General features: G+C 44.0%; 116 protein-coding genes, 1 riboswitch and 2 other annotated features (2 of these 119 running past the window's edge). Of the genes, 39 read left to right on the top strand and 77 right to left on the bottom strand.

The annotated features are described in order from the left end of the window. The 3 genes from AAEM60_RS03315 to AAEM60_RS03305 all read left to right on the top strand — a co-directional run. Positions 1-1066 carry the 3' portion of a PepSY domain-containing protein gene (locus tag AAEM60_RS03315; RefSeq protein ID WP_341357385.1) on the top strand. 278 nt of this gene lie to the left of the window's left edge, so the window shows 1066 of its 1344 coding nt (coding positions 279-1344); its start codon lies beyond the left edge, outside the window; the stop codon is at positions 1064-1066. 16 nt (positions 1067-1082) lie between these two features. Next, positions 1083-1547: a FixH family protein gene (locus AAEM60_RS03310; RefSeq protein ID WP_299741726.1), complete on the top strand. Its 465-nt coding sequence runs from the start codon at positions 1083-1085 to the stop codon at positions 1545-1547. 151 nt (positions 1548-1698) lie between these two features. Further along, positions 1699-2460: a DUF3891 family protein gene (locus tag AAEM60_RS03305; protein WP_341357384.1), complete on the top strand. Its 762-nt coding sequence runs from the start codon at positions 1699-1701 to the stop codon at positions 2458-2460. Between the two features lie 153 nt (positions 2461-2613). Here the strand turns inward: AAEM60_RS03305 and AAEM60_RS03300 are convergent, their stop codons facing one another. The 4 genes from AAEM60_RS03300 to AAEM60_RS03285 all read right to left on the bottom strand — a co-directional run bounded on the left by AAEM60_RS03300 (position 2614) and on the right by AAEM60_RS03285 (position 6535). Further along, entirely contained in the window at positions 2614-3705 is a 1092-nt protein-coding gene (locus AAEM60_RS03300) for an ABC transporter permease (protein WP_299741722.1), read from the bottom strand. Continuing rightward, on the bottom strand, positions 3702-4628 hold the full coding sequence (locus AAEM60_RS03295; RefSeq protein WP_341357383.1) for an ABC transporter ATP-binding protein: 927 nt from the start codon (positions 4626-4628) through the stop codon (positions 3702-3704). Before AAEM60_RS03295 ends, AAEM60_RS03300 begins: the two co-directional genes overlap by 4 nt. A 61-nt stretch (positions 4629-4689) precedes the next feature. After that, the gene (locus AAEM60_RS03290; RefSeq protein ID WP_299741718.1) at positions 4690-5118 is read right to left on the bottom strand and encodes a DUF6526 family protein; all 429 of its coding nucleotides are present in this window, start codon (positions 5116-5118) and stop codon (positions 4690-4692) included. Between the two features lie 295 nt (positions 5119-5413). After that, positions 5414-6535 (bottom strand): NADH-dependent flavin oxidoreductase, encoded by a 1122-nt coding sequence (locus AAEM60_RS03285; RefSeq protein ID WP_341357382.1) that lies wholly within the window; start codon positions 6533-6535, stop codon positions 5414-5416. Between the two features lie 434 nt (positions 6536-6969). On the opposite strand from AAEM60_RS03285, the gene AAEM60_RS03280 reads away from it, so the two are divergent. Then, a complete protein-coding gene (locus tag AAEM60_RS03280; RefSeq protein ID WP_299741714.1) occupies positions 6970-7161 on the top strand; it encodes a hypothetical protein in 192 nt (63 codons plus the stop codon). A 61-nt stretch (positions 7162-7222) separates the two neighbouring features. Here the strand turns inward: AAEM60_RS03280 and AAEM60_RS03275 are convergent, their stop codons facing one another. The 3 genes from AAEM60_RS03275 to abc-f all read right to left on the bottom strand — a co-directional run bounded on the left by AAEM60_RS03275 (position 7223) and on the right by abc-f (position 9729). After that, a complete protein-coding gene (locus tag AAEM60_RS03275) occupies positions 7223-7594 on the bottom strand; it encodes a YnfA family protein (protein ID WP_299741712.1) in 372 nt (123 codons plus the stop codon). A 72-nt stretch (positions 7595-7666) separates the two neighbouring features. Beyond that, positions 7667-7930, bottom strand: a complete 264-nt coding sequence (locus tag AAEM60_RS03270; RefSeq protein ID WP_299741711.1) for a hypothetical protein — start codon at positions 7928-7930, stop codon at positions 7667-7669. 149 nt (positions 7931-8079) lie between these two features. After that, the gene (gene abc-f, locus AAEM60_RS03265) at positions 8080-9729 is read right to left on the bottom strand and encodes an ABC-F type ribosomal protection protein (protein WP_341357964.1); all 1650 of its coding nucleotides are present in this window, start codon (positions 9727-9729) and stop codon (positions 8080-8082) included. Positions 9730-10123: 394 nt separating this feature from the next. Between abc-f and AAEM60_RS03260 the strand changes: the two genes are divergently transcribed. Further along, positions 10124-10897 (top strand): TerC family protein, encoded by a 774-nt coding sequence (locus AAEM60_RS03260; RefSeq protein ID WP_299741707.1) that lies wholly within the window; start codon positions 10124-10126, stop codon positions 10895-10897. 60 nt (positions 10898-10957) lie between these two features. On the opposite strand, the gene rlmD is transcribed toward AAEM60_RS03260, so the two are convergent. After that, a complete protein-coding gene (gene rlmD, locus AAEM60_RS03255; protein ID WP_299741705.1) occupies positions 10958-12355 on the bottom strand; it encodes a 23S rRNA (uracil(1939)-C(5))-methyltransferase RlmD in 1398 nt (465 codons plus the stop codon). Positions 12356-12370: 15 nt separating this feature from the next. Beyond that, positions 12371-13240 (bottom strand): DNA-3-methyladenine glycosylase, encoded by an 870-nt coding sequence (locus AAEM60_RS03250; protein WP_341357381.1) that lies wholly within the window; start codon positions 13238-13240, stop codon positions 12371-12373. A gap of 151 nt (positions 13241-13391) precedes the next feature. On the opposite strand from AAEM60_RS03250, the gene AAEM60_RS03245 reads away from it, so the two are divergent. Continuing rightward, positions 13392-13682 (top strand): DUF4362 domain-containing protein, encoded by a 291-nt coding sequence (locus AAEM60_RS03245; RefSeq protein WP_341357380.1) that lies wholly within the window; start codon positions 13392-13394, stop codon positions 13680-13682. 75 nt (positions 13683-13757) lie between these two features. Here AAEM60_RS03245 and AAEM60_RS03240 read toward each other — a convergent pair whose 3' ends face one another. The 9 genes from AAEM60_RS03240 to AAEM60_RS03200 form a co-directional block, all read right to left on the bottom strand. Then, complete coding sequence (locus tag AAEM60_RS03240) at positions 13758-13958, bottom strand: hypothetical protein (RefSeq protein WP_341357379.1); 201 nt, start codon at positions 13956-13958, stop codon at positions 13758-13760. A 104-nt stretch (positions 13959-14062) separates the two neighbouring features. Then, positions 14063-15490 carry a DUF1510 family protein gene (locus AAEM60_RS03235; RefSeq protein WP_341357378.1) on the bottom strand — a complete coding sequence of 476 codons (1428 nt, stop codon included), beginning with the start codon at positions 15488-15490 and terminating at the stop codon, positions 14063-14065. Between the two features lie 60 nt (positions 15491-15550). Then, complete coding sequence (locus tag AAEM60_RS03230; RefSeq protein WP_341357377.1) at positions 15551-16945, bottom strand: glycosyltransferase; 1395 nt, start codon at positions 16943-16945, stop codon at positions 15551-15553. Positions 16946-17505: 560 nt separating this feature from the next. Next, entirely contained in the window at positions 17506-18282 is a 777-nt protein-coding gene (gene pdaA, locus AAEM60_RS03225; RefSeq protein ID WP_299741694.1) for a delta-lactam-biosynthetic de-N-acetylase, read from the bottom strand. 106 nt (positions 18283-18388) lie between these two features. Continuing rightward, on the bottom strand, positions 18389-19177 hold the full coding sequence (locus tag AAEM60_RS03220) for a DUF2935 domain-containing protein (RefSeq protein WP_341357376.1): 789 nt from the start codon (positions 19175-19177) through the stop codon (positions 18389-18391). 264 nt (positions 19178-19441) lie between these two features. Further along, a complete protein-coding gene (locus AAEM60_RS03215; protein ID WP_341357375.1) occupies positions 19442-20011 on the bottom strand; it encodes a DUF4825 domain-containing protein in 570 nt (189 codons plus the stop codon). 122 nt (positions 20012-20133) lie between these two features. Continuing rightward, positions 20134-21690 carry a fumarate hydratase gene (locus AAEM60_RS03210; RefSeq protein WP_341357374.1) on the bottom strand — a complete coding sequence of 519 codons (1557 nt, stop codon included), beginning with the start codon at positions 21688-21690 and terminating at the stop codon, positions 20134-20136. A gap of 84 nt (positions 21691-21774) precedes the next feature. After that, positions 21775-22221 (bottom strand): GNAT family N-acetyltransferase, encoded by a 447-nt coding sequence (locus tag AAEM60_RS03205; protein WP_299741687.1) that lies wholly within the window; start codon positions 22219-22221, stop codon positions 21775-21777. Between the two features lie 342 nt (positions 22222-22563). Next, complete coding sequence (locus AAEM60_RS03200) at positions 22564-22746, bottom strand: SE1561 family protein (protein WP_341357373.1); 183 nt, start codon at positions 22744-22746, stop codon at positions 22564-22566. 115 nt (positions 22747-22861) lie between these two features. Here AAEM60_RS03200 and yfkAB point away from each other — a divergent pair, with 115 nt between their 5' ends. Continuing rightward, on the top strand, positions 22862-23989 hold the full coding sequence (gene yfkAB, locus AAEM60_RS03195) for a radical SAM/CxCxxxxC motif protein YfkAB (protein WP_341357372.1): 1128 nt from the start codon (positions 22862-22864) through the stop codon (positions 23987-23989). 331 nt (positions 23990-24320) lie between these two features. Here yfkAB and AAEM60_RS03190 read toward each other — a convergent pair whose 3' ends face one another. From AAEM60_RS03190 to cax, 3 genes are all read right to left on the bottom strand, one after another. Then, complete coding sequence (locus tag AAEM60_RS03190) at positions 24321-24506, bottom strand: hypothetical protein (RefSeq protein ID WP_299741679.1); 186 nt, start codon at positions 24504-24506, stop codon at positions 24321-24323. A gap of 105 nt (positions 24507-24611) precedes the next feature. Then, complete coding sequence (locus tag AAEM60_RS03185) at positions 24612-25463, bottom strand: YfkD famly protein (protein WP_299741677.1); 852 nt, start codon at positions 25461-25463, stop codon at positions 24612-24614. Between the two features lie 224 nt (positions 25464-25687). After that, positions 25688-26743 (bottom strand): calcium/proton exchanger, encoded by a 1056-nt coding sequence (gene cax, locus AAEM60_RS03180; protein ID WP_044338559.1) that lies wholly within the window; start codon positions 26741-26743, stop codon positions 25688-25690. Positions 26744-26833: 90 nt separating this feature from the next. Between cax and AAEM60_RS03175 the strand changes: the two genes are divergently transcribed. Continuing rightward, complete coding sequence (locus tag AAEM60_RS03175; protein WP_299741673.1) at positions 26834-27253, top strand: pyridoxamine 5'-phosphate oxidase family protein; 420 nt, start codon at positions 26834-26836, stop codon at positions 27251-27253. Positions 27254-27522: 269 nt separating this feature from the next. Here AAEM60_RS03175 and AAEM60_RS03170 read toward each other — a convergent pair whose 3' ends face one another. After that, entirely contained in the window at positions 27523-27906 is a 384-nt protein-coding gene (locus AAEM60_RS03170) for an OsmC family protein (RefSeq protein WP_299741672.1), read from the bottom strand. 129 nt (positions 27907-28035) lie between these two features. Between AAEM60_RS03170 and AAEM60_RS03165 the strand changes: the two genes are divergently transcribed. From AAEM60_RS03165 to AAEM60_RS03150, 4 genes are all read left to right on the top strand, one after another. Continuing rightward, positions 28036-29220 carry an MFS transporter gene (locus AAEM60_RS03165; RefSeq protein ID WP_341357371.1) on the top strand — a complete coding sequence of 395 codons (1185 nt, stop codon included), beginning with the start codon at positions 28036-28038 and terminating at the stop codon, positions 29218-29220. Positions 29221-29433: 213 nt separating this feature from the next. Then, positions 29434-31350, top strand: a complete 1917-nt coding sequence (locus AAEM60_RS03160; protein WP_341357370.1) for a heavy metal translocating P-type ATPase — start codon at positions 29434-29436, stop codon at positions 31348-31350. A 521-nt stretch (positions 31351-31871) separates the two neighbouring features. Further along, complete coding sequence (locus AAEM60_RS03155; RefSeq protein WP_341357369.1) at positions 31872-33506, top strand: PTS transporter subunit IIBC; 1635 nt, start codon at positions 31872-31874, stop codon at positions 33504-33506. A 3-nt stretch (positions 33507-33509) separates the two neighbouring features. Next, positions 33510-34313, top strand: a complete 804-nt coding sequence (locus tag AAEM60_RS03150; protein WP_299741664.1) for an endonuclease/exonuclease/phosphatase family protein — start codon at positions 33510-33512, stop codon at positions 34311-34313. Between the two features lie 279 nt (positions 34314-34592). Here the strand turns inward: AAEM60_RS03150 and AAEM60_RS03145 are convergent, their stop codons facing one another. The 3 genes from AAEM60_RS03145 to AAEM60_RS03135 all read right to left on the bottom strand — a co-directional run bounded on the left by AAEM60_RS03145 (position 34593) and on the right by AAEM60_RS03135 (position 38730). Then, positions 34593-34790 (bottom strand): hypothetical protein, encoded by a 198-nt coding sequence (locus AAEM60_RS03145; protein ID WP_341357368.1) that lies wholly within the window; start codon positions 34788-34790, stop codon positions 34593-34595. A gap of 8 nt (positions 34791-34798) precedes the next feature. Continuing rightward, the gene (locus AAEM60_RS03140) at positions 34799-37552 is read right to left on the bottom strand and encodes a carbohydrate binding domain-containing protein (protein ID WP_341357367.1); all 2754 of its coding nucleotides are present in this window, start codon (positions 37550-37552) and stop codon (positions 34799-34801) included. 155 nt (positions 37553-37707) lie between these two features. After that, positions 37708-38730 (bottom strand): LacI family DNA-binding transcriptional regulator, encoded by a 1023-nt coding sequence (locus tag AAEM60_RS03135; protein WP_299741661.1) that lies wholly within the window; start codon positions 38728-38730, stop codon positions 37708-37710. 187 nt (positions 38731-38917) lie between these two features. Here AAEM60_RS03135 and AAEM60_RS03130 point away from each other — a divergent pair, with 187 nt between their 5' ends. Continuing rightward, on the top strand, positions 38918-40597 hold the full coding sequence (locus AAEM60_RS03130; protein WP_341357366.1) for a hypothetical protein: 1680 nt from the start codon (positions 38918-38920) through the stop codon (positions 40595-40597). 39 nt (positions 40598-40636) lie between these two features. Here the strand turns inward: AAEM60_RS03130 and AAEM60_RS03125 are convergent, their stop codons facing one another. The 11 genes from AAEM60_RS03125 to AAEM60_RS03075 form a co-directional block, all read right to left on the bottom strand. Beyond that, entirely contained in the window at positions 40637-41197 is a 561-nt protein-coding gene (locus tag AAEM60_RS03125) for a GNAT family protein (RefSeq protein ID WP_299741657.1), read from the bottom strand. 28 nt (positions 41198-41225) lie between these two features. After that, positions 41226-41375: a hypothetical protein gene (locus tag AAEM60_RS03120; protein WP_299741656.1), complete on the bottom strand. Its 150-nt coding sequence runs from the start codon at positions 41373-41375 to the stop codon at positions 41226-41228. Between the two features lie 105 nt (positions 41376-41480). Further along, positions 41481-41654 carry a hypothetical protein gene (locus AAEM60_RS03115; RefSeq protein WP_299741654.1) on the bottom strand — a complete coding sequence of 58 codons (174 nt, stop codon included), beginning with the start codon at positions 41652-41654 and terminating at the stop codon, positions 41481-41483. Positions 41655-41749: 95 nt separating this feature from the next. Further along, positions 41750-43180 (bottom strand): proline--tRNA ligase, encoded by a 1431-nt coding sequence (gene proS / locus AAEM60_RS03110; RefSeq protein WP_341357365.1) that lies wholly within the window; start codon positions 43178-43180, stop codon positions 41750-41752. Between the two features lie 191 nt (positions 43181-43371). After that, positions 43372-43576, bottom strand: a binding site (T-box leader). A gap of 46 nt (positions 43577-43622) precedes the next feature. Continuing rightward, positions 43623-43850, bottom strand: a complete 228-nt coding sequence (locus AAEM60_RS03105; RefSeq protein WP_341357364.1) for a hypothetical protein — start codon at positions 43848-43850, stop codon at positions 43623-43625. 79 nt (positions 43851-43929) lie between these two features. Continuing rightward, positions 43930-44637 carry a hypothetical protein gene (locus tag AAEM60_RS03100; protein WP_341357363.1) on the bottom strand — a complete coding sequence of 236 codons (708 nt, stop codon included), beginning with the start codon at positions 44635-44637 and terminating at the stop codon, positions 43930-43932. 24 nt (positions 44638-44661) lie between these two features. Beyond that, the gene (locus AAEM60_RS03095; protein ID WP_299741649.1) at positions 44662-45885 is read right to left on the bottom strand and encodes an MFS transporter; all 1224 of its coding nucleotides are present in this window, start codon (positions 45883-45885) and stop codon (positions 44662-44664) included. Positions 45886-45948: 63 nt separating this feature from the next. Further along, positions 45949-46201, bottom strand: a binding site (T-box leader). A gap of 51 nt (positions 46202-46252) precedes the next feature. Then, positions 46253-46891, bottom strand: coding sequence for a hypothetical protein (locus AAEM60_RS03090; RefSeq protein ID WP_341357362.1), 639 nt, complete (start codon positions 46889-46891; stop codon positions 46253-46255). Further along, positions 46884-47435, bottom strand: coding sequence for a sigma-70 family RNA polymerase sigma factor (locus AAEM60_RS03085; protein ID WP_341357361.1), 552 nt, complete (start codon positions 47433-47435; stop codon positions 46884-46886). The genes AAEM60_RS03090 and AAEM60_RS03085 overlap by 8 nt, the downstream gene beginning before the upstream one ends. Positions 47436-47768: 333 nt before the next feature. Then, positions 47769-47969, bottom strand: a complete 201-nt coding sequence (locus AAEM60_RS03080) for a hypothetical protein (protein WP_341357360.1) — start codon at positions 47967-47969, stop codon at positions 47769-47771. A 347-nt stretch (positions 47970-48316) separates the two neighbouring features. After that, on the bottom strand, positions 48317-49765 hold the full coding sequence (locus AAEM60_RS03075) for a carbon starvation CstA family protein (protein WP_341357359.1): 1449 nt from the start codon (positions 49763-49765) through the stop codon (positions 48317-48319). 124 nt (positions 49766-49889) lie between these two features. Between AAEM60_RS03075 and AAEM60_RS03070 the strand changes: the two genes are divergently transcribed. Next, a complete protein-coding gene (locus AAEM60_RS03070; RefSeq protein ID WP_341357358.1) occupies positions 49890-50081 on the top strand; it encodes a hypothetical protein in 192 nt (63 codons plus the stop codon). A 68-nt stretch (positions 50082-50149) separates the two neighbouring features. On the opposite strand, the gene AAEM60_RS03065 is transcribed toward AAEM60_RS03070, so the two are convergent. The 5 genes from AAEM60_RS03065 to AAEM60_RS03045 form a co-directional block, all read right to left on the bottom strand. Next, a complete protein-coding gene (locus tag AAEM60_RS03065) occupies positions 50150-50872 on the bottom strand; it encodes a LytTR family DNA-binding domain-containing protein (RefSeq protein ID WP_299741644.1) in 723 nt (240 codons plus the stop codon). Next, on the bottom strand, positions 50869-52617 hold the full coding sequence (locus tag AAEM60_RS03060; protein WP_341357357.1) for a sensor histidine kinase: 1749 nt from the start codon (positions 52615-52617) through the stop codon (positions 50869-50871). Before AAEM60_RS03060 ends, AAEM60_RS03065 begins: the two co-directional genes overlap by 4 nt. A 106-nt stretch (positions 52618-52723) precedes the next feature. Further along, entirely contained in the window at positions 52724-53566 is an 843-nt protein-coding gene (locus AAEM60_RS03055; protein WP_341357356.1) for a YihY/virulence factor BrkB family protein, read from the bottom strand. Positions 53567-53583: 17 nt separating this feature from the next. After that, the gene (locus AAEM60_RS03050; protein WP_341357355.1) at positions 53584-54003 is read right to left on the bottom strand and encodes a hypothetical protein; all 420 of its coding nucleotides are present in this window, start codon (positions 54001-54003) and stop codon (positions 53584-53586) included. Continuing rightward, complete coding sequence (locus tag AAEM60_RS03045) at positions 53993-54484, bottom strand: low molecular weight protein-tyrosine-phosphatase (protein WP_341357354.1); 492 nt, start codon at positions 54482-54484, stop codon at positions 53993-53995. Before AAEM60_RS03045 ends, AAEM60_RS03050 begins: the two co-directional genes overlap by 11 nt. A 166-nt stretch (positions 54485-54650) precedes the next feature. On the opposite strand from AAEM60_RS03045, the gene AAEM60_RS03040 reads away from it, so the two are divergent. Further along, positions 54651-54872, top strand: coding sequence for a DUF1128 domain-containing protein (locus AAEM60_RS03040; protein WP_044338940.1), 222 nt, complete (start codon positions 54651-54653; stop codon positions 54870-54872). Between the two features lie 70 nt (positions 54873-54942). Here the strand turns inward: AAEM60_RS03040 and AAEM60_RS03035 are convergent, their stop codons facing one another. The 15 genes from AAEM60_RS03035 to motA all read right to left on the bottom strand — a co-directional run bounded on the left by AAEM60_RS03035 (position 54943) and on the right by motA (position 72182). Further along, complete coding sequence (locus AAEM60_RS03035) at positions 54943-55461, bottom strand: type 1 glutamine amidotransferase domain-containing protein (RefSeq protein ID WP_299741630.1); 519 nt, start codon at positions 55459-55461, stop codon at positions 54943-54945. A gap of 83 nt (positions 55462-55544) precedes the next feature. Beyond that, complete coding sequence (locus AAEM60_RS03030) at positions 55545-56852, bottom strand: SidA/IucD/PvdA family monooxygenase (RefSeq protein ID WP_341357353.1); 1308 nt, start codon at positions 56850-56852, stop codon at positions 55545-55547. 534 nt (positions 56853-57386) lie between these two features. Beyond that, positions 57387-58376: a class I SAM-dependent methyltransferase gene (locus AAEM60_RS03025; RefSeq protein ID WP_341357352.1), complete on the bottom strand. Its 990-nt coding sequence runs from the start codon at positions 58374-58376 to the stop codon at positions 57387-57389. Next, a complete protein-coding gene (locus tag AAEM60_RS03020) occupies positions 58373-59689 on the bottom strand; it encodes an NAD(P)/FAD-dependent oxidoreductase (RefSeq protein ID WP_341357351.1) in 1317 nt (438 codons plus the stop codon). The genes AAEM60_RS03025 and AAEM60_RS03020 overlap by 4 nt, the downstream gene beginning before the upstream one ends. 286 nt (positions 59690-59975) lie before the next feature. Continuing rightward, positions 59976-62453: a PAS domain S-box protein gene (locus tag AAEM60_RS03015; RefSeq protein WP_341357350.1), complete on the bottom strand. Its 2478-nt coding sequence runs from the start codon at positions 62451-62453 to the stop codon at positions 59976-59978. Between the two features lie 96 nt (positions 62454-62549). Then, positions 62550-63479: a pseudouridine-5'-phosphate glycosidase gene (locus AAEM60_RS03010; RefSeq protein WP_299742643.1), complete on the bottom strand. Its 930-nt coding sequence runs from the start codon at positions 63477-63479 to the stop codon at positions 62550-62552. 22 nt (positions 63480-63501) lie between these two features. Further along, complete coding sequence (locus AAEM60_RS03005; RefSeq protein ID WP_341357349.1) at positions 63502-64596, bottom strand: carbohydrate kinase; 1095 nt, start codon at positions 64594-64596, stop codon at positions 63502-63504. 121 nt (positions 64597-64717) lie between these two features. Then, positions 64718-65026, bottom strand: a complete 309-nt coding sequence (locus AAEM60_RS03000; RefSeq protein ID WP_341357348.1) for an antibiotic biosynthesis monooxygenase — start codon at positions 65024-65026, stop codon at positions 64718-64720. Position 65027: 1 nt separating this feature from the next. Next, entirely contained in the window at positions 65028-65978 is a 951-nt protein-coding gene (locus tag AAEM60_RS02995; RefSeq protein ID WP_299741618.1) for a siderophore ABC transporter substrate-binding protein, read from the bottom strand. Positions 65979-65996: 18 nt separating this feature from the next. Then, positions 65997-66758 (bottom strand): ABC transporter ATP-binding protein, encoded by a 762-nt coding sequence (locus AAEM60_RS02990; RefSeq protein WP_299741617.1) that lies wholly within the window; start codon positions 66756-66758, stop codon positions 65997-65999. Continuing rightward, on the bottom strand, positions 66755-67705 hold the full coding sequence (locus tag AAEM60_RS02985) for an iron chelate uptake ABC transporter family permease subunit (protein WP_341357347.1): 951 nt from the start codon (positions 67703-67705) through the stop codon (positions 66755-66757). Before AAEM60_RS02985 ends, AAEM60_RS02990 begins: the two co-directional genes overlap by 4 nt. Further along, positions 67698-68648 (bottom strand): ABC transporter permease, encoded by a 951-nt coding sequence (locus AAEM60_RS02980; RefSeq protein WP_341357346.1) that lies wholly within the window; start codon positions 68646-68648, stop codon positions 67698-67700. The genes AAEM60_RS02985 and AAEM60_RS02980 overlap by 8 nt, the downstream gene beginning before the upstream one ends. Positions 68649-68885: 237 nt before the next feature. Beyond that, entirely contained in the window at positions 68886-70277 is a 1392-nt protein-coding gene (locus tag AAEM60_RS02975; protein ID WP_299741611.1) for a sodium:alanine symporter family protein, read from the bottom strand. Positions 70278-70612: 335 nt separating this feature from the next. Then, entirely contained in the window at positions 70613-71404 is a 792-nt protein-coding gene (gene motB, locus AAEM60_RS02970) for a flagellar motor protein MotB (protein ID WP_341357345.1), read from the bottom strand. Further along, positions 71391-72182, bottom strand: a complete 792-nt coding sequence (gene motA / locus AAEM60_RS02965) for a flagellar motor stator protein MotA (protein ID WP_299741609.1) — start codon at positions 72180-72182, stop codon at positions 71391-71393. The genes motB and motA overlap by 14 nt, the downstream gene beginning before the upstream one ends. A gap of 178 nt (positions 72183-72360) precedes the next feature. Here motA and AAEM60_RS02960 point away from each other — a divergent pair, with 178 nt between their 5' ends. Both AAEM60_RS02960 and AAEM60_RS02955 read left to right on the top strand, forming a co-directional pair. Continuing rightward, positions 72361-73842, top strand: coding sequence for a methyl-accepting chemotaxis protein (locus tag AAEM60_RS02960; protein WP_299741608.1), 1482 nt, complete (start codon positions 72361-72363; stop codon positions 73840-73842). Positions 73843-73890: 48 nt separating this feature from the next. Then, positions 73891-74076: a histidine kinase gene (locus AAEM60_RS02955; RefSeq protein WP_299741607.1), complete on the top strand. Its 186-nt coding sequence runs from the start codon at positions 73891-73893 to the stop codon at positions 74074-74076. A gap of 38 nt (positions 74077-74114) precedes the next feature. On the opposite strand, the gene AAEM60_RS02950 is transcribed toward AAEM60_RS02955, so the two are convergent. After that, positions 74115-74492 (bottom strand): DnaJ family domain-containing protein, encoded by a 378-nt coding sequence (locus tag AAEM60_RS02950; protein WP_299741606.1) that lies wholly within the window; start codon positions 74490-74492, stop codon positions 74115-74117. Positions 74493-74693: 201 nt separating this feature from the next. Here AAEM60_RS02950 and AAEM60_RS02945 point away from each other — a divergent pair, with 201 nt between their 5' ends. After that, complete coding sequence (locus tag AAEM60_RS02945) at positions 74694-74864, top strand: hypothetical protein (protein ID WP_299741604.1); 171 nt, start codon at positions 74694-74696, stop codon at positions 74862-74864. Positions 74865-75027: 163 nt separating this feature from the next. On the opposite strand, the gene hmpA is transcribed toward AAEM60_RS02945, so the two are convergent. Beyond that, a complete protein-coding gene (gene hmpA, locus AAEM60_RS02940; RefSeq protein WP_341357344.1) occupies positions 75028-76242 on the bottom strand; it encodes an NO-inducible flavohemoprotein in 1215 nt (404 codons plus the stop codon). A 161-nt stretch (positions 76243-76403) separates the two neighbouring features. Between hmpA and AAEM60_RS02935 the strand changes: the two genes are divergently transcribed. Beyond that, the gene (locus AAEM60_RS02935; protein ID WP_299741600.1) at positions 76404-76862 is read left to right on the top strand and encodes an Rrf2 family transcriptional regulator; all 459 of its coding nucleotides are present in this window, start codon (positions 76404-76406) and stop codon (positions 76860-76862) included. A gap of 193 nt (positions 76863-77055) precedes the next feature. Here the strand turns inward: AAEM60_RS02935 and AAEM60_RS02930 are convergent, their stop codons facing one another. Continuing rightward, positions 77056-77448, bottom strand: a complete 393-nt coding sequence (locus tag AAEM60_RS02930; RefSeq protein WP_299741598.1) for a hypothetical protein — start codon at positions 77446-77448, stop codon at positions 77056-77058. Between the two features lie 234 nt (positions 77449-77682). Here AAEM60_RS02930 and AAEM60_RS02925 point away from each other — a divergent pair, with 234 nt between their 5' ends. Then, a complete protein-coding gene (locus tag AAEM60_RS02925; protein ID WP_341357343.1) occupies positions 77683-78915 on the top strand; it encodes an aminopeptidase in 1233 nt (410 codons plus the stop codon). A 323-nt stretch (positions 78916-79238) separates the two neighbouring features. On the opposite strand, the gene AAEM60_RS02920 is transcribed toward AAEM60_RS02925, so the two are convergent. Further along, positions 79239-79820: a hypothetical protein gene (locus AAEM60_RS02920; protein ID WP_341357342.1), complete on the bottom strand. Its 582-nt coding sequence runs from the start codon at positions 79818-79820 to the stop codon at positions 79239-79241. A 187-nt stretch (positions 79821-80007) separates the two neighbouring features. Here AAEM60_RS02920 and AAEM60_RS02915 point away from each other — a divergent pair, with 187 nt between their 5' ends. Both AAEM60_RS02915 and AAEM60_RS02910 read left to right on the top strand, forming a co-directional pair. Next, complete coding sequence (locus tag AAEM60_RS02915; protein ID WP_299741593.1) at positions 80008-81297, top strand: MFS transporter; 1290 nt, start codon at positions 80008-80010, stop codon at positions 81295-81297. 277 nt (positions 81298-81574) lie between these two features. Continuing rightward, the gene (locus AAEM60_RS02910) at positions 81575-81703 is read left to right on the top strand and encodes a YflJ family protein (protein WP_299741591.1); all 129 of its coding nucleotides are present in this window, start codon (positions 81575-81577) and stop codon (positions 81701-81703) included. Between the two features lie 68 nt (positions 81704-81771). On the opposite strand, the gene AAEM60_RS02905 is transcribed toward AAEM60_RS02910, so the two are convergent. Beyond that, positions 81772-83595: a solute:sodium symporter family transporter gene (locus AAEM60_RS02905; protein ID WP_299741589.1), complete on the bottom strand. Its 1824-nt coding sequence runs from the start codon at positions 83593-83595 to the stop codon at positions 81772-81774. Positions 83596-83786: 191 nt separating this feature from the next. Further along, positions 83787-83888: riboswitch (purine riboswitch) on the top strand. A 137-nt stretch (positions 83889-84025) separates the two neighbouring features. Here AAEM60_RS02905 and AAEM60_RS02900 point away from each other — a divergent pair. From AAEM60_RS02900 to AAEM60_RS02865, 8 genes are all read left to right on the top strand, one after another. Then, positions 84026-85219: a nucleoside transporter C-terminal domain-containing protein gene (locus AAEM60_RS02900; protein WP_341357341.1), complete on the top strand. Its 1194-nt coding sequence runs from the start codon at positions 84026-84028 to the stop codon at positions 85217-85219. 91 nt (positions 85220-85310) lie between these two features. Next, the gene (locus AAEM60_RS02895) at positions 85311-85814 is read left to right on the top strand and encodes an acyl-CoA thioesterase (protein WP_113968670.1); all 504 of its coding nucleotides are present in this window, start codon (positions 85311-85313) and stop codon (positions 85812-85814) included. 896 nt (positions 85815-86710) lie between these two features. Beyond that, positions 86711-87715, top strand: coding sequence for a rod-share determining protein MreBH (mreBH, locus tag AAEM60_RS02890; protein WP_044339203.1), 1005 nt, complete (start codon positions 86711-86713; stop codon positions 87713-87715). Between the two features lie 242 nt (positions 87716-87957). Next, positions 87958-88521 carry a sigma-70 family RNA polymerase sigma factor gene (locus tag AAEM60_RS02885; RefSeq protein ID WP_299741580.1) on the top strand — a complete coding sequence of 188 codons (564 nt, stop codon included), beginning with the start codon at positions 87958-87960 and terminating at the stop codon, positions 88519-88521. Beyond that, positions 88518-89234, top strand: coding sequence for an anti-sigma factor (locus AAEM60_RS02880; RefSeq protein WP_341357340.1), 717 nt, complete (start codon positions 88518-88520; stop codon positions 89232-89234). The genes AAEM60_RS02885 and AAEM60_RS02880 overlap by 4 nt, the downstream gene beginning before the upstream one ends. Positions 89235-89585: 351 nt before the next feature. Continuing rightward, positions 89586-90938, top strand: coding sequence for a copper amine oxidase (locus AAEM60_RS02875; RefSeq protein ID WP_341357339.1), 1353 nt, complete (start codon positions 89586-89588; stop codon positions 90936-90938). Between the two features lie 74 nt (positions 90939-91012). Then, positions 91013-91660 carry a class F sortase gene (locus AAEM60_RS02870; protein ID WP_299741574.1) on the top strand — a complete coding sequence of 216 codons (648 nt, stop codon included), beginning with the start codon at positions 91013-91015 and terminating at the stop codon, positions 91658-91660. An 84-nt stretch (positions 91661-91744) separates the two neighbouring features. Then, the gene (locus AAEM60_RS02865) at positions 91745-91975 is read left to right on the top strand and encodes a hypothetical protein (RefSeq protein ID WP_341357338.1); all 231 of its coding nucleotides are present in this window, start codon (positions 91745-91747) and stop codon (positions 91973-91975) included. Between the two features lie 39 nt (positions 91976-92014). Here AAEM60_RS02865 and AAEM60_RS02860 read toward each other — a convergent pair whose 3' ends face one another. The 9 genes from AAEM60_RS02860 to queF form a co-directional block, all read right to left on the bottom strand. Next, positions 92015-93094 (bottom strand): nitric oxide synthase oxygenase, encoded by a 1080-nt coding sequence (locus tag AAEM60_RS02860; RefSeq protein ID WP_341357337.1) that lies wholly within the window; start codon positions 93092-93094, stop codon positions 92015-92017. Between the two features lie 102 nt (positions 93095-93196). Next, positions 93197-93712, bottom strand: a complete 516-nt coding sequence (locus tag AAEM60_RS02855) for a GNAT family N-acetyltransferase (RefSeq protein ID WP_299741569.1) — start codon at positions 93710-93712, stop codon at positions 93197-93199. A gap of 97 nt (positions 93713-93809) precedes the next feature. Continuing rightward, positions 93810-94784: an FAD-dependent oxidoreductase gene (locus AAEM60_RS02850; RefSeq protein ID WP_341357336.1), complete on the bottom strand. Its 975-nt coding sequence runs from the start codon at positions 94782-94784 to the stop codon at positions 93810-93812. 86 nt (positions 94785-94870) lie between these two features. Further along, positions 94871-96748 carry an ABC-F family ATP-binding cassette domain-containing protein gene (locus tag AAEM60_RS02845; protein ID WP_341357335.1) on the bottom strand — a complete coding sequence of 626 codons (1878 nt, stop codon included), beginning with the start codon at positions 96746-96748 and terminating at the stop codon, positions 94871-94873. Positions 96749-96972: 224 nt separating this feature from the next. Beyond that, positions 96973-97086, bottom strand: a complete 114-nt coding sequence (locus AAEM60_RS02840; protein WP_098351140.1) for an RAxF-45 family protein — start codon at positions 97084-97086, stop codon at positions 96973-96975. Positions 97087-97165: 79 nt separating this feature from the next. Beyond that, complete coding sequence (locus tag AAEM60_RS02835) at positions 97166-98803, bottom strand: DUF2339 domain-containing protein (protein ID WP_299741563.1); 1638 nt, start codon at positions 98801-98803, stop codon at positions 97166-97168. Between the two features lie 123 nt (positions 98804-98926). Continuing rightward, positions 98927-99775, bottom strand: coding sequence for a YitT family protein (locus tag AAEM60_RS02830; protein ID WP_299741562.1), 849 nt, complete (start codon positions 99773-99775; stop codon positions 98927-98929). Positions 99776-100030: 255 nt separating this feature from the next. Further along, positions 100031-100930 (bottom strand): DMT family transporter, encoded by a 900-nt coding sequence (locus AAEM60_RS02825; RefSeq protein ID WP_341357334.1) that lies wholly within the window; start codon positions 100928-100930, stop codon positions 100031-100033. 125 nt (positions 100931-101055) lie between these two features. Beyond that, the gene (gene queF / locus AAEM60_RS02820; RefSeq protein ID WP_034761195.1) at positions 101056-101553 is read right to left on the bottom strand and encodes a preQ(1) synthase; all 498 of its coding nucleotides are present in this window, start codon (positions 101551-101553) and stop codon (positions 101056-101058) included. A gap of 346 nt (positions 101554-101899) precedes the next feature. On the opposite strand from queF, the gene AAEM60_RS02815 reads away from it, so the two are divergent. The 3 genes from AAEM60_RS02815 to AAEM60_RS02805 all read left to right on the top strand — a co-directional run bounded on the left by AAEM60_RS02815 (position 101900) and on the right by AAEM60_RS02805 (position 103760). Continuing rightward, the gene (locus AAEM60_RS02815; protein WP_299741552.1) at positions 101900-102550 is read left to right on the top strand and encodes a cobalamin-dependent protein; all 651 of its coding nucleotides are present in this window, start codon (positions 101900-101902) and stop codon (positions 102548-102550) included. 119 nt (positions 102551-102669) lie between these two features. Continuing rightward, positions 102670-103167 carry a hypothetical protein gene (locus AAEM60_RS02810; protein ID WP_299741550.1) on the top strand — a complete coding sequence of 166 codons (498 nt, stop codon included), beginning with the start codon at positions 102670-102672 and terminating at the stop codon, positions 103165-103167. 35 nt (positions 103168-103202) lie between these two features. Then, positions 103203-103760: a carbonic anhydrase gene (locus tag AAEM60_RS02805; protein WP_299741549.1), complete on the top strand. Its 558-nt coding sequence runs from the start codon at positions 103203-103205 to the stop codon at positions 103758-103760. Between the two features lie 148 nt (positions 103761-103908). On the opposite strand, the gene AAEM60_RS02800 is transcribed toward AAEM60_RS02805, so the two are convergent. Continuing rightward, positions 103909-104628 carry a 5-formyltetrahydrofolate cyclo-ligase gene (locus tag AAEM60_RS02800; RefSeq protein ID WP_299741547.1) on the bottom strand — a complete coding sequence of 240 codons (720 nt, stop codon included), beginning with the start codon at positions 104626-104628 and terminating at the stop codon, positions 103909-103911. 281 nt (positions 104629-104909) lie between these two features. Between AAEM60_RS02800 and AAEM60_RS02795 the strand changes: the two genes are divergently transcribed. Further along, the gene (locus tag AAEM60_RS02795; protein WP_299741545.1) at positions 104910-105353 is read left to right on the top strand and encodes a GNAT family N-acetyltransferase; all 444 of its coding nucleotides are present in this window, start codon (positions 104910-104912) and stop codon (positions 105351-105353) included. An 84-nt stretch (positions 105354-105437) separates the two neighbouring features. Here AAEM60_RS02795 and AAEM60_RS02790 read toward each other — a convergent pair whose 3' ends face one another. Both AAEM60_RS02790 and AAEM60_RS02785 read right to left on the bottom strand, forming a co-directional pair. Then, positions 105438-106535, bottom strand: coding sequence for an acyltransferase (locus AAEM60_RS02790; RefSeq protein WP_299741543.1), 1098 nt, complete (start codon positions 106533-106535; stop codon positions 105438-105440). A 356-nt stretch (positions 106536-106891) separates the two neighbouring features. Next, positions 106892-107209 carry a phospholipase gene (locus AAEM60_RS02785; RefSeq protein WP_299741541.1) on the bottom strand — a complete coding sequence of 106 codons (318 nt, stop codon included), beginning with the start codon at positions 107207-107209 and terminating at the stop codon, positions 106892-106894. A gap of 170 nt (positions 107210-107379) precedes the next feature. Between AAEM60_RS02785 and AAEM60_RS02780 the strand changes: the two genes are divergently transcribed. Beyond that, positions 107380-107883 carry a peroxiredoxin family protein gene (locus AAEM60_RS02780; protein WP_299741539.1) on the top strand — a complete coding sequence of 168 codons (504 nt, stop codon included), beginning with the start codon at positions 107380-107382 and terminating at the stop codon, positions 107881-107883. A gap of 26 nt (positions 107884-107909) precedes the next feature. On the opposite strand, the gene AAEM60_RS02775 is transcribed toward AAEM60_RS02780, so the two are convergent. Continuing rightward, a complete protein-coding gene (locus AAEM60_RS02775) occupies positions 107910-108842 on the bottom strand; it encodes a phosphotransferase (protein WP_299741537.1) in 933 nt (310 codons plus the stop codon). Between the two features lie 110 nt (positions 108843-108952). On the opposite strand from AAEM60_RS02775, the gene AAEM60_RS02770 reads away from it, so the two are divergent. Both AAEM60_RS02770 and aldA read left to right on the top strand, forming a co-directional pair. After that, a complete protein-coding gene (locus AAEM60_RS02770) occupies positions 108953-109975 on the top strand; it encodes an NADP-dependent oxidoreductase (protein WP_299742641.1) in 1023 nt (340 codons plus the stop codon). Positions 109976-110242: 267 nt separating this feature from the next. Continuing rightward, positions 110243-111691 (top strand): aldehyde dehydrogenase, encoded by a 1449-nt coding sequence (gene aldA, locus AAEM60_RS02765; protein ID WP_299741535.1) that lies wholly within the window; start codon positions 110243-110245, stop codon positions 111689-111691. 239 nt (positions 111692-111930) lie between these two features. Here the strand turns inward: aldA and AAEM60_RS02760 are convergent, their stop codons facing one another. Further along, positions 111931-112164 (bottom strand): hypothetical protein, encoded by a 234-nt coding sequence (locus AAEM60_RS02760; RefSeq protein ID WP_299741533.1) that lies wholly within the window; start codon positions 112162-112164, stop codon positions 111931-111933. 164 nt (positions 112165-112328) lie between these two features. Beyond that, positions 112329-112745, bottom strand: coding sequence for a GNAT family N-acetyltransferase (locus AAEM60_RS02755; RefSeq protein WP_299741532.1), 417 nt, complete (start codon positions 112743-112745; stop codon positions 112329-112331). A 134-nt stretch (positions 112746-112879) separates the two neighbouring features. Here AAEM60_RS02755 and AAEM60_RS02750 point away from each other — a divergent pair, with 134 nt between their 5' ends. Both AAEM60_RS02750 and AAEM60_RS02745 read left to right on the top strand, forming a co-directional pair. After that, positions 112880-113680 (top strand): VLRF1 family aeRF1-type release factor, encoded by an 801-nt coding sequence (locus tag AAEM60_RS02750; protein ID WP_299741530.1) that lies wholly within the window; start codon positions 112880-112882, stop codon positions 113678-113680. 267 nt (positions 113681-113947) lie between these two features. Then, positions 113948-114235: a hypothetical protein gene (locus AAEM60_RS02745; protein ID WP_044339178.1), complete on the top strand. Its 288-nt coding sequence runs from the start codon at positions 113948-113950 to the stop codon at positions 114233-114235. Between the two features lie 495 nt (positions 114236-114730). Here AAEM60_RS02745 and AAEM60_RS02740 read toward each other — a convergent pair whose 3' ends face one another. Then, a protein-coding gene (locus AAEM60_RS02740) for a phospholipase D-like domain-containing protein (protein WP_299741526.1) crosses the window boundary here: on the bottom strand, positions 114731-115343 show its final stretch. The gene runs 1349 nt beyond the window's last position; 613 of the gene's 1962 nt are visible here — the last part of the coding sequence; its start codon lies off the right edge, out of view; the stop codon is at positions 114731-114733.

Genomic DNA, 115343 nt, shown 5'->3' with positions numbered 1-115343 from the left:
TGAAATCGGTATCAGCACCGATGATGGTTCAGTCACTGTCTTCCTGGATCCCTACACCGGAAAATCACTTGGAGAGTTAAAGCCTGAAGACCGGATCATGGATAAAATAGTTGAATTCCATGGGGAACTGATGGCGGGAACCATCGGAGATCGTATCGTTGAGCTTGTCGCCTCCTGGGCCATCGTTCTGATTATCACAGGATTATTCCTATGGTTTCCACGTAAGAAAGACAAGCTGTCGGGAGTGTTCTTTCCCCGTTTCGGTAAGGGAAAAAGCATCCTGCGCCGGGACCTTCACGCTGTACCCGCTTTCTGGATTACAGCTGGAATGCTGTTCCTGATCATGACAGGCTTGCCTTGGTCGGGCTTCTGGGGAACGAACTTCCAGAATCTCATGACGAATGCAGGTGCCGGATACCCTCCATCGATTTGGACAGGTGAAGCACCACAGTCCGTTGTGAAAACAAAAGAAATCGCCGACGTCCCATGGGCAGCGGAAAACCTGGAAGTCCCTGTATCGGCACTCGAAGGCTACACTCCCGTATCGATCAATGATGTCGTGAGCATCGCCGACAGAGAAGGAATCGACCCGAGTTACACGGTGTACATCCCTGAGGGTGAGAACGGCGTCTATACACTATCTGCCTTTCCAGCAAAAGCTCAGAATGAGGTCACCATGCACCTTGATCAATATTCTGGAGCTGTCCTGGCTGATTATCGCTTCGACCATTACGGTATCGGCGGGAAAATCGTCGCCATGGGTATTACCCTCCATACCGGAACTCAATTTGGTATCATCAACCAATTGATCAGTCTCTTCATTTGCCTGGGGATTATCCTGGTGGTGGTGAGCGGATTCTATCTATGGTTAAAGCGGAAACCGAAAAGAGAAATGGGCTCACCGAAAGCGCCAAGCATCTTGAAAATGAAGCTCTTCCTGCTTCTCATGATTGTCTTGGGTATCCTCTTCCCTCTGGTTGGAGTTTCCTTGATCGTTATCTTGCTTCTTGACTGGCTGGTTATCAAACGGATCCCGGCTTTAAATAAATTCCTCGGTGCGGAATAAGAAAGGGCGATACTTCATGAATAATCGTACGAAAACCATTGGTCTCATCCTCATCTGCATGATGCTCGGAGCCTGTTCCCCTAAAGAGGATGCAGCCGAGCTTTACCGTCAGGAATCTCCGCTTCAGGCGGATATCACCATGCCTGAAGACTTTTCCGGAAGTGAACCGGTCAAGATTGCCCTCACACAAAACGGTCAATCCGTCGATGATGCCGATTTTGTCCATGTCGAAATATGGAAAGGTGACGGCTCCTTCCATGATCAGATGGAGGAAGCCGATAATGCCGGAGACGGGTATTATACATTTAACAAAAAGCTGACGGAAGATGGACTCTATTACATCAAGGTCCATGCCGCAAATAACGGATCCACCATCCTGCCGACCCTGCCCTTCGCTGTCGGTGAGCTGTCCAAGGCTGATGTCGAAGCCCTGAATGATCAAACTCCAGATGATAGTGGAAATCATGATTCTCACCACTGATGACAAAAGACCGAAAGCACTCGCTTCCGGTCTTTTCTTTTGAAGAAAAGACTGCCATCCTCATCACTTCTCCCATATTTTTTTCTGTAATAGACTACACCTTTGCTATAATGGATTCATAGACAAGCCCACAGAAAGGAGCCCACCCATCATGATCATTCGTGAAATCAAGGATTCATTTATCATGATCAGGCAGCACGACCACGCCTTTTTATCAGGCGAACTCATCAAGCACTTCAAGCCTTCCCTGCTAAAATCAGATGCATTCTTTGACGACGCCTTATATGCAGCCTATCAGCATGACCGCAGCTGGATCGGCCTGGACGAGACCCCGATCTGGAATGATAGGGAGAGTATTCCCTTCACCTTTTCTGACTATCCCCTCCTGCCAAAGCTCGCATTCTATAAAATCGGGGTGGACGAGATTGAGAGAGTGAACACCTATGCCAGTCTCCTATGCAGCCTGCACTTCTGCTCCTTCTTTTCACAATCCCAAAATAAAGACTGCCTTGTCTTTTTGACGGGCGAAGCCAGAAGACAAATGAACCTTAGGGAGTCGTTCCCTGACCTCGATGAAGAATTACTGCAGCAGCATTTCCACTTACTCCAATTCTCAGATAACCTGTCCTTATACCTGTGTTTGAATGAGCCGGGTGTGGCGAAAGAAGACGAGCATCCGTGGTTTAAAAATGGATTTCAGAATACAGAAATGTTTCATCCGGAAAATCAGCCGCTCATGGCCCGATGGTTGAATGAAAAGGAAGTGACCCTTGAACCTTATCCCTTTGAGAAGGAGTTTCACGTATCCCTGCAATACAAAATAGTCGTAAAAAGCTTGATTGAAGAGGTTGGGGTTGCTGAAGCTTATGAGAAGAGTGACATGAAAGAGCGTATGATTTTCATTTACAAATAGAAGACGAAAATGACTGGTACGGGGTGTCAACGCCATTCGTCGATGCGTAATTCGGCACCTAGAAGAATGAAAAGGATGTGGAAAGAAGTCAAACTGCTAAGGGAGAGGACATAAAAAAGTCCAACCGGGTTGATCCGATTGGACTTTTTTATGTTACTCCCACTTAAACACATAACTAGCCAGCGCAAATCCGCCAACAAGCCAAGCACCCAAAATCAGGGTCTCCATCCCCAACTCCCAAAACGGAGTCCCAAGATTCATCGTCTCTCTCAGAGCCGAACTCAGATGAGCGATCGGCAGCACCTTCACGATCGGCTGAATAAGATCCGGCATATTGTTGATTGGAAAGAACACGCCCCCAAGGAACAGCATCGGGAACGTCACAAATCCAGCAATCGGCCCGGCACTTTCCGGATTCTTCGCCATTCCTGCGATGATAAAGCCAAGTGCCATAAAGGCAAGGGTTCCGAGGATGATGAAGAAGATCATGGCGAGCCACGAACCGGCGACGTTAATGTCAAAGATGAGGTCGGCGATCAGGACGACGAGCAATGCCTGGGTCCCGTTCAGCATCAAGCGCGCCGTAATCTGGGCTGCGATAAAGGTGGAAGCCTTCAGTCTCGTCCCCTGCATTCTGCGGAGGATCCCCCGTTCACGCCAGGCGGAAATTTGACCCGCCACCCCGTTCATATTGTTGCTCATGATCATCATAGCTACGATACCAGGGACAAGGAAATCTACATATCGAAGATTCAACGCTTCGATTCCTACCTTTTCAACCGTCACCAACGGCTTGTAGTCCACGAGGTCCTTGCTGTATTGATCGATGATTCCGTTCACCACCGTCAATCCAAGCTCTGACGTGGTCAGGTTTTTCTCATTATAGTACACAGGTAGGGAAAAAGCCTCGTTCCCCTCCTTCAGGTTATCTTCATACCCTTTCGGGATTTCGATGAGAAGCTGAATATCTCCATTCTCAACGGCTTCTTTCCCCGTTTTGACACTCTTATATTTCGTTGTCTCAATTCCCTCATTTTTATAAAATAAGTCCTTTAATTCCTTCGAAGCTTCGGATTGATCCCCGTCGATCATCCCCACTGTTAATGAAATCGAATTCCCCCCGCCTGCAAATGACCCGAGGGCCACCATCAGGATGACCGGAAAGAGCAATGTAAAGAATAGGACTTGCTTGTTACGGGCAAAAATCCGTAATTGTGCCAGGGTTAACTGCCAATAAGCTCTCATGATTCCCGCAGCCTCCTTCCTGTCATATGAATGAAGACATCCTCTAATGTCGCTTGCCGCGTTTGAAGATCCCTGATTTTTAGATCGTGCTCCTCAGACAATTGGATCAAGGATGTAAGGGAAAGCTGAAGATCATCTGTATACAGCTGGACAAACGTATCCTTGATGGCAGCTTCCTCGACTCCATCCATTTCCATGAACCACTCCTGTTCAGGTGGATTGGTGAGGTGAAATTCTACCGTACTCGTCGACTGCAGTGTCTTCACCAGATTAGCCGGCGTGTCAAGGGCGATCAGCTCCCCTTGATCCATGATGCCGATGCGGTCACAGAGTACATGGGCTTCATCCATATAATGTGTGGACAGAATCACGGTCTTTCCCCGCTCCTTCAAGCGCAGCACAATGTCCCAAAGCGTCCGTCGCGCCTGTGGATCCAATCCCGTCGTCGGCTCATCCAAAAACACGATATCCGGATCATGAATCAGCGCCAGGGCAATTGCGAGCCGCTGCTTCTGACCGCCAGACAGCCCCTTGATCCGGTCCTTCCTCTTCTCGGTCAGGAGCATCTCCTCGATCAATTGATCGATGTCCACATGTCTCGGATAAAAACTTGCATACAAATGAAGGATCTCCTCCACCTTCAGCAACTCAAACAACGAGGTCGACTGAAGCTGAACCCCGATTACTTCCTTCACCTTATTCACGTCTTTCCGAACGTCAAAGCCGGCTAAGGTTGCCGTCCCCTCATCCGGCTTCCGGAGTCCCACAAGCATCTCGATCGTCGTCGTTTTCCCCGCTCCATTCGGACCAAGCAGGCCGAATATCTCTCCCTTTTCCACGTGGAACCGGACTTCTTTCACAGCAGTGAAGGAACCATATTTTTTCACAAGACCTTTTACGTCTACCATAATCCCGTTCGTCATAACGAGCCTCCTTTTACAAAAATGTAACCGCCCATGAGTGAGCGGTCCGTTCTTTAGATGTCTATACGCGGTGATGATCTGCACGCCAGTTTTGTACAGCTTTTTTAATATCCTTTGCAGTTAAGTCCTCTGTTAATGTGCGTTCCACTAAACCTGGAAATTCCTCATCCGGGGCAAACCTCAGGGCGATCACCTGTTTCATGGAAATAGTAGGATCTAACCGATTCCCCGTTAAGCGATAATAACGGAAATTTTCTTCGTTGCGAATGATCCGGTCCTGAAGCTGGAGAGCATATAATCGCAGCTTCACCGTCATAAACAGGAACGTAATCGCAGCGAACAGCACAATAAAACTGAGGAGCGCCTCTGTCCCCACATTTTTTACGAAGAACGTAATCGATAATACCAACGTCACAATCGATAAAAGTGCTATCCCATAATGATACAACGGATCGATCTTACTGTGATTCTCATAGCTTTGTTGTTTCATATGTACCTCCAAAGGTTTATAGATTCATTATATACCAGATGTGCGGGACAGGGGGACAGGTTTACTGTCCCATTTATGCATTTTGTAATTGAACACACTTAGAAATCATATTCTGGAATGTACTTTGTTATGAGTGGTGGGGGATTGATCCAACTTGAGATCCCTCCCAATTCACATTGGCCACACACCAATTGAAGATAGAAAAAAAGTTCATATTGTTAAAGATCACTTTGGTAACAGAAAAGGCAACTGCCACTATAGGCAGTTGCCTTTAAGCTTAATATAACTACGTGCCTTATACCCCCGGGAACCACCCTGGCGTATGAATGATTGCATTCCATAAAGGATCAGGCACTACTAACTGTTCCTGCTTTTCCTTATCGATCTCCGTCACAATTTCATCTTCTTTCCCGTCTGCAAGCTTCTGTACCCAATCGGGATCGATGATGAGACCGCGCCCCAGTGCCAATAGAGGAACCCCTGTCTCAAATGCTTTACGCGCATCTTCTGCAGAGTAGATAGAGCCTACACCGATAAGTGGAGTACGATCTGCAATCGTTTCAAGCAGGTAATCCATTCTCGTTTTCTCTACATCCTCCACGCCTCTTCTCGGTTTCGAGAAGAAATCGAATAGAGACACATGCAGATAATCCAGATCTTTGTCTGCTAATGCGTCTACCAAGGAAAGAGTATCCCCCATGGAGAATCCATTCTCCTCAGGCTCTTCAGGTGAAAAACGGTAGCCGACGATGAATGGATGCTTGGCATGCTCATCAACCACACTCTTCACCTTATCCACGATCGCCATCGGGAATGTCATCCGTTTCTCCAAGCTGCCTCCAAAACGATCCTCTCGCTGATTTGTCATTGGAGAAAAGAACTGATGGATCAAATAACCGTTTGCTCCGTGAATCTCGACGCCGTCATAGCCGGCCACGATTGCACGGCAGGTCGTTTCTCCGAAAGCTTCGATGATTTCCTCGATCTCAGCCTCCGTTAAAGCTCTTGCTTTCTTCTCTTGATTGTCACCCATCACATCACTCGCACTGACAACGTCGCCATCAGGAACCAGGTCAGAAGGACACTGCACCCCGCCATGGAAAATCTGCAATATCGCCTTCGCACCCTGATCCTTGATTGCTCCCGCCAATCGTTCAAGACTCGGGATCATTTCATCCGTGTCACCACCAAATTCACCAGGGAATCCCTTCCCGTTAGGTGTCACATACGTACAAGCTGTGACAACCATGCTGACACCCTTCGAACGGCGGGCATAATAGTCTACCTCTGCATCCGTTACATTTCCATCATCATCTGATGAAAAGTTCGTCATCGGTGCCATGATGATACGGTTTTTCAGCTCTATTCCGTTTTTGAATCTATATGGGGTAAATAAATCTTTATACTTTGCATTCATGGTTTTTGCCTCCTTCTTGTTGTTCAAGGAATATCATAGTAGATGAAAAGATGTTTTGACCATTCATCTGCTTGGGGAATGTGCAACGCTTGATTCCTGTAAATCCAAAACAACTTGCTGAAAACCTTTATCCGCCATCTGATTATCTATGCCGGGTACTAACGGTCTTTTTTCGTACCTGGTACAATTCAACGTTTTTGTACCTGGTACAATTCAACGCTTTTGTACCAGGTACAAACCTGCCTCTCCCACGTCGAAATATTATCTATATTTTTCCATATGTTCAACGGAGATAGTAGCAGGATGGGACGCAGGGACAGGTCCCTTGTCCCACTTCTTCATCTTTTTTTCTCCGGGATCTCCACATCTATGAGCTATTACAACAGGGTTGTCACCTGCTTTCACCTAACTCGGTTATAAAGAAGGTTTTTAGAATGGTTTGGTTATTCGTCCTGATTCCCCTCTCTTTCCTGGGTGCAGTAGCAATCGGAGGCAGCATCAAAGAGAAATACTTTTCCCAAGGCTACCTCACGGGTGATTGCTACGACACCCATAAGAGTGAGGGATATAACACGCAATGCCGCGCAGACTCCAATCAGTACAAGTGGTATACGGGTGGAAATTGATCTGCTGCACACAAAAAGGCCCAGAATTAAGCTCTGAGCCTTTTTGTATGAAATTTATTCATCACTGCCGGGGTGCAAAAAGCATGACCGATACCCCGACTAAGCAAATACCGGCACCAACCCAATCATATAAATCAGGTGTTTCTTTATCAATTCCCCAGCCCCATAAAACAGAGAGGACAATAAAGACTCCTCCATATGCTGCATACACCCTGCCGAACGATGGAAAGGTTTGAAGTGTTGCAATGACACCGTACAAAGCTAATGCGAGCCCTCCTAATAACCCCAGATAAGCAGGTTTTCCCTCTCTTAACCAAAGCCAAATCAGGTACCCGCCACCAATTTCAGCTAGACCGGCACATATAAATAAAATCGTTGCATAAAGGATATCCATCACTTCCCAGCGTTCTATTGTTACAGATAAATATAACATCTTTTACCTGAAAAGCCGATGAGTGATCGCCATTTAGGAGTTAAGGCAAATCCTGTACCCAACAATCCTATTTCACTGATACATGGAAAGCACTTTCTCTACATCACTGATCAAATCATTTAGTTCAACCTGTGATAAGCGTACAGGCATTTGATCATTTAGTGTAATAATTTGTCCGTCATCTTCGTTTTGATGTTTTTTTAAATATTGATAGATACTATCGATCTGATTCTTATTGAGGACTGACTCTGTATTCAAATCCTTTACTTTCTGTATAGAAAATTCATTAGTAGTTGAATCAAAATCCCCCGCAATAATGGTCCCTTGCAAGAACATACTCTCACTCCTCATTGTAAGTATATGTTAGTTTATCCCCAACTCAGGACTATTAGCAGCAATACCATCTACCAACAGGCAAAATTCAAGAAAACAACCGAAAACCGATATAATGTCGTGCCCGGTATTATTTGTTCTCATAAAAATGATCACTTCAACCCATTGATCGCCTTCGTAAGCTCTAAGAATTTCTTATCCAATTCAGCATACCCTTTATCACCCGGCGTCATAAAACTGAGCCTCCCCAACACATCCTGTCTCTCCGTCTCCAGTTTCAGCCTCAATTCCCCCTGCTCATCCCGTTCTGGAGCAGGTTCATTCAGCCGTTTATGAATCCCTTCGTTCTCAATCACAAGTTTGGTACTCGTCGTCTTCTCTAGAAAATACCGGTCATGGGACACGACGATCAAAGTTCCACTGTACTTGGCGAGAGTATCCTCAAGCTGTTCACGCGATGCCAGATCAAGATGATTCGTCGGCTCATCCAGGATCAGCACATCTCTTTCTTCTAAAATATACTTCATCAATTTGCACTTTACACGCTCACCCATGCTCATATTCCTGATCGGTTCCCGCCAGTGGGTCGTCTGGAATCCCAAGTGCTTCATGAGCGTCTGGACTTTCCCTCTTTCCTCGAATGTTTCCTGGTGGAAAAGCTGCTCGGGCGTTTCGTCAAGAGGAAGGTCGAACACTTCCTGCGTCAGATAGCCGATTTGGGCAGATGGTGAAACCCATACTTCACCGTCAGCCTTCTCCTGCCCCAGGATCACCTTCAATAATGTCGTCTTCCCGCTGCCATTCGGTCCGGTGATCGAGACCTTTTCGCCATGCTGGATCGTAAAATTGGCGTTCCTGAATAGGATTCGTCCCTCGAAAGCTTTCGTCAGATCCTTCACTTCCAGGAACCGCTTTCCGGTCTTATATGTGGCCTTAAGGGAGAATCGCACCGTATGTTCTTCCTCAACCTCTTCCACCTTTGCCCTCTCAAGCTCTTTCTCAAGACGCTTTTGCTTCGATTTCACCTGACTGTCCGTCCGCTTTGCTTTTACACGGTAGTATTCTTTATATCCTTCCTGTTTCGTGGATTGAGCATGGGCTTTTTGTGACCAGGAATTGAGCTCGCTGATCTGACTTTCGATCCTTTCCACCATCTTCTGCTGCTTTTCATATTCACGCTGCTGGGACAGCCGTTTCTGTTTTCGTGCCTCCATGTAGCTCGAATAATTCCCTCTATGCTCAAGGAGCTTTCTGCCTTCAATCGACCATATCTTTGTTACGGCTTCATCCAGAAAATACCGGTCATGGGACACAAGAATGATCGTCCCTTTATATTCCTTGACCTGTTTTGTCAGGATCTCCATGCTTTCCTGATCCAGGTGATTCGTTGGTTCATCCAGCAGAAGGAGGTCTCTGTTTTTCGCAAAGCCTTTTGCAAGCCTCGCCTTCAGCTTTTCACCGCCGCTCAAATGCTGAAAATCATTGTCGGGAACATGCCATTTTTCCAGTAACCTGGATTCGGAGGGGGTCGTGTCGTTGATGGAATAGGATTCCATTTCCTGCTCGACCATACCGATGTTCAAGTCATGCTGCAACCATTGGATTGTGCCTTCGGAGGGTACTAAATCCCCGTTAATCAACTGCAGAAGTGTAGATTTACCCGCACCATTCTGCCCGATGATCCCGATGACATCCCCTTCCTGCACACTCGCTTTTACACCCTCAATAATATTCTGATCCATGATTTCATAGCTTATATTCACTAATTTCATTAATTCTCTCATACGATCTTCCCCTCTCATCAAAGGGAGAACAAAAAAATCCTCCCATTTCTTCTGGAAGGATTAGCCGTACCTGTCGCGCTCAAAGAAGCCACTTGAAATCAATGGCTCAGACGATGTAATAAAAATGGGCAGACTAATCCTATTTTGGTTGATTTGAAATATGAAATTTCAAACGTCGCGAAAATAAGATTAGTTCTTCATCGTCCACCCATCACTCCTGTCATAATTAGTAAATTAACTATACCATGAAGGGATGACGGAAGCAAAAGGAAATTGGATTCTGCTTCCGTCCTTCCATCACTAAAAACGAAAGTATCAGATGCAAATTAAGTGGGAAGCTAACCATGTGAACTTATTTTCAAAAGGTATGACCCGTATCGGGTTGCATATTCACTAGGAAGGAGTTTTACGCTTGGAATCAATCTGGTTAGAATACGGATGGACATTACTGATCCTTATTGGCCTTGAAGGCTTGTTATCAGCGGATAATGCCCTTGTCCTCGCCGTTATTGCAAAACATCTGCCGGACGACGAGAAGAAAAGGGCCATTAAATATGGGATTTTCCTCGCCTTTGCCTTCCGTTTTGGTGCCCTCTTTGCCATTTCGTTTATCGCAAACGTCTGGCAGATACAGGCCATAGGTGCAGCCTACCTTCTTTACCTGGGCTTAAAGCATGTCATCAAAGCACGTTTTGGAAAAGAAAACGAAAATATACGGGAAGACACAGAAGAAGAAGCTGCAGGGAAAGGCTTTTGGCCGACAGTCGGGAAAATCGCATTGGCGGACCTTGCCTTTGCCATTGATTCGATCCTAGCTGCTGTGGCCCTTGCCCTTGGGCTGCCTGATTCTCCTCTGGATAATTTCGGCGGAATGGACGGCGGGAAGTTCCTGATTGTCGTCCTTGGAGGAATTGCCGGGCTGATCTTAATCAAATATGCGGCAACCTGGTTTGTCCAGCTGCTTGAAAAGCGCCCAGCTTTAGAAACTACCGCTTATGCGATTGTCGCATGGGTCGGGGTGAAGCTTGCGGTCATTACCCTTGCACATGAAGATATCGGGGTGCTGGATCATGATTTCCCTCACAGTACTGGTTGGACACTCACTTTCTACGGTGTTCTTGTGGGGATCGCTTTGTTTGGTTGGTTTGCCCCTGGGAATAAACAATCACAGCATAGTAATGTTTGAGGAATAAATAATCAATAAGACAAGCCCTGCGAGAAAATCACAGGGCTTTGTCCGTTTTTATTATTTTAGTACCAGCTTCGCCACAACTTCCACATGGGCAGTCTGCGGAAACATATCAACAGGCTGCAAATACTCAACGCGATAGTGCTTCTTCAAATAATCAATATCCTTCGCAAGGGTGGAAGGGTTGCAGGATACATAAACGAATGTTTTCGGTTTTACTTCTTTTAGCGTATCAAGCAGCTTGTTATCGCAACCTGTTCTAGGAGGATCGACTACGACCACATCCGGACGCCAGCCTTCATTTTTCCATTGAGGCATGAGCGTTTCCGCACCCCCGACAAAGTACTCAGCGTGATCCACTCCGAATTTCTTGGCGTTTTTCTTCGCGTCATCGATTCCTTCTTTGATGACATCCATCCCACGGATTTCTTTCGCTCCATCTGCGAGCCAGAGACCGATTGTACCGACTCCACAGTACGCATCGACAACCTTCTCTTCCCCTGTGAGCCCCGCTGCTTTTTTCGCTTCGTTATACAGCTTGCTCGTCTGGATCGGGTTGAGCTGGAAAAATGCCCGGGCGGATAGCTCGTAGGTGAACTCTTCCAGGCGTTCTTCGATGCTTTCTTTACCTGATAGATGGATTGTTTCGTCTCCGAATACGAGTGCCGTCTTCTTAGGATTGATGTTTTGGGCGATTGAAACGACTTCCGGAAGACGTTTCTGAATTTCAGAAATCAGTAATTCCTTGCGTGGAATCTTCTTCTCTGCAGTGACGAGTACGACTTGGACTTCGCCTGTTTCAAAGCCGACACGGGTCACGATCGTTTTCAGGAACGGCTTCTTCTTTTTATCATCAAAGACAGGGATGTTAAAGTCGTTGATAATGCGCTTGATTTCAGTTGTGACTTTATTCGTCAGTGGGTGCTGAACGATACACTCATCGATGTCGATGAGCTTGTTGGAGTTCATGCTGTATAGCCCTGCGATGGCTTTCCCGTTTTGGGTTCCCACTTGGAATTGGCTTTTATTCCGGTAGTGCCAAGGGTTGTCCATCCCGATCGTCGAACGGATGTCCAGGTCTTCTAATTTGAGCTTCGTATGACGCTCAAGTGATTGAAGCAGGATATCCCGTTTGGCGTCGAGCTGCCCTTCATATGAGAGATGCTGAAGCTGACAGCCTCCACATTGCTCGTAGACCGGACATGGGGCTTTGGTGCGCTCTGGTGACTTCTTCCGGATCTTTTTGATGCGGGCCTCGGAGAATTTCGGGTGGACCTTGGTCACTTCGACGACCACTTCTTCTCCCGTCAGTGCTCCAGGTACGAAGACGATCTTTCGTTTAAAGAATCCGACTCCTTCACCATTGATGCCGATTTTTTTTATGGTCAGAGGGAACTGTTGTTTCAACTCGATTTTCACTTCATTGTGCTGCTTTTTTGCGTATTGCTTTTTCATTGGTTCACGTCCGTTCTATTCGATACTTCTCCATAAATACAAGGATGCATAGCTTAAATAAGGATGCCAGGATGCGCTGAATTGATCCAGCTCGTCCATGGTCGGTTTCTGATCCATTTGGAATAATTTCTTGATGGCATTTTGGATGCCGATATCCGCTTTCGGGAAGAGATTCGGCCGACCAAGTCCGAATAACAGAAAGCTTTGGGCTGTCCATGGGCCGATTCCGCGGATTTTAGTAAGTTCCTTGATGACTTCTTCGTCCGACTGCCCGGCTAATTTGTCCAGGTCCAGTTCTCCGCTTGCTACCTTCTGTCCGATGCCAATTGCATATTCCGCTTTCCGCTGACTGAATTGCAGCTCCCGCAGTTCTTCCACAGTAAGTCCGGCGACTGTTTCCGGTGATGGATAGAACCACACTCCGTCTTTTTGCCAGCCATATTTGGTGACGAAACGATGGGTCAGGGTGAACGCGAATTTCAGGTTCAGCTGCTGGTGGATGATGCTTTTGATGATTGTGGCGAACGGGTCGAACTCCAGGATGATGGGTGTGCCGATATGCTCTTCGAAGATCGGCTTAAGATCGGTTTGCAGGAAGTGCTCGTGCATTTTGTTAAGACCGGTGTGCCACTGGAAAATATCTGAGATTCGGTCCTGCTTTTGTTCAAGGAATTCTTCATGTTCAAAGGTGATGCTGAATTCAGGTTGATCCGTGGTGCCTGTCGCCTGAACCATGATGACCTCGCCTTTCCCATCCGGGAGATAATATGGAACCTTTACGCTTCGGTCTTCCTGATCCACTGCGTTCAATGGATCCAGCGACAGCCGCTCCAGTACCCGGTCGAAATCATACGGACCTTCAATCTTAACATTCCTACTTACCATCGTCCTCATCCTTCCGCACAAAACTTGTATGTGTATTATAGCATAACGGGAGTGTAACACTTCAACGTTGTCGTTCGTCTAATACATTAGAAGAGAGGGACGGACCTCTAAAAGTGGACGGACCTTATGGAATTTCTGAAAGGGTGATTGGATGAAGAGATTGATGATGGCTGGTTTGTTCCTTGTGCTGGTCGCTGGTTGTAATGAGCATATTGTCAGCTATACAGATGAAGGCGATCCAATCTTGCATGACCTTGAGTTTGATGGAATACTGATTCATTCAGTACGAGATTCTCGTCGGGATACATTTGGCAACGGTGAAATCATGGAAATGACATGTAAGAAGATCGAGCATGTCGAAGATGGAACAATGGCAAAGAATATGTATAACCTGGCCGATTGCAACAAGAATGATGCCGATGATAGCGTCCTTTGGTATTGATGGTTTGGAGGGACGGACCTTCCTTCTTGACTGAAAATCAGATCTGCTGCATGGGAAAGCGTGAGACCCTACCTACTATGAAGGATCTCCCCCTTTTTGCTCTCTCTTAAAAATAAGATTATGTTCCACCCTATTTAAACTGGCAAGAGCTTCCGTCTCAAGTTCTGTCATTCGCTCTTCGTACCTTTTCGTTTTCTTCCTAATGAATAGTAGCTGTCCCAAAATGATACCTGCCAATACGATAATGACTACTGTAAGTATGACTGTGTTTTCCATCAATAAGCCTCTCCTCTATATTCTTTTCATTCTATTAACCAAAAAAAGAGGGAAATGTCCCCCTTTTTCGGAATCCTTACTCTAGAGTGTTTCGTACAATGTTTTTACTGCTTTTGATCATTGACATGAAGCAATTCCACTTTGGTCGGTGTATACCCTGTCCCGTCCAGCCATGATACGTAGACCCGGTAGGTTTCTGTTTGAGCTTTATTCGTCACTGTAGCAGTGGCACTATCAGAACGATCGCTTTCCACCCACCATAGAATCATATCCTCTTTTGATAAGTCTGCTCCTCTTGAAATGGCAGTCGTCATCTCCTCCCAATCAAGGGAGCCTTCATCCAATGTCACTCTCGTATGGTTTTTCTGATTGGTTGGTACTGACTGCCAATCTTTCGTGATGACTTTATCAACGTTCGGTTCGTCGCTATTCTTGACGGTTATCCCGTCCGAATCTTTAATTTCTTTTTGTTTATCAGACTCTTCCTTGGCGTCATCACTGGGAGTATCTTCTTTCTCCCCGCCTGACCCTGTATCGTTTGGTTTAGGGGAAGTCGCTTTTTCTTCTTTGACATGATCAGTCTTATTGCCTGAACTGCTTGTTTTTCGATTCTCTTCTGGCAGTTTTGAATCACCTTCAAGTTCCAAGTGCTTTTTCAGCTGATCAGAAATGTCATGAAGCTTTTCCTTATCGGGTATGTAATAGTAGGTACCCTTCATGGTTTTGTCTTTACCATCGATTTTGTGCTCCTTGATGTTTTCCCGGGCTCCCTTATAATGAGATTGAATATTCCACATCTCGATCAAGGACATGTTTGTTTTGATATTTTTTTCAAGGACCTTGACGACTTCACCGAATTTCGTGATCGAGGATATATTCTCCCCTTTTTGCATCAGTTCTTCAATGACTTGGCGCTGACGTTTTTGACGGCCGAAGTCTCCTCGTGGGTCCTTCTTTCTCATTCGGGCATAAATCAATGCCTCTTTACCATCCAATCGAATCTTACCTTCGGGGAAGTGGACATGTTTGTCAGTGAACTCTAAATCATTGTTCACTTCCACCCCGTCAAACGCATCAATAATGCCCTCGAACCCCTCCATGTTTATTTGCAAGAAATAATCCACGGGAACATCGAGGAGATTTTCTACAGAGTGGATGGTCTCCTCTGGCCCTCCCACTTGATAGGCACTGTTGATTTTGTTCAGGCCGCCTTCTATATTGGCATACGTATCGCGGGGGATACTGACCATATGCATCGATTGGGAATCGGGATTGATCGTTAAGAGAACCATGGTATCGGCTCGGCCGCCCGCTTCACCCGGTCTCGTATCGACTCCCATCAACAGAATCGAGATGGGGTCCCCATCCTTCAAGTGGATCGTTTCCACATGTTTCTCGAATGATTCTTTCCTGTCGACCTCTTCGTCCATACCGGCTTCGATCGAGGTGACAAATTGGAATGTAAAGCTGATTACCCCCAGAATCAATACTGTCACAGAGGTTAAACTGAATAGCAGAAATTTTTTACCCATTATCTGTCCTCCACACTAAAGCCTGCTACAATGATGTCGGCTCAAAAATGCGCCTGTTGACTATGCGGCGGGTTTAGAGCCTTCCTGATGATAATTCCGTCCTGTCCGGGACACCTTGTTCCACTTTTTGTTGAAGAAATAGGAGATGCTTCCATACATGACAAAATACATCGTGACAAATCGGTAGATGAAAATATCAAACAAAATCGCAAAAAACAGACGGAAACGATCCTTCATAGAGAAGGTGAAACCGTACCGCTTTCCTTGGCGTATCGCCACCACGTCATACATGAAACCAAATAAGAATATCCAAAACAAATAAAAAAACAGATAATCCACATATGTATTTTGAGGGTCGTATATCATATTGAAGATCACGATTCCTGTCATAATATAAGAAGCAAGGGTACCGATCAGAAACGCTTCAAATATATAGAAGAAAGAAACGGTCTTTGTAAATAATGTTTTTCCAAAGAAGGCGCTGAAATGAATGATGCAGTCGATATAGGCTTTCTGCCAACGTAACCGCTGCTTGGTTAAGTCCCTCCATGTTTCCGGTAGTTCGGTGTACCCGACGGCATCGGATATAAACTTGATTCGTAAGTTTTTATGTTTCGCGATGAGTTTTTGGATACGGAGTGTGATGTCAATATCTTCTCCAATTGTCTTGCGATAGCCCCCGACATCGAGTAGTGCTTGCTTCCTGAAAATCCCGAATGCCCCGGATATGACAGCTAAAGCTCTGAATCGTACAAGAGATAGTTTTGAAATATAAAATGCTTTAAGGAAATCCAGCACTTGAACCCTTAATAGCATGTTTGTATGCCTTAAAGACAGTCGGTTCGAAGGTTCATTTGTCTTTGCTTGCAAAACATGTACCATCCCGCCTGCAGCAACGACGTTCTTATCTTCGAACGCATCATTGACAGCCGATAATGCTTCTTCGGCCAAAATCGTATCAGCATCCAACGTAATGATGATGTCATGGCTCGCGTATTCAATGCCGGCATTCAAAGCGTCCGCTTTTCCCCCGTTCTCCTTATCAATCACGAAGAAATGTGGGTAAAGTTTCGATCGGTATACTCCTTCGACTTTTTCATATGACAGCTTTCCGATTGGATCTATGGAACATGATTTCAACTTAAGCCGTTCAAATAAATAATCCATTGTCCCATCCGTTGAACCATCATTAATATACACAACCTCCATTTGAGAATACGGCAATGATTTCATGCTCTCAATGGACGTGTCAATAATACCCGTTTCGTTATAACAGGGAATCAAAATGCTCATTCCCTTTTCATCTTCATGCCCATGTTCGATCATCCACTTTTTCAAAGCAGGGTTTCGCCTCGACCTTTCGTCAGGATCACGGAACAATGGTAGACAATGATATAGATGCAGCACCGGGAACGTCACACTTAAAAAGAAAAACACGATGATGACTATTTCCAAAAAAAAACACTCCTCTTTGACCGAATATCCCTGATTTCCCATCAGACGACTATCGAAAAATGATAAAAAAAGTATGCCAACAATCACATACATGGACCACATACATGGACATTCTCACCCTTTTACAAAAAGAAAACGCCCTCCTAAAAAGGAGGACGAGTATTTATCATTATTAAAATGATAGCACACTTAGAGTGGAACCAATACAGTAGAAGGTTCTAAAAAAATACTCCGCATACCTAGTGCAAACTGTGTATATCAAGGTAACCTTTTCCTTTTCATCCACCCACAGTAGGCATTTCACATTACCTCATTCATTAGAATTGGAAACAAATATCTCATCAGGATATTTAATGAAGGTTGGGAGGCATTTTCTTTTACTGCTTTTCTGCCATTAAGTATGAATGTGAGTCTTCGTACTTACAATATACAAATGATAGGGTTTTCTTTATTTATAACAATTAGCGCTGTAAGGAAAATTGATCATGTCCTTTGTCTGAGCATCGAGGGACGGACCTCATTTCCTAGGACCAGGTCCTAGGAATGAAGGTCCGTCCCCATTATTTTTTCATCATTGGATGTTCATCCAGGCTTTTGAAGGTGTAGCCCCTTTTCTTTAGGTCTTTTATGGCTTTTTCCATGGCGTCTGCGTTGTCTTTGGAGACGGAGTGCAGAAGGATGATTGCGCCTGGATGGGCTTGGGCCATGATATTGTCGTACGAGTATTGCCAGCCTCTTTGCTGATCGGTTTTCCAATCGATGAAGGCGACTGACCAAAAGACGTGGGTGTAGCCTTCTTCTTTCGCGATTTGAAGCGTACGTTCAGAGAATACGCCTCTTGGTGGACGCAAGTAGTTCATTTCTTTCTGACCTGTCAACTCTTTCGTTTTCACTTTTACTTTTTCCAACTCTTCACGGATTTTCTGATCGGAGCTTGCCGTGAAGTCCGGGTGATGCCAGGAATGGTTCCCAACGATGTGCCCTTCCTTTACCATGCGCTTGACCAGGTCTTCAGCGCTTAGTAAGTAGTGCCCTGTCACGAAGAAGGTGGCTGGCACTTTTTCCTGCTTCAACACATCAAGGATCTGACCTGTGTAGCCATTTTCATACCCATTATCAAAGGTCAGATACAGGACTTTTTTATCCGGTGATCCTTTGTAAAAAGCATCATATTTATCAAGCAGCTGATCATGCTGAGCCCCTGCTTCTGCAGGAGCTTCATTCTGACTCTTCTTAAATCCCCAGCCTATCGGGTTGTTTGAAACTGCATAGGCTTGTGCCGGGATGAGCAATACTAAGATTGACGCTATTATCAACACTTTTTGTGATTTCCGCAAGTTGAACCCTTCTTTCACAATCCGTTTCCCTTAGTTTTTGAGAACGAGAAGGATTCATGTGTACTAAAAGTATCCAATAATTTAAGCGGTTATCAAACTTCAACCTTTATTTCGTTTGCAAACTCGCTTCAAATAGATCGATGATTTCCAGGAATCGTTCTGCTTCTCTAAATGTGTGATCAGCCAATAGTGGATGGATATTACTTTTGATCCTGCATTCTTCAATTAATTCTCTTGCGGTTTTCTTGAAATCACGTAATGACTTAACTGAAACCTTATTCTGATTCAGAAATTGATTCAACATCGGCTTTGTTTCTGATTGTGGACGCATGGAGTCTAAATCAATCGCTTGAAAAACCAGTTGATCGAAATCCTGGCTGAATTCTCTTGCCTGTTCAACTAATTTCCGTTCGGAAGGATCCAATAGATGTCCGATAAACTTCGCGTGATCGGCCATGATTTTCAGAAAGAATACATTTTCCTGGATTATGGAATCCTGTTCTGGTACAAGTTTCCCCTCATTCAATTCCTGCAGACGCTTGGCAAAGAATGCTGCCTCTCTGCTAATATGATCCACTAACAAGGGATAATTATTAGAGCGAATTTCACATCGCAATGTCAAACCTAATATTTTCCGCTTATAGTTCCAAATCGCAGCTGCCGCTTGATAAACTTCGCTGTTAAATGCCTGGATTTGCCGCACATCCGTGTTGATAGAGTATTTATTCAGCTTCTCCTCGATTCTTTCGAAAACCACAATGAATTGTTGTGCTTCTTCAATTAATTGCTTCTGATCATACGTGAATCCCAAGCTCAAAAACAACGCATGCTCCTTCATAATTCTCGACCAGAATTGAATCTCATCTAAAGATCGGGCCACGATCGGATTTGTCATATGTTCTTCCCCCTTCACTCTCACTCTTCCTCCTCATACTTATGTAGATGTATTTAAGATAATACTTTAAATATGTTGAATTCATATAGTTCATAAGTAAAAAAAAGATTCCTTCTATTAGTACAAAAGGAATCTTCGAGTGGGATGACAGTAGAATAAAGTTTAGATGATTATAACTTGCATACAATACAAAAGCTTGGGCAGGTCACCCTGATCTTTCATTTTTCGTCGAAGAGAGACTTGTTTCGAGATAAGGTCCGTCCCTCACTCAAAAAATGTCTGATACTTCGTCGCCATTTCGGTTAGTTTCCCGTTATGTTCATCGATGAATTCAGACACGACTTTTTTATCCCAGATGGCCTCTCCTGTTGGGAATTGCTCAAATTCATCCTGGAGGTTCTTGACCATTTTGTCCCTTGAAACGGATACCATGGATTCGTCTATCTGGAAATGATATTCCCGGGCATTCGGAACGAGTAGGGTCATGTAGATGGCGTTGTAATAAAAGTTCTTGCGGTCGGCATGATTACCGTCAAACCAAAACTCATCCACATCACTTTCAGAAAGGCCCCCTTCTTTATTGCCGTAGGTCACCTCCACCATTTCTCCTGAAAGATCGACTTCCTGAATGGTCTCTCCACCGGGCAATTCCTGAAGGATCGCACTGACCTTGGAGTTATCCCCGACATAGGTTCCACTGTTTTCTTTTAACGTATCAACGTTCACATCTTCTATTGAAGTGATATTGGACTTTTCACTAGTGCTTGCACACCCTGTTAAGAACACCATCAAGGAAAGAAACAACATGCTCACTAATTTATTGAAAATCATCATAGCCCTCCAGCTCCTGTTTGTATGTAATACGAACGAACGCTCTTTAAAGTTTCAACCTGATTTTAACATAAATAACCAATAAAATAACCACCCCGTATCCCGTACGAGGTGGTTCCAATTTCTTATTTAAAAACTGGCTCTTTAAACTGAGCTAATTTTTCCAATGAAGATTTATCCACTTCTTCATGAAGGCTGTTACCATGTGAATCCATCGTTACAACCGCTGTGAAGCCTTCCACATTCAGGTGCCACATCGCTTCAGGAATACCGAACTGCATCAGATCCACTCCGTCTACGCCTTTAATGCAATCTGCGTAGTACTGTGCCGCTCCACCGATGGCATTCAGGTAAACACCGCCATGATCTTTCAAGGCAGCAAGGGTTTTCGGTCCCATTCCGCCTTTCCCGATGACAGCACGGATGCCGAATCGCTTCATGATGTCCCCTTGATAAGGCTCCTCACGAATCGATGTTGTCGGGCCAGCCGCTTTCACGTGCCAGTTGCCCTCATCGTCCTTCAGCATGACCGGACCACAATGGTAGATGATTTGGCCATCAAGATCCACCGGTGCATCATTCTCACTCAAATGTTTGTGGATCGCATCACGGCCGGTGTACATGCGCCCGTTGATTTGAACCACGTCTCCCACTTTCAACTCACGGATCTTTTCTTCCGTGATCGGAGCTTGCAGTACCACAACATTCGGCTGTTCCCCGGATGAAGCCGCTGCCGTTTCAAGCTCAGCCTCAGATCCTTGAGTAAGGTCAATCTTCTCGCCTTCCTGGTAGAACCATTCGTCGATACCGCCTGATTCAACATCAAGCTTCACCCCTAAGCGACGGAATGCCCAGCAGTTATAAGCAACGGATACGAAGAAGCTTGCAGGGATACGATTCATCACACCGACTTTACAGCCAAGCAGCGTCGTTTCACCGCCGAATCCCATCGTGCCGATTCCAAGCTCATTCGCATGGTCCATTACGTACTCTTCTAACTTACGTAGATCTTCATTCGGATTCACATCATCAACGGAACGAAATAATTGTTCTTTTGCCAGGTCATAGCCTGAAGAACGATCTCCTCCGATTCCAACTCCGATGAAACCGGCACTGCAGCCTTGTCCCTGAGCCTGATACACCGAGTGCATCACGCATTTACGGATCCCATCCAAGTCACGTCCGGCACGGCCCAGTCCTTCAAGCTCACACGGAAGGCTGTACTGGATGTTTTTATTTTCACAACCGCCGCCCTTTAAGATCAGGCGCGCATCGATGTAATCCTTCTCCCACTGCTCGAACTTGATGACCGGTGTCCCTAAGCCAAGATTGTCTCCAGAGTTTGCCCCGGTCAATGAATCAACTGAGTTAGGACGAAGCTTTCCGTCCTTCGTCGCCTGTACCATCGCAGCATAAATCGCTTCTTTGATGTCAAGCTGATTCACGCCGACCGGTGTTTTTATTTTAAAAGTCGGAAGCCCTGTATCCTGACAAATCGGTGATACATTGTCATCCGCCATCTTTACGTTATTTGAAATCGTGTCCAGGCTCATAGCCGAACGCGTGCCGGCGTTCTCACGGGCTTTCGCCGTGCGGATCGCACGTCTAACATCCTTTGGCAGGTTTGTGGATGTTTCCACAATCAAATCGTACATACTTTGCTGTAATGTCTCTTTATTCATCGTTCTCCCCCTCTAAAGATCTCAAAAACAGTCTTAATTTTCATACATCATTATACTCCTATAAGAATAAGATTGAAAGGGATTTCACAATGGAATTTCCTTCTCAAAATAACATGAAACCTCGTCTTCTTCCTTATAGGTGTACCCGTTACTCTGGTAAAATTGGATGGCGTCCGCCCAGTGCTTGTTGGTTTCGAGGGTGAGTGTGCGTGCACCAAGAGAATAAGCTTTTTCTTCTAAATGATTGAGCATGATGCGGCCAAGACCTCGTTTTCGAAATGGGGATAATACAGACATTCTCACAATCCGATACGTATCCTGGGTTTCTTTTCGGATAGCGCCTGTACAGATGATCTTGTCGTTATCTTTTCCTATAAAAAAATGATGGTGCGTCCCATCGTACTCTACAGAAATATCATGAATATCGGGATTCAGGGTATGATCGATGAAGCCGAACCGTTCGAGGAAACCGGACAGGATCACGTCTTTGGCTGCTTGGCATTGGTGTTTTTCAATGGGTGTGATGATCATGGGGATGATTCGCTCCTTTAATAATAGATGTTTTTATTAAAGTTTGACGTTTTAGCGGGGAAATCCTGCTTGGTATTCTTGTCTCCTATTTTGCATAGGATGAAGGGTGAGCTTTATGGGGCGGATAAAAAAATTGTAGACCGTTATGAATTCTTATCGACCGTTATTAAAGTTTATCGATCGCTAATCAGATTTATCGACTGTTATTTCATTTTATCAACTGTTCTACAAAATCCAACAAATTCCGCAAAAAAAATCACCGTCACCACCGCTATTCACCTCACCACCCACCCCCAATCAAAGGTCCGTCCCTCAAAAAAATAAGAGCCCCATCAAGGACTCTTACTCACTCTTCTTAAATTGCTCGCATTTTACTTCTATATCATCGATCATCGCAATAAGGCGGTCGATATCGTCTATATCCGCTTGTTCAGGGTCGATTGAGTCCAGAACGTCGACGAACAGGTTCAGGCGTTGTTTTAAATAGCTCACTTGTGAGTCTTTATCGCTGATAGCTTTACCCAAGAGTTCTCTCTCCTTTCAATACGTTTACTATGGTAACCAATAACTTTCGGATTGACAAGGGCTGGGCGTTTCTCAATAATGGATAGGTGACTTACTAATAAAGGAGCTTTTACGAATGAAAACTGATACTCTCTCCAAGAAAATGTCGATTGACCATGATCCTTGGGAGGCTTACTTAGATGTGGATGAGCATGGTGATATCACGCTTTCCAATATAGAATTCACCACCACAACGCTCTGTAACATGAGATGCGAGCACTGTGCCGTCGGTTACACCCTGTCTCCGAAGGATCCAAGCGCTCTTCCCATAGAATTGATTCTCGAGAAGCTCGACGATATTAAAACACTTCGTTCCCTTAGTATTACCGGCGGAGAGCCGATGATGTCAAAGAAATCCGTTGAAAATTATGTCTTGCCATTACTCAAGTATGCACATTCCAGAGGCGTACATACCCAAATCAATTCAAATCTGACCCTGGATCTTGACCGCTATTTACTTATTGCCCCTTACCTGGATGTCCTGCACATCTCTCACAATTGGGGAACGGTCGATGAGTTCATCGATGTCGGCTTTGCCAATATGGAACGAAAGCCAACAAGGGAGCAGCGTCAGAAACTCTTTGACCGCATGATCGAAAACAGCCGTGCACTTTCTGAGCGTGGAGTCCTTGTCTCGGCAGAAACCATGTTAAATAAAAACACCCTGCCCTACTTGGAAAAAATCCATCGTCAAGTAGTAGACGAAATGAAGTGTGGTCGTCACGAAATTCACCCAATGTACCCTTCCGATTTCGCTTCAAGCCTAGAAACTCTTTCATTGGAAGAAACACGTGAAGCAATTAGAGACATTCTTTCCTTCCGTGATGAAGACGTGTGGATGCTATTTGGAACGCTGCCATTCTATCCATGCAGCTCTTCACAGGAAGACTTGGATTTTCTGACTGAACTCTATGCAGCTAAAAATGTTAGCGTCCGTAATGATCCCGACGGCCGTTCCCGTCTGAACGTAAATATATTCACCGGTGATGTCATCGTCACTGACTTCGGCGACACGCCGCCACTTGGAAACATAACAAAGGATACGCTTCCTGCCATTTTTGAAAAGTGGAAAGAACAACCTCTTGCGAAAGAGTTGAACTGTCACTGCCCTATGGCCCGCTGCCTTGGACCGAACGTCCTGGTGAAGTCTATGTATTATGGTGATGTTGACTTTTCGGAGCGTGAAGCGAAGATTTCTCGATAAAATAGTGTGAAGGCTCAAATCCATTATGGATTTGGGCTTTTTTCATGTAATTTGGGATCTGATTTTCTATTAGTTGACTAACTTTAAGGGCTTGTTGTGCCAGTTTGACTGTTTGTTGTGCAACTCTCCAGGTTTGTTGTGCCAATTTGTGAACCAATCGCAACTCGTACACCAAATACCCATTCATTCCAAGCACGCCAATAAACCCCACTTCTCCCCTAAAAACATGGTCCGTCCCTCTAATCCTAAATATCACGCCATTCTTCCAACTCAAGGTCCGTCCCTCTCATACACAAAAAAAAGCACAACGGACATTTATCCGGTGTGCTTCTTATCCGATTGGACCGCGGTGATTTTCTTTCACGGGCTGGTCAATCTTCTGTAGTGCTGGGTCCATTACGTTATACTTTTGATTCTTGAGGCTTTCGGCATATACTTTAGCCCTTTTCGCTCCGAACCAAATTCTCATAGCTGTGTACGCAATCAGGATCCCACCAAAAATAAGTAGATACTCCATGATATCCCTCCTTCAATTCTGAATATTCTAATTATTATAACATATCAAAGAAAATAATAAAAGAGTGAAATTAAGGTTTACCCCATTTCACTCCTCTTTAAACATTTATCTTGGTGTTTCGCTTGCCATGAAGCCAAAGTGGACATGATCCTGAACTGGAATCCACGCTCCAACTCCTTGAGAGGTTACGTTTTTCACGACGATGGAGCGTTTCGTACCCTTCATGACAAGGAACACTTCACCGTAGGTCACTTTTCCTTTTTCGTTAATCGCTGGTGCGTAGGCATATAAGTAACCAAGTCGTTTAGGTGAAATATTGTACACTTGGTCTTTCTTCGTTCCTGCTCCTACAATTGTTTGAAATGCGAGTGGCAGCTTTGATTTATCCATTGCTTTAATAAGCATCATTTTCTCCACATCTTCTGCATGTGGAACTTTTGCCGTGAGTCCGCCCTTCACCACTTTTTGTGCTTCCTGGACGTAATGAATTTGATAGTTGGATTTTCCGCCACGGTTATCGAAATAGTTCGTATTGACCTTTTGATACTCCCAGTTAGGAGATGTCTCCGTTGAAGCATAATTTAAAGGCCATTCCCCTAAATAAATGGTTGCACGCAATCCAATCGTCGGTGCTTTATTCATCGTGGATTCGTTGAGTATCCGAATCAGGTTCGGATTTTCAATTTTCACATTGGATGTTTCAATTAATTCCTGAGACCATTCGCTCGGTTGAAGATACGGCTGATCCTGTGTGGAATTGGGATACGTATTTTCCTTGGCGATATTTAAAACCGAATTCGGGATCTTTACACTGGTATCTTCATTTGCTTGCGGAGCTTTCTCCGTTGTTTTCGGTGCTTTGTCAGTTGCTTTTTTAGGACTATTTTCAGCATGGATACCAGTGGTTGCAACGAAAAATGCGAGAATGACCATAAGAGCAGTGCGCATGATTTTCATAAAATTGACTCCTTTCAAGCTTAACTTAAGGGTTTGCCGTTAGTTTTTCCTAGTTGGAATAGCTTATCCAAAAAACTTTATTTGAAAGAATATTTACAAAATTCAAATATTATATTATACTACTTTTGAAAAGAAAACAGTCGGGCATACTGACCGTTTTCAATCATTCCTACATTCCCTAAAAAAGAAGCGGAGTCCGTAATTGGACTCCGCTTCTTTTTTTATTATAGTAGATAAAATCCGATCCCCATGATGAAATAGGCTGCGAGTAGGGTCAGTCCTTCAAACCAGTTCGTCTCCCCGTCATTGGATATGACGATCGTGACAAGTACTGCTGAAACCATGGCCACCAGTTCCGGTAACGTAAACACCAGCGGCATGCTCGTTTCGAAAAACAGTGAAATCAATACAAGAACCGGCGCTACAAACATCGCGATCTGCAAGGTAGATCCAACTGCAATCTCCACAGCGATATCCATCTTATTTTTATAAGCCATTATGATCGCCGACGCATGCTCGGCAGCGTTTCCGACGATGGCTACGATGATGACCCCTATGAACAGTTCGCTCCAGCCGAATGTGTTCCCTACTTCTTCAAAGGTATGAACGAGGCGTTCAGATACATAGGCAACGGCTGCTGTAGAGGCGGCAAGGATCAGTAATGCTTTCCCTTTACTCCACTCCGGTTCTTCATGAGCGTGCGCACCTTCTTCGCCTTCATGCTGATACACCCCGCGGTGAGTGACTAATTTAAAGAATAGGGCAAATAAATAAAGGGCGATTAAAATAACAGACACACCAATTGAAAGGGACATGGTCTTCGCTTCGTTCATATCCTGGGCGAATACTTCCGGAATCACGAAAGCAACGATAATGGCAAACATAAGCAGCCCCGAGTTGTGACGGGCATCAAACACATTAAACTTCTGACGTTTGAACTTGATTCCCCCAACAAAGAAGGACAACCCGGCAACTAATAGAAGGTTTCCAAGTACGGATCCAGTTAAGGAGGCAAGCACGACGCCAACCAAACCAGCTTTTAACGCAAAAATTGAAATAATGAGTTCAACCGCATTTCCAAAGGTGGCATTAAGCAACCCGCCGATACGGGGTCCTGACACAACGGCCAAACTTTCCGTCGACCTTCCCATAAATGCTGCAAGGGCAATGATCGTCACACAATAGATTACGAACATAATTACATTCGGCCAATGAAGCAGTGAACCGATGACTGAGATCGGAACTCCTGCAAATACAAGCAGTGCAAATATTTTGTTCATGTGTAAGATCCTTCTTTCTAAAAGAAAATTTGTTTAAATCAAGTGAGATTAGACACATTATAGGTAGAACCCAATTAGGAGGTACCACCCATGGCTCAAAACTTAAAAGATAAGATCGTTGAGTTGTTTTCCAACCATAAAACGGGCACCCTTGCCACAATCCGAGACAACAAACCATATTCACGCTTTATGATGTTCTACCATGAAGACCTTACTCTTTACACCGCAACCAATGAGCATGCACACAAAGCGGAAGACATCGCACAAAACCCTCATGTTCATATTCTTCTGGGCCATGACCGAGATTCCGATCATGAGCACTATGTAGAAATTGAAGCAGAGGCAACTGTAGAAGAATCCAAAGAGCTGAAAGAGAAATTCTGGAACGACCAACTAAAATCCTGGATCGCAAGCCCCGATGACCCGGAATACATGCTCCTCAAACTCACACCCAAAACCATCCTCTACTACGAAAAAACAGGCAAAGAACCACAAGAACTAAGCCTATAGAGGACACCTAAAGAGGGACGGACCTTCAATCAGATGAGAACCTTGTTTGATGGGACTTATGCTGATTTTAGAGGTCCGTCCTTTAACAGTTTACTGTAGTGAGGGACGGACCTTCATCTGGTTATAAACCTTGATGGAATAGGGCTTAAACTGATTTGAGGTCCATCCCTCAACACTCTACTGCACTGAAGGACGGACCTCCCATCTAGTTATAAACCTTGTTACAATAAGATTTATGCTCGTTGAATGGAGGTCCGTCCCTCAAAATTTCACTGCACTAACTCAAACGTTTCTTCGATTTTGATGCTGTCTTGTACGGATTGGACCATGGAGCAGTTTTTGCGGGTGAGCTTCATGGCTTTTTCGATTTTGTTTTCGTCGAGGTCCGTCCCTCTGATGGTGAAGTGAAGGGAGATGGCTTCGACTCTGTTTGCTTCGGCTTCGTTGCGGGTTACATCTGCTTTGATATGTATGTCGTCAAATTCGATGCGCATTTTCTCCAGTACTTTTCGGAGCACTCCCCCGCTGCAGACTGCTACGGAAGATACCAATAATTGGAACGGCCGAAAGCCATACTCTTCGTTACCCGAAACCTCCAGCTTCCCAAACCCTAAATCTGTGAAAAATCCGCCTTCTTGCATGTTAAATTCCATTTTTACATCATTCCTTCCTTATTATGTTAGTAGATGTTTTGATTTTACTCTATTCGTTTCGTATTGCCAAACAATGAAATTGGGGGTACCATCTAATAAGTAATCATCAATGATTGGGAGTTTTTACAAATGAATCAAACACTTACCTTCCGTTTCTGGGTCCTTGTCGGAATCGTGGCAATTTCAGGATTCTCACAAGGGATGCTCCTTCCTTTAATCGCCATCATATTCGAGCAGGACGGCATCTCTTCCTCCCTGAACGGATTAAACGCAACTGCACTATATATCGGAATCTTACTCGCCTCTCCATTAATGGAAAGGCCACTTCATAAAATCGGATACAAGCCTATGATCATCATCGGAGGAATAGTGGTCGCAGCGTCACTTTTACTGTTCCCGGTTTGGAAATCCTTCTGGTTCTGGTTCTTCCTGCGTCTTTGCATTGGAATCGGCGATCACATGCTGCACTTCGCCACCCAGACATGGATCACATCGTTTTCACCAAAAGAACATCGCGGACGTAATATATCCATCTACGGGGTCTCTTTTGGAGTCGGTTTTGCCGTGGGACCGATGATGACTCAGCTCATCACCATCCATCAGGCATTGCCGTTCATCATCTCTTCCTTATTAAGCCTGACCGTGTGGATGTTCGTCTTTAAATTACAAAACGAATTCCCCGATCAGCAAAATATCGGCAGTGCCTCGTTCCTTGGATCGTTCCAGCGCTTCGGAAAGGTTCTCAAATATGCATGGGTCGCCCTGTTGCCTCCGTTGGGATATGGTTTCCTTGAAGCTTCATTAAATGGAAACTTCCCTGTGTTCGCCCTTCGAAACGGTCTTTCCATTGAAGCAGTCGCCATCCTCCTGCCTGCTTTTGCCGTGGGAAGTATCATTTCCCAGGTACCACTCGGGATTCTGAGTGACAAATATGGAAGACAAAATGTCCTGCTCATCGTCATGATGATCGGCTTTCTCTGCTTTTCTGCCGCAGGAATCGTCTCTGGATCCACCATGGGCTTATTTATCTGCTTTACGTTAGCCGGGATGGCTGTCGGATCGACTTTTTCACTTGGTATTAGTTATATGACTGATCTTCTGCCAAAAGAATTACTTCCTGCCGGAAACATCATGTGCGGGATCTTCTTCAGCTTCGGAAGCATGATGGGTCCATTCGTTGGAGGGATCACCATCGACTGGTTCAAAGGCTCAAGCTTCTTCTACTTAATTGCATGCATGATGCTGATGATTTTTGTGAGCCTACTCGTCTTTTCCCTTCAAAATCGACGTAGTGAAATAACCCAGAATAACTAGCACAAAACTCTTTCCATTATCATATACATGTGATAGGATTAGATTATAATAATTATAAATTACTAACTTCATATAAAATCATCTAAGAGCACGTGCAGTTTCGCTGTCACCTTTCATTGGTGGCAGCTTTCGTCGTTTTATAGGGGTATTGACGTTGATTATTATTCTCAATGAGAATCTCGTATTTTCATTTATCTGAAGGAGGAATACGCTATGAGCTCACAATCCAAAGCCTTATCCATGGGAGCACCAAATGAAAAAATACACTTCTTTGAAAAAATAAAACCTCATGCAGAATTGATTGCCGCATTGGTCAGTGGTGTGTTTATTTTACTGGGATGGTTGACATCAAATGACGACTCAAGCTTGAGCATCATCTTCTATCTCCTCGCCTTTGTCATCGGCGGATTCGCGAAAGCCAAAGAAGGAATCGAAGAAACCATCGAAAACAAAGAGCTGAATGTAGAGATGCTGATGATTTTTGCCGCAGTGGGGTCTGCCATTATCGGTTACTGGACAGAGGGTGCCATCCTGATCTTCATCTTCGCTGTCAGCGGCGCACTTGAAACGTATACGATGAACAAAAGTCAGAAGGAAATTTCCGCACTCATGCAGCTTCAGCCTGAAGAAGCATGGCTCGTGACAGGATCTGGCGAAAAGAAAGTCCACGTTTCAAGCCTTGAAATCGGAGACCATATTCTGATCAAACCGGGTGAACGCGTGCCAACGGACGGTATTGTCGTAAAAGGAACAACGTCCATCGATGAAGCAGCCATTTCAGGGGAAGCCGTCCCTGTAACTAAAGGTCAAAGAGATGAAGTGTTCGCTGGAACGGTCAACATCAACGGTGCCATCACCATTGAAATGACCAAACCAAGCAGTGAAACCCTTTTCCAAAAAATCATTGACCTTGTGCAATCCGCGCAAAGCGAAAAATCGCCTTCACAGCAGTTCATCGAACGCTTTGAAGGAACGTATGTAAAAGTAGTGCTTGCCGTTGTCTTCCTGATGATGTTCCTGCCCCACTTCCTACTCGGATGGAGCTGGACGGAAACATTCTACCGGGCAATGGTCCTACTCGTTGTTGCTTCACCTTGTGCCCTGGTTGCCGCTATCATGCCTGCGAGTTTATCGGCGATTTCAAACGGTGCCCGTCATGGAATTCTTTTTAAAGGCGGAGCTCACTTGGAAAACTTGAGCAACATCAAAGCCATTGCCTTTGATAAAACCGGTACGTTGACGAAAGGAAAACCAGTTGTGACGGATATAGTGGTTGCGGATCATGTGGATAAACATGAAGTGATGACTGTCGTCGCTTCGATTGAAAATCAGTCGAATCATCCACTTGCTCAAGCCATTGTGAAACACGCAACTCGTGAACGTAACGCGGAACTTTTTCAGCCTGATTCCCTCGAAGACGTATCCGGCTGGGGAGTCAAAGCGCTTGTGAACGGAACCGAATGGAAAATCGGGAAAGCAGATTTTGTGGATAAAGTGTTGGCAGAACAATTTATGGATGGTGCCTTTGGACGAATCGCTTCTGAAGGTAAAACAACGGTCTTCGTTGCCAAGGAAAATCAGATTGTGGCATTGATCGCATTGAAAGACGTGGTTCGTAAAGAAACCATCGAAGCTTTGCAACTCCTTAAAGATGAAGGCGTCCAAACGATCATGCTGACAGGGGACAACGAAAAGACGGCCCGTGCCATTGCAGAAGAAGCCAAGGTTGCCTCCTTCATTGCCGAGTGCCTGCCGGAAACGAAAGTAGACGAACTGAAAAAGCTGAAACGTCAATTCGGTACCGTCGGAATGGTCGGGGACGGAATCAACGACGCACCTGCACTTGCAACGGCCAACGTAGGAATCGCCATGGGTGAAGGAACCGACGTCGCACTGGAAACAGCCGATGTCGTGCTAATGAAAAACGATCTTACCCGTATTGCTGAAGCCATCAAGCTTTCGAAAAAAATGAAACGGATCGTGCAACAAAACGTGGTGTTTTCCATCGCTGTGATCATGCTGCTGATCGCGTCGAACTTCCTGCAAATCCTGGATCTCCCTTATGGGGTCATCGGGCATGAAGGTAGTACGATCTTGGTTATCTTAAATGGTCTGCGATTGTTGAAATAATGTTTAAAAACATCCAATCTTGAGAGGTTGGATGTTTTTTTGTGAATTGGCGGTGAATTCGTGAGGGATGTAATTGCAGTGATTGAAATTGAATGGCGGTCCAGCGATTCTCTGACACTTATCCACACCCCTATTTCATCCACAATAGATCAACCCATTACACCTCCTGAAAATTATCCACAATCCTCATCCCATGAATATATTCCCATCTATTCCTCCCACTACTAAACAACCAGAATAGTTATCCACACCCCCTGTAACATACCCTCACCTACCAAGGTCCGTCCCTCAAACTAATAATATTTTACTAAAATAATATTTTGTTGTTGCTTTCTTGAAAGGGATATCATAAAATGTGTTTAGTTAGTGCAAACGGTTGCATCTATTTTCATGATACATGCACTCTAATGATAAAGATGCACCAATCAGCATTTCACTTAATCTGAAATGTAAACGCACACATGTAATCCAATGTAAAATATATAGTCGAATAGATTGATATTAAAGGAGGAAACGGGTTTATGAAGAATTTATTGTCATTTGATTTTTGGCAGAAGTTCGGGAAAGCATTGCTTGTGGTCGTGGCCGTCATGCCAGCTGCAGGGATTATGATTTCCATCGGTAAGTTGATTGCAATGATGGGTGGAGACATCACATTAGTGCAAACGATTGCAAGAGTTATGGAGGATATCGGTTGGGGAATCATCACCAATCTTCACATCTTGTTCGCAGTAGCCATCGGTGGCTCATGGGCGAAAGAACGTGCGGGCGGTGCCTTCGCTGCATTGATCGCCTTTGTCCTGATCAACCGTATTACCGGAGCGATCTTCGGAGTCAATGGAGATATGCTTGGAGACCCCGAAGCAACGGTCTCTTCTCTTTTCGGACAAACGTTAATTGTTTCTGATTATTTCACATCGGTTCTTGGTGCACCCGCTTTAAACATGGGTGTATTCGTCGGAATCATCTCAGGTTTCTTAGGAGCCAACCTTTTCAACAAATATTATAACTATGATAAATTACCAGATGCCCTTTCCTTCTTTAACGGAAAACGTTTCGTGCCATTCGTCGTTATTGTAGGTTCTGTTGTAATCGCTGTCGTAATGTCCATTGTATGGCCATTCATTCAAGGATTACTCAATGACTTCGGTCAATGGATCGCAACATCCCGTAACACAGCGCCAATCATTGCGCCATTCATTTTCGGTGCGTTAGAGCGTCTATTATTACCATTCGGTCTGCATCATATGTTAACGGTTCCAATCAATTACACGGAACTCGGCGGAACGTACAAGATCCTGACTGGTTCAGGAGCAGGTTCGACGGTTGCTGGTCAAGATCCACTATGGCTCGCATGGATCGCTGACTTAAACAACTTCCTGGCTGCAGGAGATACGGAAAGCTACAAACAATTATTAAATGACGTCACACCTGCACGCTTCAAAGTAGGTCAAATGATTTTATCCACAGCTGCTTTAATCGGTATCGCTTATGCCATGTACCGTAATGTGGATAAAGACAAGAAGAAAAAATACAAATCCATGTTCCTATCAGCTGGTTTAGCAGTATTCTTAACAGGTGTTACAGAGCCAATCGAATTCATGTTCATGTTTGCAGCTCCGCTTTTATACGTTGTGTATGCCATCATGACGGGACTTGCTTTCGCGATTGTGGATATCGTCAACATCCGTGTTCACTCATTTGGATCCATCGAGCTATTGACTCGTGTTCCGATGATCCTCAAAGCCGGCCTATGGGTCGACCTTGTGAACTTTGTGATTGCGTGTATCGTATTCTTTGGCCTTAACTTCACGGTTGCCAACTTCTTGATCAAAAAGTTCAACTTCCCGACACCGGGTCGTAACGGGAACTACATTGAAGACGAAGCAACTACCGGCGGCGGGACAGTAAGTAAAGATTCCATCGCGCCGAAAGTCGTTGCCATGCTTGGCGGTAAAGACAACATCGTAGACGTGGATGCATGTATGACCCGTCTTCGTGTAACTGTAAAAGACACAAGCCTAGTCGGGACTGAACAGGAATGGAAGAAAAACGGAGCATTGGGGCTCATCCTGAAAGACAAAGGCGTACAAGCCATCTATGGTCCGAAAGCAGACGTCATCAAGTCTGACATTCAAGATCTACTGGGAGCGTAATACATGAAATTACTCACGTTGAATTGTCACTCATGGCAAGAAGACAGCCAACTCGAAAAAATCTCGATCCTGGCACATGACATCGCGGAGAAATCCTACGATGTCATCGCCCTCCAGGAAGTCAGTCAGCTGATCGAAAGTGAGACTGCCCAGGGCTTAGTTAAAAAAGACAATTTTGCCCTTGTCCTTCTTGGGGAACTGGAGAAACTTGGCGTGAAGGATTATTCATTAGTATGGGACTTCGCTCATATCGGGTACGACGTCTATGAAGAAGGCGTCGCCATCTTAACGAAGCACCCGGTCGTTGAAGAACACCGCTTCTTCATCTCAAAAAGCCATGACCAATCCTACTGGAAAACCCGTAAGATCGCAGGGGCCACGATTTCATATGAAGGAAAGCCCCTCACCTTCTACTCCTGCCACCTCGGCTGGTGGACGGACGAAGAAGAACCGTTTAAGTTTCAGGTTGACTCATTGATCGAGCAAGTCACCACTGAATTCCCCTTCTTTTTAATGGGCGACTTCAATAATAATGCATGGGTTCGTGAGGAAGGATATGATTACCTTCTTTCCAAAGGACTCATGGATACATTTGATGAAGCTGTTGAACGTGACAACGGGATAACCGTTGAAGGGAAGATTGCCGGATGGGATGAGAATAAGGTCGATTTAAGGATTGATCTTGTGTTGTCCAGTGAGAAAGTGGACGTTCGGTCGTCCCGGGTCATCTTTAATGATGTCAATAAGCCTGTTGTCTCGGATCACTTCGGGGTTGAAGTGGTTTTGGGTGAAGGGGTAGGCAGCTGATCTTAGATCGGCTGCTTTTTTTGTGATTATAATGAGGTTTGTGTTGTTTTGGGAGGAGTTTGAACGGGAATCATACGAGTTTTGGGTGTCGGAGTCGTTTTTGTCCAGGGGGATTATGGGCGCTTTGAGATTTATCGACCGTTCTACTATTCTCCGTCAAAACTACACGCCCTCCACCCGGCGGAACATTTAGTCCAAAGCATTCACACACCCTCAAGCCTCCCCACACTCAAAACCTAAACAAAAAAGCACAGCGCCCAAAAGACGCTGTACCCAAACTTATTTCAACTCCACATTATCAATCACCACATCATGTGCGCCAAGCACCTCTCCAGTGGCACCAAGTAAAAACTTCAAACTCGTTTCCTCCCTCAAAGGGGTGGTAAACGTATATTCAAAGCGACCCAGATTTTCATTAAGTTCAGCAAATTCCGAAAGGTACCGCGTATATTGACTGTTTTCCAGCGTCACTTCCATCGACCGTGCTACTGAAGAGCTTGCATCGAGGATAGCGTGTATTCTTTCCCGGGCTCTAGCACCAGATTCCCTTGAAAGAGTTGAACGCTCCATGCTTCCTTCCCTTCATTCCCGATGGAGATATGTGCTTCACCATCGACATGCTGAATACTTGCCCCTGCATCAAAATGGATGTAAGACTCCCAGGGATCTAAAGCATTGTCGAATGTCCCGTTTTTAATAGGAAACGGATCAATGGGTCCCACTTTTTTCAATAGTTTCATATTATCCAGCTTCACTTTATGAGTGCTGCCCCCAAGGTGGATGACCAGCTGCGCTTCCAAATCCGTTACATCCCGCATCTTGAAAGCCATGCCATGACTCTCCCAATCACCATTCAGAGGAATCGTTTCCGCTGCATAGGAAACCTCTCCATCCTTGCTTCTCATCTCAATCTGAATATCACGGGCACTTTCAGCCATCCCGTCCAGTGTCAGTTCATATTCACTTCCAGCTTGAAGCTGAACACCTTTTTGCACTAATTGTACTTTGTCCGTTTCATTTAAAGGCTTGGCAGAAAATACCCGCTCATCGGGATCCACCCCGATGAACTCAGCATTCTCGGAATCTACCAAATTCCAATAAAGCAAACGGTCAGGGAATCCCTGGTCGAACGTCCCATTATAGACAAGGTTCCCGTCAGGAAGCGCAGACTTGGAAGCATCCGGATCCACTTTCACAGGAGGGATTTCCTCGACCCGGACATTTCCGATCCAGACAGGCAGGGTGGACAAGCCTAAATTAAACTCCAGTCGGGCTGCAAGATCGGTTTCCTCCGTCATTTGGAACACCGTTTCATAGGTTTGCACCTGATCTGTTAACTCAAACGACTCACTTCGTGAATACGTGGCATATCCCCTCTCTGGACCCCCGCTGACTTTTACATTAATCGGACGCGCCTCACTGGACTTCGCATCAAAAGACACACGATAATAACGTCCTTTTCCAATAGAGGCATCTTGTATCAGCTGGACAGAATAAGGTTGATTACCGGGCTCCTGTATATCGACTTTTGCGTAGTTCACGCTATCCAACTGATCAAGGGACACATTCGCTTTCCCTCCAAAATCAGGGACGGTCAAGAAATACCAGTAATCCGTATTCTCCACCCCTTCAATCCCTTCAACGTCATCCCAGTCCTGATCAAATCCATTATTGTAAATGAGATTTCCGTCTTCGAGGGGTTGTTTCGCTTCTTCCGGTAATGGTTGCTGTTCGAATACAGGCAACTCCGGCGTTTTATACGGTCTTCCCGTCAGATCATAAACCCGCACATAGTCAACGTCCATGGATTGAGGGAACATGGTATCCTCTGTTGGATCCCCGTCAAAATTCCCGCCGATCGCCACATTCAATAACATGTGAAAAGGCTGATCAAATGGTGCAGGATACGTGAAGTTGGCCGCATTGCCTGTCCCTTTGCTATACCAATTGTTTTGGGTTTGGCGGAGCTTTCCATCCACATACCAACGAATTTCCCCCGGCTCCCATTCAACTGAGTATACATGCTCGTCGGCAATGGTCGATCCATCTTCAAAGGCATAGTGAGCGCCGGTGTATTTATTGTTCGGCCAGGTTTCACCGTAATGAATCGTCCCGATCGCTTCTTGTGGATTACTTCCCTGGGCTTCTAATATATCGATTTCACCGGAGGCTGCCCATCCTCCATACTTATCATCTTCCGGGAGCATCCAGAACGCCGGCCAGTAGCCTTTCCCGACTGGAAGCGACGCCTTCATTTCGAATTTCCCATACGTTTTTGAAAAAAGCCCCTTCGTTTTCAGGCGTGCGGACGTATAAGAGTGGCCTTCATACTCTTCTTCTTTAGCCGTGATGACGAGCTTTCCATCTTCTGCCTTAGCGTTATCAGGGCGGTCTGTGTAATATTGTTTTTCATTATTCCCCCACCCGGGTATAAAGGTACCATTGGCATCGGTAAACCCGTTGCCGATATCGAACGTCCATTTCGAACGGTCAATTTCGGCCTGATTGAATTCGTCATTCCATACGAGGGACCATGGTGAAGCAAAAGAAGATGCATCACTTGTTTCTTCTCCCTTATATATAACGGTGCCGTTCAAAGTTGCTTTCTCCACGTTACCGTCTCCATCGATAATCGACCCTTTACCGGATGCTGATACAGTAAGTTCCTTTACTAACGCATCCTTAGCAAGGTTGACGTTTGAAAGCGCGTTCATTTCAAACCGATCTGCAACGCCGTCAAGCTCTACTTCAGCCTTTCCTTTTTTACCAGTGGTTGTAATCGTTTCGAACTCGCCTTTCAAATCAGCTTTCTTCGTTTTGACCGTGGATGCCGATACGGTTACGTTTTGGAATCCAACGGACGAAAGTTCTCTTTCTTCAAGCTCGGCATTTCCATCCAACAGGGTTTCTTCGACTATTGATTCCCCAGAGACGGTGATCTTTGTAGGGTGACCAGGTCCTTGAACCGATAGATTGTGTAACTCCGAATCGGACAGCTGAAGGGTATCAGGCGCTTCCCCTTTGATAAGGGTCTTCCCGTGAACCGTCACGTTTTCAAGGGTGATGTCTTTTCCGGCATCAGGTGTGATCACCAGGTCGCCTTCAATCGTTTTATCTATTAATGTCGAATCCTTGAGGTGAAAAGGCTTTTCTTTCTGCGTTGCTTTTCCTATGTTTCCTGGTGTAAGACTCATGATGAGACATGCAGCGGTAAAAGAGGTGACAGCTTTTTTAATCATTGGAACGCCTCCTGTTTTGATTGATGTCTCACGTGGGACATTTGTATATAACTATAAAAGCATCACCACTCTTTGACAACATTTTTTTACAATAACAATTCCATTTTTAACGAAAAAAAATGCCTACTCCCTTGGGAATACAGCATTTTCTCTTCTTAATCTTTTTGACGACAGGAAGCTCGTTTGACGAGTGCAGCTTGAAATGGACTCATCTTTTCATAGGGAATCTCCTCGATTCTATGAATCAGCTGCTCCACCAGAGCCACCGCCATCTCAACTCTAGGTACATGCATGGTCGTTAATGCGGGAGACGTATATTCCGTAAGCAATAGATTATCAAAGCCAATGAGAGACACATCGTCAGGGACATTTTTGCCGGCTTTTTTTAACGCCTTGAGGGCACCGAATGCAATATGATCATTCGAACAAACGATAGCTGAAGGAAGAGTCCCCCGCCCGATCCAATGATTGACGGCATCCCGTCCTGACTCCTCGATGAACTTACCTTTATATATGTAATCCGTTTGCACGGGAAGCCCTGCTGTTTGCATCGCTATTTGATAGCCTCTCAATCGCGCCATTGCTGCAGGATTATCTTCATCACCCGTAATGATCCCGATCGCCTCATGACCAAGCTCAATGAAATGATTGGTCGCCCCCAGTGCACTCACCTCGTTTTGTAATACGGGCATCGGGATCTCAGGTGTCCACCTTGACACGTTGTTTTGATCAAAGACCCCCACCAAGAAGCCCGCTGCGGAAATTTGATCCACGATTGATTGGACGTTGCTCCAACTGATGATGATCCCCGCATCGATGCTCTTTTCACGGTAAAGTTTTAAAACCGGGGAGGAATCATTCAGATCCGTCATAGTCACCAGCATATTATAGCCCCGCTCTGAACAGGCATTGATCATGGCCCCGATCACCACACTGTAAAATAGGTCATCCGAATATATACGATGCTTCGAAGGATCTTGAATGATAAAAAGGCCGATCGTGTGCGTCTTTTTTTTCACCAGCCTTCTCGCTGACACATTGGGCTGATAGTGATTCTCCTCCATAATCTGCAGAATGCGTTCCCGGGTCTCCGCTCGTACCTGATCCGAATTGTTCAATACACGCTGTACCGTCTTCCGAGACACCCCCGCAATCCTCGCAATATCAAATATATCCATAGACTCCTCCTGAATGGTTGCTTTCTTTTATTATACCGAATGATGCTTAGGTTGGATATATAGCCATGATCGGACGATCGATCCACCCAATCGAACACTCAGTCAACGCTCCTAAAAACAATTGAAACCTCCCCACCCCCTCATCCGTATATACACTATAAACAGAAGCACTTGAAAGGGGAACACTATGGGAAATATATTACTATTTTCAGTCATTGTCGGATTGGTCATGGCCTTACTCGTCGTACCGATGGCAATCATGAAAAAGCAGAATAAAAAAGAGGGGTATCCGTCATTTGCAGCACTGTCCGGAGCCACTCTCCTGATCACGACGATCATTGTATTCGTCTTCTATTACATGACGAATCTTGATCAGAACTTTACGAGCATGTGGATCTTGCTCATCGTAGCTGCAGGATTCGGCGCCACACTTGCAACCGGGACCGAACGAATGGTGAAGGGCGCATTGTTCCTTGGAAGTCTCCTCATCGGGGCTTACTTCCTGACTGCCTTTGTCTTCAACGCCGATCAGAAATTTGAATCAGCGAAAATGGAGGTAAAAACGGAAATCGAAGCGTTCGATGAGAAGGAAACGCCGGCAAGCGTCCCTCCACAATTCGCCCGTAACAAAATGAAGAAAGCATTCGGTCAGGTTCCGAATACGAGTTACTATGAGCTTGGACGACTGCAGATTCAAAAGGTCAATGGCGAGTACGTCTACATTGCACCGGTTGAATTCTCCGGATTCTTTAAATGGTTCAAGGGGGATGAAACACCTGGTTACTTCACGCTAAGTGCCACCGATTCATCAGCAAACCCTAAATTCATTAAAGAGGAAATGGTCTACACACCATCTGCCTTCTTTAATAAAAAGATCGAGCGACACATCCGCTTGAACTATCCGAAGCAGATCTTCAATGGTGATGTTCAGCTTGAGGTCGATGACGAAGGAAAGCCATTCTATATTCGAACGTACGGTGAGTTCATTTCTGCACGAAATGGATTTGAAGCGAAAGGAATCGTCATGGTAGATCCAAAATCCGGTGATACCAAGTCATACAAAATCGATGACGTACCGGATTTCATTGACGGCGCGATTTCACCGGAAACCGTCAGCCTCCAAAACAGTTATTTCGGTAACTACGTTCAAGGATTCTGGAACAGCCGCTTCGGTAAATCAGACGTCAAGCTTCCTTCAGATGAAGGGACCGAAGCCAATGTGAGCCCTATTTTTGACGAAAATGGTGACATGTACTACTTCACCGATTTCACCTCGCCAAAAGAAGGTGTCGATTCCATGCTCGGTTACTCCCTGACGAACTCAAGAACGGGAGAAGCGACATTCTACACAGGAAATCTTGAAGAATCCTACATGGATTCACAAGGAGCCCTACAGATCATCCAGAAGAAATTCATCGAGAAAAAATGGGACGGCGAAATGCCGGTGCTCTATAACTTCTACGGAGAAGCAAGCTGGCTGACCCCGGTGCTCGATGCGAATGGTTTCTTACAAAACTACTTCATCGTCTCGGCAGCCAACCCGGAAATATCAGCCTATGCGGGCACACCAAACCAGGCATTGAAGCAATACAAAACCGCCCTTCAACGAGGAGGCGGGAGCGTTGACGGCAGCTCAAAAGCCGAGGAGAAACAGACAAATGGTACAGTCGTCCGGGTCTATAAAGAAAAGACAGGCGACTCCACAGTCGTATCATTCTTACTCGACAACGGCAACAACTATATCGTCTCCTCCGAAAACAGCTTACTTGCGATCTACCTGAAGGAAAATGACAAGGTGAACGTGAAGTACATGGATACAGGGGAAGAATTCCTGCCAGTGAAAGAACTGACCATCGAAGGATTATAATAAAAAAACGATGAGGGCTCATGAGCTCTCATCGTTTTTTTATGATTCACCGGCATTCACATAATACACCAGATTATCCGTCCACTTCCCAAACTCATAAATGAATCCTTTCCGCGTGCACTCATACTGCATGCCGACACCTTCTGCAAGGCTGATCGATGGCGCGTTATCGAGATTGATATGGGCCTCGATCCTGTGGTAATTCAATTTGACAAAAGCCAGCTGAAGGGCTGCCTTCACAGCTTCTTTCCCGTAGCCCCGGTTCCAGTAACGATTATGTACCGTGTAACCGACCCTTCCCCAGTTAAAGTTGTACCGCATCAGAGTGGAGAAGTCGATGGTCCCAATATTCGCGCCACCTTCTTTCAGAAAGATCCCCAGAATATAGACCTGGTCCCGATCGATCATTTCATCATGCTTCAGAAGCATCTCCCTGAACCAGAACTCCGTGCACTCACTCATGTCCTGATAGCCAACATCATATTTATGCTGGGATGGGAGCCTGTTCAGGTGTTCCCTTAACCAGTTTTTGTAATCCCGGTTTACAAAGGGTCTGATGACCAATCGGGGTGTTTCGATGATTAAGTCCTTATATTTCATCTTTGCCCCTCCCTTTCGTTTATATAAGTCATTTTTCTTCTAATTTTGATTGTATCTTCTTTAGCCATTCGATCTGCTCACGCTGGCTTTCTACCAGTCTGCTTGTTTGCTTCTCAATGGTGACTGTTATAGACCATAGCGATAGCACTAGGACCAAAATGATGACAAAAGCCCCCACTTCCCTCACCCCTCATACGTTTAATAGTATCAACCGGCCATTTAGATTGGTAGTTTTTTTTCATAAAAACGGAAGGCGTTCCTCTGAGGAGAAACGCCTTAGTCATTACTTATCATTATTCCATTCTTCCTCTAATTCCCTCTCGATTTGCTCATCGGATAAGTATTCTTCATCCATTTGCTGCACATGCTCGGTGATCCGGTTGAGCTTGGTATGCACGACCCAAAGGCTGATTACCACGAATACCATAAACAAAACGATGATGAGTTCAAAATCCATATAATCGACGCCTCCTTTACCTATGTTTATTAATCAAACACGATAAAAAGACGACTTTTGTAAGAAAAAGGACGGAAGAACCAGTCTTTTGTCTCTTAGTACGCTTTTGCCCAATATACTAGGTGTTTCGCACCTTTTTCACAGCACACACACGTATCGGACACCTGCACCTGCTCAAATGGCATACATCGTGATGTAGCACTCGTTTCTTCTTTGATCTTGTCTTCGCAGGCGCGGTCTCCACACCACATGGCTTTGACGAATCCACCTTTCTCGTTCACCGTCGTTTTGAATTCTTCAAAGGTTTTCGCTACCGTGGTTTTTTCTTCACGGTGAGCTCTCGCTTTTTCTAAAAGATTGTGTTGAATGTCCTCTAGAAGTTCTGTGACTTTCCCCTCCAGCTCTTCCATGGCAACCGTGATCTTCTCACCCGTATCTCGTCTTGCTAAAATCACCTGCCCGTTCTCGATGTCCCGTGGACCGACCTCCAGGCGAAGTGGGATTCCCTTCATTTCATATTCATTAAACTTCCAGCCCGGCTTCTTATCACTCGCATCGATGTCAACGCGGGCGATGGAAGCAAGCTGACCTTTTAGATTATAGGCAAAATCAAGGACGCCTTCCTTGTGCTGGGCAATCGGCACGATCATCAGCTGAGTCGGTGCGATTCGTGGAGGAACCACCAGCCCCCGGTCATCCCCGTGAACCATGATCATCGCACCGATGATGCGGGTCGTGAATCCCCAGGACGTTTGCTGCACATGCTGAAGCTTTCCATCACGGTCCGTGAATTGAATGCCGAATGCTTTCGCAAATCCATCACCTAAATGGTGGGACGTTCCTGATTGCAAAGCCTTCCCGTCATGCATCAGGCTCTCGATCGTATACGTATACTTCGCACCGGCAAACTTTTCTTTTTCCGTTTTCTGCCCCTTGATGACCGGGATCGCCAGCAGCTCTTCACAAAGCTCCGCATACACCTCAAGCATTTTCACCGTTTCATCATGTGCCTCCTGGTCCGTTTCATGACACGTATGTCCCTCCTGCCAGAGGAATTCCAATGTTCTCAGGAAAGGACGGGTCGTCTTTTCCCAGCGGACCACATTGGCCCACTGGTTATAAAGCTTAGGCAGATCACGGTAGGAATGGATAATGTTTTTATAGTGCTCTCCGAACAATACCTCGGAAGTCGGACGGACACATAGTCGTTCCGCCAGCTCCTCTTCCCCTCCATGGGTCACCCATGCCACTTCAGGCGCGAAGCCTTCGATATGATCCTTCTCCCGTTGCAGGAGGCTTTCAGGTATGAAAAGTGGCATATACACATTTTCATGCCCTGTTTCTTTTATTTTCGCATCAAGGGCATCTTTGATATTTTCCCACAGGGCGTACCCGTAAGGTCTGATGATCATCGACCCGCGGACGCTTGAGTAATCGATCAGCTCCGCCTTCGTCACGACATCCGTATACCATTGGGCAAAATCCTCATTCATGCCCGTAACATCTTTTACAAATTCTTTTGCCATTTGAAAGCACCTCTTATTTTTAATTGGATTGGTTTAGTTATCAGCGAAATTTTCATTTTATCAGCGAAATACCGGATTTATCAGCGAAATTTTCGTTTTATCAGCGAAATTTTCGTTTTATCAGCGAAATACCGGATTTATCAGCGAATCGCCTGATCGACACCCATAAAACAAAAAAAGCCCTGCTTCTCATCAGGGACCATTTCTGGCGGTACCACCCTGATTCAAAGCAAAGCTTTACACTCATTCCATGATAACGGTTTCGGACCGCTGATATCTTCATTCGATACAGAACTTAGAGGCAGGTTCAAAGGTTCATCTATAGGAGCTTTTCACCAAAACGCTCCCTCTCTATAAAGACAAGATCCCTTTACTGATCCTCGGCAATGTTTCACATATTTTAGATGATTATATATAGATTTGATGGGGGTGTCAATATTTGTTACAAAGAATAAATTCTCTCCATCTCCCGACTAAAGAAATCATTCCCATTCCTCTCATCAAAATCTCCGGCGATCTCTTTCGCAATTTCACTCATCACATCAATGGCAAATCCCGGACGATGACCGGCTTCCACAAGCTTACGGTGAAGGACAATCGCACTCATATAAAAGTAAAACAACCCGTAAGGATCCTTCCCGCTATCCGCATACTCGATGTGACGCTCCAATACTTTAATTCCCCTGACAGGTTCCGTTAAAGCAAGAAACCGGATATGTTCGGAAGCTTCGACTAAAAAGTGTGGCTTATCATAGATGAAAAAGTATCCTTCTGACTGATAGCGCGAGGCTTCCTCCACCAAGATAAGGCAAGAGCAGCTTACTATAGGTCAAGTGGGGAATTTCACCACATGTCACTTCTTTTGATAATAAAAGCATTTCAATGGGGCGGGCTTTTTCCTTTTCCCCGGTAAAATAAAAATACTCAAGCTGTGTCTGATATTCACAGGCTTCACAGTCTGAAAGCGAGTCTCTTTCCGCTGTCATCCACTTTTGATAATACTCTTCCGCTTCCTCTACATTCCCTGTTTTCAACGCACGTTTATGCTGATGCTGGTAAAAGGGGCCTAGACTGTAGCCATAACGGTCATACGCTTCTTGAAAGTCACTGAAAAAGGCATCTAACAGTTCCGTGTCAATGCCGGGCATCTTCACCAGATGCTCCGCCATCCATTTATAGATCCAAAAGAGGCTTTCCACCCAATCCTGCAGGCTCTCTTCATTATCTAAAAAGAAGCCGTTGCACCACTCGAAATGATCGAATAATTCCTCATACTCCCCAAGATAGTTGACGGTCCTCATGATCCCGAACCGGCAGCAAAACTCCTTATAGAGGTCCTTTTCTTTCTGAGCAATGGACAACAGATCCTCTAAATCGTTCCATTTCTCATAACTTGCTTCTTCCTGGCCCATCAACTCTTCCCACCGGTCCCAGTATTGATCAGCCGTCATCTTCATCCACTGACCCCCTTTGTGCCTTTTTTATTTATTATAACATTCAGAATTACGTCTTAACTGTTTTTCCCAATAATTCCTGGTAGAGCTAATATACAAAATCACTGTAACCCCAAGCATGATCATCGAACCCGCAATCACAACAAATCGAATCGACACCAACTCGGCTCCCACTCCAATAAGCACCGTGGAAAGGATGACCAATACCCCTTCCAGCAATCCATAAATACTGCCTACCCGCCCCATGATCACAGCGGGAATATGTTCTTGATAAAAGGTTTCAAACCCTGTCGTCGCAAAGGCCAGGGCAAATGATAAAACAGCAAACCCAATCGCCGCTAATAAGAAACCTTCTGAGAAAGAATAAATCAGATATCCTCCGGAAACGAGCAGAGAACCAAATCCCATCAGATGCATGTGATGGAGCTTATGGGAAAGGGACGCGTTCAGGATCGACCCCAATACAAATCCACCACCTGCAACGCTTACAAGATATCCATACGTACTGTTCGAAAGCTGCAATACCTCTTTAGAAAATGCGGCCTCAAGGGAATCGATGGCTGCCGTCATCACAAGCAGAATGCTGAACAAGACGTAAAGAACCATCACATAAGTAGCGCGCCGGCTGAACCTCCACACCATCCGCCAATCCTCTTTGATGACTTCCCATTTGGTATCACCTGTATCAACTGGGATTCCATCCTCAAGCTTCGGTAGAAACAGGGTGATCACTCCTGATAAAAAGAGGGCCAATGCATTCATATAAAGGGCAAACGTAGGTGTCCCCATCATGAACATCAGTCCGGCAATTCCAGGTCCAATAAGAAACGCACCCGATCCGATCAGCCCCCTGATAGCATTGAATCGCTGTCTATTACCCCGGGGAATGATGGTCGTGATGTACGCCATGGACGCCGGATAAAACATGGCGCTTCCCATATTGATGATCAACACAACCGCATACACCCACCAATTGGACGAAAGAAAAGGCAATGCCGCAATCAACACCCCTCTGAAAAAATCAAGACCCGCCATCAGATTCCGCTTGTTGACCCGGTCAATCAAGCTTCCCGCCCAGCCATTTGTCAAAATGGCCGCCACAGGCTTCAAGACATATAAAATCACCACTGCCAGAGGTGATCCCCACTCGTCTAAAACAATCAAATTTAGGGAGATTAAATAAATCCACCCTCCTACATTCGAAATCCCGATGCCTGCCAGCAGCAATAAAGGATACTTCCACTTCCTCATTGGTTATTCCTCCCCGCGATATGTCTAGAAAAACAAAAAAAATCCCACCCCCAAGACGTTGATCTTGGGGGCGAGATTCGATATCGCGGTGCCACCCCAGTTCGTTAATATGTCGCCATACTAACCTTTTCGGGTACGGCCAACAGGCTTATACCCTAGCCCGATAACGGGAGCTCCCGTCACACCATCCCCATTGCCCGGTTCCGATGCGCTGCTCAGAGTCTTGATTCAATACCGTCCCTCTTGCTCCTTTTCAGCTGCCGGAGCTCTCTGTTAAAGATTTCAGGATATCTACTCTTCTCTTCATGGCATTTAATTGAAATTTTTATTATGATAGCATGATTGGGAGAGGAAGTAAATGGAATATTTACACCTTCAATCTTTCCTTTAACATTTCTTCGTACCCAGGTTTTTGTTTGATGATGGTGATGATGAGTTGGCGTAACTCGTCGAATTCCCTTCTGTCAGCCGTCGTCGCACACTCTGAATGATAGTATTCATATTCATCTTCATTCACTCTTATCTTCATCATGTAATCCTCAAGAGATAGAATGGTGCAATCTTTCCGGTAAGACAACTGTTTGTTCCCTTTCAGATTCAGGCTCTCTATCTTTGTGTAAACTTCACTCATTTCGTCTTTAGAGAAGGTTAGAGCTTTTTCCTCACCATCTTGATTTGTAATCGTGTCCGTAAACGTACTTATGGTCATCCCTCCATCAAAGCGGATTTCCACATCAAAGTTCGATTTATTCGTGAAGAAACCACTCAGCTTCTCGCTACCAAGGATTCCCCATTGCTCCCCCTTCACTACGGCAAACGCAAATACAACGATGAGAACAATGGTAAAACTGGTCAATGGAGCATACCACCTGCGTCGATACTCTATTTTCTCCTTCCCCTCAGCCACTCTTTTCCGTACATGATCCTTCATTTTGCTGTTAAAATCGAATCCTTGTAATCCTTCTTCCGTCATTTTTCTAACCTGTCGCTGAAGCTCCTTATCCATCCTGATGCACCCCTTTTGGATACATATTTTTTAGTTTCTCTTTCCCTGTTTTCAAACGGGTTTTAGCCGTATTGATGTTGATTTCCAAGCAATCGGCAATTTCCGTGATTTTAAGTTCCTCATAATAAAATAGGAATAGGACTTCCCTGTATTTGATTGGCAAGGACAATAACCTGGTATGCAGCTCCCTGCCCATTTCCTTATGTATCGTGTGGGATTCCGGACATGAACTCCTGCTCTCTTGAATCCATTTACTCAGCTTATTTGTAAAAAGCAACTTCCTCGTTTCCCACTTCTTGAGATGATCCTTACTCTGATTGACGGCAATCCGGATGATCCACGTCTTCAACGAGGAGTCTCCCCGAAACGAATCGTACCTTTGATAAAACCGGACAAACACCTCTTGAGCAATATCTTCAGCAAGACTGTGATCCTTCACATAAGAATAAGCGATATACAACACCTCTTTGCCGTATTCATTCATCACTTCTTCCAGAATATCCTCCTTTGACTCGGTGAATTCGCATTCCTGGACTTCATTCAATCGGAGATCACCTCTTTTCTAGTACTTTGACGACAGCGGAGACGAAAAAGTTTGATTTTTTTTTGTGGAGTTGATTTTCGAAGGGAATTGTGGTGGGACGATGAGGTTGACTTCGGTTTTATCGACCTTTTACTTCGATTTTTCGACCTTTATAGGATTTTATCAACCGCTATTGGGATTTATCGACCGTTTTTTCTTTATATCAACCGTATTTTCAAGATATCGACCGTTCCTCATATAGCGACATATTTCGCACACCCAACCGCCACCGCCAACAGCAACATTTCAGCACAAAAAAAAGAGCACTCCCCAATTCCCGAGCGCTCTTCCCCATTAGCTCCCCATCTTACGACGAGTATTGCTGGGCTTCTTCGTTTGTTGACTTTGCATGCGTTGATTGGAAGCAATGCCCCCAGTTGCTTGCTTGCCGCCTGCCTGAGCTTCTTTCTTCTTTGCCAGCTGCTGCTTCATTGCTTCCTGCAGGCTGATTTTTTTCTTTTCTGGCTGTATTTGCTGATCATTATTATTCGACATAATGGAATCTCCTTTTGAGACTACTAAATTTTTGAAACTACCTCTATTATAATACATCCACCACCAGAAAACATCTCAAGTTCCAAATAAAAAAGCCAACCCGTAAAGGATTGGCCGTCATTTTCTAGTGATATCCATTCTGCCCGTTAGCAGAACCGGATGTTTTCTGTTTCGGTTTGTGCTTGCCGTTTTGCTTTGTACCGCCGTCTTTTTTCGTTTTCTTTGTCATGCTGAATCACTCCTAATAAGTAGTCGTCATCAAGAAAACTTGTGGTTTTTGAACCATTCTTATTTTGTGCCAAAAATGAAAAGAGTCTCCCGGTAATTACCGGAAAACTCTTTTCTAATCAAGCTGCCGTTTGAGGTACGTCTTCGTCGACTTGAATGACGGATCCATCGTTTAAGCGCTTTCTTAATGTGTAAATAAAAGCTAAGATTGCGGCGATGGTTACGACTGTTGCTCCCATATAGGCTGTACCCATGGATAAACCGAAACCGATTGGTGCATTCAGGATATAAGTGAATGTCACCATTGTCATGAAGATCGCTGGAATCGTTGCGACCCAGTGCGGTTTCTTTTGGAGGGCCAGATACATGGCACCTACCCAAAGAGCAATCATTGCTGTCGATTGGTTCGCCCAGGAGAAATATCTCCATAATAGATTAAAATCAATTCGGGTCAATACGACCGAGATCACGAACAATGGAATCGCAATCCAAAGTCTGCTCGAGATTTTCACTTGTCCTACTTTGATATAATCGGCAATGATCATACGCGCACTTCTGAATGATGTATCACCAGACGTGATCGGAAGAATGATTACTCCAAGGATGGCGAGTGTTCCACCGATTGATCCAAGCATAAGGATCGATACTTCACTTACAACCGCTGCAGGTCCGCCTTCTTTCAGGATGGCATTCAGTTCACCAGGCTGGAATAAGCTCATGGCAGCTGCTGCCCAGATCATCGCAATGATCGCTTCTAAAATCATCATTCCGTAGAAAATTTTGCGTCCGTTCTTTTCATTTTGAGTCGTTCTTGAAATGATTGGTGATTGTGTGGCATGGAACCCTGAAAGTGCCCCACAAGAAATCGTCAAGAATAATAATGGGAAAATCGCTACTGATTCAGGATGCATATTCGTTAAGCTGATCTCAGGAATATCCGCCCCGGTAATTACTAATCCCGCTCCGATACCAACTGCACTCACTACAAGCAGTGCTCCGAAAAGCGGATATACTTTACCGATGATTTTATCAATCGGTAATAGGGTTGCGACAATATAATAAATAAAAATTGCGGCGATAATAACACCTAAAGAAATCCAGGCTGGCGTCAGATTCGCGATCAATGCTGCAGGTGCTGTAACGAAAACCGTACCCACCAGCACGAGTAATAGAATCGAGAATGCGTTCACAACATGCTTCATCGTCTTACCAAGGAAGCGTCCTGCAAGCTCCGGTAAATGAGCTCCACCGTTACGGATCGAAATCATCCCCGTTAAGTAATCATGCACCGCTCCGGCAAAAATCGCACCGAGTACGATCCAAAGGAAAGCGACCGGTCCATAAAGTGCTCCCATGATCGGACCGAAAATGGGTCCTACACCCGCGATATTCAAAAGCTGGATCATAGAATTTTTACCCGTCTTCATTGGTACATAATCCACTCCATCCGCCTTCGCATAAGCAGGAGTCGAACGACTTTCATTAATTCCAAAAATCTTTTCAATTAATTTTCCATATGTGAAATAACCGATAATTAATACAACAATCGAGACCAGAAATGTGACCATGCTTATGATCCCCTTTCGTTCATTTGTGAATACGCTTTCATTATAGCAATCAAATTCACAGTTTTGTCACATTCTGTTCAAGATGTCGTAAATCGGGGTTGAGATGTTCTGAGCGGGGGTTAATGTGCATGGTGGAGATGATGGGTGCCTGGCACTATTAGATGGTTTGGTGCCTGGCACTGATGACGGGTTTGGTGCCTGGCACCAGATGCTTGATTTGTACCAGGTACCAAAAGCCAAATTTGTACCTGGTACAATGAACCATATTTGTACCTGGTACAATAAACCGTATATGTACCTGGTACAAATCCATTAACCTGTACCCATTACAAACAACATCAATTGCACCTGGTACAAACCAAACTCTCAAAAAAACACCCCCACCTACAACTCCAACCGCTCCCTCAATTCTTTCACATAATTCCGGCTCACTGGAATTGCTTCTTCCGCTCCATGAACCTTCAGCTGATACACACCGCTCCCCCACGGGATGAGCTCCTCCACGAAGGGCAGCTGAACGAGGTAGCTTTTATGAACCCGGAAAAATGGATATGTACTGAGCTTCGATTCCAATTCCTTGATCGGCAAGCGGCACGTATACTTCTTCCTCTCCGTACAAATAAAGGTTTCCCGCTCTTCACGGAAGATATATAGAATGTCTTTCGGGCTGATGAATACAATTTTGTCTTCATCCTGAACCGCCAGTTTCCCCATCGACGGACTCTCGCTTTGCTCTTTCACTCCCACTTTCAAAAGATTCTTCAACCGATCCATCGTTTGCCCGAGCTGATCTTCTTCAAATGGTTTCAATAAGTAGTCAACGGCCTCAACCCGGAACGCTTTAAGGGCATAATCCGGATACGCAGTGGCAAAGACGATTTCCGGTTTGTGCTTCATTTTTTGCAGGGCTTCTGCTAAGTCGACCCCGCTCATGCCCGGCATTTCAATATCAAGGAATAGGACATCAGGTTCTTTTGTTAAAATGATTTCCAATCCCTTTTCGGCAGAGCTTGCTTCTCCGACTACTTCCACCCATGAATAACCGCTTAATAGATGCTTCATTTCCTCCCGGCTATATGGTTCGTCATCAATAATGGCGACTTTCATTCTTTATCACTCCTTACCGTAAATTCAACGGTGGTTCCATTTCCTATTGATGAAGTGATCGATAGACCTGCTTCTTTCCCCATCATCATTTCCAATCGTTTGTTCACGTTATAGAGTCCGATACCTGTACCGGACTGTGATTCCACAGGCTCAAGCAAAAGCTTCTCCAGTCTCTCTTCATCAATCCCCGCGCCGTTATCCTCAACACGGACAGTCACCTCATCACCATTAAGCGCAATCAAGATCTTGAGCACAAATCCTTCTTCAACATTCTTCATCCCGTGCTTAATCGCATTTTCAACAAGAGGCTGAAGGGTAATCGAAGGGACTTTCGCCTGCAGAGCATCTTCGTCAATCTCATACACCACTTCCAGCCGGTCAAAAAATCGTGCTTCTTCAATGGCGAGATAGGCCTTTACATGCTGTCCTTCTTCTTTAAGGGTCGAGGTGGATTTCGTGCTTCCTGTCAGGTTCTGACGGACAAATTGAGATAGTGAAATCAGAAGGGTCCTCGCCTTATCGGGATTGATCCTCGTCAACGATACGATGACATTGATGGTATTGAATAAGAAATGCGGATTGATCTGTGCCTGCAGCGCCTTTACTTCTGACTCTTTCGCAAGCTCTTTATGGGTATCGATTTCAGCAAGCTCCAGCTGATGGCTAAGCAGGGTCGCGATCCCCTTCGTTAATTCCATCAGGATCGGCGATATTTCTTTTTCCGAATGAAAATAGAATTTAAGCGTCCCGACAATTTCTCCCCCTTTTAAAAGAGGCGCCATGATCGCGGCTCCCAATGGGCATCCATTCCGGTCACATTGAATATCCTCTCTTCCCACCTTCATGAGCTCTCCCGTTTCGATGACCCGTTTCGTGGCTTCGGTTTGAATCGGGCGCCCTTGTTGATGGTGATCCGAGGCAAGACCTACATGAGCGAGGATGTGGGAAGTGTTCGTGATGGAAACTGCCAGCGCGTTCACATCTCTCATCAGGATCTCACACGTTGCCTGTGCAGAGGCGGCATTCAATCCTTTTCGCATATATTTCACCGTGCTATCTGCCAATCGCAGTGCTTTCTGGGATTGAGCCGCTCCCATCCGCTCTTCTTCATAAAAAACGCTTTTAATGATCAGCAGGAAAATCCCGGTTCCGACTCCATTTGCAAGGATCATCGGCCATCCGATATCGGAAACGAGTAAATACGCATCATCAAACGGCTTCGATAATAGAAGAATGAGAAGCATCTGCATCCCTTCTGCGACAAAGCCAACCAAAAACGCTTTTTGAGGGGAAACAAGCCTGTTCTTCTTTTCCCGCTTCCCGATCCACCCCGCCAGTAATCCAGCTAACACCGTCGAGATCCCGCACGAGAATGCCGTGAATCCTCCAAGAAAATACCGGTGGACCCCAGCGACCAATCCAGCTCCTAGTCCGATCCATGGACCACCCAGTAACCCGGCGACCACGACACCGATCACCCTTGAATTGGCAATCGCTTCATTCTGCTGAAGATGCCACTGCCATTTTGTATATTCCTCTTGAAACGGATTCACGATCAATCCTGTATATGTACCAACGATCCCGAAGAAACCAAATAGCAATATGAGCAAAAAAGTCTGGGTTTTCTTCACATGGGTTCGTTGTTCAATAAGATGACGGAAGAAGCTGATCCTGGTCATAATAAAAGCAATCGTCACAATGATACCAAGCCTCTCCACCATCGCAGCTATCAACAAGGGGACCACCTCTCTTTCTTATATACATAAAAAAAGAAGACCTACTAAACGTCACGTTTAATAGAATCTTCCCCTACTTTGACCTGTACTATGTCCGGGGAGTCTTTCCCCTATTTTAACATGAATCTTTGTCTTTAATCGTGACCAGTGCATTGATTTCTCCGCCGATCATGATGATGATTCCCGTTAAGTAGAACCAGATCATGAGGACGATGATCCCTCCGATGCTGCCGTATGTGGCCGAATAATTTCCGAAGCTTCCTACGTAATAAGAAAATGCCAAGGATGCGAGTACCCAGCCAAGCGTCGCAAAGATCGCCCCGGGGAACGCGCTTAAGCATTTGATCCGTTTACTTGGAGCAAAGAAATACAACCCTACGAAAATAATAAACAGGATGATGGGACTGATCGCCCAGCGAATCCCGTTCCATACCGTTAAAAATTGCTCTGAAAATCCGAATTGAGAAAATAATAAAAGACCGATCTGTTTCCCGAACACCGGAAGTAAAAGAGCTATGACAAATACGAGAATCATGGCTAGTGTCAATAGAATAGACATGAGACGGGTCGCAATGAATGATCTTGTCTCCTCAACATCATAGGCACGGTTTAAACTTTTCACGATGGCATTCATTCCGTTGGAAGCCGACCAGATCGTGGCGATGATACTGACAGACAGTAAACCGGAATTCCGGTTCGACATGATGTCCTGAAGCGTTTCCTCGATCATGGACATCGTTTCCCCTGGAGCAAAATCCCTGACCAGACCCAGGATGTCACCCTGCTCAACGGGAAGGTATGGTAAAAGTGTTACGATAAAAATCAGCAGTGGAAAGAGCGATAAAAGAAAGTAATAGGCAATTTGCGCGGCTAGCCCCGTTACATCATTCGCACTAATATTTGAGAAAAGACTTTTTGAAAATCCTTTCCATCCTCCTTTGACCGTCTCATCCGGCATATTCTCACCTCGTTTAATTAATATCCCTTGAATGATGAAGCAATCGGTTGATTTTCTTCATCCTGAGTTGTTAGTTCATTTGATGTTTCCCTATCTGAAAACGTATCTTTATAGGTTTCTGAAGAGTCTTCAAAGGTTTCTTTTGTTTCCTCGATGATTTCTTTCACCTGTGGAGTCATCCCTTTGATTTCATCTACCTTTTCACTGATAAATTGAATATCCCTGCTGACCTGATCGGCAGTCGTACGTAATTTCTCATACACTTCCTTCGATGACTCGACCAGTCTTTGAGGATTTTTTGAGTACGTTGAAATATAATTCCCACTGTTCTTTAAAGATGTCCCCATTTCCTGACGGGTCGTTCTATCCAGCAGGGAAAGCAAACCTCCTGCTGCGGCACCTAACAAAACCCCTTTAAAAAATTTATTACTTCCCATATGTATTACCCTCCTTCAAATGATTTTCCTTTTTAATTTTATCTAATAATTGGCTGCAGCCAGACTCCACCAGATCATATACCTCGTGAAAATTCCCCGTGAAGTATGGATCGGGAACATCTTTCTCCCGGCTTTCTTCCACCAGGTCCAGGAGCTTGAACACCTTTCCGTGATGATCACGATCAAGGATCTTCTTCATATTTTGTTCATTCGAAGCGTCCATGGCCACGATGTAATCATATTTCTTATCTTCACCATGAAATTGTCGTGCGAGCAAGCCATCACTCTTTATATTATTTTCTCTAAGAATGGCTAAAGTTCCTTCATGAGGTTTCTTCCCGACATGCCAATCTCCCGTGCCTGCAGAGTCAACTTCAATCACGCCATCCAGATTCCCTTCTTTAACCTTTGACCTGAATATCGCCTCCGCCATAGGGGACCGGCAAATATTTCCCAAACATACAAATAACACAGATACCATGAACGTGCCTCTCCTAACGTTTTAACTTACCTACTCATTTCCCATTCCTTAATAGTGTAAAACATTCTCAGAAAAAAATCCTTCTCGGGTGGAAGTTATGTTGACAGGTTCAAGGAATCATGGAAAGATAAATATAATGAATGCACGTCAGAAAGGACGATTCCATATGGATTTATCACAAAATACAACGGAAAATATCGAATTCATGGTCACTGCCATTAAAGAAAAATTAAAAATTGTCAATGCCGGAGCCGTAAAGCCTGAAGACTTCAATGAAGAAATGTATGAAGATCTTCACGACCTTTACGTAATGGTCGATCGCAAGGACAGATTCAGCCCGAGTGAAATGACTGCGATCATTGAAGAAATGGGTAACCTGCGAAAATGATATGTAAAAAGGGGACATTCCCTCAAAGGTACAAAATACCTTGGGGAATGTCCCCTTTCATTTACTTGTCCTACTTACTAGAAAGAAGCGCCAGTGATTCACGGTTGAATGCCGGAATATCATCCGGTGTCCTGCTTGTCACAAGCTGGTTCCCGCATACGACAACTTCTTTATCCTCGTACGTCACACCTGCATATTCCATATCAACCTTGATGGACTTGAAGCCAGTCGCTTTGCGTCCTTCCAGTGCTTTTGCCGTAATCAATAATTGTGGACCATGACATATGGCGAATACCGGTTTTTTCTCATCCATGAAATGCTTCGTAAATTTCACGAAACGGTCATCTGCACGCAGCTGATCAGGAGAGAATCCCCCTGGTAATAATAGGGCATCAAAGTCTGCAGGATTAACGTCATCGATGCTTTCATCAATTTTCACCGTTGCATCGCCCTGCTTCCCTTTCACTGATTTCCCTTTTTCTTTTTCAATCGTCACAACTTCGTGACCTGCTTCTTTAAACGCTTTTTCAGGATCTGTAAATTCTACGTCTTCAAACATGTCTGTGATTAACGTTGCTATTTTAGCCATAAAATTGAAACACTCCTAGTTATCGTTTGTTTTTTACCACACATGTACTTTACCCTTTGTGCATACATTCAAACACAACACCCTTATTTATCCATCGTGAATTGAGAAAAAATCGTGTTCCTCTGCACTTCATACACTTCTTCACCCACGATATCATTGATGATTTGAATATTACGGTCCACAGCCAACCCTAAGTTCGTTGCCCCTGCACCGTGAGAATGCTCCAGGCTCGTCACCGTATAGAAGTGATGATCCCGGTCTCTGTTCTCTTTGAATTCCAGCTTATAATTTCGGGAGACTTTATACTTCTTCTCATCCTCCCAAACGATTTTGTCCTTGAACTCCTCAAAAAACCAATCAGGAATATTCGGCTTATAACCCGTCGCCAATATCACTTTATCCGTCTGATATGAAAAATCACGCTCTTCCTGCCATTGACGGCAATTCAGAACGTACTGATCCTCCTCTTTCCGGATCTTACTCACTTCCGTTAAAGGCTGAATCATAATGTCCGGTGAGTGATCACTGACCGAATGATTATAAAGGATGTTGTAAATATTATTGAGGGTATCGGGATCAATCCCATTCCGCAGCTGATCCAACGTTTCTAATGCCTCCACACGCTTCTCATACGTCAGCCCATGAAAATAATCCACATAGTCAGGGGCAAAGAATTCCTGTCCAAGCTTCGACGACTCGAGCTGCAATATTCCTTCTGAACGGGTCAGCCATGTAAGCTGATATGAATGATTTTCCTGCTCCTTCAATAAATCAAAGAACACCTCGGCTGCACTTTGACCGGATCCAACAATTGTAATCGCGGAACCTTCCATTGTTGTGTTTTTATGGAACAGATACTTACTCGTATGATGTACGTCCACATCCGGCAGACCATCCATCCCGTCTAAAATCAACGGCTTACTTCCCGTCCCCATCACCACATGCTTCGCATAATAGATCTCACGCTCGTCGGTCAACCGGTTATCGATCACAACCTTATAGCAGTCGCCCTGATCCGTGACCCCGATCACTTCACTATGAAATTGACAGCAGCTTAGCTGACTCACCACCCAGCGGGCATAATCATTGTACTCCTGCCTGGGCATTTCAAACTTTTGAAAAAAGAAAAATTTATATAAACGATTATGCGTATGTAAGTAATTCAAATAACTGTACCGGCTTTGTGGATTCGCAAACGTCACCAAATCCGCAATAAATGGAACCTGCAGATCCGTCAGATTGATCAACATCCCCGGATGCCACTGAAACTCAGGTGTCTGATCAAAAAACTTCACCTTCAAATCCGTCTTCTCCTCCATCAACGCCGCCAAACTTAAATTGTATGGACCAATCCCAATACCGATACAATCATATACATCCTGTCTACTCAATTGGCTCTCCTCCACATTTGTAATCATCTTTCTATTTTTACCCTAAAACGATGGGGGATTACCCTTTTTAGTGAAAATAATTGTGACGGATGTGTGTGGTGGGCGAATATTTTGACTGGTGAATTTCGCGTGATATTTAACAGTTGATTTTCAATCGGAATTTGACTGTTAAAATATACCCGATATTCAGCTGCTGAACTATTTTAATTGATTCGCTTTAAGAATTGCACCCTTAACGGTGTTTTTTATTATTCGCGATTGAATATTGGTTAAGGAAAGGGACAAATGTGTATAGATGCGGTACTTCAAAGGGGATGCGAAACTTTTTATTATCGAGTTTCCACTATATAATATTATCGACTTTCGGATTATATTATCGACTTTACTCCCATATATTATCGACTTTCCAGATATATTATCGACTTCGGCACTTTTATTATCGACTAAGGATAAAACGACACAAACCGACATACACCTCCGCCACACACGCCAGCACCACATACCCAAACAAAAAAACCGATCCCACCACAAGGATCAGTTCTTCCTGAATATCATCACATACCATCCGCCTTCTTTCACGATCGGTTCGACGGACTCCACTTTGAAATTTGTTTTAGCGGCCAATGTCTCCATCTCCTTCTGCGACGGAATCGGATACAGGTTCTGGAAGGTCATGAAGAAGCTGTTGAAGGCGCTGGAAAACTGCTGACCGTGCTTTGATTTCTGCATAGGTGTCAGAACAAAGAACAAGCCTTCTTTTTCAAGCCAAGTCGATGCTTTCTCAAAGAATTGCAGTCTATCGGACGGATCGATATAGTGAAAGAGATTATTGGCCATGATCATGTCAAAGAGCTGACCAGGTTCATATTCATGGAGGTCCTTACAAAGAATTTCAATATTTTCATAGTCACTGAGCGATTCTTCAGCAGCCTTTGCGACGGCTTCATGAATCTCGATCCCTACCATTCTCTTATCAGGATAGCGATCTCCTATTCTTTTCACATACCCGCCTTCACCACAGCCCAGATCCAATATCGAATTCACATTGTATCTTTTAATCGCCTTCTGTACCTTTGGAAAGGCAAAGCGCTCTAACAGAATCGACGTTTTGGCTACAGTCGAGCCATGGACATCGGAATTGAAATGCTGCTTCGTTTGATTACGTAATAATTGTGGATACGACAAGAGGGCCGGTATGTGAAGCTCCATCATTTCTTTCAGCAAAATACCTGACGAATGAGGGTCCCTCTTGGGAGTCGGAAGCTTCCATCGGTTTCTCGTGGTGACTTTCTCATCCTCCACCCGCTTCATATGCTTGATGGTGATGCCAACTTCTACCCACTGTTCAAGGAGGTCCATTTCGATATTTTTTTCAAGCGCAACTTCCTGAATGGAGGCAGGCTTTGTAAAGCTTTCAAAAAGATCCATTTCATACCCTACATAAGCGTGCCAGCTGTACAGAAACGGCACATTCTTTTTCATCCATGTTCTTGCCCGCCATACTTTCACCATTTCTCCGATCATCGTAGTGCCTCCTTTCCTTTCCAGGGATAATCCTGAACTTCCGTAAATTTTGTGTTGGATTTTTCTTCTTCTGTTAACGAATCATTTCTGATTGGAAGCACTCCCCCCTGGACCATCCGGTCGTACAGGGTTTCTCTCCACATGCCGAGACCGGATATGTTCAGCATCTGCTTGTAATGGGAGATCGAATCCCTCTCCATGCGCTGAAGGCTCTTATTTCGCAGCCAGCCAACCGGGCGATACGGATATGAATAAACCAGGGCCGATAAATGACTGAGATGCATTTGATGGGCCACCCTTCTTTTCCGGACCTTTGGGTACCACTCTAAATTAGCAGGATCTAATTTACCGGCCGAATACATATCACACAACAATTCTCCAAGAATGCTCCCATCCTGTATCGCCATATTCATTCCTTCTCCTGCCATAGGGTGAACCGTGTGGACGGCGTCTCCTATGAGGGCAAGATGATTCTTCACATAGGTTTCCGCATGATATTTCAGGGGTACCATCAGCTGAATTTTTTTCCAGTCCTCTATTTGGTTCACATACCCATCGAGATCCGGGCACATTTGGATATAGAGCTTATGAAATTCTGAAATCGGTTTTTTCCGAAGAGACTTATATTCCCCTGCTGGAATGAGATAAACGGATCGTACTTCATCGTTTGGTAACGGGAACAGACCCAGGAATGATTGATATGTAGAAATGATACGTCCCTTCACCATTTCCTTTGGACGTGGAAACGTCACCGTCAAGAAATGATGGTTGTACTTTCTTTCCTTTACATCCACTTCCATATAGTCACGGGTGACAGAGCTTCTTCCTTCAGCCCCTATAATGAAATCACTATGAATCTCGTGTATCTCTTTCGTCTTCCGATCCTCGATGGTCACCATGTGACCGTCTATTTTCTTACAGGCTGTATTTGATCGATAATGAAATGTTGGATACTCCTGCCCTTTATCTCGTAAAATCTCCTTTAACGTTTCATGATGGATCATTAATGAATAAGGGTATCGACTGGGAAGAATCGAGTAGCTCATCGTGGAGTTCTCCGCTTTTGATTTCGCACGTTTCAATTCAATGAGTTCCAAATCGGAAATGATATGGCCGTTTTCGGAGACGGAGCCAATGACCCCCAATGAATCGAATATTTCCAGGCTTTTTGGCTGGAGGAGTTCGCCTTTGTATACGGAACCTGGACCTGGTAACCGTTCCACTACCGTTACGTCTATATTGCACTGCGCTAATTTCAAGCCGAGTGTCAGACCGCCGATTCCTCCACCACTAATAAAGACGTTTGTCTCCATTTCTCCTCACCTCTTTCTCTCTCTTTAACCTTTTTCCGGGATGTTGAAACGTGGCGATGTGCTCTCATCCAATCGCCACGAGTAGACAAGTTCTTAAGAAAGAAAAGAGAAATAAGAAATTTGTAGAACGTACTATTTCCCGGAAAATATCAGCATTTCAAGAGTCCACCTTATCTGGAATTTACATTTTTTGTCGGATGATTTCCCTTAGTTAAATCGACAATAGCCGAGGAAATAAAAAAACTCCACGACAAGAGTTCCCTCTCATCATGGAGTTTCTTCTATTCTATTTTTCATTTGCAATCGGCAGCAAGATCGTAACGGTCGTTCCTTCCGATACATTGCTTTGAATCGATAGTGAGCCGTGATGTTCTTTGATGATTTTTTGGCAGATCATCAATCCGAGACCGGTCCCTTTCTCTTTCGTGCTGTAGAAAGGTTCACCTAAATGCTTCATTCGCTCAGGCGGGATTCCATTTCCATTATCCTGAATGGAGATTTTCGCATAACCGTCTTCTTTTTCAAGTTGAACACTGAGGAGACCCCCACTTGGCATGGCTTCCAGGGCATTTTTCATGACATTTAATATGACCTGTTTCATTTGATGGGAATCACAATAAATTTCCGCTTCTTCCACGGAGAACCTTACATCGACTCCTTGCTTCAGGCATTCCATCTTAATGAATTCGACAGAGCTTGTGAGCAGTGTCGTCAGGGAGGTCAGGGAAAATTGAACGGCTCTCGGTTTCGCCAAGGCCAGAAACTCATTGGTGATGATTTCGATTCGATCGAGCTCTCCCTGGATGACCCCTAAGTAAAAGTCATCCTTCGCATTTTCTTTCATCAGTTGAAGGAAGCCTTTCAGGGTCGTCAGCGGATTTCTGATTTCATGGGCCACTCCTGCTGCGAGCTGTCCGATCATCGCTAACTGTTCCGATTTCTTCAGTAAGTCTTCATTTCGCTTCTTCTCGGATAGGTCCCGGATGATGGCTGAAATACCGATCAGGTTTCCATCGTCATTTAAGATCGGGTTCATGTTAAAGGCAATTTCAATTGGCGTGCCGTCTTTTCGGTACCGCACCGTTTCATAATCCTTTATTCGCTTCCCGGCCTTGATGGTCATTAAATTCTGTTTGAATTGTCCTACCTGGTCTTCCTGGTGAATAAAGGTGATTTTATTTCCTGTAATTTCATCTTTATTCCAACCGAACATCGATTCAAACTGCTGATTGACCTTCAATACGCTTCCCTCTGGATCTAAAAGAACAATTCCATCACCGGCATGCTCAAAGTACGCTTCCAGTAATTCTTTCGCTTCTTTTAGTTCTTCTTCCATCTTCAGTTTCTCTGTGATATCCTGTCCGAATCCATAAATTCCGATGACCTTGTTTTTGACCCGGATCGGGATGTTGGTGACCGCTACATGGCTTTTGCCACCTTCACCATTTTCGAAGGTGGTGACAAATCTTGACGCTTCTCCTTTTAGGGCGACTTCAAAGTGATTGATGGCTGAATGCTTACTGCCTTCCGCGATGAATTCACTGAAGTGACTGCCGATCATATAAGGAGAGATATGATTCCATTGCTGTTTCACAGCAGGGTTCACTTCCTGGATGATCCCCTTCGTATCAACCATATAAATATTATCAGGACTGTATTTCACAATTGACTTATACTTTTGCTCGCTTTCGATCAGTTTTCTCTGAATATCTTTGATCAGGGAAATATCTGAAATGGAGCAGATGATTTCCGCTACTTTTCCATCTTGTACCACTGGGACGATGGAGGCGATATATTCTAAATCCTTGTATTCATCCTCATACGTCAACTCTTCCCCTGTTTCCCATATACGCTTTAGTTTAGGTTGGATTTTCCCTAAATGATGGGAATCAAATACTTCTTCAATGGTTTTACCAATCACCTTTGAAGGAGTCAGATTTAATTTTTTCAATAGCTCCCCTGCCGCCATCTCGATGACAAATTCATTGTCCCTCTTATTAATCTTATAGGTGATCGTCTTTTGGAGGCGAAGTGTGTTCTCAAGTTCCGCCTTCAATGAGACTAGTTCGTTTTCATAGTTTTTCTTCTCCGTGATGTCGTGAAGGATGATTCCGACACTGTCTACAGTTCCGTCACTTTTGTAATTGGCCGGGGAAATGGTAATATTGCATGTAATCTTCCGTCGATTATCCATCATGAAGGTTACTTCTTCCCCGGTCGTATTCACTCCCCTTATTCCGTTCATCACTAAGTTGATAAAGGCTTGATTCTGAAGGGGTGTTTGATTGCACAGGGACTCACCCAAAACGGTATCGGAAATATGAAACAGCTCCTGAAAGGATTGATTCATCTCCACTACTTTCCCTTTGTTATCAAGAATACAAACACAAGTTGGGGTGTTATAAATAAGAGACTCATATATGGCCGAACGGGAGTTATTTGAATAATCATCGGATACGTGCTTCTCTCCACACACCTCCGGAACAATCATCACTAATTCTTTTTGTTCATCGATCTGTTTACGTTTAACTTTGTAGGTATAATGATTTAATCGGATGGAACAATTCTTTTCTACTAATATTTTCTGAAGAAGATTATCTTCTTGCAGGGTCAAACCTTTCCATTCTTCATTCTCTTCTATAAAATTTTGGTCTTGCACATCTATTATTGCAGCCGGGACTGGAATCGAGTCAACACTCAATGCATGATAGGGTTGCATATCAGCCATAGTACCTTCCTTTTTTGTATCGTTATTTACCACCATTTTACCCTACCTCTTCAAACATATAAACGGTCAATATATTTCATATAAAAAACCCGGGCACAACCATCTGCCCAGGTTTCTCCTATTTTCACAGTATTAGAAGGTTTTCACCTTCGCAAGTTTGGCATAATGAACTGCAATATCTGCCCCTACATGAGCATTGTTCTTCACGAGTTCGATATTGGCTGTAAGGCTCTTTCCTTCTGTTAATTCTTTTACTTTCCCAAGGAGGAAAGGCGTAGCTTCCTTACCTGAAATACGTTGTTCTTCCGCTTCGTTTAACGCTCTTTCTATGATACTATTCATCTCGTTTTCATCCAGTGCGTCCTGGGCAGGGATCGGGTTAGCGATGACCACGCCTCCTTTTAATCCAAGGTCCCATTTCGCTTTTAGAATATCAGCCGTCTCTTGGGCGGTCTCTACTTTATAGTTCACTGAAAAAGGACTGCTTCGTGTATAAAAGGCCGGTAAGGAATCTGTTCCGTATCCTAAAACAGGCACTCCTTTTGTTTCCAGGTACTCCATCGTCAAGCCTATATCCAGGATGGATTTAGCACCGGCACAGACAACGGCCACGTTCGTCACAGCAAGCTCCTCAAGATCCGCCGAAACATCCATCGTCACTTCTGCATTCCGATGCACACCCCCGATGCCTCCTGTCACGAAAACCGAAATACCAGCAAGCTCCGCGCAGATCATGGTGGCAGCAACCGTAGTCGCCCCGTCCTTTTTAAAAGCAAGGATATAAGGGATGTCGCGGCGACTTGCCTTGATCACGTCTGAAGCCTGTCCTAAATATTCAAGCTCTTCATTAGATAAACCAATCTTGATCTTCCCGTTCAAGATGGCAATCGTTGCTGGAACTGCACCCTTTGAACGAATGATACCCTCCACTTCACGAGCGGTTTTCACATTTTGTGGATAAGGCATTCCATGAGAAATAATCGTTGATTCCAATGCCACAATTGCCTTTCCTGCCTTTTTGGCTTCTGATACTTCCTGCGAGTATTCAATATATGAGTTGATATTCACGTACATTTCCCCCTAATCAATAGTAATGACTAAACTCTTGTTGAAGCTTGGACTTGTTCAGCGTAGGTGCCACCGTAAATTTGGATTGCAGTGTAATGGACGAGCAGATCACTCCGATCCGGCAAGCTCCTTCTGTATCGGATCCTTTTAAATAGCCAAATAATATTCCCGCAACAAGGGCATCTCCAGCACCTGTTACATCAGCGACTTCAACTTTGGGAGGTAACACGGCTCTCGCTTCTTTATAAGTAGTGTAATAGACCAATCCCTGATCTCCCCGTGTAATCACGACCCTTTCCGCCCCTCTTTGTGTGATGGCTTTGGCCGCTCTAAAATAGTCGCCCTCTGTCTCAATCGTCATTCCTACATACGTTTCCGCTTCCCCTTTGTTGCATATGAACCAGGAAACCCCTTCCAATGATGTAGGAAGCTTCAACACTTTCGGTTCAGAAACCGGGATGATCGTAAGGGGCACTCCCTCCGTTTGGCACCTGCGGATGATGTACTTCAGTACATCCTCTGGAAAATTGGTGTCGAGCAGCACCATTTCAGATGAAGAAATCAATCCCCATCTCTTATCAATAAAACCAATGTCAACGCTTTCATAAATGTTCATATCAGCCAAGGCAAACAGCATTTCCCCTTTTTCGTCCAATATGGCGGAGTAAGCCCCGGTGCTTTCATTTAGAAGCCGCTGGGATGCGGATACATCGGCATACGACTTCGTTTGAGATAAAAGCCAGCTTCCTTCCGTATCTTCGCCTACAACCGTTATCAAATTGGCCTGTTTTCCCAGCCGGCCTAAGTTTTCGGCAATATTGCGTGCTACGCCGCCACTGGATTGCTCTGTTCTCGCAGGGTTTGAGGTTTCAGGAATAAACGTACCGTCCAACTGAAGCTTCCGGTCGATATTCGCTCCTCCGATGCACGTGATCCCGTTTTTCTTCGGAAGAACATACGCACGCCCCATGATTTTCCCCTGCTTCACCAGATTCGAAATATACCCTGCAACCGCTGAGCGTGACATCCCACTTCGCTCGGACAATTCCTGTTGAGTCATAAATGGATTTTCCTCAATATACGTCAACAAAAGCTTTTCTTTTTCGTTCACAAGCTCCCACCCCTATAAAGAAAAATAACTTTTGTTAATATTTTAAACTTTTGTTTAAATTTAGACAAGAAGGAAAATAAAAGAAAAAGCGTCCCGATATACCTCAGGACACTTCTTTTCCCTATTTACTTGCCTTTACCTCATACACATGTTGACTCGATTCAAGAATATGGTCGGGTTTAGGCTTGCCGGCACTCGCTTTATGACCTGCAATATGCTCAGGGCTCTTCTCCCAATTTTTCCAATCCGCTTCCGATTCCCATTGAATCATGACAATCACTTCTTCGTCGCCGCGGCGTACTTTTTTGACGAGGACTTTTAAGTCGATAAACCCTGGCTGTTTTTCAATTAATCCCTCACCGGAAAACCTTTCAACCACTTTTGATGAGGTTCCCTCTTTCACTACCAGTCTCTTTATTTGATAAAACATATTATAAACCTGCCTTCGCATCTTCAACCATTTGTTTCATCGATTGAAGTCCGCCTCCTGAAAGGTACCATGGGCCCCCATTCAGATAGACGATTTTTTCATTTTTGTAGGCGTTCGTTTTTTGTACAAGTTCGTTTTCAATTGAATCTTTGACGCTTGCGTTTGGATCAAAGGCAGCATCACGGTCGATCACAAACAGAACATCGGGATTTTGTTCCAATACATATTCAAACGTCACATTTTGACCATGAGTGGATTCCTCTATGTTTTCATCAGAAGGCTTGAATCCGAATACATCATGGAGAATTCCGAAACGGGAGCCAGGACCGTATGCACTGACTTCCCCTTCATTCCCCATCAAGATCAACGCTTTGCTATCAAGGCTTCCAGTCTTCTCTTTAATACCGTCGACACCCGCTTGAACATCCTCTAATTCCTTCTTCATTTCATCTTCTTTATTAAAGATTTCTGCAATGGTTTTCATGTTGCTTGTGAATGATTCCATGTAATTTGTGTAATCCGTCTGAACATACACGGTGGGAGCGATTTTCGCGAATTCTTCATACATTTCCGATTGGCGGGCAGAGATGAAAATCACATCCGGTTTCATGGAGCTGATCGCTTCAAAGTCTGCTTCTTTCAAACTTCCTACGTTCGTGTAGTCAGAACCGCTGTATTTCTCAAGGTATGGAGGAATGGTTGCTTGCGGTACTCCCGCTACTTCCACTCCAAGCTCATCTAACGTATCAAGGACACCGAAATCAAACACGACGACCTTTTCAGGATTTTGCTTAACCTTCGTTTCGCCAAGTTCATGCTTGACTGTGATTTCTTTCAGTTCTTCGTTTCCACCGGAACTCTCCGATTCTGTCGTTGATTCTTCCTTTGAACCGCACGCTGCCAATACTAGTAAAACTGTAAGTAATAGTGTTATTAATGACCATTTTTTCATTATCTTTTCTCCTCTTTTTTATGAATTAAAATAAACACAAATCCGATTTTCGTTCATCTGTTGTACAGGAATGTCCATATCATAGATTTCCTTTAACGCTTGGGTTTGAATGATGGTATCTGTTGAACCTTCATTTATGACCCTGCCATTTTTCATTGCAACGATTCTGTCTGAATACACCGAGGCAAAATTGATGTCATGCAGGACAATGACGACCGTCTTCCCCAGATCATCCACTAATCTGCGCAGAATTTTCATGATCTGGACGGAGTGTTTCATGTCCAGGTTATTCAGGGGCTCATCCAGGAGAATATAATCTGTATCCTGGGCGATGACCATGGCAATGAAAGCACGCTGCCTTTGCCCCCCGGATAATTCATCTAAGTAGTTCCCCTCTAACTCCCCCAGATTCATATAGTCAAGTGCCTGATTAACTGCCTTTTCATCTTCTTCCTTTAATCGGCCTTTCGAATAAGGAAATCGTCCAAACGATACCAGTTCTCTCACCGTCAAACGGACGTTAAGGAAGTTCGATTGCTTTAGGATCGCGACTCTTTTGGCAAGATCATCTGATTTCATTTTCTTGAGATCAGCTTGATCCAGTATGATTTCACCACTATCTGAGTCGAGCAGACGGCTTACCATTGATAAAAGGGTCGACTTCCCGGCACCATTCGGTCCAATAAACGAAGTAATTTGACCAGGCTGAATCGTGACAGTCACGTCTTCAACCACCAGCTTTTTCCCGTACGACTTGGATAGCCCTCGAATGTGTATCATTTGGCTTTACTCTCCTTTAACAAAAGATATATAAAGTACATTCCTCCGATGAAGTTTACAATCACACTTAGGGTCGTGGAAAACGTGAAGATCCGTTCTACCACCCACTGTCCGCCAACGAGGGCAATGATACTCATCAAGCCCGCGCCGGTAATGAACATGCTGTGTTTGTAGGTCCGGAAGAATTGATAAGCTAAGTTTGCGACGATTAATCCGAAAAAGGTAATCGGCCCGACCAGGGCGGTTGAAACAGCAATGAGTACAGACGCAATCACCAGCATACGACGCACCATTCGATCATAAGGCACACCAAGATTAATGGACATCTCCCTTCCCAATGACATGACATCCAGGTAATGGATCTTCCTCCAGCCAATCATCATCACGATGGTTACCACGATAAGGGCAAGCCAAACCAGATCCGCATTCATGTTATTGAAACTCGCAAACATCTTATCCTGAACCATTAAAAACTCATTGGGGTCAATCAACACTTGCAGGAATGTGGTGATGCTTCCAAAGAATGTACCAACGATGATTCCGATCAACAATAAATAGTAGATGGGTTGATTACTATGACGGAATAATAATTGATACAGGATAAGAGCAAATACAATCATGGCTGCAACCGATAGTAAGAAGTTTATATTCTTGTTGATGACAAGCATGTGATCCGATCCCAGGAAGAAAATGATCACCGTTTGAAGAAGGAGATAAAGAGAATCAAGCCCCATAATACTCGGTGTTAAGATCCTATTATGTGTGATCGTTTGAAATACGACCGTTGAATAGGCGATTGCGATTCCCGTAATGACCATAGCAAGCACCTTCATCCCCCGTCGAGGCAGTGCATAATCATAGCTTCCATTTAGCTCGTAGAATAAATAAATCCCGCAAAATAACAGGGCTACAAATAATAAAATAAGCATTTTCCACCGATTACGCATATGCCTTCCTCCTTACCAGCAAGTATAGGAAGATGGCACTGCCGATGACCCCAACCATTAAACTAATCGAAATTTCGTACGGGTAGATGATAATCCGGCCTAAAATATCACAGACAAGAAGGAAGATCGCTCCAAGTAAGGCCGTATGAGGCAATGTCTTCTGTAAGTGATCTCCTTTAAAGATGGAAACGATATTGGGTATGATCAAACCCAGAAATGGGATCATCCCGACAGTCAATACGACTGTCACCGTAATGAGGGCCACCAGAACGAGACCAGTATTCACTATTCTGCGATAAGAAACACCAAGGTTCTTGGAGAAGTCCTCCCCCATCCCGGCGACAGTAAACCGATTCGCATAAAGATAGGCAATGATCATAATGGGAATGCTTATGTACAAAAGTTCATATCGGCCTTTCATGATCAATGAGAAATCACCCTGCAGCCATGCCGCCATATTTTGAATCACATTTGCCTTGTAGGCAAAAAACGTTGTCACCGAAGACAACACATTCCCAAGCATCAACCCGACGAGGGGGATAAAGACTGCATCCTTGAACTTGATCCGATCGAGTATTTGCATAAAAAGCAATGTGCCGGCTAACGCAAATGCAAAAGCAACAATCATCTTCTCAAGTAAAGAGGCGTTTACAAACACAATCATCGATACAAGGATCCCCAGCCGGGCAGCATCAATCGTCCCCACCGTCGTAGGGGATACGAACTTGTTTCGACTCAAGCTTTGCATGATCAACCCTGCAATGCTCATTCCCGCACCGGCAAGTAAGATCGCCAATAATCGGGGGAATCGACTGATGAGAAAAATCTGTGTCTCTTCGGATTGAAATTGAAGTAAATCCATCGGTGTAATATGGCTCACTCCTACAAATAAAGACAGGAGTGACAGCAAGATGAGCGCAATAAAAAGGTAACGTTGTTTCATGACTATCCCCAAAACTTTCATTGATTTTACTAAATTTCATTGATATTGAAAATCATTATCATTTAGCACATGACTATCATATACTGCATTTTCAAAAGGTGTCAACACCTAATTGAAAATGATTATCACTAATTCCATAATCATCCACGAACCAGAAGTAGGTCGCAATGCGCAGGGCAGCCAGAATTCCATAAAAAAAAGACTTGCTTCCCCACTCGGAAAAACAAGTCTTTTGGACTATGATATTTTCTTTTCTTTTACCTTGCCGGTGTCTTTCATGTAATACTCATCCGACGTAAAGAACTCATGTGTAAGCCTCTTAACTTCTTTACTTAAAAGAAGAACCGCAATGATATTCGGAATTAAGATCGCTGCAAGGGCTAAGTCAAGGAATTGCCAAATGACTTTTGCTGCACCAACTGAACCAAGCACGATCGCAACCGTATATACAACCTTGATTCCTTGTGCTGCCTTCCAGCCAAATAGGAATTCCGCTTGCTTTGCTCCGTAAAAGACGATGACGATAATCGTCGATAGTACGAAGAAAATCAATGAAATCGTAACGAGGATTCCACCAAATTCCCCGAAATAACTTGTGAATGCTTCTGTCGTAAGGGCTGACGGGTCATCCAATGCATTCTCTGCTGTCCACACCCCTGATGATAACACTACGAAGGCCGTTGCCGTACAGACAATGATCGTATCAATCACGATCCCAACGATAGCCCAAAGCCCCTGCCTGACGGGATGATCGGTTTGTGCCGCAGCGTGGGCAATCGGCGCAGTTCCAAGTCCTGCCTCATTTGAGTATAATCCACGGGCAAATCCCCAACGGATCGTTTCAGCCACTGCTACCCCGGCGAACCCACCCATTGCGGACATGGGTTGGAAAGCGTTTGACAGAATCAGACTGAAGAATTCGGGCACTGCACCAATGTTCATAAATAGAATGACCAAAGCGCTTCCTACATAGATCAGAGCCATGAATGGGACAAATATTTCCGTTACTTTACCAATACGCTTTATTCCACCAAATACGATTAATACAACGATGAGGGCCACAACAATGCCCGTGATAAGTCCATCTACATTAAATGTTTCTTCTACCGTTGATGCCACAGCATTCCCTTGCACCATCACACTTGGAATCAGCTCGATCATAAGGGCAAAGGCAAACCATACACCGAGCCATCTCATGTTTAATCCTTTCGTCATGTAGTACATGGGACCGCCAACATATTCCCCCTTTTCATTCTTCTCACGATAGCGGACCGCAAGTACACTCTCGGAAAACTTAAGAGCCATTCCAATTAAGGCAATCACCCACATCCAGAAAACAGCTCCCGGCCCACCAAACATGATCGCTGCCGGTACACCGACAATATTCGCCGCCCCGATGGTGGACGATAGAGCCGATGTCAAGGCCTGCAACGGCGTCACCGTTCCTTCGCCTTTCGGCTTCTTAAAAACGCTCCCTATCGTTTGTTTAAAGATGTAGAGAGGATAGCGAAATTGTATGAATTTCAATAAGAATGTCAGGTACAAACCCGTTGCACCCAGGACAATGATTAATGGGGGCCCCCATAACCATGCCGAAACTTTACCTATGATGTCAAAAAACGTATCCAATCGTGCTCCTCCTTTTAGTAGAGGCAGTGGCTAAGGTTTGGAATTGTTGGTTGGGGAAGGCGTAAATGATGGTGGAAAAGTATGTATAATGCCCTTCCTCCGCATATAGAGACCCCTGTTCCTGAAAAATTAGCCACTACTTCTAAATGGTTTTTCAAACTTTTCCCTAAATTTGGTGGTGTGAAACATATTGTTTAAAAATGAGGAAGGATGAGGATGATTTAGTTGGTTAAAACCAAGGTCCTTTCGACAAAACCCGTTCATTTCCCCGGAAATACGGCAATTTCTGACCAACAAAAAATCTGCAGCCAACTTCTGACTGCAGATCCTATTTCTTAATCTGATACCCTGGGCAGAATCAACACTTCCACCCGGCGATTTTGGCCCCGGCCTTCTGATGTAGTGTTGTCGGCAATCGGTTCAAATTCTCCGAATCCTTTTGCACTGAACCACTGGGGATCAAGCTTTGGATTGTCCAAAATGATTTTCATGAAATTAACTGCCCGCATGACGCTTAGCTCCCAGTTTGAATCGTATTCCGCATTACTGATGGGCACGTTATCCGTATGGCCGCTAATAATAATGTTCCGTGGAGGATTCATTTCAAGCAGCGCAGATAATTCCCCGGCCACGCTCAGGTCATTGCCTTGGACAATGGCTGATCCCGAGTCGAATAAGACATTGTCCCGAATCGTGAGAAGCAAGCCTTCATCGGTAAGCTTCGTGACGAATTGAATTTCCAGATTATTCGTTTTGATGTACTGATTTATTTTTTCCTGTATTTCCTTTAGCTCTTCCTGATCCTTTAGAAAAGCCTGCTTATCAAGTTCTTCCTTGCTTAATTCCTTCTCTTTTTCCTCTTCATTCCCTGAAGATGCTGCCTGTTTGCTTTCCTGATCGCTCGACTGCTGAGGTGCTACGGGGCTGGGGTACTCCATCATTCCCGTCCCTCCCGTGAAGATTTCACTGAACACCTGGGAAAGCTCCCTGAATTTTTGAGCGTCCACCGAGCTTGACGCATAAAGCACGATAAACAGGGCCAGCAGCAGGGTGAGTAAGTCAGCGTATGGAATCAGCCAGGACTCGTCCATATGCTCGTCGTCATGTTTCTTCTTACGCCGCCTCATCCTCATCCCCCTTTAATAACAATAATCGTTCACTTGCCGGTAAATAGGACGCCAGCTTCTGTTCAATCACCCGCGGCGATTCTCCCTCGATGATCGACAGGATCCCTTCCACCATCATCATTTTCATCTGTACTTCAAGCTTTGACTTGCGCTTCAGCTTGTTGGCAAATGGATGCCAAAGAACGTAACCCGTGAAGATACCGAGGAGTGTTGCAACGAAGGCCGCTGAAATCGCGTAGCCAAGTTCATCCGTATTGTCCATGTGACTGAGGGCCGCTATAAGTCCAATCACCGCTCCAAGCACACCGAGTGTCGGTGCATAGGTCCCTGCTTGTGTAAAAATGAGCGCCCCGGCACTGTGTCTCTCTTCCATGGCATCAATTTCTTCATGAAGCACATCCCGTATATAATCAGCACTTTGTCCATCCACCGCTAATGAAAGTCCGTCCCTCAAAAAAGGATCTTCGACTTCCTGTGTTTTGGCCTCGAGTGCAAGCAGTCCTTCTTTTCGGGCAAGATCTGCTAATTGAGAGAAGAATTGAATCGTTTGTTTCGGGTCCTGCAGTTTTTGTTCCTTAAACAGTATGCCGAATAGCTTAGGTACTTTTTTAATTTCATGGGTTGGAAAGGCAATGGTCACTGCTGCCACTGTTCCAAGCAAAATAATCAAAATGGCTGCAGGGTTCAATAAGGCAACAGGGCTTACTCCCTTGAAAACCATCCCCACTCCAACCGCTATCAATCCTAAAATGACTCCTATTAAAGACGTCTTATCCATCGATCGCTCCACCTTACTCATCGTAGTCTACTACTAGTATCGGATGGAATTTCTAATTATTGAGAGGTGAAAGTGTTCAAAATTTTCTTATAAATTACCGTAAATCGTTATGAAGTACTACCTGATCTTGTCGATATATGTACTATACAGGTGTCACTATTAAAGGAGAGAAAACGTCATGACCCCAGAGCAATTGAAAGAAATCGATAGTAAAAGAAAAAACCTGCTGTTCCTGATCACGTATTCCATCAGTCTGGTCGCAGCCCTCACGTATTCCATCATAAATGAGTCAGGAATCATCGCCGTAACCGTCTTCGCTTCCCAGATTCTATTTCTTACAGGATACTTTATTGTGCTGCAAGTAATCTTGAAAAAGCCACATTCCTATGTTTATTTCAGCATTCCTACCGTTTATGCCATCATCGGAATCTGGCTATTTTTAGAAGGATCCAATCCCACAGAATTAGTCATCTTATTATTTTTGGCTGTCATCAGTGCGATTCACTTTAATCCAGTGATCTTTGGAATCGGATATGTATCGGGACTTGCATTGTTCATCTTAAATGGAATCCTTGCGCCCGACAACGACCCGATTTTCACAGAATTATTCATTCCGGCATTGCTTGTCTATGTTCTGTTGGGGACGGTCCTTGGAGTGGTGATACACTTGAACCGCAATCAATTCAAGCAGCTTCAGGAATTGATCAAAATGACAGAAAGCGACAGCATGAAAAAAGAAGAACAACGAAACTTCCTACAAACAGAATTAGCGACCATCTCTACGAGCATTCATCAAATAAACGAGCAGATTCAAACCCACCTCGTCTCACATGATGAAATGAGAACCGCCGTTAATGAAATATCGGCTGGAAGCGTCACACAAAGTGACCAGATTAACAACATTGCTGCCGTTTCGGAAACGACGATGAGTAAAATGGAGGAGGTTTCCAAGCTTTCAAACAATCTCACTGTTCATTCTACCCAAGCGAATTCTATCGCCGTTTCAGGAAGCGAGCGTGTCACATATCTGCAGGAAAACATGATTGAACTGAAAAACATTATTGAAGGACTACGTCAAACGTTCAGCGAATTAACAAGCAAAATAGAAGAAACGAATACGTTCATTGGAAGCATTCAAGACATTACGGACCAAACCAATTTACTTGCCTTAAATGCATCTATAGAAGCGGCGAGGGCAGGAGAAGCCGGGCGGGGATTCAGTATCGTGGCCGATGAAATCCGGAAACTTGCAGAGATTACACGACACACAGCCATCCGCATTAACGACAATCTTGCTTCCGTTAACTTAGTGAACTCTTCTGCTGTCGAAATCATGAATCTCAGCTCAGAAAAGCTAAATGAAAATGTGGGAGCAACGGGAGAGGTAACGGAGTATTTCACGACACTTCGCGAAAAGCTTGATTCCCTTTCAAACGAGTTCAAGACCTTGACCTCTACCGCATCAGAAGTAAGAGGCCAAACCGAAGAAGCCGAACTATCAACGAAAGAGCTTGCAGCCGTCATTCAGCAAACCTCTGCAGGACTCGAAGAAATCAGTGCCACTATCGAGACCCTTCATGGTGATAACCGTATGATTGCTCAATATGTTCAAGATACCGCCACAAGTGCAGAGCGAATTCAACGCAGTGTAGAGTTGTAAAATATGATAAACTAAAAGCATTATTAGAGTACTAAAGGATGTGGCACCTTGAAACGAAGAATCATCATGATGATCCCCATCATGTTTATCGTAGCCGTGGTAGCGACTTGGATGATCGGCAAAGGATACTCTGAAATCCCTTCTGAAGCCAAAACCATGATCATCATAGGAGCGGCACTCTTATCCGGAGTGATCTCATTCTTCTTATTTAAAGATGAACCCGAGAAGAAATAAAGAAACACCACTTTCATTTTCTGAAAGTGGTGTTTTCATTATTTCAGGAGCTTGTTTTCTATTTTGTGCTCATAATTTTTGAATAAGGAACCATTCGTATTGATTCTCTTCCTGGAAAGCATCGCGTTGTATTTCAGGATGTTTTCATTCAGATTCTTCTGCAGCTCCCGCTTCTCCAAGTCGTCATCGCATGCTTTAATCAAGTCTTCTATGCGCATCATTTCTTTTTTGAGATTCATTTCATCTGTTGTAAAGCCGGCATTCTTCATCATCCGATGGGCCATCTTCAACTCCTGGGGAACTCCTAAATCATCGTCTAAATTAAGAGGTTTACCGAATCCCGGAAGCTCTTTAAACTCCCCCTCTTCATAGGCCTTCTTAATTCGTTGCTCGGACATGATCATCGAAAAATCCAATTCTACCCCTCCTACTCCAAACTATAGTGGACGCGGCTGGTCTTAGACGTATCGTTTACTACCCACTTGTTACCATTAGTATATCCAAAAGACTCCGGCTTTGAATGCTTTAGATACGTCTATTTTCTGACAATTCATCTCACATATTTTCGTACGTGCTGGAAAAACTACCTGTATCACGAATTAAAAGGAGTGGATACCATGGCACGCGGAAAATCGTTCGAATCAAAGAAAAAGGGACATCCAGGAAACTTTCCTCAGTATAGTACACCAGAGGGAAAACACTCAGAAGACGCAGCAGGGGATGAAGAACTGATTGTGACCCAGGAAGCGTTTAAAAACCGGGTGGATGAGGACGAACATCGTCTGTAAATACACAAAACGCCAGGATTTCCTGGCGTTTTTCCGTTTGATTGGCTGAAATGAGGGCAAATTGGAATGTTGAGAGAGGCGAAAACTGATTTTATTTTCAATTTCGGCCCATTTATTTTCAACTTTCCCATTTTATTTTCAAATCCAATTCCCGATCCGCTTTTTAAACATTTACACTTTCCTTCTTCGATAAGTCCATGGCTGGTCCGAAGAATTCGAAGTGGATGTTAGATTCAGGGACCCCCATTTCCTTCAGCGTTGTGATGACAGCTTTCATAAATGGTACCGGTCCACACACATAGCATTCCGTTTCTCCATCCACATAGTGTGAAAGAATTTCTTTGTTCACATATCCTTTAAAATGACCTTGAGATTCGTCACGGGGATTTTCGTAAACATAGCACGCTTCCCCATTCATTAATTCTTCCATTAAACCGTCGACATCTTTTCTAAAGGCATGTACCCCTTCATGTTTGCTCGCATGAATAAAGGCAGTCGGGCGTTCCGGCTTCGTTCCTGCCACCGTTTCAAGCATACTCATCATAGGCGTGATTCCCACACCTCCGCTTATAAAAGCAACAGGTGTTTCAGCGTCCGTTAAATAGAAATCCCCTGCTGGTGCACTGACCTCAATCTCACTTCCTACGGCAACTTTGTCATGTAAGAAATTAGACACCTTCCCTTCCGGATCAAATTCTGCTTCTCTTTTAACAGAAATTCTGAAGAGATTTTCCACTGGCGCGCTTGATAAACTGTACTGACGAATATGGGTGAACTCTTCACCAGGGATGGTCACTCGTACAGAAATATATTGACCTGGCATGTAGGCTGGGACATTGCCCCCTTCTTTTGGTTGAAGATAGAAAGAGGTTATGCAATCGCTTTCAACTACCTTTTTCGCTACGACAAACGGTTTAAAGTCTCTGTATCCAGCGTCTTTGTTCTCCGTTTCTTGGTACATCTCTTCTTCTACATCAATAAATACCCCGGCGATGACACCGTATGCTTCTCCCCACGCTTCAAGGATCTCATCTGTCGCTGCATCTCCAAGTACTTGTTTGATGGCTTGAAGTAAGTGCTCCCCAACAATCGGATAATGCTCGGGCTTAACTCCTAAACTTCGATGCTTATGAGCGATTTGCTTTACAACGGGCAGGATCATCTCGAGCTTATCAATATTCTGTGCAGCTGCATAAACCGTATTGGCTAATGCTGTTTGCTGTCTTCCCTTTTTCTGATTGGCATGGTTGAAAATATTCAATAACTCAGGATGATTCGCAAACATATTTTTATAAAAAGTGGACGTAATTTCTGTCCCTTTCACTTCTAACACAGGCACAGTTGACTTCACGATTTCAATGGTTTTTTGAGATAGCATATTGGTCACCTCTAAAGATATATTTTAAATACATCTTTAGCGTACTCCTCTTTTTTCCATAAAGCAATATACAAAATACACCTTTAACAAAACAGCCACATTTAGACACAAACATGCTTCCTTCTGTATAATAATAATAACGGATCGGAAAGGTGAGATAAATGAGACTAACTTTATACACTGACTACTCACTGAGAGTCCTAATCTTCCTGGCATCTAAACCAAAGGAGGAACTCTCTAATATAAAAGAAATCGCTGATGCCTACAGCATCTCAAAGAATCACCTGATGAAAGTGACGTATGAACTGGGGAAAAACGGTCTGATCGAAACGATCCGCGGCAGGAACGGGGGTATCAAGCTTGCACAATCCCCGGAAGATATAAATATCGGAAAACTTGTCAGGACAACAGAAGAAGACTTCCACCTTGTCGAATGCTTTGATGCAAAAAACAACAACTGCGTCATCACTCCAGTTTGCGGACTAAAGCATGTACTTGGAAAGGCGTTAAACGCCTATCTCTCTGTCCTTGACGAATACACCCTGGCAGATTTGATCCAAAACCCGATGGACTACCGGTTTTTATTTCAAGAGCAGCAGAAGGGTGAAGCGTCACCATAAGGTATGATTACTCCTCTCCATTTAGATGGGGAGGAGTTTTTTATTGGGGATATGAGTGGAGTGGTCCCTGGCACCTATTGTCCAGATTGTACCTGGTACATTTCACACGATATGTACCAGGTACAATTTATCCACAAATCACTCACAGTCCCCAAAAAAAAGCCTGTCTTTCATCATGAAAACAGGCTATCTCTTACTTCTTACTCTCACTATATTTAAATGTCATACATACAAATAGAAAAAAGCTCAGAAGTAGCGTACTGCCTCCTACTATGTAGAAGACCATCGTGAAGCTGCCTGGCAGATTGAATGGATTTAAGTTGTACATCCACATTCCGACTGTTAATCCGATTGAACCGATCATCGCCGTCCATACATGTGCAAATGCCAGTTTAGAAGATTTCGGTACTTGATAGGAACGATAATAGGATGAATACGCAAATAAGCTCAACCAACCAACTACTAAAATATGAGCATGAATGGGCTTAAACGCATACGATCCTGCTCCTGCCATATGAGACCCGAGAAATGCTCCAATAAACCCATAGATGGCGGACATTCGTAATAAAAGGACATTCCACGCCAATGTTCCTTCCCCCTTTTTTTGTCTAGAGTATTGCTTCAATCATTATAGTATAGTTATCCAGGACAAGGCTATGATTCTTGTTTGAATGCCATAGAACTTTCATATTCTTCATGCGCCAAAATAATTTTCCATTCTTTCGCGTACGATAGAAAGATGGGTGTAAACACTTGCAAACGATGCCCGCACTGATACAATAAGAATGTAATAGAACATTCTGAAAAAAGGAGAATACATATGCCTAATTTCCAACAAAATCTTGAGAAATACGCAAGCCTGGCTGTAGAAGTCGGTGTCAATGTTCAAAAAGGTCAAACCCTGGTCATTAACACGTCCATCGATTCTGCAGAATTTGTTCGTTTAGTAGTAAAGAAAGCCTATGAAGTTGGGGCTAAGCACGTATACGTTAACTGGAATGATGATGTGGTCAATCGTACGAAATATGATCTTGCTCCAGATGAAGCATTCCAGGAGTTCCCTCAGTGGAAGGCACGTGAAGTCGAAGAGCTGGCTGAAGGCGGAGCTGCATTCATGAGTATCGTGTCTTCAAGCCCTGATTTGCTTAAAGGAGTAAATCCAGATCGTATCTCAAACTTCCAAAAAGCAGCTGGAAAAGCAATGTCCAAATATCGTCAGTTCATTCAATCGGACAAAGTGAGCTGGTGCGTACTGGCTGCTCCTTCGAAAGATTGGGCTGCAAAAGTATTTCCGGACGCTTCTGAAGAAGAGCAAGTGGACCTATTATGGGATGCGATCTTTAAAGCAGTCCGCGCTGACCAGGCTGACCCTGTTCAAGCTTGGAAGGATCACGACGCAAACCTTCATGAAAAAGTGGCATACCTGAACGGCAAAAACTACAAAAAGCTACACTACACTGCACCAGGGACGGACCTTACGATCGAGCTTCCTCAAGGTCACCTGTGGGTAGGAGCTGGAAGTGTAAACGAACAAGGAACCACTTTCATGGCGAACATGCCAACGGAGGAAGTATTCACGGTTCCTCTAAAAACAGGTGTAAACGGAACAGTATCAAGCACGAAGCCGCTTAGCTACGGCGGAAACGTGATCGACAACTTTACGATTACATTCGAAAACGGCCGCATTGTGGACGTTAAGGCTGAGGAAGGCGAAGAAATCCTGAAGCGCCTTGTGGATACAGATGAAGGATCTCATTACCTTGGGGAAATCGCCCTTGTTCCACATCAGTCCCCAATCTCTCAATCGAACGTTTTATTCTACAACACTTTATTCGATGAGAACGCATCAAACCACCTTGCGATCGGTAATGCCTATGCATTCTGTATTGAAGGCGGAAAGAAAATGAGTGAAGAAGAGCTTGAGAAAAATGGCTTAAACAACAGTATCACTCACGTTGACTTTATGATCGGTTCAGACAAAATGAACATCGATGGAGTGAAAGAAGACGGCTCGACTGAAGCAGTATTCCGCGATGGCGGTTGGGCGTTTTAATATTTGACTGTGGAGGATCCCGGAAGGTGGTTTGGCTGCCTTTTGGGATTTTTTTATGGAGATGAGGACGGGCTTGGAAGAAAATCGGTTGACTGAGCGCTCAATCTGTTGGGTGTAACTGAAAAAAAACGCATATATCGAAATTTTGACGCATAAATTTGAAAAACCACGCATAAAATTATATTTTGACGCAAAAAACCTGAAAAAAAGACGCAATTCTCCCCTTTCAATCGGTGTATCCTTCTTCCGTGATTCCATCTACCTTCCATTCATCATGTAATTAGTACATTTTCCAAACAAATCCTCCTCTTTCGATCAAAAGCTCACCCATACTGCTTCGTTAAAGCAATGGCTGCAATCGTCGCACCGGCTGCCTGGGCATAGCTTCCGAATGCGGTGATCTGCAGCCCGATTTCCTTCATTTCCTTTAGAATATAAATTTCTCCTATCGCTTCAATTGCTGCACCAAGGGATTGAAGTGAATTTCCGGCTGCAAGGAGATCTGAAAACTCCCGCGTACTCAACGTGGCCCCATATGCTTCCAGCCCTGCCCCTAAGGATTGGACGGTGTCTCCAAAAATATCAAGGTTCAATCCTTCCACTTCTCTCCCTGCGAATTGGAGTTCAGCTGCTGCGACGTTTGTTACGTTTCCTGAAGCTTGAATCCAATCACCGATCACTCTTAACGTTTCTCCAAACGAACCGTCCGAGAGCTTTTCAGCTCCCACACCTTGAAGTGCATTTCCTGCCGCTTCAAATCCATTTCCGATGGAGACTAACCGAAACCCGAGAGGCTCTTGACTGTATCGTTCTTCTTGTATGACCATGGTTTCGCCAATTGCTGCAATCACCGTTCCGATCACTTGCGTCCAAGCACCAGTAATAAGGATAAGCCTATCAATCACCTCCACCCACCGTTCCTTTCCCCTGCGATACTTTTAATGTATTCAAAAAAGGGAAATTGGTATCATTCGCATTCATTTCACCTCCAGTAAAAAATTTGTAAATACCAGTAAATCAGTCTTGTTTATTTTGTCCTATCGAGCTATGATATTCTAGTTCATCTAGCGTTTCATGAGGGGAGGAATATAGATGAGAATTCGGGATTGGGACCGTAATTTAAAGGTCCGGCTGTTTGGGGAAGCAGCGATTAATATCACCTTCTGGATGTTCTTTCCGTTTTTGACGATCTATTTTACAGAGTCATTCGGAAAGCAAACGGCAGGATTACTATTGGTTCTCTCGCAGGTATTTGCAGTATTGGCGAACCTGATGGGAGGCTATTGCGCAGACCGTTTCGGCCGCAAGCGTATGATGGTCATCTCCGCTTTCGGACAAGGCTTTGCTTTTTTAATCTTTGGGCTTGCCAGTTCACCTTGGCTCGATTCTGCCATGATCGGATTTATCTGTTTCAGTTTAGTAGGGGTATTCGGTTCGTTTTATTGGCCGGCAAGTCAGGCGATGGTAGCTGACGTAGTGGATGAAAAGGACCGTAGTCACGTGTTTGCCGTCTTTTATACGTCCATAAATATCGCAGTAGTCGTAGGACCGATACTTGGCGGAATTTTCTATGTTCACTACCGCTTCCAGCTATTAATTGCAGCTGCGCTTATTTGCATGTTCTTAGCTCTTCTTTTATATAAAATGACGAGAGAAACTGCACCTCGAGATAAAAGTAAGCTTTTAGTGACAGAAGGTGAAAAGAAAGCCTGGCATAGTGTGATATCAGATCAGATGAAGGATTATAGTGTTATTTTTAAAGACAAAACGTTTTTATTATTCATATTAGCAGGGATTCTCGTGGGTCAAACCTTTATGCAATTGGACCTGCTGATTCCCGTATATATTAAAGATGTGATGGATCAAGCCACTCTGTTCAGCTTCGGGGACTGGTCATTGACCCTTGTGAGTGAGCAGGTATTCGGGTTAATTCTATCTGAAAATGGATTCCTGGTGGCCCTTCTTACCGTGGTCATCACTCGCTGGATCACGAAGTTCCGTGAACGTAATGTGTTCATCCTTTCTTCTGTCATTTACGCCATTTCGATCTTTATGTTTGGACAAACAAGCTCGGTTTGGATGTTTGTGATTGCGATGGCAGTATTCACTTTCGCAGAGCTCATGACAGCAGGTATCCAGCAAAGCTTTGTATCGAAGCTTGCACCGGATCATATGCGGGGGCAGTACTTTGCAGCAGCAAGTTTACGATTCACGATTGCAAGGACCATTGCACCTCTATCCATCACCCTGTCACTTTATCTAGGGTATGATTGGACGTTCATCATCCTGTCGATTCTTGCTCTTGTGAGCGCGGGACTCTTCTTCATCATGTTCGAGCGTTTTGAAAAAGAAGAATTGGAATTGAAGAAAGCTGTTCATTAAAAAAGGAATGATCCGATGCGGATCATTCCTTTTCTTTCAAGTTACAGTCTTGAATCAAAACCTTTATCATCTCACTGCAGCATTGTATTAAGACCCCTTCATTTTCCTCGAAAAATTTTCAGAAAAGGATGAATCCGAAAAATTCCCTTCACCCCCTTTTTTCATAAAAAATGAGATGTTACAATGTACAACCGTAAGCAATCTTAGCGTAGCTCATGTGAAATGAGCTAGTCGGAGATTCCAATCAATACTACGCAAAGAAAGGATGTTTATTTCAATGCATATCGGAAGCAAAGGCTGGTACGTGGAAGAACTAAAAAAAGCAGGCGTTCGCCGCTACGAGGAACGCAAAGTAGAATCCTATAAAAAACATGTTCTGGCAAACCTATTAGAACGCATAAAATAAAACATAAGCGAGGGACGGACCTCGATTCCTATGACCTGGTCATAGGAATGAAGGTCCGTCCCTCCTTTTTATTTTAGCAGCTTTGATGAATAGATTGGGTTCAGGTTTTGCAGGGAGTATTTTTTGGTTCGGTTTAGTTTGTACGTTTTGTTTTTCAGCAGGTAGGCTTGGTATTTCCGGGTCCAGCTCTTCATTGACCAGTAGATCAATCCTGTGGTGACAAGGGCCAATCCGATTGTGGCTGGCCAGAAGTAAGGTGAAATGACACTTGTTTCATATGCCAGTCCAACAGGAGAAAATAAGAAATATGTTTGCACTACGGACGCCATGAGCACGATGGACAATGGAATGCTATATTTCCAAGGCATCATATCCACCTTGGGATTGTAACGATATTCGTATGGTTTCTTCAACGGCTTCCACCAGCCGATCAAGACCATCAGTACAATTTCTGAAACAAATAGGATTCCATAGATATGGATAAAGTTAATGTTTATCGTGAATCCAAATAGATGCCCTGTTCCCCATACAAGCATATAGTACGTGAACACGTGAAGAATAATGACTGTTTTGGCGGCTAAAGCCGGGATGCGTTTTGAGAACACTCCCACCAATAGAACGACGATAATCGGAATATTGAAGAATCCTGTGAACTTTCGAATCAGGTCCCACAAGCCATCTGTCGCGTTTATTAACATAGGTGACACACACATAGAAACGACTGCGAGTGCAGCACCGAACCATTTACTGATCGTGATCAGCTTCTGATCACTGACATCGGGATTGAACTGAGGCTTATAGATATCCAGTGCAAATAAAGTCGCTGCACTATTTAATAGAGAATTAAACGAGCTCAACACCGCTCCCAGTAGCACGGCCAAGAAGAAGCCTGTTAAGTAAGACGGCAGGACCGCATTGATTAAAGCCGGATATGCCAGATCCACACTTTTCAAAGAATCTCCATAAAGGTGGAATGCAATGACTCCCGGAAGCATCATCATGAACGGCACAAGCAGCTTATAGAACCCCGAAATGAGGACACCCTTCTGTCCTTCTGCTAAGTTTTTAGCCCCCAGAGTCCTTTGGATCACGTACTGGTTTGATGCCCAATAAAATAAATTCGCAAAAATCATTCCGGTAAAAATCGTTGAAAACGGCACTGAATCTGAAGATGAACCAATCGAATTCAGTTTTTCCGGATTGTTGGTGGCAATCTCTTTCACACCTGATAGGAAACTTCCTTCTCCTAAAGCATAAAACCCCAGTATCGGAACGAGAATCCCGATGATCAGGAGTCCGACTCCATTCAACGTATCGGAAATCGCAACGGCTTTCAGTCCGCCGAAGATGGCATAAATGCTGCCGATGATCCCGATCACCCACACAATCATCCAGATTGATTGTGTATAGGAAATGCCCATGAGGTCGGGGACATCAAATAATTTTAAAACGGCTAGTGCTCCTGAATAAAGCATGGAAGGGATCGTAACAAATACATACCCCAGCATAAAGAGGATGGTTGTATACTGACGAACCCCTTTGTCATAGCGCTGATTCAGAAACTCGGGCAACGTCGTGAAGCTTCTTCCTAAATACTTCGGAAGCAAATATAAGGCCATGATGATAATCGCGATGGCGGCTGTCACTTCCCACGCCATATTCGAAAGGTTCGCCCTGAAAGCTTGTCCATTCAAACCAACTAACTGTTCAGCTGATAAATTGGTTAAAAGTAAGGAACCAGCGATAAACGTTCCAGTCAATCCTCTTCCGGCTAAAAAATATCCTGTCGAGTCGTTCAATGATCCTTTGGTCTTTATGTATGAAACCCAAGCAACCAGCCCCATAAAAAACACACAGGACAATAGAGTAAATAGCAATCCACTTTCAAACATGCATCCTCTTCCCTTCATATTTACTACATGTGTTTGTGAAAGTTCCCCAAATGTTATACTAGTAAACTATTATTTTTGGAATTTTGCTAAAAACAGTAAAAATGAACCACCACGTTTTTCCATGCTTTTCTTTTCAAAAAAACTATTGTGATAGTCTTCAATCGTGTGATAGAGTAGAAAACATATTTCAAATCAACTTCATACGAATTCCTTATATATCTATGGTGATATGGACCATAAGTCTCTACCTGGCAGCCGTAAAGTGCCGGACTATAAGGAAAGTCTTTTCTATATGCTGTTTGTGTATGGAGACTTTCCCTATTTTTTAGAGAATGTCTTCATGCACTTTTTTTATTTCCCTGAGAGGTCAGACATCATACGACGTAAACCTGAGAATTCGTTGAAGATTACATGTTGGGGGATTGGTATTATGAGTTTAGTATATGGCGTATTATCATTACTTGGAGTTCTATTTTTAGCATGGCTGTTGAGCAGCAACCGCTCAGCCATTCAATGGCGTACGATCATCATCGGGATCTGTCTTGAGTTCCTGCTTGTCTTGTTTGTATTAAAAGTCCCATTTGGACAAACCATTTTGAAAAAAGCAGCCTTAGGCGTACAGAAAGTCATCGACTACAGCAATGAAGGAATCATGTTCGTATTCGGTGGATTCTTCGAAAAAGGGACGAATATTTCATTCGTTTTCGCGATCAATGTCCTGGGTGCGATCATCTTTATTTCTGCACTCATTTCGGCTCTTTATTACTTGCGAATCATCCCGTTTTTCGTAAAATATATCGGAATCGGGTTGGGGAAAATCCTTGGTACAACCAAGGTTGAATCCTTTAATGCCATTGGGAATTCCTTTCTCGGATTAGCAGAGGCTCCTCTTTTGATTAAGCCTTATTTAGCGAAGTTGACTCGTTCAGAACTTTTTGCCGTGATGGTTGGGGGAACAGCTTCAGCAAGCGGAGCGATATTAATCGGATACTCATTGATGGGAATCGACATGAAATTCCTTCTTCTATCCGTCTTTAGTGTGCCAATCGTCTCTCTTGTGATGGCCAAAATCATCGAACCTGAAACGGAAGAGTCCAAGACGAATGGAGATATTTCGTTAGGAAAAACCACTCATACAAACGTATTCGAAGCGATTTCCGAAGGTGCCCTCAGTGGTACACAACTTGCCATCAATATTGGGGGACTGCTCATCGCGTTTATCGGGATCCTTGCTCTCGTCAACGGATTACTGGGTGCTGTCGACATGAGTCTTTCCACGGTCTTCGGCTACCTGTTCTATCCACTGGCACTACTCGTCGGTATTCCAATGGATGAAGCGTTCCGTGCAGCCTCCATCATCGGGACGAAGCTTTCTGTGAATGAGTTCGTCGCATACAAAGAACTATCAGGAATGATGAGCGAGCTTTCCCCTAAGACCGTTGCCATTCTTTCCGTTGCCCTTTGCAACTTTGCGAACCTGTCTTCGATCGGACAATTGATTGTCGGCTTGGGTTCTTTAGAGCCGACACAACGACCTATGGTTTCTAAATTAAGCTTGAAGGCCATCATCGCAGGAACACTGGCGAGCTTCATAACGGCCATTATCATTAGTATATTTCTATAACTTTTTCTGTTTTCATGTTTCTTCCACCCCACTTTAGTGAATAGTATAAGGTAGCAATCTTTTTGCACATTGATAACGGAAGGTGAATTCATTGAGAGAAAAAAAGTTCATGAAAGAAACGAAAACAAGTAAAACGACCCACGTTCTTCCACCCGACACCAACCATCACGGTACATTGTTTGGTGGAAAACTGATGGCCTATATAGACGACGTGGCATCCATTGCCGCTACCCGTCACGCCCGCAAGCCCGTCGTCACGGCTTCAACAGATTCCGTAGACTTCCTGCAGCCCATAAAAGTCGGGGATGCCGTGACGTTGGAAGCGATGGTGACGTATACCGGACGCAGCTCCATGGAGGTATGTGTGAAGGTCACTTCAGAGGTGCTTCTAACAGGGGAAACCAATGTGGCAGCCATCTCCTTCTTGACCTTTGTTGCTTTAGAAGGCAATAAACCAGCCGTCATTGCGGAAGTCGTACCGGAAACAGAAGAGGAAAAATGGTTGAACGAAACTGCCAAGAACCGTGCAGAACATCGTAAAGCCCGCAAAAAACATAGTCAGGAACTTGCGGAGTTTTTCCGTAAAGCGTATTAATGAAGGGGAGATGCTTGATGAGAGCATCTCTTTTTTTGTTGGGAGAGAACTGGTAATTTGTCTGTTCGCCGTTATAATTGGATTTTCGCCGTTAAATCAGAGATTTCGCCGTTATATTTAAAATATCGCCGTTATATTCTGATTTTCGCCGTTATCTTGGGTTCTTCTCCTATTACGCTTATTAAAAGTAGGAGAATTCATAGTGTTATTTAAGAAGGCGAAATGGCAGTTCGCTGATATATTGAGAATTCCGCTGATATATGGACCGATTTCGCTGATATATCCAGAATTTCGCTGATATGTGGACCTAGTTCGCTGATATATGAACCGACTTCGCTGATATATCGGGAATTCCGCTGATCTCTTGAATTCGTTACCTAAAATTCTTCTCATTTTCCATCCAAAATCCATCTCCTCCCTCTTTTCAGCCAACATTAATAGCGATTCCACTCCAAAAAAATGCAATTCCCTATGTTAATTGCCGATTCCACCCGATTTTCCCATTTTAGTTACAGCCCAAAGAAAACTCGCCTACCTTCGACACCCTCCCACACCTCCTCTCTACTTTTGCCCCACACCCTCCTCCCAAAGACCAATCCAACCTTCACAATCACTCCCCTCACCACCATCCGACTACTCCAAATCTCCCCACCTATATTACAGAACGTTTAAATTTTTTTAACGAACAATATTTCAAGGTCCGCCCTCATATACACACCCAGGTATACAAAACACCTCCGTACAAGCTTTTTATTTTTTCGTTAACGCTTTCATATCTGTCATACTTTGTAACATTTTGTCGGTGGTAAATATCTCCACCTTCATAACCGACAGAAATCTCCTATACTGTATAGAAGGATATACTGTCTAGAATTCTTATAGTTGGAGGAATATTGATGTTATCAAACTCTGAAATTGGTATCGATTTAGGAACTGCAAATATACTTGTTTATAGTAAAAATAAAGGAATTATACTTAATGAACCATCTGTTGTGGCGATTGACACAGAAAATAAAACGGTATTGGCGGTTGGAACCGAAGCCAAGAGCATGATCGGGAAAACGCCAGGAAAGATCGTGGCTGTACGCCCACTTAAAGATGGTGTGATTGCCGACTTTGATGTGACAACTGAAATGTTAAAACAAGTGATGAAAAAAGCGAGTAAAAAACTTGGATTTTCCATCCGCAAGCCAACGGTTGTCGTGTGTACGCCTTCTGGTGCAACGAGTGTCGAGAGAAGAGCGATTCAGGATGCAGTGAGAGGAAGCGGCGCGAAATCAGTGACACTTATTGAAGAACCTGTCGCTGCTGCGATCGGTGCTGACTTGCCTGTAGGCGAGCCTGTCGCCAACGTAATCGTTGATATCGGTGGCGGAACAACGGAAGTTGCGATCATCTCTTATGGCGGTGTTGTTTCCTGTAACACGATCCGTATCGGCGGAGACCAAATGGATGAAGACATCGTTCAATACGTACGCAAACGCTACAATCTACTGATCGGTGAAAGAACGGCTGAATTGGTAAAAATCGAAGTGGGTCAAGCACTGATCGACCATGAGGAAAGAACGATGGATATTCGTGGACGTGACTTGGTTACCGGTCTTCCAAAAACGATTGAACTATCGTCCAATGAGATTCAAGATGCGTTGAAAGAATCTCTTCTTCACATCCTGGAAACGATCCGTGCAACATTGGAAAATTGTCCTCCTGAACTAAGCGGTGACATTGTTGACCGCGGTGTAATCCTGACTGGTGGCGGAGCATTATTGAACGGACTTCAAGATTGGTTAAGCCAAGAGATCGTTGTACCGGTTCACTTAGCTCCTAACCCGCTTGAATCAGTGGCAATCGGAACAGGACGTTCTTTATCCGTGATTGATAAGTTACAAAAAGTAAAATAAGCTGGAGAAATCCCCCAATGATTTGGGGGATTTTGTTTTGGGGAATATTCAATTGCTTTATCGCCGCATAATGAGATAGACAAGTCCAGCTCCCACTTCAAACTCATTTGTATACCCCACTAACAATTTCCCCAAACATTTATGATCCAAATTCTTATTTCTTACGTTAGCTTTTTAAAATTGAGTTCAGCTCCGTTGTTTAGTATCCTTATTGTATTCATGTCAAAGATAAGGAGCGTTTTATGCCCAATGATCGTCACGATTTAGAACTGTATCAACAAGTGTTAGCCAAAGATTCGACTGCACTGCGACAGCTTTATCAACAATATGAAAAACTGATCTATTCTTTCTCATATAAAATGACAGGAGACCGTGAAATCGCCGAGGAAGTGATTCAAGAGGTATTCATGAAGCTCTGGAAAAAGCACTCTCCGTATGATCACAGTAAAGGGAAGTTTTCGTCCTGGCTGTTAACGATGACAAGGAACACTTGCCTCGATGCAATCCGCAGACGAAAGAAACATGAGTCTGTTGAATATATTGAGAAGGACTCCCTGCAGGTCACCTACGAAACTCCGGCTGATCAATTGGAATGGAAGGAAAAAGGGGCAGCGATTCGGGAGTGTATCCAATCGTTAAAAGAAGACCAGCAACACATTGTGCAATTATTCTACTTTAAAGGATTGACTCAGCAATCCATTGCATATTCCACCGACACTCCACTAGGGACTGTCAAGGGAAGAATACGTTTGGCGCTAAAGCATTTACACACGTGTCTTAAAGGGAAAGGAGGTCAATTCGAATGACTACACACCAATGCGAGCACTTACTGGATTACTACAACGGTCATTTATCTGAACTTGAGAGAGCCCAATTTGAAAAGCATCTGGAAAGCTGTCCCCAGTGCCGGGAAGAGCTTCATGAACTGGAGCAGTTAGCAGAATATATGCCTTTCGCATCTGATGTTGTCGAGCCCCCCAAAGACCTGGAAGACCGTGTTTTGGCTAACATTCTGGGTGAAGAGAAGCCAGAAGCTGAGGTCGGACCTTTCTCCAATAAGAAAAAGAGAGCGTGGTTCCTCCCTTCTGTCGCAGCCGCCCTGGCCCTTTCCTTAGTCGGGAATGCGTACCTGTTTACGCAGCTTGAGGATCAAAACGAAGTGGTGGAACAAGCAACCATCGATCAGGTAGTACAATATGTCGACCTCGCTGCCGTCAGTGGAAATGCCAAGGGAACAGCCAGTATCATTAAGCAGGGTGAACAGACAAGCATGGTTGTCCAGGCTTCTGAGCTTCAGGATCTTTCTAACGAAGAAGTCTATCAGGTATGGCTCATTAAAGACGACAAACCTGAACGTGCCGGAACATTTGTCACGAGTAAAGATGGCAAAGGATCGGTTGTATTTAAGTTTAACGAAGAGTTCACAAAGAAAGTTTGGGATACGGTGGCCATTACACTCGAACCGGATGCCGATAGCCAGCTTCCACAGGGAGAAATTGTGCTGGCTTCAGAAATTTAATAATCTTTTCTCCTCGCCCTGCAGTCCATTACTGCTGGGCTTTTATATTTTCATTAAGAAAGCACCCATATTTTTTTAGCACATCTGGATGTTCAAGAAAATAGAACTAGGGAATTTAGTCCTATTAGAACAGAAGTTGTACAAATCTATTACAGATCCCGCTACAATCTTTTCTACTCTTTTATTAAGGATACATAGTTAAAGAAGACCCCACTCTCTACATACTTTCACCCTACTTTTATCTCTTTCTAAAAAAAAGTGCAAAAGTTTTTTCAAAAAAAGTGATCCAAGTTTCAACTCCTCTCGTTAGCTCTATGAAAATATAAAAAAACCAAAAGGAGAGATTCCAATATGAAAATGAAAAAAAGTTATTTAGCGGTCCCATTAAGTATGACATTACTAGTACCGACTGTAGGTACAGTTTCAGCCCACAACGGTGAAGATCATTCACACGAGGTGAAAGTGGATACTCCAGCAGGAGAATTAAGAACAACATTAGATCACTTACTTACTGAGCATGCATACTTAGCAGTGGAAGCGATGAGACGCGGAGCTGAGGGCGCTGAAGATTTTGACGCAGCAGCCGGTGCCCTGAATGATAACGCAGCCGATTTAAAAGGAGCGATCGCTTCTGTTTACGGTGAAGAAGCCGGTAATCAATTCAATACGATTTGGACGAATCACATCGGGTTCTTCGTTGACTATGTAAAAGCAACGGGTGCTGAAGATCAAGCGGCAAAAGATGAAGCACTTGCAAATCTCGCAGGCTATAAAGAAGAGTTTTCTACTTTCCTTGAAACGGCAACGGGTGAACGTTTAAAATCTGATAGTCTGGCAGAAGGACTTCAAATGCATATCAACCAACTGATCGGTGCATTTGACAGCTATGTAGCCGGAGACTATGAAAAGGCTTACGAATACGAGCGTGAAGCAATCGGACATATGGGAATGGTATCAAAAGGATTATCAAGTGCCATTACGGATCAATATCCCGAGAAGTTTGAAAATACGATGGCTGTAACACCCGCAACTGATTTACGTTCAACCCTTAACCACTTATTAACAGAGCATGCTGCCCTTGCAACGATGGCGATGCAAAACGGGATTGACGGATCAGAAGACTTCGATGCATCTGTTGGTGCCTTGAATGCTAATACTGAAGACCTGTCTGCAGCGATCGCTTCTGTATATGGTGAAGAAGCAGGTAACCAATTTAAAGACATGTGGTCAAAGCACATCGGATTCTTCGTTGATTATGTTGAAGCAACAGGTGCTGAAGATGAAGCAGCAAAAGAAGAAGCCCTTAAGAACCTGGATGGATATCGTGCAGAATTCTCCAAATTCCTTGAAACGGCAACGGATGGCCGTTTGAAATCTGACGCCCTTGCAGAAGGACTTCAAATGCACGTTGAGCAACTTGTTGGAGCATTTGATAGCTATGCAGCCGGGGATTATGAAAAATCATGGGAGCAAATCCGTATGGCGTATGAGCATATGCTGAATCCGGCAAAAGGATTATCAGGAGCATTTGCCGATCAGTTCCCTGACAAATTCAAAGCCAATATGCCTTCTGAAATGCCAAACACCGGTATGGGTGGAACAGCCGGAAACGAATTCCCATTCGAGTTCCTTCTTGCAGCGCTCTTAATCATCGCTGGTGGAACAACACTCGGAATGAAAAAATACGCTACACACAAAAAATAATAGGAAAAGATGAGAGGGACGGACCTATTAAGGTCCGTCCCCCAGTGTGAAGATGAAAGGAGTGGCTTCACATAATGTATACTATGAGGGTTGTACTACTTGTGCTTGTACTATTGCCCATTTCTGCCTGTTCTGCAGGATTAAGTTCAAGTTCTCAAGAGGATAAAGCGAAAACACAAACAATCGAAAAGCAAGAGGAAAAGCCAAAAGCTCAAATGGCGAGTACCACTACTTCCCCTTCCCCATTTGCTGAAACGATCATTAAAGATGAGCGAAGTGGAATCGTGCCAACGACCATTGAAATCCCGGCGATCGATTTATCGGCACCTGTAGAAGCTGTCGGATTAAAGGAAAACGGGGAAATGGCCGTAACGGAAAGTTTCGAAAAGACTGGATGGTACGAAGGTGGATATATGCCGGGTGAACCGGGTAATGCCGTCATCGGGGGTCACGTAGACAGCCGGAATGGTCCCGCTATTTTTTATAACCTGAACAAGGTTTCAAAAGGTGATGAAATCATTGTAAAGAATAAAGATGGCGAAGAACGAACCTTCGTTGTAACAGACATGAAGGAATATCCTTGGAATGACGCCCCCCTTCAATCAATCTTTGGATACTCCCATGCCAGTACCCTTAATTTGATCACTTGCACTGGTGACTTTGACCGTTCCTCAAGAAACTACAGCAAGCGCCTGGTCGTTTATACAGAATTGAAGCAATAAAAAACAGCACGGACTCCTTCCGCTGCTGTTTTTTTATGGATATTTTTACAAGATAGAGAAAACCTATTAGTAAGGAAGGTGAAGATGATGAATGAACAACAACTGCAAGATCTGTTTAGCTTTTATGGATATGAGGATTTATACAAACGATTCAAGACGCCTCTTTATGTGACTGGCATTATGGATGATGCCGACGCAGAATTGCTTGAGGATTTCTTTGAGAATTTCACATTCGATGGTCCTGTCTTATTTGATGAATTCAGGTTTTGGTTTCAATACTATGAGGTGTCCAAACGCCCGCCCTTTACGTATTGAAAAAAGCTGCTTTCTGCACGAAACAGAAAACAGCTCCCCTTAATAAGGTCTATCCTGATAGAAATAATTCGTCGTATTCCACGTATTGTCGTATTCTTTATGAAAAATATGAGTCGTTGCCGGTGACACAGGCGGAATCAACCATGTCCAATCCCCGGTCACATCACGGTCAGCGCTCTTCTCGTTCTCTTCAAACAAGCGGAACTGCTGGGCAGCCGTATGATGATCCACGATGCTTACCCCATCTTCCTTAAAGGAATGGAGCACGGCGATATTCAACTCGATCAGCGCTTTATCTTTCCACAACGTTGCCGCTCTCGACATTTCCAACCCCATGCAGCTCGCTACTTTCGGCAAAAGATTATAGCGATTCTCGTCCGCAAGATTCCGTGCGCCGATTTCCGTTTCCATATACCAGCCGTTAAACGGAGCCGCTTTATAGGAGATGCCTCCTATCTTCAATTCCATATCAGAAATGATCGGGACTCCATACCACTTCAACCCCAAATCCTGAAACCAGTCAAATTCAGGGTGACGCAGGGAAACCTCCAATCTCAGATTAAGATCAATCTCTTTCCACTGTGGAGGTCCGTCCCCGATCTGCACGACGAAAGGCAGGACATCAAAGTGAGTCCCCTGCCCTTTCCAGCCGAACCCTTCGCATTTCTTGGTAAACGCAATGGAATGGGGATCGCCTATATATTGACCATCCTCCACATAGCCAGCATATCTGATCAATTGATGATTCCATATTCGGATGTCCGGTTGATGTCGCTGTGACGGTCTGAAGATGGTAATCGTCGGACGTATTCTACCGTTATTAGAAGCATAGTCAAGGTGCCGTTCTAACGCTTCGAACACCTCATCTTCAGTGGAGGCATCCCTTTCGTCAAATACGTTCAATGAATTCCAGAACAACCGGCCGATACAGCGATTGCTGTTTCTCCATGCCATCTTGGCTCCGTGCATAAGCTCTTCCCTCGTATGGGTATAAGTCCCTTCTGTTTTTAGTTCATCTTCTATTTGTTGTAAGCGAAGCATCATGTCTGATTCGCTTTTATTCAGTTCCTGATAACATTGCTCAATGAAGGCCCTCGCCTCATCCAAAATCGGTGTCAATATAATCGCTTCCCTGCTATCTTATTCAGCGCATACTGTACCTTCAAGTATACCATTTATCCTATGTTCTTTTCCTTGGTACATATGAACAACCATTGAATCTTAGAGAGTCAGGGCTTTCTCATAGCATCGATATTCTTGATGTCCCTCTGGTTTAGAGGTAAAATAGACCGATCCCCGGTACTCATAGCCCATTTTTTCATAAAGGGAATTGGCTCCCGTGTTCCTCGAATACGCATCTAATCTGATACTCTCGAACCCTTTTTTACGAGCGAGCTCTTCACACTTCCCCATGAAAACTTTCCCCAATCCATTTCCCTGCTGAAGGGGATCAAGAAACAATGCATGAATCACCCACTCCTTCGCAAATCTCCAAGGAATCTCGGACCATTCCGGGGACTGCCATTCATTCAGGGTCGCGGATCCTGCTATTTTTTCATCTATCATGAGTACGTACAGATTTTCATTGGTCATTTCTTCCTCAAAATATTCACGGCTCGGGTAGACTTCATTCCATTGAAGTAATCCTTTTTCATCCAGATCCTTTTTACATCTCAAGTAAACGTCCATAATCGTGTCGAGATGGTCAGGGTTCGCTTGCTTTAGTTGTATGTTCATTTTATTTCCTCTTCTTATCATTGAATTAATGTACTCTTCTAGTGTTTCTTGATGATAAGGTGGTTATACTGAACCCCCACAATCAACCTTACACAGTTCATGTTCCCTTCAGCTTTTCTGCCACTCTTTCCCCGGCTGAAATCCCGGATAAATAAGCACTTTCAAACCGTGTTCGTCCTGCTTCATCCTTTTCCCTTAAAAAGGCATCTCCACAAACCATAACCCGCTTATCACTTCCAAGTTCCACATAAGGAGAGTGAAGGACTTCTTCTGCCTCAGCATATTTCCAACGTTTCAATTGAGCATCGACCAATTGATTTCCCTCTCCCAGATGAAGCTCTGCAACCTTCTGAATTTCACCCAAAATGGTGTCGTCCTCCAGGTCAAAGCGCTTCTTCGACCAGACTCCCTTCATATACACACTCACCGTTACGGTAGAAGAAATTCCTTTCTTGTGATGATCCACCACCCGTTCTACTCCCGGGGGCAGCTGTTCGTCTTTATGTCCCGGTGCAGGTACGATGCTCTCATTAACAAAGGTGAACATACCTACAAAGCATGGAGCGAATGTGATAGTGTTCAACAGCGCCGTGCCCCTGACTTCAGACAGCAATGTAAGGGCCTGAGGTACGGGAGCCGTTACAATGATATGTTCCCCAATGATCTTTTCACCATTATCCAGCACCACTTCCAGAGGTCCGTCCCTCCCATCACGGATGGAGAAGACTTTTGTGTTGAGGTTTATAGGAAGTGTTTCGGCCAGTTTTTGGGCAAGGGCGTTCATTCCATTAACGGAGGTGTATCGCGGGTAGGGGTTGCCGAACCATCTTTTGATCCAGCCTGACTGGAGCCAATTCTCTACATCCTTTTGAAGTCCTGCGGAACGCACTGTGAAGAATTGGGCACCGTGATCCGCTTTTCCTTTTTGTATCCTTCTTGTGGCGAGTCGCCCTCCGACACTTTTACTCTTTTCAATGATCAGGATATCCGTTATTCCATTTTCTATTAACGTTCTGGCAGCCATGATTCCCGACAAACCGCCACCTATGATAATCACTTCTTTCGTTGTCATTTCTTCTCATCCTCTCTTTTTTCATTATACAAAGGTCTTTGGAAATAATGGAAGGGAGATGACTCCGTCGTCATCCCCCTTCTTCCCTACGCCAATAATTCTTCTAACTCCTGATACATTTTGTCCCGATCCTGCTCTTTCTGTTCTTTTTCCCTATATAACTCCTGAAGAATGTCCAAGTCCCCTTGTGAGAGAAGCTTCTCTTCAATAGCAAAAATTTCTTCTTCAACCTGTTCAAGCTCAGCTTCTATTTCCTCCATCGTCCGCGACGCTTTTTTCGGCACAGCTTTAGGGGCTGCTTGTTTTTTCACGGGTGTTGCAGGCACTTCCTGGGGAACCAGCTCAGGCAGCTTTTCTTTTGCCCAGCTATAGGGTCCATCAAAGAAATAGAGCTCCCCTTTATGAATCCAGTACGTTTTCTTAAATAACTTATTTAAAAAGTACCGGTCATGAGAGACAGCCAGGATCGTGCCTTTAAAGTCCTCCAGGGCGTCCTCCAACACTTCTCGTGAGTCGATATCCAGATGGTTCGTCGGCTCATCAAGGACAAGGAAGTTAATGTCCTGATGCATCAATTGGGCAAGGCGGAGTCTCATTTTTTCCCCACCGCTCAGCTGGCCTACTTTCCTGAACACATTCGGTCCATAAAATAAAAATTTAGCTAGAATATGCCGGGCATCCCCCTCTGTCACTGGAACCTCTTCCCGGAACGCATCAATCAAACGAACACTTGGATCCGCCACCGTAAAGTGCTGAGAAAGGTAACCTAATTTCACGTTGCTTCCGACTTTCACAACACCTGCATCGGCGGTTTCTTCCCCGAGAAGCATTCTGATAATCGTTGATTTACCGGTTCCATTCTGTCCGACAATCGCAGTACGATCCTTGAAGTGGACGAGGAGATCGGCGCCACTGAACAAGCTTTTGTCTCCATAAGCCTTTGAAGCACCCTCCATGGAAAAAACGATTTTCCCGCTTCGATCCGTTTCCTCAAATTCCAATCCCATCTTCTTACGGTCCAGAACCGGGCGCTTGATCTTCTCCATCCGTTCTAACGCCCTCTCCATGTTACGTGCCCGTTTATGCAAAGCTTCGTTAGGAGGATTAGCCTGATTAGCCCATTCTTTCAATCGTTTAATGGCTTCTTTCATTTTCTTGATTTTCTTCTGTTGCTCCTGATAGGCTTGAAATTCGATCATCAAACGTTCTTCCTTTTCCTTCACAAAACCGGAGTAATTCGTATGATAAATCGTCAATTCCCCGTCCTCTAAGTCATACACCTTCGTAATCACGTTATCGAGAAAATAGCGATCATGGGAAATACAGACGACGGTGCCCTCATACTCTCTCAAAAAATCCTCCAGCCATTCCACGGCTCCGATATCCAGGTGGTTCGTTGGTTCATCAAGGAGCAGAAGGTCAGGTTTTTGCAAAAGTATCAAGCCTAAACAAAGCTTCGTTTGTTCCCCACCGCTGCAGTCATTGAAGTCCTTATCCACCAATTCACTGATGTCCAATCCATTGACGATCTTTGAAATATTGGATTCAATTTCATATCCCCCGGCAAGAGTGAATCGGTCCTGGGTTTTGCCGTATTCCTCTAATAATCGGTTGAGAGTATCGGCATCTTGCTCCGTCCCCATTTGATATTCCAATTCTTTTAATCGCTCACCGGTCTTGATTAATTCGGAAAACGCAGAGCGTAATACGTCAAGTCCTTTCGTACCTTCCGGATAATGAGGGATTTGCGCAAGGTAGCCTACCCTGGCTCCCTTCTTTAAATGAACAAGACCTTTATCAGGGGATTCGACTCCTGATAATAATTTAAATATCGTCGTCTTCCCCGTCCCATTTCTGCCAACGAGACCGACTCTTGCTCTTTCTGGTATTTCAAAGGATAAGTCCTCAAATATTAAATGTCCTCCAAACATCTTGCTTAATTCCTGTGCACTGCATAGTATCATTTTCCTCTTCCTTTCGGTCATCTATTTTAAGGTAAGAGGTTTTTATCACAAAAAAGCCATGAGGAAGCAGAAGGCTCACCCATGGCTGACATGAAATGCGATTGTACGCATTTCCCCCTTTTATAAAAGAAGGCATAAAAAAAGAGAGCGAAAACGCCCCCTTTTTCCGATTCTTTATAGAAAAGTGATTGGAATTGAGACCTCTTACCGTTCAGTATTCATATTCACTTGCTGAAAAAGGGCATACGTGTCCCCTTGAACGCAAATGCATGAAAAATTGCACGGCAAATGTAAATATAGTCTAAATACTTTCCACGCAACCCTACAGAACGATTCATCTCAATTCCACCTCCTTCTCCATTACACGTTAGTTAATATCATCATTATATAATTATTCTGAAAGCTTTTGCAATGTGTTTATTTCTTTTTATATAAAATTCTTGATAACACAAGACCGATCGCCCCGATTGGAATCAGGATCATGGCACGGATCGTGAAATCCAGGAACACGAGATCTGCCAGGAAGAATTTGATCAATGCCAGAGCTAAAAAGCTGATCCCCACCCAGCGGTAAAAGGTGTCCTTCCTGCTTTCACCGAAGATGAGATAAGCAATGGACAGAGCCGCAATCGCTACGGTGAAGGCGGTTGTCCGCGGGGTATATTCCCAGCCGATCACAATGAAATCCGTTAAACGTAATACGAAGAACATCACAAGCCCCGTCAACACGACTTTAATCGCCGTTGTCGACACGTTTAAGAACGAGGACTCACTCTTATTGTAGCGGGAAAACAGATGCACATACCCAAAAGCGATCACAAAAATCGGCAGCTCAATCGTAAAGAAATCATCAGATGCACCACCCGGTACCCCGAGGAATGAACCCATCATCAAAAGAATGGAAGCGATCAAACCAAGATAGCTTTCCCTTCTTCCCGCAAGCCATAAAAGGGCAGTAGCCTGAATGCCGACTAAGACAAAGCGCCAATCGTATTCGAATAGTTCAAGTAAGAAGAGGAGCACATGCAGGAAACCTAAGACCAGCAGAACATCCTTTGTTTGTTTCTTTTCCTTCGGTTCAATGAACGATACGCCGATATACACCGCAGCGAAAGTCACATAATAAAAGAGCGGGATCACTGCGTAAATATCATTCAACAATCCAAGAAGGATAAATGAGCCTGATACCAAAGCAGGAATCATTTCGGCACTTACCCGCTCATCCCGGCCCAGCACGATCAACAGTAAAACATAGGCATGCTGAATCGCAAATGGAATCAGAATGGTCAGCGTCATCGCCCCTACCCCGAAGGCCGCAAAGAAAAACAATGAGAAATAAAGTAAATAATAGTGTATATTCCAGGCAATCCGGTATCGTTTCACCGTACTGAACGTCATTAAAACAAAGAACAATACTAACTCATATCCGTAAAACAACCACTCATTCCGCTCATCCCCTGCAAAAAGAAACGGAAACAGATACGCTCCTGCCCCGATCAAGCACAGGATCACTTCAGAACCATGCTTATGGGAAGTCCACAGTCCGAGAGAAATAATGACGAGTAATAGTAGATTCGTGATGAGTCCACTTATATATCCATATAAGATGTTTGCTGAGAATAACGTAATGATCGCAAGGACGATGCTTCCCGATAGCAGTGTGAGGGCTAATTTCCTCTGATCCCTGATATACCGTTCTCCTAAGAAATACATCCCAATACTGATGACAGCCCCCGTTAACACCCTCAATCCGGGCGTAACCCAGCCATTTTGAGAAGCAGCCATAAAGCCCCAGATACTGCCTATCAATAACACAAACAGAAACACTTTCGGAAGCCAGCGTTCCACTGAAAAGTCGAAGGGCTCTTTTTCAATGAAGTGCTCATTTTCCTCAGCAGGGATCTGCTTCTCAGGTTCTTCATACACTTCTGCTTTTTGAATGACAGTCGCTTCACTTTCACTTTTCGCTTGAATCAACTGCCTTTTCACAAGGTATAGCTCTTTTTCCAGAGTGCTGATTTTTCGTTCCAGGCGTTCAAACTCTTCTTTCTCCATATTTCCACCCCCTACCTTCTATTTATACAGGAAGAGGCCAATATTTTCCTTTATTTTTTTGTGGTCGAAAATTATTTTTGCACATAAAAAAGCTCCACCCTGTATAAAGGTGAAGCTTCGTTTCTATGCCAGTCGTTTAAAGTTTTGACCTAGTATTTCATTCATCGTATGAACCGTGATGAAGGCACGATTATCGACCTGGGTGATGAACCCTTTTAACTTGGAAAAGTCCTTGCGACCAAGGATCGTTGTAATAACTTCCTTTTCGTCGGAAGTGAAGGCTCCCGTTGCCGTATGGATCGTCGCTCCTTTTCCAAGTTCATGGACGATGTAAGATTTGATTTCATCGCTGTATCGGCTGATGATCACAATCTCTTTATTTGAATTGAATTGTTGCAATGCATAATCGATAACCAGACCGTTCAGGATGACACCGAAGAATGCATACATACCGACTTGCGGTCCGAATAGTACGGCTGAGGACATAGCGATTGATAAATCTGCCAGTAAAACGCCTCTGCCAACATCTATATTAAAATATTTATTAAAGATCAGGGCCACGATATCCGTTCCACCCGTTGATGCCTGCTGGTTGAACACAATGGCCATCCCGGTTGCGGCAATGCATTGACCGATGATCAATTGAATCAATATATCATCACTTAATGGAGCACTCATCGGAGCAAATTTCTCTAATAACCAGACATAGAATGAAAGGGCGAAACTTGCGTAAATGGTTTTCGCACCGAAGTTAAACCCGAGAAAGATCACACCGACGATAAATAACACGATATTGATAATGATCATGAACAGTCCAAGTGAAAGACCCGGAAATAGATCGTTCATGATGATCGACAATCCACTGACTCCCCCTGTCGCTAAATTATTAGGCGATAAGAAAAAATGGACATTCACCGAAACAAGAAATGCACCGAGATTCATCATTAAGAAGGAAAATATTCTTTGTCGCATCACCGCAACCTCCTTTTTCTTTAAAATTTTTTTGGTTTTCCGTAAAGAGTTGAACAACGGGATTATAAAGCCCATAAAGACCCTTTGTAAAGGGAATACGGGTAAAAAAATAAGGTTTAATAATTGTGAAAATTGGAAGGGTTTGCAGATGTGATGAGGATGGGGTTTAGGTTTAAGAGTAAACATTCAGGGTATAAGAGGAGTTTTAGCCTCCACCGTAAAGCAGCTCCCTTCATCATAGAAGAGAGCTTCCTTTTACCCGTATTGTTTCCGTGGTTGGGTAGGTCTTATATGAAACTGGGGAATGGCAATCCCGATTAATATGAGCAGGATGCCAATGAACTGCAAGGGAAGGACCTGCTCCTGCAAGATCCACATGGCTGCAAGGATTGCAGCCGGAAGTTCCGCTGCCCCCATGATGGTCGATAGACTCGAATCGATATGTGGTGTGCCAATGGCGAAGAATACGACAGGAAGGATGCTTCCGAATATCCCGACAAGAAAGCCGAAGTCAGCCATCTCTACAATTTGCACCGGTTCTGTTAGAAAAGCCGGGCGAAACGCGATAAGGACGACGAGCAGACCACCAAGGGTGATCATCATGCTCTTCTGAATCGTCGGTACTTCTTTCGCCACTTTTCCGCTGAAGAAAATAAACAGGGCGAAGGTGATGGCTGCAAAGAATCCAAATAGGATCCCCATACTGTTTTCCATCCATCTGAAGCCTGATGAAGAGCCGATTCCGCCTGCCAAGAGAGTTCCCATCCAAAGAAATAATACAGACACCAACTTATTATTGGAAGGAAGTTTCTTCATATAGATGGATTCAATCAAAACGCCTATCCACGTAAACTGAAAAAGCATGACTACCGCAATGGATGCAGGTACTGCATGAAGACTGAGTCCATAAAAGATCCCCGTCATACTGAGTAAAACCCCGACTCCAAGGAGCGAAATCCAATGTTTCTTACTTAGGTTAATTTTTTTCGTAAAAAGAAAAGCAAGGAATAGCATCGCCACTCCAAATAAATATTGAACACCCGTCACTTCTGACACCGAGTATCCTTCATCAAATCCAAGCTTCACGACAGAAGCATGAATTCCGTATGAGCTGGCACCGATCAGCACACAAAGAGATGCGTTTAATGGTTTCATCCCGCTCCCTCCTTTTTCTAACTCTCTCGCAAGTATAGTCCTCGCTATTTATTTCGGCAATAGAAATATCAGCCTATCATTAAACAAAAAAAGAACGATTCCTTGAGTGGAATCGTCCTTCCATACTATCGATTATCTATCTTCTCAGGATACAAGTCATGATTCATCAACCGGTGGTCGGCCATCGTTTCGTATTTGGTACCAGGCTTCCCGTAGTTGCAGTATGGATCAATGCTTATTCCACCGCGTGGGGTGAATTTCCCCCATACTTCGATATAACGAGGGTCCATTAATTCGATCAGATCGTTCATGATGATGTTCATGCAGTCTTCGTGGAAATCACCATGATTTCTGAAGCTGAATAGATAGAGTTTGAGTGATTTGCTTTCCACCATCTTTTCACCTGGTATATAGCTAATGTAGATGGTAGCGAAATCCGGTTGACCTGTTTTCGGACAGAGACTTGTGAATTCAGGACAGTTGAATTTCACAAAATAGTCCCGGTTTGGATGCTTATTGTCGAATGCTTCCAAAATGTGTGGAGCATACTCGAATAAGTAATTTGTTCCTTGATTTCCTAATAATGATAGATCTGTTAAATCTTCGTCTTTTCTTCCTGACATGTAAAAATCCTCCTCTTCAGAGTGCCTCGAATGAAGGAGGACATAGCATTAGCCTAAGAATCGGAGTAACAGGCAGTAAAATTGCAAAAATTGTTATATCCTGTTACGCTTAAAGGATAACATGTTTAAGAAAACCACATGTTTGATTCATAGAACCATAGTTTTTTATAGAGGGTTAATGCTATGAACCTCTCTCAGGTACTTGAGCGATTATTAGTGATACAGAGGTTATATTAAATAAGAATATAGGGAAAGTCAATCCAATTATAGATTGAAATTTGTAGCAGGAATTTCAATTCTATCTATTGAATATAGTAATTGGTATTTTTGCTGGGAGTGATCATAAATGAATCAGCTGGTCAAGGCTTTCACCAAGTCTATTCTCGCAGGAGACGTGCATTCATTAATGGAATTACATTCGTCTTCTATTCACTCAAAAATAGATAATTTTACTTTTTACGAGAAAATCATAAAACCATCTATGTATAGAATTGGTGATCTTTGGGAGAAGAATCAAATTACCGTTGCAGATGAGCATCTGGCTACTGCAACTCTTAAATATTTACTTGCTACCGTATTTACCCATCAAGAAGCTTTAGAAAACCACCCTAAAGCTCTTTTATTTTGTATAGAGGGTGAACATCACAGTCTGGGGTTGGAGCTTGCTAACGAAGTATTCAAAGAAAAGCAATGGAATACTCGTTACTTAGGAGCCAATGTCCCTGTCAAAGATGCATTGACCTTCATTAATGCTTGGAAACCTCATGCCATTGGAATATCCATCGGTATGACAACGGAACTAACTCGATTGAAAGAGTGCATCGAAGAGATTAGAGAGCATAATCAAGAAGTTGAAATTCTAGTTGGGGGCCGATTGATTTCAAACTATACCCTCGATTTTCTGGAGAAACCACAGGTAGAAAGCTTTAATGACTTGTTAGAGCTCAATGCGTATCTGACAGATATGTCTGAACAGCTTGTCTTCCAGAAAGGCTAGCTCCTTAATCCTAAATAGCCAAACATAATAAGGTTCACTGAATGTTATCCCACATGAAACCTTCTCTGTAGCGAGGAACGGGCAATGACGTCCATTAACCTGCCCAAAGGAGTGATCATGTGGAAAACCTGCATTTATGCCCGATTCCTTATTTACTATTGGATAGGCAATTTAATTTAATTGATGCTTCCAATACAGGGTACGACCTTTTAAAGCCCGGGGAAAACTTCATGTCTATTATAGAAGAAGAAAGTTCCCCAAAGTTCGCTCGGATTATTCATAAAAATCCCTTCGGTGAAATTGAATTGAACCTGAAGAAAAACAGCACATTTGAACTGTTCGATATTTTTTATCAGTTTTCAGATATGCAGCAATATTTCCATGTAGCGGTCATTTCAAAAGATGATCAGTATAAGAAAGTGTCAGATCAAATGAATGGCTTATTTGACCTCATGGGTAAATCCACGTATCCACGAAAAGAACCGAATTTGACAGAAGTATTGGCTAAAGTATCTTCTCTTTATTTGAAGCTTTCAAATACTTCTGATTGGAATCGACAAGAAATTATGGATAAAATAAAAGAGATAGAAAATCACCTTCAACAAAATGTGAAGTGATAAAAATAATTTTATAGGAGATTGGAGAAGACGACATGACATTATTAACGAACATACTTGATTACAACCAACAGTTTGTACAAGAACAATCGTACGAAGAGTACAGAACAACCAAGTTTCCAGACAAACGCTTAGTCATTCTTACTTGTATGGATACCCGTCTAGTGGAGCTTCTGCCTAAATCCATGAACATGAAAAATGGCGACGTGAAAATCGTTAAAAACGCCGGTGCGGTAGTGAGTCACCCATTCGGTAGTATCATGCGCAGCCTCCTCGTTGCGGTGTATGAGCTTCAAGCCGACGAAGTACTCGTAATCGGTCACCATGACTGCGGCATGAGCGCCATTGACAGCCACAAAATCCTGGACAAAATGAAGGACCGTGGGATTCCAGAAGAAACACTCGACACCGTCAACTACTCCGGCATCGACCTCCACGACTGGCTGAAAGGCTTCAGCTCAGTACAGGAAAGCGTCGCCCACAGCGTCGACATGATCAAAAACCATCCATTGATGGATAAAAAGATTCCTGTCCACGGACTTGTCATCAGTCCTGAAACAGGGAAACTTGATTTGGTAGTAGAAGGATACTAAGAAAAGCAGAAGGGCTTTGCCCAGAGGCGACAAGCATTACCCAAAAATCCCTGAAGGCGAATTTGCCTTCAGGGATTTTTTTAGAGGGACGGACCTCCAATTTTTACAAAAGCCCGTCCCTATAGCATTCTTGCCAATTGATTATAATTTAAAGTGCGCCTCCAGAGAAATTCTTCAACTCCTTCAGAATTGGCATCTTCTCCATTTCGTCTTCGGTTACGTGGTCCCATTCGATGCCGTGTGGTTTTGGGTATGGAGTACGGGTTTCTGTAATGCCTTCTTCGGTGATGATCCAGTCGACGGCCAGGTCATAGGAATCTCTTGGGATGTCGTCACCTACAAGCTGCTCACTGTTAATGGTGGTGATGACCGGCACTGGTTTGTTTCCGATTTCACGCAGGATGGCATATTCACGATCGGCATATCCCTCTCCTTTTCCAAGCCTTCTCCCATCACGATGAATCGCAACGGAACCTACGACGATTAGGTCAATGGGAGGTATGTCCGTGAGCGGCACGACTTGACCGTAAGAGTTCATATGCTTGATACTCGCTGCCTTTTTCTCTTCTCCCCGGGGCACCCATTCAGGCTTAATCATGACAAATCCGTCCTTCAAGCGCGGTGTTGGAATGAGCAAGGTTTTCCCGTCTTTCAACACAGTTGCCCGAAGTGGAAGCTGCGGTGCATCTGGGTTTACTTTTACCACTTGAGCATCCTTGTAAATATCCATACTCTGAACAAACTCGGCTGCCTTTTCTGCCCCTTTGAAATTCGGAATCCGGCCAACTAACGGAAATGGAAACCGGCCTAATTTATTTTCCGTCAACCGATTCCATACTTTATGCCTGATTTCATCTTTCTCAATCATTCTTTTGCTTTCCCCCTTTTTTTCAAATCGATAGAACTAAAACTTTTTCGTTATCATTATACAAAATACTTTTAAAACAGGCGCAATACACTATCTTTATCCATTCCCGGGCTTGCATTATCCACCTTGAATGCAACATTTTCCGTCTCTTTAACCTCTTTTTCAGATCTTACCTATTATTCTTCTCGAGAACAGACCTTTTCCTCCCCCACATCATTCTCATCATCACAAGCATGTTCTCTCCCCACTCTCATAAAATAATGTATATAGGGAGGGATTGGATGAAGGTAGCTCGGGCACGACTTTCAGACTTAGAAGGAATTGTGGACCTTTTTAATTCTTATCGTATGTTTTATCATCAAGTGACGGATAGGTCTGCAGCAAAACGGTATCTTGAAGAACGATTATCACGGGATGAATCTGTCATTTTTGTTGCGGTCGAAAAAGAAAGTTATGTAGGCTTCACACAGTTGTACCCTTCTTTCTCCTCTATTTACATGGAGCGGATTTGGAAACTGAACGACCTCTATGTTTCTCAAGAAGCACGAAATCAAGGGGCCGGACAGATGTTATTAGACGCTGCCAAAGAGCACGCTGAGCAAACCAATGCAAAGTCGCTTATTTTGGAAACCGACCGGGACAATGTTCATGCCCAGGCATTGTATGAAAAGAATGGTTATATAAAGGAAGAGACCGTGTATCACTACACTCTTCCCTTGAAGTGAAAAGGTTGCCGGAGTTCAATCGACTTGGCTCAATTTATAGGTTCACACAAAAAAAGAACCGGGCGTTCAACCCGGTTCTTTCGTCTATGCTGTAGCTTCTTTTGATGAGACATTCCTTACACTTTCTTTGTTTGGTGTTTTTTTGATTTTTGGTACTGGAATGAAATAACTGCTAAATGGAACCTGCTGGATAAGTCGGATCAATCCTACACAAATTACTAACACGGCGACAAATGTTACTGGCAAATACATCATATTCCACGTAGAAGCAGGTAAATAAATTTTCATCAAGTGAAGAACAAAGGGGTGAATCAGGTATATCCCCATAGAATACTTTCCTAATAACGTCAGAGGCTTTTTCAAAACACTCCAATGAGAAAGTAAAGGATACATTCCAATTGTAGCAATGCTTAATAGAGGTATATTTAATAAATTACTTGCTCTTCTGTTGGTCAGATCTCCATTGAGTGTATACTCTACGATTGCTCCTGCTGTTATGAGTAATGATAAGGCTAACATCATCCAAGGAAAGTCTGTTGCAAAATCTCTAATATCCTCCCAGAAGAAGGCCAATAGTCCACCGAATGAGAAATAGAAAATCCATAACGGCATAAATGATTTACTTGCCATAAAGTTTCCGATAAATCCTTCAATTCCAGGGTCAAACCCGATCATTTTATAACTGATAAAAAATGAGATGACGGTTAATATAATCAATCCCATTTTCGTTCTGAATACTTTTTGCAGAATAGGAAAGATAAAATAAAATTGAACGATAATAGCAATAAAATAGAGATGATAGAAGTGACCGCCTGTAAAGATCTTCACAAGTTCTGTCTTTATTGCTCCAATCTGTTGATTATCAAAATAATAGAGCAAGAAACGATAGACCAAGCTCCATAGTATCAATGGCATAATGATTTTTGATATTCTGGAAGTGACAAATTTATTAAAGGAATACGTGTTTCTTTTTACTTGATAGAATAATAGAAAACCGGCAATCACAACAAATATAGGCGTTCCAAAACGACCTACTTGATTTAAGAAGTATGAAAACCAATTAAACGTATTATCATTCATGGAGTAATAAGTAGCTGATACGTGAACTCCTAAAACAGCTAAACAAGCAAATGCTCTTAAAAAATGTATTTCAAAGAGGTATTTTTTCTTTTTTGTTGACACAGTCTCTCCCCTTTCTTGCTGACAATAACATAGGTAATTGTAATAGAATCAGGCATGAAAATCCCTGTACAAATTTAAAAGGCAACTTTGGTTCTAATTTCGTTTGGAATACTTTCATACCACAATACCTTCAAGGAATCCTTTGTAATCAGGGTTAAATCTATTTAAATTAAAATAGTTGTGCATTATCATTTACTAAAATAAGAACAATGTCTTATAGGGTACACTAGCCATTTTTCAACAAATAACGACAAATTTCAACATCAACTTACTTGAAGAAGAGGAAATAACTGGATTATATACACTTCTAACTCCAAATAAAATAAAACCGCTTGATCACTCAAAGCGGTTAATACCTAAATCCACGACCCCCGACACCGATTCCTCCCACACCGATCCCCCTGACACGTAACCCTTGTCTGGAGCTTCATATATTGATAAAGAAGAAAGGCATGCCTTCCTTTTTGAGTCTCAGGATTGATTTCGTTCTTAAGTCTTCTCATGAACATCCGATCACACCGGCAACTTGGACCGTATTGCTCATAGCATAGATCATGGGCTTTACATGCTGCGTCAACTGAATTGATGGGGGCACCGGGGCCGCTGCATCCCGGTCCGCACCATTTGTATCCTGGGAACACACACAGATTCGGACCTGTCTTATTTCTTCTCATACCCTTCGTCCTTTCTACTCACTTTACACATTCATACGTTTTGTTTCTTGCATGAAGGGAAATACACTTCATGTAAGCAAAATATATTACTTTATTGTATGTTCATGATTTGGTTAGGTTTGTCCTAACGCCTATCTGACTAGAAAGAAAACAAATAGGAGGAATGAATAATGGCAACTTTTCAATTAAATGATACGGTACCAAATTTCACGCTCCCGGCAGTTTCAGGTGAGACGTTCTCGTTCGAGGACCATCAAAAAGAACATCAAAGCTGGCATCTTATCGTTTTCTTCAGGGGCTCATGGTGCCCGGTATGTCAGGAAGAGTTAAGAGAACTTCAAGCAAACAAAGAGGATTTTGAAAAACATAATGTTCACATACTTGCGATTTCCAGTGATAAACTGGAGGACTTACAAGAGTTTGCGAACAAAGAGGATTTAACATTTCCGGTTTTAGCCGACGAAAAACTAGAGGCTATCAAAGCTTATGATGTGTTCTATCACGATGAGGATGCCCCTTATGAGGATCACGGACAGCATGGTGAACCGGCTTACTTCCTTGTGAACGAAAAAGGACAAACCATGTACCAGCAAAGACAAACGAGCCCCTTTGGCCGTCCACACGCGAATGAACTGAGAAAAATCGTGAAGTATATTCAAAAGAACGTTAAATGATATCTGAAGAGGGACGGACCTTGATGCTACTCATCAAGGTCCGTCCCTCTTCTTAATGCACGTTCTAAACTTTTCTGCGCTTCTGCAACTGTATGAGGCTGCTCTTCATGATAGCCATAAAGAAGCAGAACAACGTTTGTGCAGATGGCTTTGAACCGGGCATATTCCAACTCAACTTCCTCTACCTCGCCATATTCTTTAAAAAACAACTCCCGTCCCGCGGGATTGAGATAACTGTACGCGAGGTTAAGATCAATGGCTCGATGGCCAATATGAACGTCACCCCAATCCAGAATCCCTGATAAGATTCCATTCTCATTCACAACCATATTTTTAAAATGAAGGTCGCCATGAACCAGTGTGGTTTCTGATGGTAATGGCTTTATTGGTACGTATTTAAGATAGTCTTTTAACTTTCCAGCCTGGAAAAAAAGGTTTAGTTCTATGATTTCCTGAATGTTTTTCTCCAAAGCAGGGATTCGTTTTTCAACATCTAAACGATTCAATTCATCATAAGGTACTCCCCGTTTCAAGGCCTCTGAAACATCCGTCAGATGAAGTTTCTTTAGAAACCATGCCAACTTAAGGGCTGACTCCCCTTCTCTAACTACCCCACTTGCTCGGGATGGAATCGTTCCTTCGACATACCGGTAGCCTAGAAAAGGCCATTTGTATTGAGGGGAAGACTCTCCAAAAAAGGTCGGAACCGGAATTCGGAGTCCGAGATTCTTTGCATCGAGCAGCGGTAAGAGCTTTCCTTCTGTTTCTAAAAGCTTCACGGCGATTTCCCGTCGTGGAAATCGAAAGACCCAACTACTGTTTACATTCATGACCGTGTTATCGAATCCATAGTCAATGATGTCAATTTTTGCTGGATGAAGTTCCGGGAATTGATTCTCGATTAATGCTTTTGCCTGTTCAATGGTGACAGCGACCTCCGCATCCCAACTATTCGCCACATTCACCCCACCTTTCTCAAGTGTTATTCTTTGTAGAACCTAAACTCCATGTGATAAGTTTCAAGTAATCGGAAAATATATTCTAGCTTAAATTACGGGGAGGAATCATGATGTTACCTGAAAAGCAGCAACAAATTCAATTAGTCGCCCGTCCTGAAGGAATGCCTGTTAAAGAGGATTTCAACTTCAAAGAGATTGAAGTTCCTAAACCATCCGAAGGTCAAGTATTAGTCAAGACTCTTTATCTTTCCGTGGATCCTTATATGCGGGGCAGAATGTCTGATGCCAAGTCGTATGTAGAACCATTCCAATTGAACGAAGCGTTGGCTGGCGGAGCCGTTGGAGAAGTCGTTGAGTCAGAATCCGGACACTTCCAAAAAGGAGATTTCGTTGTAGGAATGCTGCCATGGCAGGAGTATTCCCTTGCAGACGAAAAGCAGATCCGCTCAATCGATCCTGAAGTCGCTCCTATTTCTACTCACCTTAGTATACTGGGAATGACTGGATTGACCGCTTATTTCGGACTCCTTGACATCGGTCAACCGAAAGAAGGCGAAACCGTGGTTGTATCCGGTGCTGCAGGTGCAGTCGGCTCTGTAGTTGGACAAATCGCCAAAATCAAAGGAGCCCGTGTCGTCGGGATTGCAGGTTCGGATGAAAAAGTAAGCTATCTGACAGATACGCTTGGATTCGACGAAGGAATCAACTACAAAACAACGGACAACATCTATACTGCGTTAAAAGAAGCTTGTCCAAACGGCATCGATGTGTATTTCGAAAACGTTGGTGGTGAAATTGGTGACGCTGCCCTTAGTTTACTAAATAAGCATGCACGCGTACCAGTATGCGGAGCGATTTCTTCTTATAACAAAACGGATCGTGATCTGGGACCCCGCGTACAAACCAGATTAATCAAATCAAGCGCACTCATGAAAGGCTTTGTCGTCAACGACTACAATGACCGCTTCAAAGAAGGGGCAACAGAACTCGGCCAATGGCTTTCCCAAGGAAAACTCCAATACGAAGAAACCATCACAGAAGGCTTAGAAAACGTAACCGACGCCTTCCTCGGACTCTTCCAAGGCAAAAACATCGGCAAACAACTCGTCAAAATCGCAGAATCAAGCAAGTAGCCCTTCTGAGGGACGGACCTCCATTTTTACTCAAATCCTATTAAATCAGCGTTTCGATTGAAGGATTGAGTGGATGAGGTCCGTCCCTCTAATCATTTTATCTCCAAAACCGAACCCACAAACTCACTTAGCCCCCTTTGTATTCAGATTTCAGAGGTTAATATATGAGTGATTGAGGTCCCTCGCACATCCCCATGTTTATCCCTCCCCATTGAACGGGAAAAGGAGGAGATATGATAAGAAAGAGTTCTACAAGGAGGAGTAATCGTGAAGAAGTATCAGATGTATATTAATGGTGAGTTTGTGGATAGTACGTCGAAGGATACGCTGGACGTGATCAATCCTGCGAATGAGGAGACGATTTCTTCCATTCAGATGGGGACGGAAGAGGATGTGAATCACGCGATTGATGCTGCTCATTCTGCTTTTCTTTCGTGGGAGAAGGTCCCTTCCAAGGAGCGTGCTTCCTATTTATATAAAATAGCCGATAAGCTGGAGGAACGGAAAGACCAATTTGTTCAAATGCTGACAGAAGAAAACGGGAAAACGTTGGATGCCTCTGAGGGTGAGCTCGATTTAGCCATCGAGTATTTCCGGTACATGGCGGGTTGGGCGTTAAGATATGAAGGTGAAATCCTTGAAAGTGAGCGCTCGAATGAAAACATCCTTGTTTACAAAAAACCGATCGGTGTCGTAGCAGGAATCGTACCGTGGAACTTTCCGATGTTCATCCTCGCCAGGAAAGTTGCCCCTGCGATTGTGACAGGTTGTACGATTGTAATGAAACCAAGTCAATACACGCCAAATACCGCATGTGAGTTTGCTAAGATCATAGACGAAGTCGGATTGCCAAAAGGAGTCTTCAACCTGGTAACGGGTAAAGGGTCCGATATCGGAAACCCAATGTCCAGCCATCCTAAAGTACGCATGGTATCCATGACGGGAAGCTACCCGGCTGGTTCAAAAGTGATGGAGGCCGCATCGAAGTCCATTACAAAAGTAAACCTGGAGCTTGGGGGGAAGGCACCTGCCATCGTCACCAAGCATGCAAATATTGATCTTGCCGTTGAAAAGATCAAAACGTCGAGAATCACCAACTCCGGGCAGGCATGCACGAACGCAGAACGAGTGTATGTCCACGAGGATATAGCAGAGGAATTCATAAGCAAAATGACCGAAGCGATGAAAAATACGACTGTCGGAGATCCGACAAACCGGGATAACGACATCGGACCTCTTGTGAATAAAGATCGACTTGACACCGTAACTGAAATGGTTAATACAGCCGTTGAAAAAGGAGCAAAAATCCTTACCGGCGGGAAACCGCTCAATATGGATAAAGGTTTCTACTACGAGCCTACCATTCTCGTAGATGTAAAACAGGATATGGAGATTATTCAGGAAGAGATCTTTGGACCGGTCCTTCCAATTATGACATACAAGGATTTTGATGAAGTCATCGAGCTTGCCAACGATACTGAATATGGTCTTTCTTCATCCATCTTCAGTGAAAATCTTCATGAGATCATGAGAGCCTCCAATGAACTTCGATACGGCGAAACCTTTGTCAATCGGGAAAATTTCGAAGCCATCAATGGTTTCCACGCTGGTCGAGGTCAATCCGGAATCGGCGGAGCAGATGGAAAACACGGCCTTAACGAATACCTGGAAACTCATGTTGTTTATCTTGAGTATGATGAAAATTATAAAGGATAACAACTAAAAGAAAAGCCTGCCCGCTTTATTCCTAAAAGCGGGCAGGCTATTTCAATGGAGAGTTTCGCCCAACAAAAAAAGCCCTGCTAAGCAGACAGGACTTTTCCGATCACAACAATATGATTAGGCTAGGATAAAGAAATTTGCTAAAGCGAGTAATAATAGAATAATGGCAACTCCGGAACTCATCCAAAGAATATCGTTAAAATCCATTTTCAAATCGGCTAATTTGTCCTTGTTTAGCAACGAACTTCACTCCCTTGAAGATTTTCAATAAATCCGATGACTTTAAAAATTGAAAGGTCCAATTTAGGATCTGTAGATGTTGAACAATGTGAGCACTCGATTTGGTTGACATTCATCGATGAACGGAATTCATTCTCACAATGTGTGCACTCCAGAATATGTAAATCCTTTTTCTTACCCTTTCGATCAAATTGAATACGCTCTCTACCCTGGTTAATATAGCTCACTTTATTCTCTCCCGTCGTGTGTTATTTAGTACATATTTACCCGATGGAAAGAACATAAAACATGATTTATCTGATTTCTTTAAGAAAATGGCTTAAAAAGCATATTGGAGATTTTATAGAAGGAACCTACAATCGAAAAAAAAGCAACCAGTCCCGGCTGGTTGCTACAATCGTTTCTCCATAAAATACTGACTTTGGCCCTTAGGAAAATCTTTAAGGACACCAAATTCCTTATACCCTAATTTTTGATAAAAATGAGGGGCCTGAAAGCTGAATGTATCTAATATAACGAGATGGCATCCCTTCTCCCTGGCGTGCTCTTCTATCCTGTGAATCAGTTTGGAGCCGTACCCTCCATGCCGATAGTCATCTGCCACCCACAGATAATCAATATGGAGATGATGCCAGAACATTTCTCCGACCACTCCGCCAACGATTTCATCTTCATCGTTTCTCATAACAAAACTGATTTGCTCCAGGGGTGTCTTTGTCTGCTCATCTACTTGTGACATATTGTATTCGATTAATTTCTTACGTATGTAATCGCTATCTTCCTGGACCCACTGCTTCTCTATATTCATTTGTTCTCCTCCCTTATCCCCTCCTATTTTTTCCTATAAAATCCCTTTCGTCAATTCCTTTTTTTACAAAATGATGTTTAAGAGGGGTCTCTACCGTTTATATGAAAAGTAAGCATTTTATAAGGAGGAATTACATGCCTTTCAAAAAAACACTGAGCGTACTGGAAAACTTGTACTTACAAAAACCTGATAAATTATTGACTGTATACTTGAATACGGACCGCAGCGATCCCGATCAACAGGGAGGCGAATGGAAAATCGCCCTCAAAAACGGATTCAACCGCCTGGAAGAATACCTTGAAAGTGCTCCCGAGGAAAAAGAAAGGCTTCAATCGATCCGTCCGAAAGTAGAAAACTATGTATATAGTTTAGAACGTGAACTGCCAAGAAGCTTTATCATCTTCGCCTCAGCAGATAGCGGTATTTGGGAAACCTTCGAACTTCAAGTACCCGTTGAAACGAATTTCTATTGGGAGGAGAACCCTCATCTGGATCAATTAAAATCCCTGCATAAAGATTATCCTTACACAGGACTCGTGCTTCTTCAGCAAAATCAAATCAAAATCCTCACCTCTGCCTTTGGAGAGATTCAGTCCAGCGAATTAATGGAGTTCGATTTAGAAACAGATGATTGGCGAAAGCATGAAGGTCCTCACCACGCAGACGTCAGCATGGGAAGCGGCGGCGGAAAAGCCAATCAGCAGGAAGAATTCGAAAATCGCCTCAAGGCCAACCAACAACGCTGGTGGAAAAGCCTCGGCAGCATCCTGGACAAAAAGGCCGCCGATGAAAAATGGGAACGAATCGTCCTCGTCGGGGATAAAGAAGAAGCCGCTGTATTGGAAGATAGCATGAATAAAGAGGTTCACGAAACAATCGGTAAAAACTTGCTGAATGAGAATGAACATAAGGTTATAGAGAAACTTCTGGCATAATCGTAGAGCCCACCTTCTTAGAATGAGAAGGCGGGCTCTATTGGTTAGAGAACAAGTTATGTGAGAGTTGCTTTCCGCTGGGTATTTCGAACTGCCATTTCCGGGGTTTCCATGCCATATTTTTCATTATATATGCCATTCTATATACATAGACAAATTCAGCCCAATGCCCTCCTCCACCAATCTTCCCCTCCCCCAAAAACAATTCCCTCAAACAGGCACACGCCCCCCATTCATTCATACACTGAAATAAGGAGGTGTGTGTCCGTGCTTTCACGAATTAAATGGTTGTCCTTTTCAATCGAATTGTTTTTAGCGGTTCCGATCTTTGGCAATATTGCTGGAGATGCTATCCCTTTTCTCCTGTGTTTAGTGGCTCTGTGGCATGCGAGCGTGTTGTATATCTCAAGATCAGAAGATCAGCCGATCCTTGGAAGTGCCCTTGGTATCCTTGCTTCCTTCTTAAACTTCTTCCCGGTCATCCGATTGATTGCCCATGCGATCACTGCAATTGTACTTATTTTTGAAATTCAGAAGGCTCCCGGGATGGAGTAAACAAGAAATGGCACCAATTAAAGAGTCTGGGACAAAACTAAAGTGCCACGATGTAAAGAAAAAAATAGAAGTGTAGGCTCTTAATACCGCAATGATTTCCGTGCAAGACTACGCTTTCCGCGGGTAGCCCGTGAGCCTCCTCGGCAAGCCTGCGGGGAAGAAAAGCGGAGGGGCTTTGTATAGAGGCGGGTGGCATAAGGCGAAGCGGCCACGAAGGTGTTCTTTGCCTTCTTGGACGGTTTGACTTATGACATGTGCCTCTAAGTCCCGGAGCGGACGGGTCTCACATAAGCTACTTTTCCCGCGGGAGTCTTCGTCTTGCACTCCAATCAACCGCTGGAAACAGCTAAAATCAAATGTATCGAAATAAATAATAAACCCGAACAAATCCACCTTCCAGGAAGCAGATTTGTTCGGGTTTTACTTAGACTAAAACACTTATGTCCCAGCCTCTTTTTTCAATCTGTGCCTAATTTAAGGAACTGTTCATTCAACTTACTGCACAACCCCACCAGCATTCACATACCTAGCGTTAAACTCCTGCAGGAATTGATTCGTGATGGCATCGTCATGGATAATGAGCATGTTTTCATCATTCACATTATTGCCGTTTTCACTCCAGTTGGTCGACCCTACGATGACGGTCGGATCACTGTTTGTGTCGGCATCGATGAGCATGGTTTTGGCATGAAGCTTGCGGCTTTCATTTGCCTTGAACACGGGTGCCGGGTTTGCCCAGCGCGTGTTAGGATTGTTGGTGCTCGTTTGCGTTGCCGTTCTACCTGTCATTTCAATGCTTGCCGACCACCACTGATTCCAGAAGCTGGAATCGAATAGACCTTTCACGTCAAAGCCGGTCAACGTTCCCTGGTTATCCATATAGCTTCCTTCCCACTTATTCTTCAATTCGTCCACAAGGGCTTGGTCGCTCCATGCGAAAATGGTGAAATATGCGTTTTCATCTGCTTCTGTTTTTACAAGTTCTGTCATACGTCCAACGGCATCGTCACCTGAAGAAAAGTACACTTCCACCGTATCTCCGCCGATCGTCAACGTATGAGGTGTATTATCGACTTTTCTTGTGCTAAAGTTGGATGCTGTATTATTT

Source organism: Rossellomorea sp. y25, from assembly GCF_038049935.1.
Taxonomy (GTDB): Bacteria; Bacillota; Bacilli; order Bacillales; family Bacillaceae_B; genus Rossellomorea.
This window is presented reverse-complemented; position numbering and strand designations above follow the sequence as displayed.

What these genes read in the sequence shown, in the direction of transcription:
- AAEM60_RS02865 (WP_341357338.1), top strand. Translation starts at nt 91,745, where the DNA reads ATGATGAATGAACAACAACTGCAAGATCTGTTTAGCTTTTATGGATAT.
- AAEM60_RS03170 (WP_299741672.1), bottom strand. Translation starts at nt 27,906, where the DNA reads ATGGAATTTAACATGCAAGAAGGCGGATTTTTCACAGATTTAGGGTTT.
- AAEM60_RS03310 (WP_299741726.1), top strand. Translation starts at nt 1,083, where the DNA reads ATGAATAATCGTACGAAAACCATTGGTCTCATCCTCATCTGCATGATG.
- AAEM60_RS03285 (WP_341357382.1), bottom strand. Translation starts at nt 6,535, where the DNA reads ATGAATGCAAAGTATAAAGATTTATTTACCCCATATAGATTCAAAAAC.
- AAEM60_RS03190 (WP_299741679.1), bottom strand. Translation starts at nt 24,506, where the DNA reads ATGGAGTATCTACTTATTTTTGGTGGGATCCTGATTGCGTACACAGCT.
- AAEM60_RS02935 (WP_299741600.1), top strand. Translation starts at nt 76,404, where the DNA reads ATGAGACTAACTTTATACACTGACTACTCACTGAGAGTCCTAATCTTC.
- AAEM60_RS02880 (WP_341357340.1), top strand. Translation starts at nt 88,518, where the DNA reads ATGACTACACACCAATGCGAGCACTTACTGGATTACTACAACGGTCAT.
- AAEM60_RS02845 (WP_341357335.1), bottom strand. Translation starts at nt 96,748, where the DNA reads ATGATACTATGCAGTGCACAGGAATTAAGCAAGATGTTTGGAGGACAT.
- AAEM60_RS02815 (WP_299741552.1), top strand. Translation starts at nt 101,900, where the DNA reads ATGAATCAGCTGGTCAAGGCTTTCACCAAGTCTATTCTCGCAGGAGAC.
- AAEM60_RS03025 (WP_341357352.1), bottom strand. Translation starts at nt 58,376, where the DNA reads ATGATCGGAGAAATGGTGAAAGTATGGCGGGCAAGAACATGGATGAAA.
- AAEM60_RS02980 (WP_341357346.1), bottom strand. Translation starts at nt 68,648, where the DNA reads ATGAAACAACGTTACCTTTTTATTGCGCTCATCTTGCTGTCACTCCTG.
- AAEM60_RS02800 (WP_299741547.1), bottom strand. Translation starts at nt 104,628, where the DNA reads ATGATTGAGAAAGATGAAATCAGGCATAAAGTATGGAATCGGTTGACG.
- AAEM60_RS03295 (WP_341357383.1), bottom strand. Translation starts at nt 4,628, where the DNA reads ATGACGAACGGGATTATGGTAGACGTAAAAGGTCTTGTGAAAAAATAT.
- AAEM60_RS02855 (WP_299741569.1), bottom strand. Translation starts at nt 93,712, where the DNA reads ATGAACATACAACTAAAGCAAGCGAACCCTGACCATCTCGACACGATT.
- AAEM60_RS03125 (WP_299741657.1), bottom strand. Translation starts at nt 41,197, where the DNA reads ATGAAATATAAGGACTTAATCATCGAAACACCCCGATTGGTCATCAGA.
- AAEM60_RS03000 (WP_341357348.1), bottom strand. Translation starts at nt 65,026, where the DNA reads ATGTTTTATCAAATAAAGAGACTGGTAGTGAAAGAGGGAACCTCATCA.
- AAEM60_RS03050 (WP_341357355.1), bottom strand. Translation starts at nt 54,003, where the DNA reads ATGGGAAGTAATAAATTTTTTAAAGGGGTTTTGTTAGGTGCCGCAGCA.
- AAEM60_RS02825 (WP_341357334.1), bottom strand. Translation starts at nt 100,930, where the DNA reads ATGAAACCATTAAACGCATCTCTTTGTGTGCTGATCGGTGCCAGCTCA.
- AAEM60_RS03165 (WP_341357371.1), top strand. Translation starts at nt 28,036, where the DNA reads ATGAATCAAACACTTACCTTCCGTTTCTGGGTCCTTGTCGGAATCGTG.
- AAEM60_RS02835 (WP_299741563.1), bottom strand. Translation starts at nt 98,803, where the DNA reads ATGGAGAAAGAAGAGTTTGAACGCCTGGAACGAAAAATCAGCACTCTG.
- AAEM60_RS03240 (WP_341357379.1), bottom strand. Translation starts at nt 13,958, where the DNA reads ATGGAAAACACAGTCATACTTACAGTAGTCATTATCGTATTGGCAGGT.
- queF (WP_034761195.1), bottom strand. Translation starts at nt 101,553, where the DNA reads ATGTCAGGAAGAAAAGACGAAGATTTAACAGATCTATCATTATTAGGA.
- AAEM60_RS03045 (WP_341357354.1), bottom strand. Translation starts at nt 54,484, where the DNA reads ATGGTATCTGTGTTATTTGTATGTTTGGGAAATATTTGCCGGTCCCCT.
- AAEM60_RS03020 (WP_341357351.1), bottom strand. Translation starts at nt 59,689, where the DNA reads ATGGAGACAAACGTCTTTATTAGTGGTGGAGGAATCGGCGGTCTGACA.
- rlmD (WP_299741705.1), bottom strand. Translation starts at nt 12,355, where the DNA reads ATGAAAAAGCAATACGCAAAAAAGCAGCACAATGAAGTGAAAATCGAG.
- AAEM60_RS03215 (WP_341357375.1), bottom strand. Translation starts at nt 20,011, where the DNA reads ATGATGATTTTCAATAAATTAGTGAGCATGTTGTTTCTTTCCTTGATG.
- AAEM60_RS02960 (WP_299741608.1), top strand. Translation starts at nt 72,361, where the DNA reads ATGACCCCAGAGCAATTGAAAGAAATCGATAGTAAAAGAAAAAACCTG.
- AAEM60_RS03250 (WP_341357381.1), bottom strand. Translation starts at nt 13,240, where the DNA reads ATGGTAAGTAGGAATGTTAAGATTGAAGGTCCGTATGATTTCGACCGG.
- AAEM60_RS02850 (WP_341357336.1), bottom strand. Translation starts at nt 94,784, where the DNA reads ATGACAACGAAAGAAGTGATTATCATAGGTGGCGGTTTGTCGGGAATC.
- AAEM60_RS03290 (WP_299741718.1), bottom strand. Translation starts at nt 5,118, where the DNA reads ATGAAACAACAAAGCTATGAGAATCACAGTAAGATCGATCCGTTGTAT.
- AAEM60_RS03100 (WP_341357363.1), bottom strand. Translation starts at nt 44,637, where the DNA reads ATGAAGATGACGGCTGATCAATACTGGGACCGGTGGGAAGAGTTGATG.
- AAEM60_RS03130 (WP_341357366.1), top strand. Translation starts at nt 38,918, where the DNA reads ATGGGAAATATATTACTATTTTCAGTCATTGTCGGATTGGTCATGGCC.
- AAEM60_RS03080 (WP_341357360.1), bottom strand. Translation starts at nt 47,969, where the DNA reads ATGTCGAATAATAATGATCAGCAAATACAGCCAGAAAAGAAAAAAATC.
- yfkAB (WP_341357372.1), top strand. Translation starts at nt 22,862, where the DNA reads ATGAAAACTGATACTCTCTCCAAGAAAATGTCGATTGACCATGATCCT.
- AAEM60_RS03245 (WP_341357380.1), top strand. Translation starts at nt 13,392, where the DNA reads ATGAAGAGATTGATGATGGCTGGTTTGTTCCTTGTGCTGGTCGCTGGT.
- proS (WP_341357365.1), bottom strand. Translation starts at nt 43,180, where the DNA reads ATGGCAAAAGAATTTGTAAAAGATGTTACGGGCATGAATGAGGATTTT.
- cax (WP_044338559.1), bottom strand. Translation starts at nt 26,743, where the DNA reads ATGAACAAAATATTTGCACTGCTTGTATTTGCAGGAGTTCCGATCTCA.
- AAEM60_RS02995 (WP_299741618.1), bottom strand. Translation starts at nt 65,978, where the DNA reads ATGAAAAAATGGTCATTAATAACACTATTACTTACAGTTTTACTAGTA.
- AAEM60_RS03235 (WP_341357378.1), bottom strand. Translation starts at nt 15,490, where the DNA reads ATGGGTAAAAAATTTCTGCTATTCAGTTTAACCTCTGTGACAGTATTG.
- AAEM60_RS03205 (WP_299741687.1), bottom strand. Translation starts at nt 22,221, where the DNA reads ATGATCATCACACCCATTGAAAAACACCAATGCCAAGCAGCCAAAGAC.
- AAEM60_RS02885 (WP_299741580.1), top strand. Translation starts at nt 87,958, where the DNA reads ATGCCCAATGATCGTCACGATTTAGAACTGTATCAACAAGTGTTAGCC.
- AAEM60_RS02755 (WP_299741532.1), bottom strand. Translation starts at nt 112,745, where the DNA reads ATGAATATAGAGAAGCAGTGGGTCCAGGAAGATAGCGATTACATACGT.
- AAEM60_RS03145 (WP_341357368.1), bottom strand. Translation starts at nt 34,790, where the DNA reads ATGGAAGTGACGCTGGAAAACAGTCAATATACGCGGTACCTTTCGGAA.
- AAEM60_RS03015 (WP_341357350.1), bottom strand. Translation starts at nt 62,453, where the DNA reads ATGGTGGTAAATAACGATACAAAAAAGGAAGGTACTATGGCTGATATG.
- AAEM60_RS02875 (WP_341357339.1), top strand. Translation starts at nt 89,586, where the DNA reads ATGAAAATGAAAAAAAGTTATTTAGCGGTCCCATTAAGTATGACATTA.
- AAEM60_RS03210 (WP_341357374.1), bottom strand. Translation starts at nt 21,690, where the DNA reads ATGAATAAAGAGACATTACAGCAAAGTATGTACGATTTGATTGTGGAA.
- AAEM60_RS02945 (WP_299741604.1), top strand. Translation starts at nt 74,694, where the DNA reads ATGGCACGCGGAAAATCGTTCGAATCAAAGAAAAAGGGACATCCAGGA.
- mreBH (WP_044339203.1), top strand. Translation starts at nt 86,711, where the DNA reads ATGTTATCAAACTCTGAAATTGGTATCGATTTAGGAACTGCAAATATA.
- AAEM60_RS02780 (WP_299741539.1), top strand. Translation starts at nt 107,380, where the DNA reads ATGGCAACTTTTCAATTAAATGATACGGTACCAAATTTCACGCTCCCG.
- AAEM60_RS03115 (WP_299741654.1), bottom strand. Translation starts at nt 41,654, where the DNA reads ATGGATTTTGAACTCATCATCGTTTTGTTTATGGTATTCGTGGTAATC.
- hmpA (WP_341357344.1), bottom strand. Translation starts at nt 76,242, where the DNA reads ATGCTATCTCAAAAAACCATTGAAATCGTGAAGTCAACTGTGCCTGTG.
- AAEM60_RS03135 (WP_299741661.1), bottom strand. Translation starts at nt 38,730, where the DNA reads ATGGATATATTTGATATTGCGAGGATTGCGGGGGTGTCTCGGAAGACG.
- motA (WP_299741609.1), bottom strand. Translation starts at nt 72,182, where the DNA reads ATGGATAAGACGTCTTTAATAGGAGTCATTTTAGGATTGATAGCGGTT.
- AAEM60_RS03090 (WP_341357362.1), bottom strand. Translation starts at nt 46,891, where the DNA reads ATGGATAAGGAGCTTCAGCGACAGGTTAGAAAAATGACGGAAGAAGGA.
- motB (WP_341357345.1), bottom strand. Translation starts at nt 71,404, where the DNA reads ATGAGGCGGCGTAAGAAGAAACATGACGACGAGCATATGGACGAGTCC.
- AAEM60_RS03150 (WP_299741664.1), top strand. Translation starts at nt 33,510, where the DNA reads ATGAAATTACTCACGTTGAATTGTCACTCATGGCAAGAAGACAGCCAA.
- AAEM60_RS02805 (WP_299741549.1), top strand. Translation starts at nt 103,203, where the DNA reads ATGACATTATTAACGAACATACTTGATTACAACCAACAGTTTGTACAA.
- AAEM60_RS02770 (WP_299742641.1), top strand. Translation starts at nt 108,953, where the DNA reads ATGTTACCTGAAAAGCAGCAACAAATTCAATTAGTCGCCCGTCCTGAA.
- AAEM60_RS03035 (WP_299741630.1), bottom strand. Translation starts at nt 55,461, where the DNA reads ATGGCTAAAATAGCAACGTTAATCACAGACATGTTTGAAGACGTAGAA.
- abc-f (WP_341357964.1), bottom strand. Translation starts at nt 9,729, where the DNA reads ATGAGAGGGGAAGATCGTATGAGAGAATTAATGAAATTAGTGAATATA.
- AAEM60_RS03305 (WP_341357384.1), top strand. Translation starts at nt 1,699, where the DNA reads ATGATCATTCGTGAAATCAAGGATTCATTTATCATGATCAGGCAGCAC.
- AAEM60_RS03160 (WP_341357370.1), top strand. Translation starts at nt 29,434, where the DNA reads ATGAGCTCACAATCCAAAGCCTTATCCATGGGAGCACCAAATGAAAAA.
- AAEM60_RS03300 (WP_299741722.1), bottom strand. Translation starts at nt 3,705, where the DNA reads ATGAGAGCTTATTGGCAGTTAACCCTGGCACAATTACGGATTTTTGCC.
- AAEM60_RS02750 (WP_299741530.1), top strand. Translation starts at nt 112,880, where the DNA reads ATGCCTTTCAAAAAAACACTGAGCGTACTGGAAAACTTGTACTTACAA.
- AAEM60_RS02905 (WP_299741589.1), bottom strand. Translation starts at nt 83,595, where the DNA reads ATGTTTGAAAGTGGATTGCTATTTACTCTATTGTCCTGTGTGTTTTTT.
- AAEM60_RS02840 (WP_098351140.1), bottom strand. Translation starts at nt 97,086, where the DNA reads ATGAATCGTTCTGTAGGGTTGCGTGGAAAGTATTTAGACTATATTTAC.
- AAEM60_RS02915 (WP_299741593.1), top strand. Translation starts at nt 80,008, where the DNA reads ATGAGAATTCGGGATTGGGACCGTAATTTAAAGGTCCGGCTGTTTGGG.
- AAEM60_RS03275 (WP_299741712.1), bottom strand. Translation starts at nt 7,594, where the DNA reads ATGTTATATTTATCTGTAACAATAGAACGCTGGGAAGTGATGGATATC.
- AAEM60_RS03040 (WP_044338940.1), top strand. Translation starts at nt 54,651, where the DNA reads ATGGATTTATCACAAAATACAACGGAAAATATCGAATTCATGGTCACT.
- AAEM60_RS03075 (WP_341357359.1), bottom strand. Translation starts at nt 49,765, where the DNA reads ATGGTCACATTTCTGGTCTCGATTGTTGTATTAATTATCGGTTATTTC.
- AAEM60_RS03175 (WP_299741673.1), top strand. Translation starts at nt 26,834, where the DNA reads ATGGCTCAAAACTTAAAAGATAAGATCGTTGAGTTGTTTTCCAACCAT.
- AAEM60_RS02795 (WP_299741545.1), top strand. Translation starts at nt 104,910, where the DNA reads ATGAAGGTAGCTCGGGCACGACTTTCAGACTTAGAAGGAATTGTGGAC.
- AAEM60_RS03280 (WP_299741714.1), top strand. Translation starts at nt 6,970, where the DNA reads ATGGTTTGGTTATTCGTCCTGATTCCCCTCTCTTTCCTGGGTGCAGTA.
- AAEM60_RS02910 (WP_299741591.1), top strand. Translation starts at nt 81,575, where the DNA reads ATGCATATCGGAAGCAAAGGCTGGTACGTGGAAGAACTAAAAAAAGCA.
- AAEM60_RS02990 (WP_299741617.1), bottom strand. Translation starts at nt 66,758, where the DNA reads ATGATACACATTCGAGGGCTATCCAAGTCGTACGGGAAAAAGCTGGTG.
- AAEM60_RS02785 (WP_299741541.1), bottom strand. Translation starts at nt 107,209, where the DNA reads ATGAGAAGAAATAAGACAGGTCCGAATCTGTGTGTGTTCCCAGGATAC.
- AAEM60_RS02830 (WP_299741562.1), bottom strand. Translation starts at nt 99,775, where the DNA reads ATGCGACAAAGAATATTTTCCTTCTTAATGATGAATCTCGGTGCATTT.
- AAEM60_RS03270 (WP_299741711.1), bottom strand. Translation starts at nt 7,930, where the DNA reads ATGTTCTTGCAAGGGACCATTATTGCGGGGGATTTTGATTCAACTACT.
- AAEM60_RS03055 (WP_341357356.1), bottom strand. Translation starts at nt 53,566, where the DNA reads ATGCCGGATGAGACGGTCAAAGGAGGATGGAAAGGATTTTCAAAAAGT.
- AAEM60_RS03220 (WP_341357376.1), bottom strand. Translation starts at nt 19,177, where the DNA reads ATGACAAATCCGATCGTGGCCCGATCTTTAGATGAGATTCAATTCTGG.
- AAEM60_RS03065 (WP_299741644.1), bottom strand. Translation starts at nt 50,872, where the DNA reads ATGAAAGTCGCCATTATTGATGACGAACCATATAGCCGGGAGGAAATG.
- AAEM60_RS02870 (WP_299741574.1), top strand. Translation starts at nt 91,013, where the DNA reads ATGTATACTATGAGGGTTGTACTACTTGTGCTTGTACTATTGCCCATT.
- AAEM60_RS02900 (WP_341357341.1), top strand. Translation starts at nt 84,026, where the DNA reads ATGAGTTTAGTATATGGCGTATTATCATTACTTGGAGTTCTATTTTTA.
- AAEM60_RS03185 (WP_299741677.1), bottom strand. Translation starts at nt 25,463, where the DNA reads ATGAAAATCATGCGCACTGCTCTTATGGTCATTCTCGCATTTTTCGTT.
- AAEM60_RS02985 (WP_341357347.1), bottom strand. Translation starts at nt 67,705, where the DNA reads ATGCGTAATCGGTGGAAAATGCTTATTTTATTATTTGTAGCCCTGTTA.
- AAEM60_RS02925 (WP_341357343.1), top strand. Translation starts at nt 77,683, where the DNA reads ATGCCTAATTTCCAACAAAATCTTGAGAAATACGCAAGCCTGGCTGTA.
- AAEM60_RS03095 (WP_299741649.1), bottom strand. Translation starts at nt 45,885, where the DNA reads ATGAGGAAGTGGAAGTATCCTTTATTGCTGCTGGCAGGCATCGGGATT.
- AAEM60_RS03155 (WP_341357369.1), top strand. Translation starts at nt 31,872, where the DNA reads ATGAAGAATTTATTGTCATTTGATTTTTGGCAGAAGTTCGGGAAAGCA.
- AAEM60_RS03140 (WP_341357367.1), bottom strand. Translation starts at nt 37,552, where the DNA reads ATGATTAAAAAAGCTGTCACCTCTTTTACCGCTGCATGTCTCATCATG.